This window comes from Streptosporangium sp. NPDC050855 (genome assembly GCF_044456585.1).
Classification (GTDB): Bacteria; Actinomycetota; Actinomycetes; order Streptosporangiales; family Streptosporangiaceae; genus Streptosporangium; species Streptosporangium longisporum.
This window is the reverse complement of sequence record NZ_JBITFY010000011.1, coordinates 1-115343: the sequence shown is the minus strand read 5'-3', so window position 1 is coordinate 115343 and position 115343 is coordinate 1. Positions and strand designations below refer to the sequence as shown.

The 115343-nt window shown below is 69.9% G+C and carries 100 protein-coding genes, 1 tRNA gene and 2 pseudogenes (1 of these 103 running past the window's edge); 70 read left to right on the top strand and 33 right to left on the bottom strand.

The genetic code is table 11. The features are described from left to right. Positions 1-1369, top strand: the 3' portion of a protein-coding gene (locus ACIBCT_RS22565; RefSeq protein ID WP_399191479.1) for an alpha/beta hydrolase family protein. The gene continues 422 nt to the left of window position 1, outside the view; 1369 of the gene's 1791 nt are visible here — the last part of the coding sequence; the start codon falls outside the window, past its left edge; it ends in the stop codon at positions 1367-1369. 284 nt (positions 1370-1653) lie between these two features. After that, positions 1654-2694, top strand: coding sequence for a radical SAM protein (locus ACIBCT_RS22560; RefSeq protein ID WP_399191477.1), 1041 nt, complete (start codon positions 1654-1656; stop codon positions 2692-2694). Positions 2695-2948: 254 nt separating this feature from the next. On the opposite strand, the gene ACIBCT_RS22555 is transcribed toward ACIBCT_RS22560, so the two are convergent. Next, a complete protein-coding gene (locus ACIBCT_RS22555; RefSeq protein ID WP_399191475.1) occupies positions 2949-3584 on the bottom strand; it encodes a TetR family transcriptional regulator in 636 nt (211 codons plus the stop codon). Between the two features lie 128 nt (positions 3585-3712). Here ACIBCT_RS22555 and ACIBCT_RS22550 point away from each other — a divergent pair, with 128 nt between their 5' ends. Beyond that, positions 3713-4648 carry an SDR family oxidoreductase gene (locus ACIBCT_RS22550; protein ID WP_399191473.1) on the top strand — a complete coding sequence of 312 codons (936 nt, stop codon included), beginning with the start codon at positions 3713-3715 and terminating at the stop codon, positions 4646-4648. A 257-nt stretch (positions 4649-4905) separates the two neighbouring features. Here ACIBCT_RS22550 and ACIBCT_RS22545 read toward each other — a convergent pair whose 3' ends face one another. The 3 genes from ACIBCT_RS22545 to ACIBCT_RS22535 all read right to left on the bottom strand — a co-directional run bounded on the left by ACIBCT_RS22545 (position 4906) and on the right by ACIBCT_RS22535 (position 9907). Continuing rightward, complete coding sequence (locus tag ACIBCT_RS22545) at positions 4906-6087, bottom strand: ThuA domain-containing protein (RefSeq protein ID WP_399191471.1); 1182 nt, start codon at positions 6085-6087, stop codon at positions 4906-4908. After that, positions 6080-8989, bottom strand: a complete 2910-nt coding sequence (locus ACIBCT_RS22540) for a PQQ-dependent sugar dehydrogenase (protein ID WP_399191468.1) — start codon at positions 8987-8989, stop codon at positions 6080-6082. Before ACIBCT_RS22540 ends, ACIBCT_RS22545 begins: the two co-directional genes overlap by 8 nt. A gap of 276 nt (positions 8990-9265) precedes the next feature. After that, positions 9266-9907: an IS3 family transposase gene (locus ACIBCT_RS22535; RefSeq protein ID WP_399191833.1), complete on the bottom strand. Its 642-nt coding sequence runs from the start codon at positions 9905-9907 to the stop codon at positions 9266-9268. Positions 9908-10249: 342 nt separating this feature from the next. Here ACIBCT_RS22535 and ACIBCT_RS22530 point away from each other — a divergent pair, with 342 nt between their 5' ends. Next, the gene (locus ACIBCT_RS22530) at positions 10250-10906 is read left to right on the top strand and encodes an alpha-1,6-glucosidase domain-containing protein (RefSeq protein ID WP_399191466.1); all 657 of its coding nucleotides are present in this window, start codon (positions 10250-10252) and stop codon (positions 10904-10906) included. 411 nt (positions 10907-11317) lie between these two features. Here ACIBCT_RS22530 and ACIBCT_RS22525 read toward each other — a convergent pair whose 3' ends face one another. Both ACIBCT_RS22525 and ACIBCT_RS22520 read right to left on the bottom strand, forming a co-directional pair. Beyond that, a complete protein-coding gene (locus ACIBCT_RS22525) occupies positions 11318-12097 on the bottom strand; it encodes an ABC transporter permease (protein WP_399191464.1) in 780 nt (259 codons plus the stop codon). Next, positions 12094-13038 (bottom strand): ABC transporter ATP-binding protein, encoded by a 945-nt coding sequence (locus ACIBCT_RS22520; RefSeq protein WP_399191462.1) that lies wholly within the window; start codon positions 13036-13038, stop codon positions 12094-12096. The genes ACIBCT_RS22525 and ACIBCT_RS22520 overlap by 4 nt, the downstream gene beginning before the upstream one ends. A 110-nt stretch (positions 13039-13148) precedes the next feature. Here ACIBCT_RS22520 and ACIBCT_RS22515 point away from each other — a divergent pair, with 110 nt between their 5' ends. From ACIBCT_RS22515 to ACIBCT_RS22500, 4 genes are all read left to right on the top strand, one after another. Then, a complete protein-coding gene (locus tag ACIBCT_RS22515) occupies positions 13149-14258 on the top strand; it encodes a sensor histidine kinase (protein ID WP_399191460.1) in 1110 nt (369 codons plus the stop codon). Continuing rightward, positions 14255-14905: a response regulator gene (locus ACIBCT_RS22510; RefSeq protein ID WP_399191458.1), complete on the top strand. Its 651-nt coding sequence runs from the start codon at positions 14255-14257 to the stop codon at positions 14903-14905. Before ACIBCT_RS22515 ends, ACIBCT_RS22510 begins: the two co-directional genes overlap by 4 nt. A gap of 662 nt (positions 14906-15567) precedes the next feature. Next, positions 15568-16365: an RICIN domain-containing protein gene (locus ACIBCT_RS22505; protein ID WP_399191456.1), complete on the top strand. Its 798-nt coding sequence runs from the start codon at positions 15568-15570 to the stop codon at positions 16363-16365. A 377-nt stretch (positions 16366-16742) separates the two neighbouring features. Then, positions 16743-18221: a glycoside hydrolase family 76 protein gene (locus ACIBCT_RS22500; RefSeq protein ID WP_399191454.1), complete on the top strand. Its 1479-nt coding sequence runs from the start codon at positions 16743-16745 to the stop codon at positions 18219-18221. Between the two features lie 42 nt (positions 18222-18263). Here the strand turns inward: ACIBCT_RS22500 and ACIBCT_RS22495 are convergent, their stop codons facing one another. From ACIBCT_RS22495 to ACIBCT_RS22465, 7 genes are all read right to left on the bottom strand, one after another. Beyond that, on the bottom strand, positions 18264-19307 hold the full coding sequence (locus ACIBCT_RS22495) for a LacI family DNA-binding transcriptional regulator (RefSeq protein WP_399191452.1): 1044 nt from the start codon (positions 19305-19307) through the stop codon (positions 18264-18266). A gap of 117 nt (positions 19308-19424) precedes the next feature. Then, positions 19425-20498, bottom strand: coding sequence for an NAD(P)-dependent alcohol dehydrogenase (locus ACIBCT_RS22490; RefSeq protein WP_399191448.1), 1074 nt, complete (start codon positions 20496-20498; stop codon positions 19425-19427). A 322-nt stretch (positions 20499-20820) separates the two neighbouring features. Then, positions 20821-21045 carry a helix-turn-helix transcriptional regulator gene (locus ACIBCT_RS22485; protein ID WP_399191446.1) on the bottom strand — a complete coding sequence of 75 codons (225 nt, stop codon included), beginning with the start codon at positions 21043-21045 and terminating at the stop codon, positions 20821-20823. 2 nt (positions 21046-21047) lie between these two features. Then, the gene (locus ACIBCT_RS22480) at positions 21048-21467 is read right to left on the bottom strand and encodes a hypothetical protein (protein WP_399191444.1); all 420 of its coding nucleotides are present in this window, start codon (positions 21465-21467) and stop codon (positions 21048-21050) included. Between the two features lie 290 nt (positions 21468-21757). After that, complete coding sequence (locus ACIBCT_RS22475; protein ID WP_399191442.1) at positions 21758-22585, bottom strand: alpha/beta fold hydrolase; 828 nt, start codon at positions 22583-22585, stop codon at positions 21758-21760. A gap of 19 nt (positions 22586-22604) precedes the next feature. Then, positions 22605-23174: a DJ-1/PfpI family protein gene (locus ACIBCT_RS22470; protein ID WP_399191440.1), complete on the bottom strand. Its 570-nt coding sequence runs from the start codon at positions 23172-23174 to the stop codon at positions 22605-22607. A 92-nt stretch (positions 23175-23266) separates the two neighbouring features. Continuing rightward, positions 23267-24010 carry a GntR family transcriptional regulator gene (locus ACIBCT_RS22465; protein WP_399191438.1) on the bottom strand — a complete coding sequence of 248 codons (744 nt, stop codon included), beginning with the start codon at positions 24008-24010 and terminating at the stop codon, positions 23267-23269. A gap of 390 nt (positions 24011-24400) precedes the next feature. Between ACIBCT_RS22465 and ACIBCT_RS22460 the strand changes: the two genes are divergently transcribed. From ACIBCT_RS22460 to ACIBCT_RS22430, 7 genes are all read left to right on the top strand, one after another. Further along, positions 24401-25822 carry an extracellular solute-binding protein gene (locus ACIBCT_RS22460; protein ID WP_399191436.1) on the top strand — a complete coding sequence of 474 codons (1422 nt, stop codon included), beginning with the start codon at positions 24401-24403 and terminating at the stop codon, positions 25820-25822. Then, positions 25819-26766 (top strand): carbohydrate ABC transporter permease, encoded by a 948-nt coding sequence (locus ACIBCT_RS22455; RefSeq protein ID WP_399191434.1) that lies wholly within the window; start codon positions 25819-25821, stop codon positions 26764-26766. The genes ACIBCT_RS22460 and ACIBCT_RS22455 overlap by 4 nt, the downstream gene beginning before the upstream one ends. After that, positions 26766-27686 (top strand): carbohydrate ABC transporter permease, encoded by a 921-nt coding sequence (locus ACIBCT_RS22450; RefSeq protein ID WP_399191432.1) that lies wholly within the window; start codon positions 26766-26768, stop codon positions 27684-27686. Before ACIBCT_RS22455 ends, ACIBCT_RS22450 begins: the two co-directional genes overlap by 1 nt. Next, entirely contained in the window at positions 27686-28753 is a 1068-nt protein-coding gene (locus tag ACIBCT_RS22445) for an ABC transporter ATP-binding protein (protein WP_399191430.1), read from the top strand. The genes ACIBCT_RS22450 and ACIBCT_RS22445 overlap by 1 nt, the downstream gene beginning before the upstream one ends. Beyond that, on the top strand, positions 28753-29829 hold the full coding sequence (locus tag ACIBCT_RS22440; RefSeq protein WP_399191428.1) for an ABC transporter ATP-binding protein: 1077 nt from the start codon (positions 28753-28755) through the stop codon (positions 29827-29829). Before ACIBCT_RS22445 ends, ACIBCT_RS22440 begins: the two co-directional genes overlap by 1 nt. Before the next feature lie 275 nt (positions 29830-30104). After that, on the top strand, positions 30105-31565 hold the full coding sequence (locus ACIBCT_RS22435) for an NAD-dependent succinate-semialdehyde dehydrogenase (RefSeq protein WP_399191426.1): 1461 nt from the start codon (positions 30105-30107) through the stop codon (positions 31563-31565). Between the two features lie 135 nt (positions 31566-31700). Beyond that, entirely contained in the window at positions 31701-32957 is a 1257-nt protein-coding gene (locus tag ACIBCT_RS22430; RefSeq protein ID WP_399191424.1) for an iron-containing alcohol dehydrogenase, read from the top strand. A gap of 309 nt (positions 32958-33266) precedes the next feature. Here ACIBCT_RS22430 and ACIBCT_RS22425 read toward each other — a convergent pair whose 3' ends face one another. The 6 genes from ACIBCT_RS22425 to ACIBCT_RS22400 form a co-directional block, all read right to left on the bottom strand. Then, positions 33267-35060 carry an RICIN domain-containing protein gene (locus ACIBCT_RS22425; protein WP_399191422.1) on the bottom strand — a complete coding sequence of 598 codons (1794 nt, stop codon included), beginning with the start codon at positions 35058-35060 and terminating at the stop codon, positions 33267-33269. A gap of 75 nt (positions 35061-35135) precedes the next feature. Beyond that, positions 35136-37271, bottom strand: a complete 2136-nt coding sequence (locus ACIBCT_RS22420) for a beta-galactosidase (RefSeq protein WP_399191421.1) — start codon at positions 37269-37271, stop codon at positions 35136-35138. Positions 37272-37312: 41 nt separating this feature from the next. Then, complete coding sequence (locus ACIBCT_RS22415) at positions 37313-38224, bottom strand: carbohydrate ABC transporter permease (RefSeq protein WP_399191419.1); 912 nt, start codon at positions 38222-38224, stop codon at positions 37313-37315. Continuing rightward, positions 38221-39159 carry a carbohydrate ABC transporter permease gene (locus ACIBCT_RS22410; protein ID WP_399191417.1) on the bottom strand — a complete coding sequence of 313 codons (939 nt, stop codon included), beginning with the start codon at positions 39157-39159 and terminating at the stop codon, positions 38221-38223. Before ACIBCT_RS22410 ends, ACIBCT_RS22415 begins: the two co-directional genes overlap by 4 nt. An 80-nt stretch (positions 39160-39239) precedes the next feature. Next, positions 39240-40586: an extracellular solute-binding protein gene (locus ACIBCT_RS22405; protein ID WP_399191415.1), complete on the bottom strand. Its 1347-nt coding sequence runs from the start codon at positions 40584-40586 to the stop codon at positions 39240-39242. Positions 40587-40899: 313 nt separating this feature from the next. Next, positions 40900-41931 (bottom strand): LacI family DNA-binding transcriptional regulator, encoded by a 1032-nt coding sequence (locus ACIBCT_RS22400; RefSeq protein ID WP_399191413.1) that lies wholly within the window; start codon positions 41929-41931, stop codon positions 40900-40902. A gap of 1018 nt (positions 41932-42949) precedes the next feature. Here ACIBCT_RS22400 and ACIBCT_RS22395 point away from each other — a divergent pair. The 4 genes from ACIBCT_RS22395 (at position 42950) to ACIBCT_RS22380 (ending at position 47968) form a co-directional block, all read left to right on the top strand. Continuing rightward, positions 42950-45064 carry a beta-galactosidase gene (locus ACIBCT_RS22395; RefSeq protein ID WP_399191411.1) on the top strand — a complete coding sequence of 705 codons (2115 nt, stop codon included), beginning with the start codon at positions 42950-42952 and terminating at the stop codon, positions 45062-45064. 627 nt (positions 45065-45691) lie between these two features. Continuing rightward, positions 45692-46168 carry an STAS domain-containing protein gene (locus ACIBCT_RS22390; RefSeq protein ID WP_399191409.1) on the top strand — a complete coding sequence of 159 codons (477 nt, stop codon included), beginning with the start codon at positions 45692-45694 and terminating at the stop codon, positions 46166-46168. 318 nt (positions 46169-46486) lie between these two features. Next, the gene (locus ACIBCT_RS22385; RefSeq protein WP_399191832.1) at positions 46487-46912 is read left to right on the top strand and encodes an Hsp20/alpha crystallin family protein; all 426 of its coding nucleotides are present in this window, start codon (positions 46487-46489) and stop codon (positions 46910-46912) included. Between the two features lie 177 nt (positions 46913-47089). Continuing rightward, positions 47090-47968, top strand: coding sequence for a mechanosensitive ion channel domain-containing protein (locus tag ACIBCT_RS22380; RefSeq protein ID WP_399191407.1), 879 nt, complete (start codon positions 47090-47092; stop codon positions 47966-47968). An 826-nt stretch (positions 47969-48794) separates the two neighbouring features. Here ACIBCT_RS22380 and ACIBCT_RS22375 read toward each other — a convergent pair. Beyond that, a complete protein-coding gene (locus ACIBCT_RS22375) occupies positions 48795-49574 on the bottom strand; it encodes a CAP domain-containing protein (protein ID WP_399191405.1) in 780 nt (259 codons plus the stop codon). A gap of 473 nt (positions 49575-50047) precedes the next feature. Between ACIBCT_RS22375 and ACIBCT_RS22370 the strand changes: the two genes are divergently transcribed. From ACIBCT_RS22370 to ACIBCT_RS22335, 8 genes are all read left to right on the top strand, one after another. After that, entirely contained in the window at positions 50048-50506 is a 459-nt protein-coding gene (locus ACIBCT_RS22370; RefSeq protein ID WP_399191403.1) for a hypothetical protein, read from the top strand. Continuing rightward, the gene (locus ACIBCT_RS22365) at positions 50431-51399 is read left to right on the top strand and encodes a DUF1524 domain-containing protein (RefSeq protein WP_399191401.1); all 969 of its coding nucleotides are present in this window, start codon (positions 50431-50433) and stop codon (positions 51397-51399) included. Before ACIBCT_RS22370 ends, ACIBCT_RS22365 begins: the two co-directional genes overlap by 76 nt. A gap of 677 nt (positions 51400-52076) precedes the next feature. Beyond that, positions 52077-52517 carry an acyl-CoA thioesterase gene (locus ACIBCT_RS22360; RefSeq protein WP_399191399.1) on the top strand — a complete coding sequence of 147 codons (441 nt, stop codon included), beginning with the start codon at positions 52077-52079 and terminating at the stop codon, positions 52515-52517. A 390-nt stretch (positions 52518-52907) separates the two neighbouring features. Then, complete coding sequence (locus ACIBCT_RS22355; protein ID WP_399191398.1) at positions 52908-53471, top strand: hypothetical protein; 564 nt, start codon at positions 52908-52910, stop codon at positions 53469-53471. A gap of 128 nt (positions 53472-53599) precedes the next feature. Continuing rightward, a complete protein-coding gene (locus tag ACIBCT_RS22350; RefSeq protein ID WP_399191396.1) occupies positions 53600-54022 on the top strand; it encodes a hypothetical protein in 423 nt (140 codons plus the stop codon). A gap of 101 nt (positions 54023-54123) precedes the next feature. Beyond that, on the top strand, positions 54124-54462 hold the full coding sequence (locus ACIBCT_RS22345) for a class I SAM-dependent methyltransferase (protein WP_399191394.1): 339 nt from the start codon (positions 54124-54126) through the stop codon (positions 54460-54462). Between the two features lie 327 nt (positions 54463-54789). Further along, the gene (locus tag ACIBCT_RS22340) at positions 54790-55131 is read left to right on the top strand and encodes a YciI family protein (protein WP_399191393.1); all 342 of its coding nucleotides are present in this window, start codon (positions 54790-54792) and stop codon (positions 55129-55131) included. After that, positions 55128-56330: an RNA polymerase sigma factor gene (locus ACIBCT_RS22335; RefSeq protein ID WP_399191391.1), complete on the top strand. Its 1203-nt coding sequence runs from the start codon at positions 55128-55130 to the stop codon at positions 56328-56330. The genes ACIBCT_RS22340 and ACIBCT_RS22335 overlap by 4 nt, the downstream gene beginning before the upstream one ends. Before the next feature lie 41 nt (positions 56331-56371). Here the strand turns inward: ACIBCT_RS22335 and ACIBCT_RS22330 are convergent, their stop codons facing one another. Together ACIBCT_RS22330 and ACIBCT_RS22325 are read right to left on the bottom strand one after the other, a co-directional pair. After that, positions 56372-56665, bottom strand: a complete 294-nt coding sequence (locus ACIBCT_RS22330; RefSeq protein ID WP_399191389.1) for a sulfurtransferase TusA family protein — start codon at positions 56663-56665, stop codon at positions 56372-56374. Continuing rightward, positions 56662-57327: an ArsR/SmtB family transcription factor gene (locus tag ACIBCT_RS22325; protein ID WP_399191387.1), complete on the bottom strand. Its 666-nt coding sequence runs from the start codon at positions 57325-57327 to the stop codon at positions 56662-56664. Before ACIBCT_RS22325 ends, ACIBCT_RS22330 begins: the two co-directional genes overlap by 4 nt. 220 nt (positions 57328-57547) lie before the next feature. Here ACIBCT_RS22325 and ACIBCT_RS22320 point away from each other — a divergent pair, with 220 nt between their 5' ends. From ACIBCT_RS22320 to ACIBCT_RS22275, 10 genes are all read left to right on the top strand, one after another. After that, positions 57548-58714, top strand: a complete 1167-nt coding sequence (locus ACIBCT_RS22320; RefSeq protein ID WP_399191385.1) for an NAD(P)/FAD-dependent oxidoreductase — start codon at positions 57548-57550, stop codon at positions 58712-58714. A gap of 43 nt (positions 58715-58757) precedes the next feature. Next, positions 58758-59492: an ArsR/SmtB family transcription factor gene (locus ACIBCT_RS22315; RefSeq protein WP_399191383.1), complete on the top strand. Its 735-nt coding sequence runs from the start codon at positions 58758-58760 to the stop codon at positions 59490-59492. Between the two features lie 245 nt (positions 59493-59737). Continuing rightward, positions 59738-60076: an ArsR/SmtB family transcription factor gene (locus tag ACIBCT_RS22310; protein ID WP_399191381.1), complete on the top strand. Its 339-nt coding sequence runs from the start codon at positions 59738-59740 to the stop codon at positions 60074-60076. A gap of 51 nt (positions 60077-60127) precedes the next feature. Further along, positions 60128-60589, top strand: coding sequence for an SRPBCC domain-containing protein (locus ACIBCT_RS22305; RefSeq protein WP_399191379.1), 462 nt, complete (start codon positions 60128-60130; stop codon positions 60587-60589). 333 nt (positions 60590-60922) lie between these two features. After that, a complete protein-coding gene (locus ACIBCT_RS22300; protein ID WP_399191377.1) occupies positions 60923-61885 on the top strand; it encodes a DUF1702 family protein in 963 nt (320 codons plus the stop codon). Next, entirely contained in the window at positions 61882-63795 is a 1914-nt protein-coding gene (locus ACIBCT_RS22295; RefSeq protein WP_399191375.1) for an FG-GAP repeat domain-containing protein, read from the top strand. Before ACIBCT_RS22300 ends, ACIBCT_RS22295 begins: the two co-directional genes overlap by 4 nt. Beyond that, a complete protein-coding gene (locus ACIBCT_RS22290) occupies positions 63792-64748 on the top strand; it encodes an enediyne biosynthesis protein UnbU (protein WP_399191373.1) in 957 nt (318 codons plus the stop codon). The genes ACIBCT_RS22295 and ACIBCT_RS22290 overlap by 4 nt, the downstream gene beginning before the upstream one ends. A 3-nt stretch (positions 64749-64751) precedes the next feature. Further along, positions 64752-70448, top strand: a complete 5697-nt coding sequence (locus ACIBCT_RS22285; protein WP_399191371.1) for a type I polyketide synthase — start codon at positions 64752-64754, stop codon at positions 70446-70448. A 44-nt stretch (positions 70449-70492) separates the two neighbouring features. After that, positions 70493-71194, top strand: a complete 702-nt coding sequence (locus ACIBCT_RS22280; protein ID WP_399191369.1) for an NADPH-dependent F420 reductase — start codon at positions 70493-70495, stop codon at positions 71192-71194. Continuing rightward, positions 71191-72135, top strand: coding sequence for a hypothetical protein (locus ACIBCT_RS22275; RefSeq protein WP_399191367.1), 945 nt, complete (start codon positions 71191-71193; stop codon positions 72133-72135). Before ACIBCT_RS22280 ends, ACIBCT_RS22275 begins: the two co-directional genes overlap by 4 nt. A 202-nt stretch (positions 72136-72337) precedes the next feature. Here the strand turns inward: ACIBCT_RS22275 and ACIBCT_RS22270 are convergent, their stop codons facing one another. After that, entirely contained in the window at positions 72338-73801 is a 1464-nt protein-coding gene (locus ACIBCT_RS22270) for an LVIVD repeat-containing protein (protein ID WP_399191365.1), read from the bottom strand. Between the two features lie 296 nt (positions 73802-74097). Here ACIBCT_RS22270 and ACIBCT_RS22265 point away from each other — a divergent pair, with 296 nt between their 5' ends. The 7 genes and pseudogenes from ACIBCT_RS22265 to ACIBCT_RS22235 all read left to right on the top strand — a co-directional run bounded on the left by ACIBCT_RS22265 (position 74098) and on the right by ACIBCT_RS22235 (position 82120). Next, a complete protein-coding gene (locus tag ACIBCT_RS22265) occupies positions 74098-75546 on the top strand; it encodes a DHA2 family efflux MFS transporter permease subunit (RefSeq protein WP_399191363.1) in 1449 nt (482 codons plus the stop codon). 128 nt (positions 75547-75674) lie between these two features. Next, on the top strand, positions 75675-76025 hold the full coding sequence (locus ACIBCT_RS22260) for a VOC family protein (protein WP_399191361.1): 351 nt from the start codon (positions 75675-75677) through the stop codon (positions 76023-76025). Between the two features lie 27 nt (positions 76026-76052). Next, a pseudogene (locus ACIBCT_RS22255) lies at positions 76053-76289 on the top strand (ArsR/SmtB family transcription factor); the annotation flags it as partial. Positions 76290-76612: 323 nt separating this feature from the next. Beyond that, positions 76613-78940, top strand: a complete 2328-nt coding sequence (locus tag ACIBCT_RS22250; protein ID WP_399191359.1) for an ATP-dependent Clp protease ATP-binding subunit — start codon at positions 76613-76615, stop codon at positions 78938-78940. Then, positions 78930-80051 carry an acyl-CoA dehydrogenase family protein gene (locus tag ACIBCT_RS22245; protein WP_399191357.1) on the top strand — a complete coding sequence of 374 codons (1122 nt, stop codon included), beginning with the start codon at positions 78930-78932 and terminating at the stop codon, positions 80049-80051. Before ACIBCT_RS22250 ends, ACIBCT_RS22245 begins: the two co-directional genes overlap by 11 nt. Positions 80052-80063: 12 nt before the next feature. After that, positions 80064-80915 carry a phosphate/phosphite/phosphonate ABC transporter substrate-binding protein gene (locus ACIBCT_RS22240; RefSeq protein WP_399191356.1) on the top strand — a complete coding sequence of 284 codons (852 nt, stop codon included), beginning with the start codon at positions 80064-80066 and terminating at the stop codon, positions 80913-80915. Further along, a complete protein-coding gene (locus ACIBCT_RS22235; protein ID WP_399191354.1) occupies positions 80912-82120 on the top strand; it encodes a sulfurtransferase TusA family protein in 1209 nt (402 codons plus the stop codon). Before ACIBCT_RS22240 ends, ACIBCT_RS22235 begins: the two co-directional genes overlap by 4 nt. Positions 82121-82193: 73 nt before the next feature. Here ACIBCT_RS22235 and ACIBCT_RS22230 read toward each other — a convergent pair whose 3' ends face one another. Next, positions 82194-82763, bottom strand: a complete 570-nt coding sequence (locus tag ACIBCT_RS22230; protein WP_399191352.1) for a carboxymuconolactone decarboxylase family protein — start codon at positions 82761-82763, stop codon at positions 82194-82196. Between the two features lie 80 nt (positions 82764-82843). Here ACIBCT_RS22230 and ACIBCT_RS22225 point away from each other — a divergent pair, with 80 nt between their 5' ends. From ACIBCT_RS22225 to selA, 4 genes are all read left to right on the top strand, one after another. Continuing rightward, the gene (locus tag ACIBCT_RS22225) at positions 82844-83539 is read left to right on the top strand and encodes a winged helix-turn-helix transcriptional regulator (protein WP_399191350.1); all 696 of its coding nucleotides are present in this window, start codon (positions 82844-82846) and stop codon (positions 83537-83539) included. Positions 83540-83844: 305 nt separating this feature from the next. Continuing rightward, positions 83845-84396, top strand: coding sequence for a carboxymuconolactone decarboxylase family protein (locus tag ACIBCT_RS22220; protein ID WP_399191348.1), 552 nt, complete (start codon positions 83845-83847; stop codon positions 84394-84396). A 94-nt stretch (positions 84397-84490) separates the two neighbouring features. Continuing rightward, a complete protein-coding gene (selD, locus tag ACIBCT_RS22215) occupies positions 84491-85579 on the top strand; it encodes a selenide, water dikinase SelD (RefSeq protein ID WP_399191346.1) in 1089 nt (362 codons plus the stop codon). A 67-nt stretch (positions 85580-85646) separates the two neighbouring features. After that, positions 85647-86996: an L-seryl-tRNA(Sec) selenium transferase gene (selA, locus tag ACIBCT_RS22210; protein ID WP_399191344.1), complete on the top strand. Its 1350-nt coding sequence runs from the start codon at positions 85647-85649 to the stop codon at positions 86994-86996. A gap of 221 nt (positions 86997-87217) precedes the next feature. Here the strand turns inward: selA and ACIBCT_RS22205 are convergent, their stop codons facing one another. After that, on the bottom strand, positions 87218-87568 hold the full coding sequence (locus ACIBCT_RS22205; protein ID WP_399191342.1) for a hypothetical protein: 351 nt from the start codon (positions 87566-87568) through the stop codon (positions 87218-87220). Then, entirely contained in the window at positions 87561-88211 is a 651-nt protein-coding gene (locus tag ACIBCT_RS22200) for a winged helix-turn-helix transcriptional regulator (protein ID WP_399191340.1), read from the bottom strand. Before ACIBCT_RS22200 ends, ACIBCT_RS22205 begins: the two co-directional genes overlap by 8 nt. Before the next feature lie 89 nt (positions 88212-88300). Here ACIBCT_RS22200 and ACIBCT_RS22195 point away from each other — a divergent pair, with 89 nt between their 5' ends. Further along, complete coding sequence (locus ACIBCT_RS22195) at positions 88301-88681, top strand: nuclear transport factor 2 family protein (protein WP_399191338.1); 381 nt, start codon at positions 88301-88303, stop codon at positions 88679-88681. A 200-nt stretch (positions 88682-88881) separates the two neighbouring features. Here the strand turns inward: ACIBCT_RS22195 and selB are convergent, their stop codons facing one another. Next, positions 88882-90648 carry a selenocysteine-specific translation elongation factor gene (gene selB / locus ACIBCT_RS22190; RefSeq protein WP_399191336.1) on the bottom strand — a complete coding sequence of 589 codons (1767 nt, stop codon included), beginning with the start codon at positions 90646-90648 and terminating at the stop codon, positions 88882-88884. Positions 90649-90691: 43 nt separating this feature from the next. Further along, positions 90692-90782, bottom strand: a tRNA-OTHER gene (locus ACIBCT_RS22185). 316 nt (positions 90783-91098) lie between these two features. On the opposite strand from ACIBCT_RS22185, the gene ACIBCT_RS22180 reads away from it, so the two are divergent. The 10 genes from ACIBCT_RS22180 (at position 91099) to ACIBCT_RS22135 (ending at position 100185) form a co-directional block, all read left to right on the top strand. Beyond that, positions 91099-91542, top strand: a complete 444-nt coding sequence (locus ACIBCT_RS22180; RefSeq protein WP_399191334.1) for a hypothetical protein — start codon at positions 91099-91101, stop codon at positions 91540-91542. 52 nt (positions 91543-91594) lie between these two features. Further along, positions 91595-92332, top strand: a complete 738-nt coding sequence (locus ACIBCT_RS22175) for a DUF6073 family protein (protein WP_399191332.1) — start codon at positions 91595-91597, stop codon at positions 92330-92332. 12 nt (positions 92333-92344) lie between these two features. Continuing rightward, positions 92345-93085 carry a hypothetical protein gene (locus tag ACIBCT_RS22170; RefSeq protein ID WP_399191330.1) on the top strand — a complete coding sequence of 247 codons (741 nt, stop codon included), beginning with the start codon at positions 92345-92347 and terminating at the stop codon, positions 93083-93085. A 2-nt stretch (positions 93086-93087) separates the two neighbouring features. Beyond that, positions 93088-94380, top strand: a complete 1293-nt coding sequence (locus tag ACIBCT_RS22165) for an ABC1 kinase family protein (protein ID WP_399191328.1) — start codon at positions 93088-93090, stop codon at positions 94378-94380. Between the two features lie 168 nt (positions 94381-94548). Next, on the top strand, positions 94549-96027 hold the full coding sequence (locus tag ACIBCT_RS22160; RefSeq protein ID WP_399191326.1) for a DHA2 family efflux MFS transporter permease subunit: 1479 nt from the start codon (positions 94549-94551) through the stop codon (positions 96025-96027). A gap of 58 nt (positions 96028-96085) precedes the next feature. Further along, a complete protein-coding gene (locus ACIBCT_RS22155; protein ID WP_399191324.1) occupies positions 96086-97294 on the top strand; it encodes an acyl-CoA dehydrogenase family protein in 1209 nt (402 codons plus the stop codon). Continuing rightward, positions 97291-98199 carry a phosphate/phosphite/phosphonate ABC transporter substrate-binding protein gene (gene phnD, locus ACIBCT_RS22150; protein ID WP_399191322.1) on the top strand — a complete coding sequence of 303 codons (909 nt, stop codon included), beginning with the start codon at positions 97291-97293 and terminating at the stop codon, positions 98197-98199. Before ACIBCT_RS22155 ends, phnD begins: the two co-directional genes overlap by 4 nt. Further along, positions 98196-98966, top strand: coding sequence for a phosphonate ABC transporter ATP-binding protein (locus tag ACIBCT_RS22145; protein WP_399191320.1), 771 nt, complete (start codon positions 98196-98198; stop codon positions 98964-98966). The genes phnD and ACIBCT_RS22145 overlap by 4 nt, the downstream gene beginning before the upstream one ends. Continuing rightward, positions 98963-99838: a phosphonate ABC transporter, permease protein PhnE gene (gene phnE / locus ACIBCT_RS22140; protein ID WP_399191318.1), complete on the top strand. Its 876-nt coding sequence runs from the start codon at positions 98963-98965 to the stop codon at positions 99836-99838. Before ACIBCT_RS22145 ends, phnE begins: the two co-directional genes overlap by 4 nt. Next, positions 99835-100185, top strand: a complete 351-nt coding sequence (locus tag ACIBCT_RS22135; RefSeq protein ID WP_399191316.1) for a DsrE/DsrF/TusD sulfur relay family protein — start codon at positions 99835-99837, stop codon at positions 100183-100185. The genes phnE and ACIBCT_RS22135 overlap by 4 nt, the downstream gene beginning before the upstream one ends. Positions 100186-100250: 65 nt before the next feature. Here ACIBCT_RS22135 and ACIBCT_RS22130 read toward each other — a convergent pair whose 3' ends face one another. Further along, positions 100251-101636, bottom strand: a complete 1386-nt coding sequence (locus ACIBCT_RS22130; protein ID WP_399191314.1) for an aminotransferase class V-fold PLP-dependent enzyme — start codon at positions 101634-101636, stop codon at positions 100251-100253. A gap of 215 nt (positions 101637-101851) precedes the next feature. On the opposite strand from ACIBCT_RS22130, the gene ACIBCT_RS22125 reads away from it, so the two are divergent. Further along, on the top strand, positions 101852-102193 hold the full coding sequence (locus ACIBCT_RS22125) for a YciI family protein (protein ID WP_399191313.1): 342 nt from the start codon (positions 101852-101854) through the stop codon (positions 102191-102193). Positions 102194-102220: 27 nt separating this feature from the next. On the opposite strand, the gene ACIBCT_RS22120 is transcribed toward ACIBCT_RS22125, so the two are convergent. Beyond that, positions 102221-103453 (bottom strand): MFS transporter, encoded by a 1233-nt coding sequence (locus ACIBCT_RS22120; protein ID WP_399191311.1) that lies wholly within the window; start codon positions 103451-103453, stop codon positions 102221-102223. Next, positions 103450-104772 (bottom strand): rhodanese-like domain-containing protein, encoded by a 1323-nt coding sequence (locus ACIBCT_RS22115; RefSeq protein ID WP_399191309.1) that lies wholly within the window; start codon positions 104770-104772, stop codon positions 103450-103452. The genes ACIBCT_RS22120 and ACIBCT_RS22115 overlap by 4 nt, the downstream gene beginning before the upstream one ends. Before the next feature lie 78 nt (positions 104773-104850). Between ACIBCT_RS22115 and ACIBCT_RS22110 the strand changes: the two genes are divergently transcribed. The 10 genes and pseudogenes from ACIBCT_RS22110 (at position 104851) to ACIBCT_RS22065 (ending at position 113848) form a co-directional block, all read left to right on the top strand. Beyond that, positions 104851-105510: an ArsR/SmtB family transcription factor gene (locus tag ACIBCT_RS22110; protein WP_399191307.1), complete on the top strand. Its 660-nt coding sequence runs from the start codon at positions 104851-104853 to the stop codon at positions 105508-105510. A 12-nt stretch (positions 105511-105522) separates the two neighbouring features. Next, positions 105523-106695, top strand: coding sequence for a cysteine desulfurase family protein (locus ACIBCT_RS22105; RefSeq protein WP_399191305.1), 1173 nt, complete (start codon positions 105523-105525; stop codon positions 106693-106695). A gap of 161 nt (positions 106696-106856) precedes the next feature. Then, on the top strand, positions 106857-107474 hold the full coding sequence (locus ACIBCT_RS22100) for a 4Fe-4S dicluster domain-containing protein (RefSeq protein ID WP_399191303.1): 618 nt from the start codon (positions 106857-106859) through the stop codon (positions 107472-107474). Continuing rightward, a complete protein-coding gene (gene nrfD / locus ACIBCT_RS22095; protein WP_399191301.1) occupies positions 107471-108376 on the top strand; it encodes an NrfD/PsrC family molybdoenzyme membrane anchor subunit in 906 nt (301 codons plus the stop codon). Before ACIBCT_RS22100 ends, nrfD begins: the two co-directional genes overlap by 4 nt. A 10-nt stretch (positions 108377-108386) precedes the next feature. Then, a complete protein-coding gene (locus ACIBCT_RS22090; RefSeq protein WP_399191299.1) occupies positions 108387-110945 on the top strand; it encodes a molybdopterin-dependent oxidoreductase in 2559 nt (852 codons plus the stop codon). After that, positions 110942-111547, top strand: a complete 606-nt coding sequence (locus tag ACIBCT_RS22085; protein WP_399191297.1) for a molecular chaperone — start codon at positions 110942-110944, stop codon at positions 111545-111547. Before ACIBCT_RS22090 ends, ACIBCT_RS22085 begins: the two co-directional genes overlap by 4 nt. 39 nt (positions 111548-111586) lie before the next feature. After that, positions 111587-111763 carry a hypothetical protein gene (locus ACIBCT_RS22080; RefSeq protein WP_399191295.1) on the top strand — a complete coding sequence of 59 codons (177 nt, stop codon included), beginning with the start codon at positions 111587-111589 and terminating at the stop codon, positions 111761-111763. A gap of 194 nt (positions 111764-111957) precedes the next feature. Further along, positions 111958-112744: pseudogene (locus tag ACIBCT_RS22075) on the top strand (IS5 family transposase). Positions 112745-113071: 327 nt separating this feature from the next. Then, positions 113072-113395, top strand: a complete 324-nt coding sequence (locus ACIBCT_RS22070) for an integrin alpha (RefSeq protein ID WP_399191293.1) — start codon at positions 113072-113074, stop codon at positions 113393-113395. Positions 113396-113593: 198 nt separating this feature from the next. After that, on the top strand, positions 113594-113848 hold the full coding sequence (locus ACIBCT_RS22065) for a hypothetical protein (RefSeq protein ID WP_399191291.1): 255 nt from the start codon (positions 113594-113596) through the stop codon (positions 113846-113848). Positions 113849-114394: 546 nt separating this feature from the next. Here ACIBCT_RS22065 and ACIBCT_RS22060 read toward each other — a convergent pair. Beyond that, on the bottom strand, positions 114395-114655 hold the full coding sequence (locus tag ACIBCT_RS22060) for a hypothetical protein (RefSeq protein WP_399191830.1): 261 nt from the start codon (positions 114653-114655) through the stop codon (positions 114395-114397). 67 nt (positions 114656-114722) lie between these two features. Next, on the bottom strand, positions 114723-115190 hold the full coding sequence (locus tag ACIBCT_RS22055; RefSeq protein WP_399191289.1) for a hypothetical protein: 468 nt from the start codon (positions 115188-115190) through the stop codon (positions 114723-114725). Between the last annotated feature and the right edge of the window lie 153 nt (positions 115191-115343).

Below are 115343 nucleotides of genomic sequence, written 5' to 3'. Positions count from 1 at the left end.
ACCGGTCGCGGGCCTACCGGGGATGATCACGAAGGAGTGCCGTCTCACGCCCGACGGCCGTCGGCTCGCGGCCAATCACATCGTGGACGGCGAACGCCGAGCCGTCGTACTGGATCTGACGAACGACGCCGTGACACCGTTCGCCCACGACGCAGGCGCGGTCCTGCTGTCGTCCCCCGCGACGGGGGAGGTGCTGGTCGCGGTCGACACCCCGGACGGCGTGAAGCTGGGCTGGCTCACCCCCGGTGACGCGCATGCTCACCTGCCGGGCGAGCTGAACGACATCGAGGGGGTCGTGCTGCCGTTGGCCGTCGACCCGGGCGGGGACCGGCTCGCGCTGAAGGTCACCGACGGGGCGCGTTCCCGCCTGCTGATCCACGAGCGGCGCGCCGGCAAGGTGCGCGAGCAGCCGATTCCGCCAGGGGTGATCGGGTTCGCGAGCGCCTGGACCGAGGGCGCGCTGCGCTTCGGCCACTCCGCCCCCGCGCATCCTTGCGGAGTGCTCGCCGTCGACCCGTCCGGCACCGGCGCGGAGTGGGTGGAGGGACACGACACGCCGGACACCCCGCCCTGGTGCGATGCCCGGCTCGAGCGCTTCGACGGGCCCGCCGCGCCGATGGAGGCCGTCGTCTACGGTCCGGACTGGCGGCGGACCGAACATGTGCTCGTCGCGTTGCACGGCGGCCCCGAAGCCGCCTGGGACCTGAGCTTCGACCCCACCCTCCAGCGTTTCGCCCAGGCGGGAATCAGTGTGATCGCGCCCAACCAGCGCGGGAGCACCGGTTACGGGGCCGCGCATCGAGCCGCCATCGTGGATCGGTGGGGCGGCCCCGATCTGGCCGACATCCGCCACCTCCTCGCCGTCGTCGACACGGCGCGCCACCACCCGCGGCAGTCGGCGCCCATGCTGTTCGGCGCGTCGTACGGCGCGTTCCTGGCCCTGCTGGCAGCCGCCGCGGACCCACCGATGTGGTCGAGGTGCGTGGCGGTCGGCCCCTTCCTGTCCGGCCCCCGGCTGTACGCCGACGGCTCGCCCGCGGTGCGGTCGCTCCTCGAGCGGCTGGGCGGTCGTACCGACCTCGGCGACGACCTCGGCCCACGAGACCTGCTCCGCCTGTGCCCCCGGATCCAGGCGCCCCTGATGGTCGTCCACGGCGAGCAGGACGACGTCGTCCCCGTGGAGCACTCGCGCGCCCTGGCCAGGAGGCTGGCGGCGGACCGCAGGTTCGTCTACCGGGAGGTAGCGGGCGGGGGGCACTACCCGTTGAGCGGCCGGGGCGGCAGGGCGCTGCTCGACGAGGTCGTGGACTTCCTGCTCGGCCCCGTGAGGGACGACCTCGCGCTCGCCACGCGGGCAGCCTCGGCATGACCCGGCATGACCCGGCATGACCCGGCATGAGGACGATCCTTGTCGGCCTTCACCCGCCGCCCCGGCACCACCCTCGTCGTCGCCCACCGGAGCGGCCCGGCGCGCCGGGCGGACGCATCCCGCTGTTCGACGGCACGCACGAGGATCGGCACCCACGGCGAACCGGTGAGGAACTCCCGCTCCACGCCGGCCCGGCCGGTCATCGGGAAACCCGCGGGGGCAGGGCGCCTCGGCAGCACGCACACCCGGCGATCACAACGACCGCAGTTCGAAGGAGACACGAAATGACACGTCACGAGGGGCCGGACGAGGTGATCTGGGACATCACCTACGCATGCCCGCTCCGGTGCGTTCACTGCTATTCGGAGTCGGGCAGGCGGCCCGCACGACGACTGAGCGAGGGCGGCATGCTGCGCGTCGCCGAGGCCATCGCCGTCATGCGGCCGCAAGGGGTCGCGATCGCCGGAGGTGAGCCGCTGCTGATCCCGAACCTGATCCAGGTCATCGAACGCATGGCCGGCGCCGGCCTGAAAGTCGCCGTCTACACCAGCGGCTGGCTGATGGATCACGACACCGCCCGGAAGCTGGCCGACGTCTGCGACAAGGTCGTGGTCAGCGTGGACGGTGCGACCCCCGAGGTGCACGACCGCATTCGCGGCAGGCGAGGCTCGTTCTCCCGCGCGATGCGGGCGCTGACGATTCTCGACGAGGTCAGCGCGGAGCGGAGGTCCGGCGGGCGACCGCCCCTCGACTTCGGCATCGACTGCATCCTGCTGCAGAGCAATTTCCAGCACATGGAGCTGTTCTGCGAGGCCGTCGCGTCCCGGTTCGGCCATCTTCGGTTCATCGCCTTCGGGGCGGCCGTACCGGGGGGATTGGCAAGCCGCCCGCGATTCGACGAGCACGAGCTGCTCACCGAGGAACAGATCGACCGGCTGAACGACCCGGACCACGCCCGGCGGCTGCGAGCCCTCGCACCTGCCTCGGTGATGGTGGGCACGACCGACAACCGTATCCTGCAGATGCACCCCGAACTGATCGCCCGCGGCATCGTCTTCAATGTCCTGCAGATCGAGCCGGACGGAGAGGTGCGGGCGATGCCCATCTACGAGGGAACGGTGGGAAACATCCTCGCCGATCCCCCCGACGTGCTGTGGAAGCGCGCGAAGGCGCGATGGAGCGACCCCTTCGTCACGAACGCCTTGGGCCCGGTCAAGACCATGAAGCAGTGGGCCGAGGCGGCACGCCTCATCGACCGGCGCTTCGGCTCCACCGTCGTCCGCGAACGAATCGGCCGCCGCCCCGAATTCCCCCTGCCGAGCTAGCGGCTGCGCCCTCGCGCAGTGCCGCGAGGGCCATCTCGCCGGTGTCGAACATGGTCAGGACATGGTCAGGACGTGGTCAGGACGATGATCCGCGCCGACGTCCCTGGCTCGCGCAGCCTGCGGGTGGCGGCCGGCCCGTCCGTCCGGGGCATCCCCGGTCGGCCGCGCCCGTCCAGGCGGTGCCCGCGATCAAGCCGCCGGCTCCGGGCAAGGACCCCGCGGCGCGCCGAACTCCCTGCGACAGACCGCCGTCATCACCGGCGTCGAACCGGACCACCGCACTCGGCGGTGCGGCTGCCGGACCCCGCCCTTTTGCCGGTCACCGCCTTGAGGCCTGCGAACGACTCTCCGATGAAGTGGGACAGGTCCTTCTTCCCGGTCTCCCCGGCCTTCCCGTCCTGCTCGGTCCAGCGCCGGAAAGCGACCTTGAAGACGGCGATGCCCGTCTCCGCGACGAGGCTCGCGGAGACGTCGTCCACCCCCCGCCGCCGCAACGCTTCGGCGAGTGCGTCCGACAGGGAGGCGAGTTTGATCAGCTCGCGTTCCTGCAGCTCGGGGGTGGCGGCGATGACGGCCTGGCGTCGGCGGACCTGCTCCTGGCGTTCCTGCATCGGGACCGCGGCGGCCCGGAAGGCCGCCTCCACCACCTCTATCAGAGGGGTGGGCTCGGGAGCCCGTACGGCCGCGTCCTCGAGAAGCTCCCGCAGCGCGCTCGAACCCGCGAACAGCACTTCGCGCTTGTCGGTGTAGTGGCGGAAGAACGTCCGTTCCGTCAGCCCCGCCCGTTCGGCGATGTCCGCCACCGAGGTCCGTTCGAAGCCGCGCTCGAGGTAGAGCTCCAGCGCCGCCTGTTCGAGTCGGCCGCGTGCGTTCGGCTCCCATCGCCCCATGTCCGGCATCGTACCCGATGACAGCGACTGACATCAGGTGCTACCGTGCGATGACAGTAACTGACATCACTTGATCGTCCCCGTACCGTCGGTACGGGGACGATCACCCCTCGACCGGAGGCTCACTCATGCGCGTTCTCGTCACCGGGGCATCGGGATGGATCGGCTCCGTCCTCACTCCCGAACTCATCGACGCGGGTCACCAGGTCGTCGGGCTTGCCCGCTCCGGCAGCTCGGCCGCCGCCCTCGCCAGGGCCGGGGCCGAGGTGGTCCGCGGCACGCTCGACGACCTCGGCATCCTGCGCGACGCCGCCGCCGCGTCGGACGGCGTGGTCCACCTCGCGTTCGACCACGACATCGCCTTCCGGGGAGACTTCCAGAGTGCCGCCGACGTCGACCGCCGCGCCGTCGAGACATTGGGGGAGTCGCTCGCCGGCTCCACCCGGCCGTTCGTGCTCGCCTCCGGGCTGCTCGGGCTCACCCCGGGCCGTGTGAGCACCGAAGAGGACGGGCGAACGTTCGACCCGCCGCCCGCACACGTGGCCGACGGCCCGGAGACCCGCAGGGGCACCGCACGCCTGACCCTCGGCCTCGCCGACCGGAACATCCGCTCCTGTGTCGTGCGGCTCCCGCCGACCGTGCACGGGGAGGGAGACCATGGGTTCGTGGCGGCCCTGGTCGGCATCGCCCGCGACAAGGGCGTCTCCGGCTATATCGGCGACGGTTCCCAACGCTGGCCGACCGTGCACCGGATCGACGCCGCGCACCTTTTCCGGCTCGCCCTGGAGGGCGCACCGGCCGGATCGGTCCTGCACGCGGTCGCCGGCCAGGGCGTGCCGATCCGCTCGATCGCCGAGATCATCGGCCGTCGTCTCGACCTGCCGAGCCGCTCCGTCTGCGCCGCCGACGCCGCCGGGCACTTCGGCTGGCTGGCGTCGGTCCTCGCCGTCGACAGCCCCGCCTCCAGCGAATCGACCCGCGAGCTGCTGGGATGGCACCCGACCCGGCCCGGCCTGATCGAGGACCTGGAGGAGGGCCACTACTTCCGGCCCGCGCAGCCGTAGCCGGCCCGGTGAACGGGGCCGACCCGCCGGGTGAGCCATGGGTGGCGGCGTGCAGCACACCGGTCGGCACTCGCGGCACTCGCGGCACACAGCCACTCTGCCGTGGAAAGTCGTGCGCCGGCAGCCTCGAACCCCGGGCCGCGCCCGCGCGGCGACCGCCGGGAAACGCCGGGAATCCCGGCCCGGCGCACCGGACCGGGATTCTCGTCACCGGAAACCTCGAAACCTCCGGGGCCCGCTGTCGCGGCCCCGGCGGTCTATCTGCCGTAGACCTCCAGTTCCCACAGGGAGTAGCCGTACGGGGTCGCGCGCTGGGTGCCGTACACCCGCACGTATCTGGCACCGGTCGCGGTGAAGGTCACGTCGTCCACGCCGCCGTCACCGGCGGTCGTGGCGTGCGCCTGCGTCCAGGTCGTTCCGTCGGCCGAGGTCTCGATCCGGTACGCCCTGCCGTAGGCCGCCTCCCATTGCAGCTTCACCCGGCTGACCTGCCGGGCGGACCCCAGGTCCACCGAGATCCACTGCGGGTCGGAGAACGCCGACGACCAGCGCGTGCCGCCGTTGCCGTCCACCGCGTTGTTCCCGACGAACGCCCCGTTCTCCGTGGAGGAGGTCGTGACCGGACGCCCGGACGACAGCAGCACGACCCCCGGGCTCGGCGTGGGGGTGGGCGTCGGGGTCGGGGTGGTCCCGCACTCGCCCGGGACGACCCCGGCCGCGTAGCGGAGCCCGCCGTACAGGTGCGCGCGGAAGTTCGGCTCGGTGTAGGACGCGCTGGTGTGGCCGAGACCGGTGTACCAGGACCGTCCGCCCTGGTAGGCCTTGCACCAGGAGATCGGGTGGTCGGCCCCCATCGACCCGCCGGAGTAGGTCGACTCGTCCAGCGTGGCGAGCACGTGGGCGGTGGAACGGGGGTTGGTGCGGTAGTTGTACAGCTCGTCGGTGCGCACCCAGGTCGCCGGGAGGTGGGCCGTCGAGGGGTGCGTGCGGTCCTCCACCCGTACGGTCGCCTGCTGGATGGCGGGGTGGGAGGCGAAGTAGGCGCCGACGAGGCCGCCGTAGAAGGGCCAGTCGTACTCGGTGTCGGCGGCGGCGTGGACGCCCACGTATCCGCCCCCGCCCGTGATGTAGGACTCGAACGCCGTCTGCTGTGTGGCGTTGAGCACGTCGCCGGTGGTCAGCAGGAAGACGACCGCCCGGTACTGGGCGAGGTTGGCGGTGGTGAAGGCGCCGGCGTCCTCGGTGGCGTCGACGGTGAAGCCGTTCTCGGTCGCCAGCCCGCGCAACGCGGTGATGCCCGCGGGGATGGCGTCGTGCCGGAACCCGGCCGTCTTGGAGAAGACCAGCACCTTGTACGCCGGATCGGCCGCCAGGGCCGGAGCACCCAGCCCGATCATGGCGACGAACAACGCGGTGACGACCGCGATGACATTACGCACCGTAGACCTCCATCTCCCACAGGGAGTAGCCGTACGCGGTCGCGCGCTGGGTGCCGTACACCCGCACGTATCTGGCACTGGTCGCGGTGAAGGTCGCCTCGTCCACGCCGCCGTCACCGGCGGTCGTGGCGTGCGCCTGCGTCCAGATCGTTCCGTCGGTCGAGGTCTCGATCCGGTACGCCCTGCCGTACGCGGCCTCCCATTGCAGCTTCACCCGGCTGACCTGCCTGGCGGACCCCAGGTCCACCGAGATCCACTGCGGGTCGGAGAAGGCCGACGACCAGCGGGTGCCGAGGTTGCCGTCCACCGCGTTGGAGCCCGCGGAGGCGGCGTTCTCGGTCGAGGACACGGTGACCGGGCGCCCTGCCGACAGCAGCGTGCCCGTGGGCGGGCCCCCGGTGGTCAGGGTGAAGTCGTCCACGTCGAACAACGCCCCCGTCCCCCCGGCGAAGACCAGGAAGAGCCTGGTGGTCCCGGCCGGGGCGTTCGTCAGGGTGGTGGAGACGTCGACGAACGTCTCCCACCCGCCGGTCGGCGCCACGGTGGCGGTGCCCAGCAGGGTCCCGGTGGCCGAACCCGCCCTGACCTGGATCGTCCCGCCGACCCCGCCGGAGGAGACCCTGGCGGTGAGCCTGGTGACGCCGCTCAGGACGTAGGGGTCGAAGGAGATCCAGTCGCCGTTCTCGATGCTGCCGACGGTCTTGGCTCCGTGCGCGGCCGGCTTGTCGTACTGGGCGACGCCCTGGGAGGTGGTGTAGTGCTCGGCCTGCCGGTTCTTCGGCTGGGTGACGTGCTGGGCGTGGGTGGTGAGCCCGCCCGCGTCGGTGTACTCGGCGTCCCAGACCCCGAACAGGTTGGCGGCCCCGTCGTGCTCGCCGTTACCGGGCGTCTGGATCGTGCCCGAGCAACCGTTGGCGCCGGCGAGCGGGTGGCCGTGGGTGTCGTGACCGAGGATGTAGGTCATCTTCACCTTCGCGCAGTCGATCGTCGTGTCCTCCGCGTCGGTGACCGTGATCCGGTACGGCACGGCGTCGCCGAAACCGAACACCTGCCCGTTGAGCGGGAGGTCGATCCTCACGACGGGCGCGGTGTTGCCGACGTTGATCTCGACGTTGGCCGTCGCGGTGTTGCCGGCGCCGTCCCTGACGGTCAGCGTGACGATCCGCCTGCCGTCGGTGGTGTAGGTGTGGGTGGGATTGGCCGCGGTGGAGGTGCCGCCGTCGCCGAACGCCCAGGAGTAGGTGAGCGCGTCACCGTCCGGGTCGGAGCTGCCCGCCGAGGAGAACGCCACGGTCAGCGGCGCCTTCCCGGAGACCTTGTCCGCGCTGGCCTTGGCGATGGGCGCGCGCCCGCCGGTCCCGATGTGCTCGATGCGGTACAGCGCCGAGTCCTGGTTGCCGTTGAACCAGCCGGTGCCGTAGTCGAGCACGTACAGCGCGCCGTCGGGGCCGAACGCCATGTCCATCACCAGCTTGCCCGACCAGGGGAAGGGCTGGATGGTGCCCCGGGTGCCGTTCGCGTTGACCTCGATGTCCTTGATCCACTGACGCTGGAGCTCACCGGCGAGGAAGTGCCCGTCGAGCGACTGCGGGAACTTGACCGGCGAGTTCAGCGCGGCGGAGTAGCGGTAGACGACGCCGCCCATCGGCGACTCCGCGCCGCAGCCGAACTCCGGCAGGCTGCAGCCGTCGTAGGTGATCCAGGCGGGCTTGGCCGCGGGCAGCTTGACCAGGCCGGTGTTCTTGCGCGAGGTGTTCTCCGGGCCGCCCGCGCAGTCGTACTTCGCGCCGATCGTCGCGGTGTCGTAGTTGTAACGGGCGTAGGTCTCGGCCGGGGTGTTGTTGCCGGTGCAGTACGGCCAGCCGAAGAAGCCCGGCCCGGTGATCCGGTTGAACTCGACCTGGCCGCCGGGCCCGCGGGGACCGGCGGTGCCGGCGTCGGGGCCGTAGTCGCCGAGGTAGACGACGCCGGTGGCCTTGTCGACGCTCATGCGGAACGGGTTGCGGAAGCCCATCGCGTAGATCTCCGGGCGGGTGTTCGCGGTTCCCGGCGCGAACATGTTCCCGGCCGGGATCGAGTACGACCCGTCGGCGTTGACCTTGATGCGGAGCACCTTGCCGCGCAGGTCGTTGGTGTTGGCGGCGCCGCGCTGGGCGTCGAGCGCGGGGTTGCGGTTCGGCCTGTCGTCCAGGGGGGCGTAGCCGTCGTTGAACCCGGGCTCGCTGTCGTCGCCGGTGGTCAGGTAGAGGTTGCCCGCGGCGTCGAAGTCGATGTCACCGCCGACGTGGCAGCAGGCGCCACGGCTGGCCCTGACCTCCAGCACGCTCTTCTCGCTCGCGAGGTCGAGCGTGCCGTCGGTGTTCAGCCTGAAACGCGAGAGCCGGTTGACGCCGTCGAACCGCGCGAACTCCGCCGCGGTGCCGTCGGGCGGGGAACCGTGCGGCGGCGTGGACAGCGGCGGCGCGTAGTAGAGGTAGACGAACCGGTTCGTGGCGAAGCCGGGGTCGACGCCGACGCCCTGCATGCCCTCCTCGTCGTTGAAGTAGACGGAGAGCTTGCCCGACACCTTGGTGTTCCCGGCGGCGTCGGTGATCCGGACCGTGCCGTCACGGGCGGTGTGCAGGACGGAGCGGTCGGGCAGCACCGCCATCGTCATGGGCTCTCCCACCTCGGCGACCCCCTTGGCCAGCGTGACCTGCTGGAACTTGGTGGGGTCGACGGGCGGGGCGGCGACACTCGCCGAAGCGGCGGCCGGCGCCGCGGCGGCGGTCGTGGTGTCGGTCGCGATCACGGCGGTGGCGATCGCGGCGGGCGTCGTCGCGGTGGCCGGGAGCGGGTACAGGAGCGCGGACAGGGTGAGGAGAGCGGTCAGGGGGGGTAACCATCGGCGGAGCGAGGCCATGGGCGAGACTCCAGGTCTCTGTGGGGGGTGGACCGGTGGTCAGGGTCTCGGGGCGGGGGGTTCGGGGTCTCTGGAGGGGGACACCGAGGAAAAGCTGAGGGAGCGCTCTCCCAACCCGAGATTGCTCTTGCTCGACAATCCTTGTCAAGAGGCTGTTTAACCTGGCGGAAACAGCCCGCACACCCCCGGCGAACATCGACGTGCTCCGGGGAACGCTCCCCGGTCCTCCTGTTGTACCGTGCCGGTGCCCTCTGAGCTGGTCGAACCGGCGGCTTTTCAGGAGAGCGTTTTCCGCGTCATATCCGGTCGGCCGTCGAGATGAGCCCGTTCCGTGGCGCTCCGTCGCCGACAGGAAAGGTGAACGCAACCGTCCTTTGACAGGGAGCGCTCTCTTCGTGATCGCCGATCCGGCGGCGTCCGGCACGCCGGCGTGGTCCCCTCAGGCACCGGCCGGCACCCTCGCCTCGAGCCCGAACCCCGCCCGGGCAGCGGGCCGACCTCTCCGCTCAGGCCCTCCGCTCCCGAACGTGGCCCCCGCCCGAAGTGGGTCTGCCCGGTGAACGGCTCTGTCTCGTATTCGGCTCTGGCCCGCTTTCGGCGGTGACCGAGCGTGGCATAGGCGATGAGGATGCGCTCAGGACGAATCAGCCGGTCAGGACGGTGTCGTGGCGTGGTCCGGCGAGCAGGTTCACGGGCGACCGCGTGGCCTCGCAGGCGTCCGTCGGTGATCGTGGTCTGCTGCCGGTGGCGCCGGGGACGGCCCTGCGACCCGGCCGCCTTCATCAGCCGCGCCACCCGGCGCCGACCACGACCGGCCCCTTCCCGATGCAAGACGGCATGGTTCCGCGGAACGCCATAGGTGCCGCGCGAGCGCCGATGAACCTCGGCGGTGCCGGCGGGCCCGGTGTCCTTGAGCAGGAACCCCGCCGAGCCCTCCTGATCATTCGCAGGGTGCGATCGTCACCACCTGGGCCAAGCAGTACAGGATCGACGGATTCCGGTTCGACCTGATGGGCCTGGACCCCAAGCAGACCATGCTCGACGTCCAGGCGGCCCTGGCCGGGCTCACCCCCCGGCGCGACGGCGTCGACGGAAAGAACGTCTACCTGTACGGCGAAGGCTGGAACTACGGGGTCGTCGCGAACAACGCCCGCTTCGTCCAGGCCACCCAGCCCAACATGGCCGGAACCGGCATCGGCACCTTCAACGACCGGCTCCGCGACGCCGTCCGCGGCGGCAAGCCCGACGACCCCCGCCCCCATGAGGGTCCGGGGACGTCTCCAGGCGCTGGCCCTGGCCACCACCGCCCTGCCCCAGGGGCCGGGCCTCGTCCAGGCCGGCTCCGACCTGTTGCGCTCCAAGTCCCTGGACGACAACTCCTACGACAGCGGTGACTGGTTCAACGCCGTCCACTGGGACTGCGCCGACGGCAACGGCTTCGGCCGCGGCCTGCCCCTGGCCGAGAGCAACCGGGACACCTGGCCCCTGGCCAGGCCCCTGCTGGCCGATCCGGCCCTGGTCCCGGGCTGCCGGACCATCGCCGACACCACCGACGCCTACCGGCGGTTCCTGGACATCAAACGCTCCAGCCCGCTGTTCTCCCTCACCACCCGCGCGGACGTCCAGAAAGGCCTCACCTTCCCCCTGTCGGGTACCGCGGGGGAGATCCCCGGCGTCATCACCCAGCACCTCGACGGCACCGGCCTCAGGGGCGCCGGCAGGTCCGTCACCGTCATCTGCAACGCCACCGAGCAGGCCCGCTCCCAGCCCCTCACCGGCCTGGCCGGCACCCGCCAGGGTCTCCACCCCGCCCAGAGGAACGGAACCGATCCCACCGTCAAACGATCCGCCTACGACCCCGCGACCGGAACCTTCGCCGTCCCGGCGCACACCGTGGCCGTCTTCGTCCAGAGATGACCTCCACGGGCGACCCCGGCGGCGCCGAGCCCCGACGCTCGGCGCCGCTCTGGCCCGCCGCCTCGGACGCCGGCTCGCGGTGATCGTCGAAGGCGGCTCCCCGGTCAGGGGCCGCGCCGTTCCTGACGTCCTTCCGCTTAGCCGGGGTCGGCGCAGAGCTGGGAGGTCAAGGTGGTGCGGGCCCACTCTTCCCACGTGTCCGGTGACCAGTCGCGGTCGCGGACTGAGCTTGCCCCGCTTTGGCGGACACCTTCGGTGTGGTGGTCAGGCCACGCAAGCGGCCACGCAAGCGGCCACGCAAGCGGCCTCGCAGGCGGCACTTCACCTCGCAGCCATCCTCAACCGGACGCGACGCTGAGCACGATGGGCCGACATCCTCAAGCCGGCGGGTCGATGAGGAGCCGGTTCCGTTCAAGGAGACAGAGCCTGGTCCCAGCGGAAGAACACGGCCGCGACGACGCCGCCGAACACGACGGCGGCGGCGAGTCCGATCAGGTTGGAGGCCTCGATGGGGGCGCCGATCCAGGCGGCCGACAGGGCCTGGCTCCCGGCGCCGAACGGCAGCCACCGTCCGATCGCCGTGATCGCCTCCGGGAGGCTGTCGAGCCCGCCGAACATGCCGCCGGTGGCGCCCAGGACGAAGAAGACGCTCAGGCCGATCGCCACGGAGGAGTTCGGGGTGGGCGACAGTGCGGCGACGATCAGGCCCACGGCGTACATGGCGGCCACCGTCAGCGCCAGCACGCCGAGCGCCGCGCCGACGCGCACCGGGGGATTGGCGTCGAACGCCAGCACGGCCAGGATCCAGGCGGCCGTGACGCCGACGGCGATCTGCAGCACGCCGGCGGCCGCCTGGGCGATGAGGACCAGCGCGGGCGAGACGGGCGTCACCCCGAGCCGCCGCAGGATGCCGCTGCGGCGGTAGTAGGCCAGGAAGCTCGGCATGTTGACGATGCCGGTCGTGGCCACGACCATCGTGAACACCAGCGGCAGCACGTGGACGTCGAACGCCGTGCGGCCGTGCGCGATCGTCTCCCGGCCGGCGGAGGAGGCGCTCATCACCAGGATGAGCATGGGCAGGCCGATCGGCACGATCAGCCCGGCGGTGTCGCGGGCGACCATCTTGAGCTCGCAGATCAGCAATGCGGCCCAGGCTCGCGGGCCGGGGCGGTGGACGGCGACGTCCGTCATCGGATCTTCTCCCCCTCGGTGTCGAGCCGGTGCCCGGTCAGGACGACGAAGGCGTCGTCCAGGCCGGCCTGTTCGCTGCGCGTCCCGGTCGCCACGACGCCGGCGCGCACGAGTGCGACGCTGACGGCCTGGATGAGGTCACCGCGGCCTTCGACGACGACGCGGTCGCCGTCGGCGCGTACCCGTTCGACCTCGTCGAGTCCTTCCAGCAGCCCGCTCGGCACGGGCGTGGCCGCGCGGAAGGTGACCTTCTGGGCGAACCCGGCCCTTCGCACGAGTCCGGAGGGTGAGTCGAGGGCGATGATCCGTCCCTCGTCGAGCAGCGCGACCCGGTCGCACAATCGTTCGATCTCCTCCATGGCGTGGCTGACGAGCAGGACGGTCACGCCGGACTCGCGCAGTCGTTCGAGGGTCGACCACATCTGGCGGCGCGCCTCGGGATCGAGCCCGGTGGTGAGCTCGTCGAGGATCACCACCCGGGGCCGCCCGACGAGGGCGAGCGCGATCGACAGCCGTTGCTGCTGGCCGCCGGAGAGGTTCTCGAAGCGGGTGCGGTGAGAAGCGGTCAGGCCGACCGACTCGATCAGCTCGCCGGTCGGCAGCGGGTCTCGGTAGAAGGTTCCGTACAGGCGGACCAACTCGGTGACCGTGAGCGCGGAGTGCAGGGCGGCCTCCTGCAGCTGGACCCCGAGGACCTGGCGCAGCCGGGCCCGGTCGCGCCGGGTGTCCAGGCCGAGCACGCGGACGGTGCCGCGGTCGGGCCGCCTGAGCCCGGCGACCAGCTCGACGGTGGTCGTCTTTCCGGCTCCGTTGCGTCCCAGAATGCCGAAGATCTCGCCGACGGCGACCGAGAAGCCGACGTCCTCGACGGCGACCTTGGAACGGTAGCGCTTGTGCAGACGGTCCGCCTCGACGGCGGGAGATGACGTTGTCGCATGCATGCCGTCGACGTTAGGAAGGGCGGACCCATGGCGCCTGTGCCGATGGTCAGTATCGGCACCCATGACTTTCGGCACCTCGGCGCGGATGCGAGCGTCAGTAGAGTATCGGTATGCGGCGAATCGAGCCGGACGTGTGGGCGGGGCTGGCGATACTGCTGGTGTGCCTCGCGGTGGGCGCCCCGATACTGCTCGGCGCGGCCGGGACACAGGTGCCCCGGCCGGTGTGGGGTGTGCTGTTCGTGGCGCTGCTGGCCGCCTCGCTGGTCGCGGCGGCCTGGGAGGATCGTCGGCCCAGGCGGGCGTGGGCCTGCTACGGCGCGGCCGTCGTGCTGGGGTGGCTGACGATCCTGGCGGCGCCCGGCGCCGGGTGGCTGCCGATCCTGCTGGTCTTCACCGCGGCCTTGAGCGCGTACGTCGCGCCGCCGTGGGCGGGCCCGGTGGTGGTCGTGCTCAACACCGTCGTCATCGCCGTGACCGTGGGCCTCACCGGCGCCACCTCCAGTCAGATCGGCCTCAGCGCGCTGCTGTACCTGCTGATCCAGGTCGCGACACTGCTGAGCTCGCTGGCGACCATCCGGGAGCAGCGGATGCGCCACGAGCTGGGCGAGGCGCATCTGGAGCTGCGGGCGGCGAGCGTCATCCTGGCCGACACCGCACGCGCCCACGAACGCCTGCGCATCGCCCGCGAACTGCACGACCTGATGGGACACCAGCTCACGGCGCTCACCCTGGAGCTGGAGGTCGCCCGGCACCGTGACGGCCCTGGCGCGCGCGTGCACATCGAGCGCGCCGACCGGGTGGCTCGGGACATGCTCCGCGACGTGCGCACGACCGTCGGGCAGCTGCGCGCCGACGCGCCCGACCTGCGCGAGTCCCTGGCCGCCGTGGTGCGCGACATCCCCGGCCTCGACGTCGGCGTGTGGATCGACGACGACGTACGCCCCACCGAGGAGGTGACCATGACGCTCATCCGCGTCGTCCAGGAGATCGTCACCAACACCATCCGGCACGCGAACGCGACCTCGCTGCGCATCCGGATCGAGAGCACCCCGGACCGGGCCGTGAAGCTCACCTCCGTCGACGACGGGCGTGGCAGCCCTCAGCTGCGGCCGGGCAACGGGCTGCGCGGCATGAGGGAGCGGATCGACGCGATCGGCGGCGACGTACGGCTCGACGGCAGTGACGGTTTCCGCGTCACGGCCAGGGTGCCCGCGCGGTGATCCGGGTGATCGTGGTCGACGACCAGACCCTGGTACGACAGGGCATCCGCGGTCTGCTCGACCTGACCGACGACATCGAGGTGGTGGGGGAGTCCGACGACGGCATGTCCGCGCTGGCGGCGATCGAGGAGCACGCCCCCGACGTCGTCCTGCTCGACCTGCGCATGCCCCGCCACGATGGGATCTGGGTGCTCAGGGCGTTGCAGGGGCGCGCGGACGGCTCGCCGCCGGTGCTCGTGCTGACCACGTTCGACAACGACACCCTGGTGCTGGACGCGATGCGGGCGGGGGCGTGCGGCTACCTGCTGAAGGACGTGACGCTCGAACGGCTGACCCGGGCCATCCGCGTACTGGCCGACGGAGGGACGCTGATCTCGCCGTCGATCACCGATCGGCTGCTGCGCGCGGTGCACCGCCGCCGGTCGGCGGACGACGACGGCCTGCCGGCGGTCCAGCAGCTCACCGAACGGGAGGTGGAGGTGCTGCGGCTCGTCGCGGAGGGTTACAGCAACCGCGAGATCGCCCAGGCTCTGTTCCTGGCCGAAGGCACGGTGAAGAACCACGTCTCGACCCTGCTGCTCAAACTCGGGGCGCGCGACCGGACCAACGCGGTGCTGCGCGCCCTGCACGCCAGCATCCTCGACTGATGGTCGGTGGGCGCCCGGTCTGATCCGGCGCTGACGGCATTCTGCCGCCGTTCCACCGCGGAGCGGCACGTCTCGACGCCGCGGGAGTCGGTGATCGAGATGGGCACAGCGCGGCGGCGGACACCGGGTCGGTGGGAGCCGGGATCGCCCCGAGGAGCAGTGACTCGACCCAGCCCGGCCCGACGAGGCAGTGCGCCGTCAGGGCGCGGTTCTCGCAGATCGGACGGCTCACGGGTTCACGACTTCTTGCAGCGATGGGCAAGGCCTTGCGTTCGAAGGCGGCCGGCCGACGCGGGCGACTGCGGCGGCCGCCCGGGACTTCTCGCGGTCCGAGCAGGGCAGGCGGGCGCGAGCGATCCGGTGGGAGGTGCCGGACGGGCTCGTGCCCGCAGCGGTCTGTCGTGATCCGGCCGACGACCGGCCGGTGACCGTACGGACCGCAATGAAATCGACGTGACGGTGTAACGTTCCAGCACGGCGTCGCCGCCACGGTTTCTTCGTCGTTTCCCCAGGTCGACGGGGCGGTCGGCTGTTCGAAGGACGGTCAAATCGCAGAATGTGACATCGTTGACGTATCGGTGAACATCATCTTTTATTACGGTTACCGCACCCCCCTATTCGGACTGATTCCCCCCCGGTCTGGTCCGATCTCCGGAGTCACCATGAAGGCTCGATGGCGATCGCTTCCAGCGATCCCCGTACTTCTGCTCCCAAGCCTCGCGCTCGCGGTCGGCATCGCCACTCCCGCGGCGGCCGCACCGGTGGCCGACCCTGCGGCCATGGTCGACCCGCTGCTCGGCACCTCTCACGAGGGCGACACCTTCCCCGGCGCCGACGCGCCGTTCGGCATGGTGCAGTGGAGTCCCGACACGCCGTCGCGGCCTCCGGGCGGCAACTACGTCTGCGGCGACGGCACCATCACCGGCTTCAGCCTGACCCATCTGTCCCGGTCGGGCTGCAACGCGATGGCCGACATCCCCATCATGCCGACCACCGGCGCGGTCAACGGCGCCGCGACGTCGAGCTTCTCCCACAGCGCGGAGTCGGCCGGTGCCGGCGCGTACACGGTGACGCTCGGCAACGGCGTCGAGACCGAGCTCACGACCACGACGCGCTCCGGCATGGCCCGCTTCACGTTCCCTTCGACGAACCGGGCCGACCTGCTGTTCAAACTGGGCTCCGGCGCCACGAGCACCACCGACCTGAACTTCACCGCGGTGAGCGGCACCGAGGTCCGGGGCTCGATCACGTCCGGGCACTTCTGCGCCTCCAGCCCGACGTGCACCCTCTACTTCAACATGGTCTTCGACCGGCCGTTCGCCTCCGGCGGCTCGTTCGTCAACCCGCAGTCCGGGCGGTGCCTCGACGTCACGAACGGCGCCGACACCGACGGCACCCGGCTGCAACTGCGGGACTGCAACGGCTCACCGGCCCAACGCTGGACGCTGCCGTCCGCGTGAACGGGTCGCGCCGACGACGACCGGCGCCGGCCCGTTCCGATGATCCGGTGGGCGGCTCTGGTGGCCCCCCGTACCAGAGCCGCCCACCGCCCACCCTCGATCGCTCCTCGCGAGCGTTCCGGCGGCGTCGAAAGGGAAATCGATGTTCCCGGCGCAGCCCAGGCTCACCGACGGCGCGAGCCGTTCCGGACCCGCCGCCGACTGCCGGGCCCGGAACGGCGTACACGAAGAGAACGGGAATTCGCGGCGCCCCTCACCTCGACGCCGGCGCCACGCCGGTCCGACCGTCCGCCCCCGATGAGAACGGGACTCGGCGCCTTCGGTGCACCGAGCCCCGGCACCACCTCACCACTTTCGTCACAGTGAATCGAGGAACCATGATGAAGTCCCTGCGCGGGCTGGCGGTCCTGGCCGCCGTGACCGTCGTGACGGCGGCCGCACCGGTCGTCACCGGCCCGGCCCGGGCCGTGACCGACACCGGTGCGCGAGCCGGTGCGCGTGCCGCCGCGACGATCTGCAACCGCCACTGCGACGGGCGCGATCCGGCGCTCTCCCCCTCCGACCGGCAACCGGTCTCCGGCACCCTGTACGGGCGGCGCTTCGCCGTGCACGTCAACGACACCGACTCGATGGCCTGGGCCACCGTCGACGGCGGCAGCGCCACGGACGAGGTGTGGCTGGACCGCTCGTTCGACGGCGGCCGCACCTGGGCCGACAGCCGCCTGGGCTTCACCGTCATCCCGGCCGGGGCCTCCGGCACGCGTACCGCCATGTTCAACGTCGACGACTGGGCCGGCCAGGGCGTCGGCGCCCTGCGCGCCTGCGGCAAGGCGGGCAACCGGCCCGAGATCACCTGCACGGCGTGGACGCGCAGCACCTGGAACGCCGGTGACCGGCGCACCGCGGCGGCCACCGCGCTGATGATGCGCTACGACCGCGCCACCGGCCTGTTCGACGGCAACGGGTGGTGGACCGGCGCCAACGCGCTCACCGCGCTCATCGAGAACATCCAGCGCAGCGGCATGGGCAGCTACCGCTACGCGATCGCGGGCACCTACGACAAGAACGTCAACGCCCACCAGGGGCAGTTCCGCAACGAGTACCTCGACGACACCGGCTGGTGGGGCCTGGCCTGGGTGGCCGCCTACGACGTCACCGGCGACGGCCGCTACCTCAACACCGCCCGCGCCGACGCCGACCACATGCACGCCTACTGGGACGGCCGCTGCGGCGGCGGGGTGTGGTGGAAGACCGACCGGGCCCAGAAGAACGCCATCGAGAACAGCCTCTACATTCAGCTCAACGCCGAGCTGTCCCAGCGCATCCCCGGCGACACCGTCTACCGCGGCCGGGCCCAGGCCGCCTGGAACTGGTTCCAGAACACCGGCATGGTCAACGGCTCGAACCTGGTCAACGACGGCATCGACCTGAGCACCTGCCGCAACAACGGGGACACCACCTGGACCTACAACCAGGGCGTGCTGATCAACGCGCTGGTGGAGCTCAACAGGCTCACCGGGGACGCGAACGCCCTGGCCACGGCCCGCCGGATCGGGGACGCGCTGACCACCAGTGGCTACCTCAGCCCCGGCGGCATCCTGCGCGAACCCAACGAGAGCGACACCTGCGGCGGTGACGGGGCGTCGTTCAAGGGCGCGGCGATCCGCGGCCTCGGCGCCCTGAACAGGGTCACCGGCGGCGCCTACGACGCCTACCTCAAGCGCAACGCCGACACCGCCCATGCCCGCAACCGCGACAGCCTCGACGGCTACGGCAGCCACTGGGCCGGCCCGCTCACGCCCACCAACCACAGCTGCCAGCACAGCGCGCTCGACCTGCTCAACGCCGCCCCCTGACGCCGCCCCAGGTCGCGACACGGGAGGCGGCGCCGCGGGCGATCAGCCGCCGATGCCGTGCGGCGGCGGACGCTCACTCGAGTCACGGATGAGCAGGCGGGTCGACAGCACCACGTGCCGAGCCGATTCGCAGGCGTCACCGAAGAGCTGGTCGAGCAGCAGCCGCGCCGCCCACCGCCCCATCTCCTCGGGGTCATGCGTGACCACGCTGACCCCGAGGAGGTCACCCAGGTCCAGCTCGTCGAAGCCGATCAACGCCGGTGGTGCCGCGTGCCCGCGCAGGGCACGCAGCGCGCCGGTGGTGATCCGGTTGTTCAGGGTGAACAGCGCGGTCGGTGCCGGGGTCCGGCCCAGCAGGTGCCTCACCGCCCGTTCGGCGGCGGCCACGTCGTGCGCGTCCTCCAGGAGGTGGTCGGCCCAGTCGGTGATTCCGGCCGCCTCCACCGCCTCGGTGAACCCGGCGATCCGGTCACGATGGGTGAACAACCGGGACAGGTCCCCGACCACGCCGATGCGCCGGTGCCCGGCCGCGACCAGATGTCTCGCCGCCTGCCGGGCGCCGGCACGGTTGTCGAGCAGCACCGCGTCGGCGGACAGCCCGGCCGGCGGGCGGTCGACGAAGACGAACGGGATGCCGTGTATCCGCTCACCGGCGAGGTGGTCGTGCCTGGCCATGGTCGAGGCGATCACCAGGGCTCGGACACGACGTTCCAGCAGTGTGTCGGTGAGCTGTCGTTCCCATTCGGGGTTCTCTTCGGTACTGGCGGTGATGAGCTGCAGGCCGTTCATCCGCAGCTCCCGCTCCAGCCCGCTGGCCAGCCGCGAGTAGAACGGGTTGGCCAGGTCGCCGCTGATCAGGCCGACGAGCGTGGAGGCCCTGGCGCCGCGACGGAGATCACGAGCGACCCCGTTGGGCCGGTAACCGAGCCGGTCTGCGGCCTCGTGCACCCGCCGGCGGGTCCTGGCCGCCACATATCCCTCACCGCTCAACGCCCTCGACGCCGTTTTCGCCGACACTCCCGACAACGCGGCCACCTGGGCCAAGCTGGGGCGGCCACCCCCTGAGGTCGGCAGATCAGCTGTCATACGACGGATTATGGCATCGCCGTCGGAACCCGTCGGCGGTCGTTCGCCGTGCGTCTCCCGCCCCCGGCTGAAGATCGGCCAGGTCGGCCTTCCGAGGCGATCAGGCGCGTAAAGCCCTCAGACGATGATGGCGATCTTGCCGGTGGGCCGGCCGGTTCTGAGGTAGTCGATGGCCTCGGGGGTCCGGGCGAGGGGGTAGGTGCGGTCGAGGACCGGGGTGACGGCGCCGGAGTCGATGAGGTCGGCCAGGGTACGCAGGTCGGCGGCGGGCTCGGTGGACATGAGGCCGGTCAGGCGCTGGCCGACGAAGGGTGACAGCAGCATCGCCCGGATCTGGCGGTCGGCGCCCTGGAGCACGCGTCCGCTTCCGGGCCCGCCGACGATGACGAGCGTGCCGCGGGGGGCGAGGGCGCGGCGTATCCGGTTCAGGGAGCGGTTGCCGGCCGTGTCGAGGATGAGGTCGTAGCGGTCGGTGCCGGCGGTGAAGTCCTCGCGGGTGCGGTCGATGACGTGGTCGGCGCCGAGGGAGCGGACCAGGTCGGTCTTGGTGGTACGGCACACGCCGGTGACGTTGGCGCCGTAGGCCTTGGCGAGCTGCACGGCGAAGCTGCCCACGCCGCCGCCTGCGCCGGTGACGAGGACCTTCTGCCCGGCGGTGAGCCCGCCGGCGTCGCGCAGCCCCTGGAGGGCGGCGCAGGCGGAGACGGGCACCGTGGCGGCCTGGGCAAAGGTGAGGGTGGCCGGTTTGGGGGCGAGCCTGTCCTGGTGGGCGCGGGCGTACTCGGCGTACGCGCCGTCGCAGGTGCCGTAGACCTCGTCGCCGGGACGGAACCGGGTGACGTCGGCACCGACGGCCGTGACGCGGCCGGCGACGTCCATGCCCGGAACGGGGTTCTTGGGACGGCGCAGCCCGAAACCGGCGGCGCGCACCAGGTAGGGCAGGCCGGTGACGACGTGCCACACCCCCTGGTCGACGCCCGCGGCCTCGACGCGGACGAGCACGTCGTCGGCGCCGATGCTCGGGACGGCCATGTCGCGCAGCCGGAGCCGCGCCGGTTCGCAGTAGGCGTCGCGGGCGATCGCGATCATCGTCGTCGTCATGGTCGTCTCGATCCTGGTCGGAGTGCTCGTGCGGGTGGTCGCCGGGACGGTGGCCGGGACGGTGGCCGGGGTGATCCTCGGGGTGGTCATGGGGAGGGGTCCTCTCGGGTGAGGTGGGGCCGTGCCCGGCTCTCGCGCCGGTGCACTGGGGCCGGGTCGGTCCGGGGGAGCAGAGGGTCACGGTGGCGCTCTCGCGGTCAGGGTCACGCGGCGGCGGCGGCGACGGCGACGGCGGCGGGACGGTCGCGCTGCGGTGCCTTGACGCCCTTCACGAGCAGCCGGAGGATCATCGACACCTCCGTGACGGTGGCCGGGGTGACGGCAGAGGGGCTCAGCCAGGTGGCATCGCCAACCCGATCACGGCGGTGACGAGGTCGGCGTGGGCCGCGACGTCCTTCGCGGTCGTGGGGGGTCAGTCCTCGGAGCCGGAGTACTGGAAGACGTCGTCGAGCGGCACGCCGAAGACGTGGGCTATCTGGAAGGCCATCTCCAGCGACGGCGAGTAGCGGCCCTGCTCGATGGCGATGACGGTCTGCCGGGTCACCCCGACACGGTCGGCCAGCTGCGCCTGCGTCATCTCGCCGTTCGCGAACCGCAGGGCCCGGATCGAGTTCGTGACCTTCGTGGGTTTGACCATGACTAGAAGCCCCGGCGGTACAAGACGATCTTCGTGATCGACGAGGCGAGCATGGCCAGGACGAACGCCAGGTACAGCGCGTTGGCGATCCAGAAGTGGGCGGCCTCCGCCATGGCCAGGGCGAGCGGGACCGTCGCGGCGATGCTCATGACGTAGAACCCGACGTACTCGCCCAGCCGGTGGATCTGCCGGTCGCGCTCGTCGGTCCGGCCGGCCTCCCTCGGCGAGACGACGGCGGCCGCGATGCCGGCGGCGATGCCCAGGCCGATCCCGGCGCCGATGGCGATGAGCATCGGCCGCACGTAGGCGATCCGCGCGACGTCCGCGCCCGGCACCTTCGACATGACGGTGACGAAGTAGACCGCGGCGACACCGGCGCCGACCACGAGGTAGATCCACGAACGTTTCTCTTCGGAGGACATGCCCTGCTCCCATGTAAAAAAACTTTGACATCGTCAATGTAAAGCAAAGCGGACATGACGTCAAAAGTTTTTTACCAGGGTGCTCCGGCCGCATGCCCCGGACAGGCTGAATCCGGCCGGCCGGACGGACGCCGCTGCCGCCTGCGGACGATCTTCGGCTCGAAGCCGGCGTCCCGGTCCCGCGGCACCGCGATCCCCGCCCCGTCCCGCGTCACCGCGGGCTCCTCCAGGTCCGTCGCTTCGGACGCCCGGATCACGGTGGTCGTCACCGGTGCCTTCTCGGTCAGGAGTCACCCCGTGGTTCGGCGGTCCCGGCCGAGGAAGCACGACAGGAGTCGCCTGAAGTCGTGCGGGTGCTCGAGCGCCGGCACGTGCCCGCACCGGCCGAGCACGTGCAGACGGACATCGGCCAGGTGTTCGAGCAGGGGCAGGGCCGCCGTCCCGAGCGGGGTGACCCGGTCCTCGGCGCCGTGGACGAGCAGCACGGGCGCGCGGATCCCTGCCAGCGTCTGCGCCGAGAGGGCGAGCTCGTCGGCCCAGCGTGCCCTGGGCGGGGGGAACAACGACGCGTATGCGGCGGCCCCCGCTCGCATCGCGGCCGCACGGGCGGCGACGGCCGACTCGGTCACGAGCGACTGGTCGAGGACGAGGCGGCTCAACATGTCCCGTGCCCCGAGCGGGCCGGCGGGGGCGGCCCAGACCGCGTCGAGCTCGGCGGACAGCGGCGCCCCGGGGGCGCCCATCGTCGAGACCGCCACGACACGGGTGACCTGCCGGGGACGCGCGGCCGCCAGCGCCAGCGCCACGGCACCGCCCATGGAGTGGCCCACCACGGCGTAGTGCCCGGCACCCAGAGCGTCCATCAGGCCCGCGGCCTGCTCCGTCCACAGCCGGAGCCCGCCCCTGGAGCCCGCCGGGACCGGTGTACGGCCGAACCCCGCCTGGTCGGGAGCCACCAGGTGCCAGGACGTGCCCAGCGCCTGTGCCGTCGTCGCCCAGGCGCCGGATCCGGTCGTACCGGGTCCGGAGCCGTGCAGCATCAGCACCGCGGGCCCGGTGCCGCTCTCCAGGACGTGGACGGGGGAGCCGTCGACGGTGACGGTCCGAAGTGCCGTCACCGGGACGGGTCCGGTGCGCTCATGACGATGCGGAGCCGACGGACTTCGAGAAGACCTCCATCATCGCCCTGCCGAACTGCGGCATGTCGGGCCAGCCCCGGCAGGAGACGAGGTTGCCGTCCACGACGTCGGGAGCGTCGACGACCGTCGCGCCCGCGTTCTCCATGTCACCGGTGATGGGGGGGAAGCACGCCGTCCTCCGCCCCTTCAGCAGCCCGTACACGGCCGGCACCTGCGCGCCGTGGCACACCAGCGCGATCGGGAGGTTGCGCGCGAAGAAGTGCTCGGTGATGCGCCTGACGTCGGCGTCGACCCGGATCCACTCGGGGGCACGCCCCCCGGGGATGATGAGGGCGTCATAGCGCTCGACGTCGACCTCGGCCCAGGGCACGTCGACCGGCAGCTTCCGGCCGTTCTTCTCCACGTAGGCGTCGGAGCCGGGGTCGAACTCGTGGATGACCAGCTGAACGTCACGCATCGTCCGTGACGAGACGTCGACGTCCCAGCCGCCCTCCTGCACGCGGTAGTAGGGATACATGGTGTCGAGCTCCTCGGCGGCGTCGCCGGTCAGGAGCAGCGCTCTGGGCACCTACGTCTCCTCGCATCTGGGGCGGGTGAGGTGGATCCGATCGGATCCGATCCGATCCGGTTGAGTCAGCATTCCCCGGCCCGGTCCTCCCGTCAAGCCTTTGCCGCCATTCCGTCCGCGCCCTCGGCCTGGTCGAACAGCCGCCGGAACCGCTCGCCGGACAGCAGGATGTGCCGGCGCATGGCGTAGGCGGCGGCGTCGGGGTCACGCCTGGCGATCGCGGCCAGGACCTCCTCGTGCTCGGCCATGGCCAGGTGGGTGACCTGGGTGTCGTGCAGAAGCCGGAACAGGTGCACGTGGGTGTGCAGGCGGGCGAGCGCCTCGCGGATCACCTGGTTCCCCGCGCTGAAGGCGACGAGATCGTGAAAGGCGGCGTCGCGCAGCCCGAAGGCTCCATAGGCCATGATCCCGTCGCCCCCCTCCAGCTCCGCCATCTCCTCCAGCATCCGCCGCAGACCGGCCACCTGCGCCGAGGAGGCGCGTTCGGCGGATCTGCGCGCCGCCGCCGGCTCCAGGAGCAGGCGGATCTCCAGCATGTCCTCGAATCGGTCACGGGTGATCTGGGGGGGAATGCGATAGCCGGCATGGGGCACGCGCACGACCAGGCCCTCGGCCTCCATGCGGTTCAGGGCGTCCCGGATCGGCGTCTGCGAGACCCCCAGCTCCCGCGCCAGGACGTCGATCGTGACGCGGGAGCCGGGCTCGATCCGTAGCGACATCAGCTGTCCGAGCAGCGTGTCGTACACCTCGTCGGCAAGCCGGCCGCGAGATCTTCCCGGCGGCGTCCCGTCCGTCGTGGCCCCACGGCGTCGCGCGATCATCGCTTCGTCGTCCATCGTGACGTGAGGTCCTTTCCTGCGCCTTCGGGAATGTGCCGGCATCGATCGCAATGCTGCAAGATATTGACGCTCCCACCCGGATCGTATAGGAAAGGTGGCGGATGACACCCATCCTTCACCCATCGCGGAACCGCCCGCCATCGCTCCGATTCGATCAGTCGGAGCTCTCGTGAGCATGCTCGACGTCCTCCTCGATCCGCCACCGGGCCGTACAAGGACCGAAGGACTTCTCGACTGCTTGAAGCCCCATTACATCGCGGCGTACTCGTGACGCCGGTCTGCGGGTCAGCCCCTGCGACCGCCGGCAACACGCCTGAACGACCCGGCAACCGCCCGGCGAAGCACGCGGCAAGGCCCAGAGGTCCCCCCAGAAAGCAGGACAAGAAGATGCGGTATCCGCGAACAGGACGACCGTCCGTCCCCCGCCGGAAGGTGCGGCTGGCGACGGCGGCCATGCTGGTGGCCACGACCATGGCGGCCTGTGGCCAGGACGACGGCGCGAAGGCCGGCGCCCCCAAGGCGCCGGCGGCCGTCCCGGAGCTCACCAAGGACCCGCTGACCCTCAGCTTCATCTGGTTCGACTGGCCCCCCGCCCACGCTCTGGAGGACTTCGCGAACGCGGAGTACACCAAGCTGCGGTCGAACGTGACCATCAAGGTCAACACCGTGCCGAACGCGAACTGGCACGACGCGATGTTCACCCAGTTCGCAGCGCACAAGACCGACTTCGACATCCCGATCCTGGACTCGCAGCACATCGGCGAGGCCGTGACGAACGGCAACATCCTCGACCTCACCGACTTCGTCAAGAAGAACATCGACGTCAAGGCCTACAACCCCTACCTCCTGGCGGCCTACGGCCAGTACCCCCAGGCGGAGACCGGCAAGCGCGACGAGAACGCCAGCCTGTACGGACTGCCGCTGCTCGGCGACACCTGGACGATGATCTACCGCAAGGACCTGATCGGCGACAAGCCACCGCAGACGTGGGACGAGATGATCTCGACCGCCGAGAAGTGCCAGGCCGACAACCCCGGCGTCAGCGGGCTGGCCTTCCACCAGGCCAACGGCTCCGACGCCGCGGCCGTGACCTACAACACGGTCAACGGCGTCTACGGCGGCAACCTCTGGAACCCCAAGACGCGCAAGATCGACGGCGTCATCAACGACACCGCGGGCCAGCAGGCGATGGACGTCCTGGTCAACAAGATGAAGCCGCTGACCGCCAAGGGTTCCGGCAACTGGTTCATCGACGAGGTGAACGCGGCGGTCGCCCAGGGCAAGGCGTGCATCGCGTTCAACTGGATCGCCGCGAGCGGCGGCCTGCTCGACCCCAAGCAGTCGACGCTCGGCACCACGCGGGACGAGATTCTCAAGAAGCTGGGGTTCGCCACCCTGCCGAGCCAGAAGACGAACCTGGTGCCCCTCGGCGGCATGGGGATGCACGTGTCGGCCTACTCGTCCGCGGAGAAGCAGGCGGAGGCCCTGAACTTCATGAAGTGGTTCGAGCAGGCCGACGTCCAGAAGAAGTGGGCCGCGGCCGGTGGCGTGCCGTCGCGCACGGACGCCCTGGAGTCGCCCGAGTTCCTCGACGCCGGGCCGTTCAACCAGGTGTACACCGACTCGGTCTCGCGGATGCGGGACATGTGGAACGTCCCCGAGTACGCGCGCATGGTCGACATCGAGAACACCAACGTGAACGCGGCCCTCAACGGCGCCAAGACGCCGAAGGAGGCGCTCGACGACATCGCCAAGGAGCAGCAGGCCGTGCTCGACTCCGGCAACCGCAAGGGCGGCGGCGGACTGTGAGTGACCCCGCCCCCCCGACGACCGGCCACCCCGGGCAGGTGGCGTCCGCGACGCCGCCCGCCCCGGGCCGGTCCCGCCTGAGCGACCGCCGGCTCACCGTGGCCTTCATCTCCCCGGCGCTGCTGCTGTTGCTCGCCATGTCGGTGTTCCCGTTGCTGTGGGCGTTGTACCTGTCCTTCACCGACTACTCGGCCACCCGCGGGGGGTCCGCCAATTTCGTCTGGTTCGAGAACTACACCGCCATCCTGACGTCGCCGCAGGTCCACCTGAGGGCCTTGACGACGTTGGTCTACGTGGTCGGCGCGGTCACCCTGCAGACCGTGCTCGGTTTCACCATCGCCTACCTGATCTCGCGGCGCACGCACGGGCGAGGACTGCTGACCACCCTGTTCCTGGTTCCGATGATGCTGTCGCAGGTCGTGGTCGGGCTGTTCTGGCGATTCATGCTCGACGCGCAGTTCGGCGTGATCAACAGCATGCTCGGCTCGCTCGGCCTGGGGCAGGTGGAGTGGCTCACCCGGCAGCGAACGGCGTTGATCTCCCTGATCGTGGTCGACACCTGGCAGTGGACGCCGTTCATCATGCTCATCGCCCTCGCGGGCCTCACCGCGGTCCCCAGGTACCTGTACGAGGCCGCCTCGATCGACCGGGCGTCCGAGTGGTTCCGGTTCCGCACCATCACCCTTCCGCTGGTGTGGCCGCTGCTCCTCATCGCCGTGCTGTTTCGGGCCATCGAGGCCTTCCGGCTGTTCGACCTCGTCTACATCCTCACCAGCGGAGGCCCGGGGGTCTCCACCGAGACGTTGTCGTTCCACGTCTACAAGGTCGCCTTCCTGGGCTTCAACACCGGAACCGCCTCCGCGTACGGGATCCTCATGGTCCTCGTCGTCATCGTCCTCACGCAGCTCTACCTGCGCTACCTGAACAAGCTCAAGGAGGACTGATGGCCCTCTCCGTCGACGAGGCCGTGTCCGAAGGTCCTGCCCGGGATCGCACGCCCCCCGCGCGCCGCCGCGGCGGCAGTGGCGGCCGTGGCCGCTCCGTGCTGGAGATCGCGCTGCTGGCCGTGCTGGCCGTCGTGATGCTCTTCCCGGTGCTGTGGATGATCGAGACGTCCATCAAGGAGAACCGCGACGTCTACGCCGTCCCGGCCAAGTTCTTCGACTTCACGGTCACCATGGACCACTTCAAGGACGTGTTCCTCGCCTCCGGCGGCGGCCGCTCGTCCCTGTCCGTGGCGTTCCTCAACTCCGTCGTGGTCGCCGGGGCCTCCACGGCGCTGGCCACCGTGCTGGGCGTCCCGGCGGCCTGGGCCTACTCGCGCTTCGCCGTGAAGGCCAAGAAGGACCAGCTGTTCTTCATCCTGTCCACCCGCTTCATGCCGCCCGTGGTGGTCGTGATCCCGATCTTCCTCATGTACCGCCAGGCCGGGCTCATCGACACCAAGCTCGGCCTGATCCTCATCTACACCGCGTTCAACGTCCCGTTCACCATCTGGATGATGAAGGGGTTCGTCGACGAGGTTCCCGCGGAGTACGAGGACGCCGCCATGCTCGACGGCTACACCCGCCTGCAGGCGTTCTGGAGGTTCACCCTCCCCCTGCTCCTGCCCGGCATCGCCGCGACGGCGGTCTTCGCACTCATCTTCTCCTGGAACGAGTTCGTGTTCGCCATCTTCCTCACCTCCAGCGACAGCGTGCGGACGGCCCCGCCCGCCATCGCCGGCCTCATCGGCGGAACCACCGTGGACTGGGGTCTCGTGGCCGCCGCCTCCGTGGTGTTCGCCCTGCCGGTGCTCGTCTTCGCCTACCTGGTGCGCAAGCACCTCGTCGCCGGCGTGACGCTCGGGGCGGTGCGACGCTGATGGCGGGCATCGAGGTGACCGCCCTGCACAAGCGCTACCCGGACGGGACGGTCGCGGTCGAACACGTGGACCTGTCCATCGGCGACGGCGAGCTGTTCGTGATGCTCGGCCCCTCGGGGTGCGGCAAGACGACCACGCTGCGGGCCATAGCCGGCCTGGAGAGGCAGACCACCGGCGACATCCGCATCGGCGAGACCCTGGTCAACGACCTGCCGCCCGCCGAGCGCGACATCGCCATGGTGTTCCAGTTCTACGCTCTCTACCCGCACCTGAGAACCCGCGACAACCTGGCGTTCCCGCTGCGGGCCGAAGGGCTGCCCAAGCAGGAGGTGCACGAGCGGGTCGACGAGGCCGCCCGGCTGATGCGGCTCGGCCCGCTCCTGGACCGGCGGCCGCACCGGCTGTCCGGCGGGGAGCAGCAGCGCGTCGCACTCGCCCGCGCCCTGGTGCGGCGACCACGCGCGTTCCTCATGGACGAACCCCTCACCAATCTGGACGCGGAGCTGAGGGCCGACATGCGCACGGAGATCAAGCACCTGCAGGGGGAGTTGGGGACGACGATGGTCTACGTCACCCACGACCAGGTCGAGGCGATGTCGCTCGGTCACAGGATCGCCATCCTCAACAAGGGCCGCGTCGAGCAGATCGGCACGCCGCTGGAGGTCTACGACCGTCCGGCGAGTCTCTTCTGCGCCGCGTTCATCGGCTCCCCGCCGATGAACCTGATCGAGGTGGAGGTGGCCGACGGGAAGCTGCGCGGCCAGAGCGGGCTGGCCCTCACCCCGCCGCCGAGCCTGCCGCGCGGCCGTTCCCTGGTCGCAGGCGTCCGGCCGGAGGCGCTGGAGGTCACGGAACCGGGAGCGGAACGTTCGGTCCCGGCCCGCGTGATCTCGGCCGAGTGGCTCGGCGACGAGATCATCTACGTGCTCGACCACGACGGCCGGCGCGACGTACGGGTCCGGATGCCACCGACCGTCCGATTCGCCGCCGACGCACCGGTCGGGCTGCGGCACACCGGCGGGCCCCCGCCGGTCTACGACGTGAGCACGGAAGAGCTGGTGGCCTGATGGGAACCGTGGCGGTGCACGACCTGTGCAAGTCCTTCGGTGAGGTCCAGGCCCTGGACGGGGTGACGCTGGACGTGCCGGACGGCTCGTTCTTCGTCGTGCTCGGGCCCTCCGGGGCGGGCAAGACGACGACCCTGCGAGCGATCGCCGGCCTGGAGAGGCTCGACGCCGGGTCGGTGCGTCTGGACGGCAGGGACGCGACCGGTGACACCCCGGCCGCACGCGACCTGGCCATGGTCTTCCAGAGCTACGCCCTCTACCCGCGGCACACCGTGTACGAGAACATCGCCTCACCGCTGCGGGCACGCCGCCGTTCCTCGGGCGAGATCGCCGCCGCCGTCGGGCAGATGTCGAACCTGCTGCACATCGAACGTCTGCTGCAGCGTCGTCCCGCGCAGTTGTCGGGCGGTGAGATGCAGCGTGTCGCCCTGGCCCGTGCGCTGGTCCGCCGCCCGCGCGCGTTCCTCATGGACGAGCCGCTGACGAACCTCGACCTCAAGCTCCGCGTCGAGATGCGCACCGAGCTCACCCGCATCCACCGCAGCCTCGGGGCGACCTTCGTCTACGTGACCAACGACCAGGTCGAGGCCCTGTCCATGGCCGACCAGGTCGCGGTCCTCAAGGAAGGAAAGGTGCAACAGGTCGGAACGCCGGCCGAGGTGTACGAGCGCCCGGCCAACCAGTGGGTCGCGGGCTTCGTCGGGAGCCCGCCGATCAGCCTGCTCGCCTGCCACGCCGAGGGGGACCGCCTGGTCGGGGCCGAAGGCTGGACGCTGCCGCGGCCCCGCTGGACCACCGCCGAGGACGGTCGTCCGCTGCTGCTGGGCCTGCGCGCGGAGGACCTGTCCGTCGAGCGGCGCGGGGACGCGTCGCTGCCGGGTGAGCTCTACGGCCTTGAGCCGCTCGGTGACCGGACGGTGGTCGACGTCCAGGTGGGGACGGAGATCCTCAAGGTCAAGGCACGGCCCACCGTCACCGGCACGCCGGGCGAGCGGCTGCTCGTCACGGTCGACCTGGACCGTGCGCACCTGTTCGACGCGGGCACCGGGCTGGCGCTGTCCGAGGCCGGGAGATAACCGCGCAGGGCGGCGACGTCACCGTGCGCCCGCACGCGGCGATCGAGCCTCGGCGGACCGTCACCGGCGAGCACGGCCTGACGACACCGAAGCGGCCATGGCCCGGGAAGGCGATCGGCGGCGCGGGGCGTCGTCCCGCGGCCGGGGCCGAGGCCACGTCCGACCCGCTCGGCACCCTCGGCCCCGACGAGGCCGTGCGACCCGTTCGTCACGGCGCGTGGCGCGATCACCGAGGTCACGCCGGACATCACCAAGGACACACAGGAGACGACGCGATGAACGACCCGATGAACGTCCTGGCCCCCGAGCACCGGCGGCTCCGGATCGGCGACGCCTGGCGCGACGCCGCCGACGGAGCCACCTTCGCCGTCGAGGACCCGGCCACCGGCAAGACCATCGCCGAGGTGGCGGACGCCGGAGTCGCCGACGGGCTCGCCGCTCTGGACGCGGCGAGCAGGGCGATGGCGCAGTGGGCGGCGACCCCGCCGCGAAAACGGTCGGAGTTGCTGACCGCGACGTACCGGGCACTGACCGGGCGATCCGAGGAGGTCGCCCGGCTGATAACGCTCGAGATGGGCAAGCCGCTCGCCGAGGCCCGGGGAGAGGTGGCCTACGGCGCCGAGTTCTTCCGCTGGTTCGCCGAGGAGGCGGTGCGCGTCGAGGGGCGCTACAACACCGCCCCCGCGGGTGGATATCGCATCCTTACCGTGCCGAAGCCGGTCGGACCGTGCGTCTTCGTGACGCCCTGGAACTTCCCGCTGGCCATGGGCGCCCGCAAGATCGCTCCTGCGCTGGCGGCGGGCTGCACGACGATCACCAAGCCGGCGGCCCAGACGCCGCTCACCATGCTGCTTCTGGCCCGCATCATGGAGGAGGTCGGCGTCCCCCCGGGCGTCGTCAACGTCGTGACGACCGGGCGTGCCGGCGAGGTGGTCTCGGCACTGCTGGCCGACCGCCGGACCCGCAAGCTCTCGTTCACCGGGTCGACCGAGGTCGGTCGCGTGCTGCTACGACAGGCGGCCGACAACGTGCTGCGCACCTCCATGGAACTGGGCGGCAACGCGGCCCTGATCGTGTGTGCCGACGCGGACCTGGACGTCGCGCTCGACGGTGCCATGGTGGCCAAGATGCGCAACATCGGGGAGTCCTGCATCGCGGCCAACCGGATCTACGTCGAGGAGCCGGTGCGCGAGGAGTTCACGGCGCGCTTCGCCGAGCGGATGGGCGCGCTCTCGGTGGGCCATGGTCTCGACGACGGCGTGGACGTCGGGGCGTTGATCGACGAGGCCTCGGTCGCCAAGATCGACGAGCTGGTCGCCGACGCGGTGGATCGCGGCGCCCGCGTCCTGGTGGGCGGCGGGCGCCCGGACGGGCCGGGCCACTTCTACCCGCCCACGGTCCTCGTCGACGTGCCCGAGGACGCGCGGATACTGGCGGCGGAGATCTTCGGCCCGGTGGCGCCGATCATCTCGTTCACGTCCGACGACGAGGTGATGGCGAAGGCCAACGACACCGAGCACGGCCTGGTCGGATACGTCTTCACCCGTGACCTCCGGCGGGCGCTCCGGTTCACCGAGGGGCTCCAGACGGGCATGGTCGGCGTCAACCGTGGCCTGATCTCGGACCCGTCGGCTCCGTTCGGAGGCGTGAAGCAGTCCGGGATCGGCAAGGAGGGGTCGCACGAGGGCATCCTCGAGTACCTCGACGTCACCTACGCGGCGATCGACCTGCCGTGACCGGCCCGCCGCTCCGGGTGCCCGCCGAGGATCACCGCGCCCTGTGCGCACACGACCTGACCGGCCTCCGCCCGTGGGGCGGGCCCCGGCCCTCCGCCCGGCACATCACCGCCGACGTTCCAGAGAGGCACCGACATGCTTGAGACCGTCCGCGGACCACGCCAGCTGATGGTGGGCGAAGGGGTCGCGCAGAACATCCCGCGAGTGGTGGCCGAGTGCGGCTCGCGCGTCCTCATCGTGACCGACCGGGTTCTGCTGGGGCAGCCGGGCGTGGCCGGGATCGTGGCCGCCGTGCGGGAGAAGGCCGACGTCGTCGGGGTGTTCGCCGACGCGACCCCGGACGTGCCGCTCGCCGACGTCGCCCTGGCCGTCTCGGCCGCCGCGGAGGTGGACGCCGACGTGATCCTCGCCATCGGGGGTGGCACGGTGATCGACCTCGCCAAAATCGTCGGCGTCATCCGGCGCCACGGCGGGACGCCGCGCGACTTCTACGGCGAGTCGAAGGTGCCGGGGCCGACGTTTCCTCTCGTCGCGGTCCCGACGACGTCAGGCACCGGCTCCGAGCTCACGCCCGTCTCGGTGCTGACCGACCCGGACCGCGCGCTGAAGGTGGGGGTCTCCAGCGTCCACATCGTGCCCGACTTCGCCATCGTCGACCCCGAGCTCACCTACACCTGCCCCGCGACCGTCACCGCCCACTCCGGCATCGACGCGTTCTGTCACGCGGTGGAGAGCTACACCGCGCGACCCCGGGCCCACGGACCGCGCGACCCGGTGGAGCAGGTCTTCCTCGGCCGCAACCCGATCACCGATCACTACGCGCTCCTGGCCGCGGAGCGGATCGCCCGCAGCCTGCCCCGTGTCGTCAGGGACGGAGGAGACAAGGACGCGCGCGCGGACATGTCCTACGGGTCCATGCTGGCCGGGCTCGCGTTCTCCCACGCGGGCAACGCGGCTCCGCACGCGCTCCAGTACCCCATCGGCGCGGCCACCCACACGCCGCACGGCCTGGGCGTCGGGCTGCTGCTGCCCTACGCGCTGGACGCGGCCAGGGACGCCGTCGGCGACCGGCTGGCCGTCCTCGCCAGGGTGTGCGGGCTCGACGTGACCGGCGCCTCGGACGCCGAGGCCGCGGACACGTTCCTCACCTGGCTCGACGGGCTCCTCGCCGACATCGGCATCCCCGCCACCCTGGCGGACATCGGCGTGGCGCGCGCCGACCTCCCGCGCTTCGCGGAGATGGCCGGTGGCGTCACCCGCCTGATCCAGAACCATCCGGGCCCGACCGACACCGCCAGCCTGACCGCGATCCTCGAAGCGGCCTGGGCCGGGGACCGGAGCCGGCACGTCCTGGCTCCGGAGCGGAGAACGTCGTCATTCCGCTGCGGATAGATCAGGTCGATCGCACCACAGCCTTGCGACTCGGGCACGTCCGCGGATGAGCCCGGTGAGCTGATCCCGCCGCCACCTGGCGAGGAACAGGTGGCCGGTGCATGCCTGGCCGACACGAGCGATTCGGCGCTCGCTCTGGCTCGCCGGACCTGAGCCGGTGTGCGGAGGACCCGGAGATCCGCAGAGACACCACTGATCGAACATCCCCTCGTGGCTCGGCGGCCGGGCTGCGCGACCAGGGGGAGGACCACGCGCCGAAGCCCGATGGTCTTCCCCCCCGGCGCTGAAGGGAGCGAGATCGTACGGGGACTAGCTCGACACCTGGACCAGAGACCACTGCTGTTCGGGCCGGTTCTCGTCCGGCCACTGGATGACCTGGCCGCCGTCAGCAGTGGATCCACCCGCGACACTCAGCAGCTTGCCGCTGTGCCGGGCACGGATTTCGTAGTGGGCACCGACCGGTTCGAGGGTGAAGGCCTGGTCGAACGCGTTGTTCTGCACCCACAGCGCAGCACGTGCGGCATCGGCCGTGCTCGCCTGCCAGATGGAGACGGCCCGGCCGCTGTTGCGGTTGAGGAGCGTCCGGTGGCCTCCACCGACATCGGTGACATGCCAATGTTGGTTGTGGCCGCCGTTGTCGGTCCACTGCACGAGGTCGGTGCCGTCGGCCAGACCGGCGCCGAACGCGTCGAGGACCTTGCCGCTCTGCCGGTTGACCAGCTTGTAGTAGGCCCCGGTGGAACGTCCGAAGTCGATGTCGGCGTGTCGGAGGTTGTTGAACCCGGCGATGATCAGCACCCGGCCGGTCCGGGGAACATAGGTCAGGTTGCGGAAGTATCCGCCCTCGATGGTGGTGTGCTGCCGGGTCCAGGCGCCGGTGCTGCTGCCGCTGGGGTTGGTCCACACGTCGCCGCTGCCGGCGGCGTTGAACACTAGGCGGCCGTCGGGAAGCCGGATGATCACCGGGCTTCCGCCCGTCGTGAGCGCGGGGGAGCCGGCCGTGACCGGAAGTGCGGTGATGTCGGTTCCGGCCGCGCCGCCGACGGAGAAGAAGTCGAGCGGGTTCGACGAGATCTTGTAGCGGACGTTGTCGCCGCCGCCGAAGTACTCGTACGTCATCATCCACCGGCCGTCGGTGGTCTGCACCACGTTGGGCATGCCGGGACGGCCGCCCCCGATCTGGGTGACGCCGCCGACGTTCTGGGTGAGGCCGGCGACGTCGACCACCGGTGCGCTCCATGGGCTGGCGGTGTTGCCGTTCCAGGTTCGATGCGCGATGACCTGCCCGTGCGAGTCGCCCGCCGTGGCGTTGTCGCCCCGCATCGTCAAGACGCCCGTGGACGGGTTGTGGCCGGTGAAGTCGTTCTCGTCGGAGTAGTAGGCGACGAGCCGGTTGTCGTACACCATCAGGTAGGGCTCCCACACGGGGTCGACCTGCCGGTAGGTGTTGGCGCGGGCGATGCGCTGGCCGATGGCGCCGGCGCTGCCGCCCTGCCAGCCGCCCGTCGTGACGATGTTGAGGAAGTTCCAGGACGCGCCCTGGTTCGTGCTCGCGTAGAGGGCGATCGCCATGTCGCGGCGGTCGCCGTCGTTGGTCGGCACCCAGCCGGGGTCGGCGGCCCTCTGTTCGGTGTAGTAGACGTCTTCGCCGGTGACCACCGTGGACAGCAGCAACGTGCCCGCGGTCAGATCGCCGACGTTCTGGGGCAGGACGTAGAAGTACGGGCTCGCCCAGTTGCTCGTGTACTTCGCGTGCGCGGGGTTGCTCGACATGTACGCCGGTGCCCGGACGTCGGACAGCCACTGCCAGGTCGTGCCGTCGTCGTCACTTCTGTAGACCGGGATGACCTGACCGGCCGCCGTGCCCGACGGACCGACGGTCGCCTTCTCGAACGCGGAGACCAGGCGGCCGCCCGGCAGCGCCGCCGCCTTCGGAACCGCCGCGCAGTTGCCGAAGCCCTTGGTGCACTGCGCGTCGCCGGGCAGCTGGTAGAGCGTCCGAGGTGTCGGGCTGACGGCATGGGCCGGGATGGACGCCAGGATCAACAGCACTGCCGCCAACCCTGCGGTGATCACCCTGCCGAGCCATTTCCTTGTGGTCACGGTGCCTCCTGTGGGGGATGTCTCAGGACCTGGATCGTGAAGCCGTGTCCTGGTAGGTGCCTTCGTGGGAGATCTTCAGCCGGGGAGGTGGGGTGTGGTCACGAGCACCCGCACGTCCCAGGGGCCGAGGTCCAATGCCGTGCCGGCGGGGACGGACGCGCCGTCCAGGACGTCGGCCAGGTGGGCGGGAGCCTCGACACGGGCGGGTTCCCAGCTCCAGTTGTGCACCACGTGGACGCGGCGCCCGTCGGGAGAGGTCCCGGTGGTCGCGGTGACGGATGCGGGCACGTCGGACCACCCGCCGACCGGGGTCGGTGCGAGCCACCGGGCCAGGGCGCGGGCGAGGTCGCGGCCGGGCACGGTGCCGACGTAGGTGACGCGGCCCGTGCCGTGGCGGCGGGTCGTGATCGCCGGCCAGCGGCCGAAGTGCGGGTGGTCGTAGGTGGCGAGCACGTCGGCGTCGACGACGGTGAGGCCGTCGACCCAGTGTGTCGCGGCCGCACCGGCCGGCAGGTCGAGCGCGCCGCCGGGAACGGCGCGTACCGGCAGGTCGCGCGTGAGGTTGCTGAACTCGTCGTAACGCACGCCCGCCGCGGTGACCAGCCGTGCGGGCGCCGGCTCGTGCCGGGCGCGGGCCTCGTGGTCGGCGTAGCCGGTGCGCGGGCCGAGAACCAGGTGGCCGCCCGCGTGCGCGTAGGCGGCGAGCCGGTCGATCGTCACGTCGTCGGCGATGTACAGCGCCGGGACCAGAAGAACCGGATGGCGTCGCACGGCCTCCTCGGCCGGCATCCCGTGCAGCCGGCGGGCGTGGACGATGCGCACCTGGCGGCCCGCGTCGAAGGCGCCGCGGTAGAAGGGGTCGAAGATGCGGTGGTAGGCGGCGGGGTCGGGATCGCCGTCGGCGGTCGCCAGCGGCGGGTGCCGCTGCATGAGCCATTTGCTCGGCGTCGAGTAGACCAGGGCGATGTCGGTGTCCGGTTCCAGCCCGGCGACGAGCGGGCCGGCGGTGTCGAACTCGGCGCCCAGGCGGGCCAGCTCGGCGTAGGTGCGGCCGGGCAGGCCACTGTGCGGCAGGACGCCACCCCAGTAGGTCTCGGCACCGAAACGCAACGTCCGCCACTGCCAGTACTCGATCATGCGGGCACCACGGGCGACGTGGGCCCAGGCGGCCTGCCGCCACTGGCCGTCGAAGGCGGGGCGGTTGTCCCAGGCGAAGCCGATGGAGGCCGCGTTGGTCTCGGTGACCAGGAACGGTGCCTGGCGGGAGGCGAACATCCAGTCCGCGGTCCGGTACATCGCCCACACCCCGGTGGTCTTCCAGGTCTGCTCGTGCTCGTCGGGAGTGGGGTCGGGGAGTGCCAGGCCGTCCTGCATGTCGTAGTACGGGTTGCCCGCGGCGATGTCGAGCCGCTCGGCGAGCCGGTCGTCCTGCACGCCTTGGCGGGTGTAGGAGATGCAGGTGGTGACGAACTGTTCGGGGCGGGCGTACTCGCGGACGACGTCGGCCTGCCAGCCGATGAACCCGGTGACCTGGTCGGCCTGGAACCGCCGCCAGGCCAGGTCGTACTGGGGCTGGGCGTTGCCGTCGGGTGCCCAAAGGTCGGCCCAGGTGGACAGGCGGTGCGACCAGTAGACCAGGCCCCATTCGCGGTTGAGGGTCTCCACGTCGCCGTACCGTTCGCGCAGGTGGTCGAGGAAGCGCTGGAAGACGCCGTGGTTGTGGAGCAGGTGCAGGCCGGGTTCGTTGTCGACCTGGAAGCCGATGACCGCGGGGTGATCGGCGTACCGGGCGGTGATCGTGCGGATGACGCGCTCGGCGTGGAAGCGGAAGGCCGGATGGGTGAAGTCGACCTCCTGCCGGGCGCCCCAGCCGATGCGCCGCCCGGTGGCGTCCTCGCCGGTGATCTCCGGGTACAGCCGGGCCAGCCACGGCGGCACCGCGTAGGTCGGGGTGCCCAGGATGACGGAGATGCCGCGTTCGTGGGCGCCGTCGAGCACCGGCTGCAACCAGTCCAGGTCGAACCGCCCGTTCTCCGGCTCCCACGTGGACCAGACCGACTCGCCGACGCGGATGACGGTGAAGCGCGCTTCGGCCATCAGGTCGAGATCGGTCCTGAGCCGCTCGTCACGCTGAAGGCCGGGATCATGGGCGGGTTCGTACTCGTGGTAGTAGGCGGCGCCGAAGAGCACGCGGTCAGGCCAAGCGGCCATACGGGGAACCTCCGAAGGAGTGGGCGGGGCGGAGGGCGGGGTCACTGCTTGACGCCGCCGCCGGTCAGGCCGCTCTGCCAGTAGCGCTGCAGCGACAGGAAGGCCACCAGGAGCGGGGCGACGGACAGCAGGGAACCGGTCACGACGAGCGCGAGCATGTCGCCGTCGGCGCCGGAGCCGCCGCCGACGGCCTGGGACGCCCAGGAGGCCAGGCCGACCGTGATGGGGTACAGGTTCGGGTCGTTGAGCATGATGAGCGGCAGGAAGTAGTTGTTCCACGTGGAGACCAGCGTGAACAGCACGACCGTGACCAGGCCCGGAGCGAGCAGCCGCAGCACGATCCTGAAGAAGATCGCCGTCTCGCCGGCGCCGTCGACGCGGGCGGCCTCCAGGATGCTGTCCGGGACCGCGTCGGCGGCGTAGACCCGCATGAGGTAGAGGCCGAAGGGGCTGACCAGTGAGGGCAGGATGATCGCCCAGGGGGTGTTGACCAGGTCCACCTTGGCGAACAGCAGGTAGGTCGGGATGGCCAGGGCGGTGGTCGGCACCATGATCGCGCCGAGCACCAGGTTGAAGGCGGCGCGGTCACCGCGGAAGCGGAACTTGGCGAACCCGTAACCGGCGGACGCCGCCAGAAGCGCGGCGCCGAGCGCACTGACGACGGCGTACAGGACGGTGTTGAGCAACCAGCGGGTGAAGACGCCGTCGTCGTGGCCGAAGACCGCCGCGATGTTCGTCAGCGGTTGCGGGGCGTGGGAGAACCACAGGCCGAACGTGGTGAACAGGTCTTGAGTGCTTTTGGTCGAGGCGACCACCAGCCAGAACAACGGCAGCAGGAAGTAGCCCAGTGCGGCCAGCATGGCGATCGTCAGCGGGGTGCTGTACCGGCGGGTGGGTGCCGGGCGCCGGCGACGCGCGGGTGCGCGGTGTGTGACCGGCGTGCGGGAGGTCATGAGGTCCCCCTGCGGTTCGCGGTGAGCAGGACGGCGTAAGAGACGATCACGATGACCATGCCCAGCAGGAAGGAGATCGCGGCCGCGTAGTTGATCTGCTGGCTGGTGAAGGCCAGGGAGTAGGCGTAGAGATTGGCGGTGTAGGCACTGTCGATGACGTCCGGAGCCAGGCGTTGCAGCAGGTTCGGTTCGTTGAACAGCTGGAAGCTGCCGATGACGGAGAACACCAGGGCGAGCAGGAGCGCCGGCCGCAGAGCGGGCAGTTTGATGCTCCAGGCGATTCGCCAGGCGCCCGCGCCGTCCATCGCGGCGGCCTCGTACAGGTCCTGGGGTACGGCGCGCAGGGCGGCGTACAGGAGGATCATGTTGTAGCCGACGAACTCCCACGTCACGATGTTCGCCAGGCTGCCGAGCATCCACCCCTCGCTGAGGAATCGCGGGACCGGCAGCCCCAGTGTCTCGCCGAGCTGCGCGAACGGGCCGTAGTCCGGACCGTAGAGGTAGCCCCACATGAGCGAGGCGACCACGCTGGGGACGGCGTAGGGGACGAAGACACCCAGTCGCACCACGCGCGCCAGTCGCACCAGGCCGCTGTCGAGCGCGAGCGCGAACAGCAGCGCCAGCAGCAGCATCACCGGAACCTGGATCACGAAGAACGCCGCGACCCGTAGGACCCCCTTGATCAGAAGCGGGTCCTGGACGGCGGTGAGGTAGTTGTCCAGCCCGACGAACGTCGTGCCGCCGATGAGGCGGTTCTGGAACATGCTGAGGTAGGCGGCATAGCCGAGCGGGGTCAGGAAGAGCACGAGGAAGAGCACGAGGAACGGGGCGACGAACAGCGGCCCCGCCGCGCCGTTGCGCAGGCGCCTGCGGGTGGGACGTGCCGTTCGCGTCCGGCGCGCGTCCTCGTGCGAGGCCGCGGTCACGGCGGTCATCTTCGATCCTTTCCACGGTGGGAGGACTGGTCCCGACCGTCGGGGTTCCGTGCCCGCGCGCGCGGGACCCCGATGACGGTTCACTGCTCCTGGACGGTGAAGCCCTGGCTCTCGGCGAAGGTCGTGATCCGCGTCTGCCACTGGTCCAGCGCGGCGACCGTGTCGCTCTTGCCGGCCAGGGACTTGCCGACCGTCTCGGTCCAGTCGGTCACCACCCGGTCCAGGAACGGTGGCCACTGGAACGTGGAGTCGACCGTGTCGCTGATGTCGGCGAACACCTGGTTGACCTGCTGGCCGCCGTAGAAGGCGGGAGTCTCACCCACGTAGCCCGGGTCGGCGAGCAGCGCCTTGGTCGCCGGGAAGAGGAACTGCTCGGTGGCGAACAGCTTCGCGCTTTCCGGGTCGCTGTTGAGGAACTGCGCGAACCGCGCCGCGGCGATCGGGTTCTTGGTCGTCCTGGTGACCGCGCTGGTCGAGCCGCCCCAGTTGCCCGAGCTCGGCCTGGAGGCGTCCCACTGCGGCAGCGGGGCGGCCCGCCACTTGCCGGCGGTGGACTTGGCCGCGCCGGACAGGAAGACCGGCCCCCAGGCCGCGGTGATCCAGGTGGCGTACTTGCCCTTGTTCAGCGCGGAGTACCAGGCGTCGGTGAAGTCCGGCTCGACGCCGATGACCCCCTCCTTGGCCAGGGCGCCCCAGTACGTGCCGAGCTTCTTGGACGTCTCGTCGTTGACCCTGATGGCGATGTCGCTCTTGCCGGAGCCGGCGTAGGGCGTGGCTCCCGCCTGCCACAGCAGGCCGTGCCAGGCGGCGGCCTCGTTCGCGGCGAGGTTGGTCAGGTAGACGTCCGGGTCGGCGGCGTGCAGCGTGCGGGCCGCGGCGGCGAACTCTTCCCACGTCTTCGGCACGGGAATCCTGTGCTTGTCGAAGATGTCCTTGCGGTACAGCATGCCCATCGGGCCGGTGTCCTGCGGGATCGCCCACACCTCGCCGCGTGCGCCGCTGACCTGGCTCCACGTCCAGTCCACGAACGTGTTCTTCAGTGCCCCCGCGCCGTAGGGCCGCAGGTCCAGCAGGCTGTCGGTGATCGTGAACGTCGGGATGTACTGGTACTCGATCTGGACCACGTCCGGGGCGCCGGTGCCGGCCTGCAACGCGGTACGGAGTTTGGTGTACTGCGGTACGCCCTGGCCCGCGTTGACGATCTTGACTTTGACGGCCGGGTACTTCTTCTCGAACAGCGCGACCTCCTGGGCGATGTCCGGGGCCCAGGTCCAGAACGTCAGCTCGGTCGGCGTCGACATGGCCTTGTCGATCTCGGCCTGACTCACCGGCCCAGGGGCGGAGGAGGCAGAGCCGCCCGTTGCGCCGTTGCCGGCGCCGGTGCCGGCGGTGCCGCCGCAGGCGGCCAGCGCCACGCACAACGACATCGCTCCGGCCGTGGTGAGAAGGAGCCGACGGTTTACCGGGGGGTGACCGGGGTGAGGCATGGGGGACTCCCGTCGATGGGAAGGGGGAACCGGCACGTCCGGCCAGGGCATGCGGGCCGGTGCGTGCGCGGGATGAGGGGTGAAGATGTGACCGGCAGGGCGGAAGGACCGGCGTTCTTCGGATCACGACCGGCGAACGCCGTTCAGAGAGCTTCCGCCGTCATGGAAGTGGCCGGCGGAGCAGGGGGGATGATGCGGTACTTCGTAAGGCCGGGCGCGGCCCGGAGGGGACGGGTGCGCCGGTCGACGGCGATCAGCGAGAGGTCGCGCGCCGGCGGCCCGGGGTCCTCCGGGACGGGGGCGCGGTCGAACTGCGGACGACGAGCTCGACCGGTTGGTCGGCCGCCGGCGGAAGGTCTACGTCGGGCTTTTCGATGGTATGGATCAGGAGCTTGATCCCCTCCTGCGCGGCGGCGTCGAACGGCTGGCGCACCGTGGTCAGCGGGGGAGTGATGTAGGCCGCGACCGGGTTGTCGTCGAAACCGACGACGCTGACGTCCTGCGGTATCCGCCGACCGGCTTCGACCAGCGCGCGGATCACGCCGATGGCCATCTCGTCACCTGCGACGAACACCGCGGTCACATCGCTGTCACCGGCCAGCTCGCGACCCGCGACGTATCCGGAGGCGGCAGACCAGTCGCCCTCGACGACAGCCGGCTCGTTCAGGCCGTGCGCACGCAACGCAGCCCGCCATCCCTCCAGGCGGTCCCTGGCGGCGTACCACCGCTGCGGACCGGCGACATGATGGACGGTCGCGTGTCCCAGGTCCAGCAGGTGCTCGGTGGCCGCCCGCGCCAGCGCGTGGGAACCGACCCCTACGGTGACCGCCTGGGAGGCGGCGAAGGACGGTGGCGCGCCGAGGAAGAGGACCGGCACGTCGACGCGGACGTAGACGAGGCCCTCATCGATCGGCTCGGAGATGACGATGCCGTCCACGCCCTGTTCCAGCAGCGACGTCACGGCGCCGGCGATCCCCGCCGGGTCGCCTTCCATCGTGCTGGCCACACGCAGCGCGTAACCGGCGTCGCGAAGAGCTCGCTCCACGGACACCAGCAGCGAGGCGGGCCCGTACCCGGCTGTGCCGAGCGTCACCACACCGACCGTACGGGTGCGGCCGGAGGCCAGCGCCCTGGCCGCGTTGTTCAACCGGTAACCGAGCTGCCCGGCGGCGTTCAGAACGCGTTGACGAACCTCGGCCGAGACGTACGGCTCGTCGTTGAGAACTCTGGACACCGTTTTCTGCGAGACTCCGGCCAGGCGGGCCACGTCCACGCTGCGGGGCACCGAGGAGCCTCCACTCCCTCTGGTCTGTGGTGCCATGGTCTCTCCCAGTGGACGTCTGCCCGAGAATGTCTGACTGCGGAGACATGTCTACGCAATCAGCGAGCCACGGTCAAGCTTCGCAATGCATCTGTGACCTGCCCGTGAGTGCGGTCGACCGCCCGAACGACGCGGCAGCCAGCAAACGCGCTGCACGCGGCCGGGGAAGTCGTCTCACCACTCTTGACGCTGACCGTGTTTACGTTAACACTTCCTCACATCCCGCTTTTGTTTGCTGGTGACGCCGTTGCGGCCGACGCGGTGCCCAGCGCCGGCAGAAAAGAGGCCGCCCCATGAACAGATCCATCGCCCTCCCTGGGGCCCTTCGCCGTCGCAAGAGAACCGGTGGCCGTCACGACCCAGGAGGAACACGGACGCAACCAGGTCATGACTACGCAGTCAAAACCGTCATGCGCCAAGCTCGGTGAGTCGTGAGAGGACACCGGCTCGGCCAGGTCCCGCCCCGCATCGCCTCGCATCGCCCAGGACACACCGCAGCCGTTCGCCGGGCGGCCTGCTCACCCGTCGCCTGAAGGGCGTCGCCCCCACCGGCTGACGTCCCCCCTGCTACGGACACCGCTGTCCCCGCCCATGGGCATGTCCCGCCAGAGGCGACGGCGACAGCACCTTCTCTTCCCTGAACGACGTCATGGGAGCCCATCCATGTCCATCACATCGACGGTGACGCGGCACCGGGTCCGCATCGCTCTACCCTCGGGGGCCGCGCCCGGCCCTGATCAACAGACACAGCGGCCTGCGGCCGGGGGTCGCGCAGTCCTCCACCGCCAACGGTGCGCCCGTCGTCCAGTGGAACGACGTCGGTCTCGACGACCAGCGCCGGCAGATCGTCCGGGTCAACTGACCCGCTGAGAAAGAAGGCGCGACAGCCCCCGCTGTCCCCGCTCGCTCCGGGTCCGCCGACCGTGATCCGGCGGGCCCGGAGCGTTGTGGCCTGTCTGCATCTACGAAGGAGACGCCTACCTTGACGCATCGCATCCCCATCGACACCCCCCTCGGCACCGATCCCACCCTGGCGGGCGACGGGGCACCGGAGCGTGGTCACCGACCCGGAACGGACGGTCCGACGACCGGGGCGCTGCGGGTGCCGGGCATCGCCTACGGCGGTGACTACAACCCCGAGCAGTGGCCCGAGGACGTCTGGGCCGAGGACATGCGCCTCATGCGCGAGGCCGGTGTGACGATGGTCAGTGTCGGCATCTTCTCCTGGGCGCTGCTGGAGCCCTCCGAGGGCCGATACGACTTCTCCCGGATGGACCGGATCCTGGATCTGCTGCACGACAACGGCATCGCGGCCGACCTGGCCACGCCCACGGCCGCGCCGCCCGCCTGGTTCTTCCGCGCCCATCCCGATGCGCTGCCGGTCGACCGCGACGGCCGCCTCCTGTGGCCCGGCAGCCGCCAGACGTTCTGCCCCAGCAATCCCGCCTACCGGCAGGCGGCCCTGCGCATCGCCGGGGCGCTCGCCGGACGGTACGCCGGTCACCCCGCCCTCGCCATGTGGCACGTGCACAACGAATACGGCTGCCACAACGCCGCCTGCTACTGCGACACCAGCGCCACCGCCTTCCGCACCTGGCTGCGCGCCCGCTACGACGACGACCTCCGCGCCCTCAACCACGCGTGGGGCACCGCTTTCTGGAGCCAGTGGTACTACTCCTGGGAGGAGATCCTGCCGCCCCGCGCGACCGGCGCCGATCCCAACCCGGCCCATCGGCTCGACTGGCGGCGCTTCTGCTCCGACGAACTGCTCTCGCTGTACACCTCCGAACGCGAGGTGTTGCGCCGGGCCGCCCCCGGCATCCCCGTCACGACCAACTTCATGGTCATGCGCACGTTCGACGCCCTGGACTACTGGCGCTGGGCCCCCCACCTGGACGTCGTCTCCAACGACCACTACCTGATCTCCGACGACCCCGACCCTCAACTCGACATCGCCCTCAGCGGCGACCTCGTACGGTCGCTCGCCGGCGGCCGTCCTTGGCTGCTGATGGAGCACTCCACCGGCGCCGTCAACTGGCAGCACGTCAACCGCGCCAAGCGGCCGGGAGAGATGTACCGCAACGCACTGGCACACGTCGCCCACGGCGCCGACGGCATCGCCTTCTTCCAGTGGCGGGCGGCCAAAGCGGGCGCCGAACAATGGCACTCGGCGATGCTGCCCCACGCGGGCACCGACAGCCGCATCTGGCAGGACGTCGTCCGCCTCGGCGCCGACCTGAAGGCCCTGGGCGAGGTGCGCGGCAGCACCAGCGCCGCCCACGTCGCCATCGTCTGGGACTGGGACGCTCGCTGGGCCCTCGAACTGCCCTCCCAGCCCAATGGTGAACTGCGCTACCAGGACCTGGTGCGGGACTGGTACGCGCCGCTGTGGCGAGCGGGCATCACCATCGACTTCGTCCGCCCTGAGGACCCCGGACTCGACCGGTACCGGCTGGTGCTCGTCCCCAGCCTGTACCTGGCCGACGACGCCGGCGCCGCGAATCTCACCGGGTTCGCCGAGCGTGGCGGCACCCTGGCCGTCGGCTTCCACAGCGGCGCGGTCGACGAGAACTGCCACATCCGCCTGGACGGCTACCCGGGCGCCTTCCGCGAGGTCCTCGGCGTGCGTACCGACGAGCTCTTCCCACTGCTGCCCGGTGAGACCGTCGGCCTCACCGGTGACGTACCGCCCGGCGCGACGGCCGGTCTGTGGTCAGAACGGGTCCGGCTCACCGGCGCCGCGGCCATCGTCAGCTACGCCGACGGCCCGCTGGCCGGCGTACCCGCCGTCACCCGTCGCACCTGCGGGAGCGGGGCCGCCTGGTACCTGGCCACCCGTCCCGACCCCGGCACCCTGGCGGCCCTGCTCCACCGCATCAGCCAGGAGGCAGGCATACGCCCGGAGCGCGAACTCCCCGGCGGAGTCGAGACGGTCCGGCGCCGCGGCACCGACGCGGACTACCTGTTCCTGATCGACCACGCCGGAGCAGGCGCCGAGGTCGGCGCCGACGGCGTCGAACTCCTGACCGGCAAACCGGTCTGCGGCTCGGTCACCGTCCCCGCCGGAGGCGTCGCGGTCGTCCGCGAACCGCACTGACCGGCGCGCACGCCGGTCGTCCGCGGAGTTCGACAGCGGCGCGCCGTGAGCGACCGCGTAAGCTCCAACGGTTCAATGCGGTGATGTGCGGTTTCGTATCGGCGGTCCGTGGCGGGATCCCGGGCGGGTGCACCTCGGACCGGGGCGCGGTCACCCGCCGACGTCACCCGCCGGCGCCGCCCGAGAGCGGCGATGCCAGATCCGCGTGATGGGTCCGGCGGGTCCGGTCGTGGCGGGTGAAGACGTCCAGCAGCATGCCGATGGGCACGTCCGCCTCGGTGGGATAGCGGAAACGGCGGTCGGGGTCGATGGTGTAGTGGTTGCGGCGGCCGACTGATGACGGCCGCGATGTCGCGCAACCGCGCCTGCGGGTCGCGGGCGATCTCCAGCAGGACCCGGGCATGGTGGGTCAGAAAGGTCCACGAGGACGAAGGTTGATCGGGACTGTCGGCGGCCACGTCACACCCTTTCCGCGTCGCCGGGGCAGATCGCCTTGGAACGGACGGCTACGGACACCAGCACAGGAAGAAGGATACCGGAAACATCTTTCGTGTATCCTCTTTCCGGCGTAAAGTGGAGGGGCCGGATTCACCGGCGCACATCAGGGCAGGCAAGGGGATCGATCACATGGCTGTCGTGCAGCACCGGCCCTCGCCGGTCGCCTCGCCGGTCTTCTCGCCGTGCCGGGCGACACCGGCCGCAGGCCCCGCCGGGCCGCGACGAACGCCCGAAGGCGAGACCGTGACCGTCAACGTGCAGGAGCAGGCCGTCTCCGGTGGGCGTCGGGTCGAGGCCGTGCTCTACCTCGATCGCGTCCTGCGCATCGGTTACGACCCGGCCCCGCCCGGAGGCCTGGCCCGGCTGGTCGGCGAACTCGACGCCACCAACACCCGCGCGGTGGCCCAGACCCTGACCCGGGCCCGCACGGCAGAGGCCCCCCTCGTCGTCGACGTCAGCCGGTTGACGTTCGTCGACCTCGGCGGCCTGCGCATGCTGACCGGCCTGTGCCGCGACGGCGAAGCCCGTCTGAGCGGCGTGCCGGCCCGGATGAACCGCCTGCTCAGGCTCCTGGACCAGGCAGAGGCCCTCGACAAGTGCGCATGACGGCACTCGGCCGGCGTGCCGGGTGGCATCGGAGGGACGCCATCACCGGCGTGCGAGGGGGAGGGGCGCCGGTCCGGAGTCCGGCGCGTCCGTAGTCGCGCAGGTGTGCGCCCCGGCACCGGCCGGTCCGTCCGACCCGAAGATCGGATGCGGGCGCCCGGCAAGGCCCGGCCGTCAGCCTTCGAAAAGACGGCAGCGTCAAGTTTGACAGTGACACGAGCATGTTGTATCGGTGGAAGTACGTTGAGTCGAGGGCACTCAACACCGGGCATCCCGGTACCGAGGCTTTGGTGAAGGAGCACCAAGGAGGAAATGACCATGCTGATGCGTACCGATCCCTTCCGCGACATCGACCACATTTTCGAGCAGCTCGTCGGCACCGTGAGCCGGCCCGCGGTGATGCACGTCGACGCGGAACGCGACGGCGACTGGTTCGACGTCCACTTCGACCTGCCCGGCGTCGACCCCGACTCGATCGACGTCACCGTCGAGCGCAACGTGCTGACGGTCAAGGCCCAGCGGCAGCGCCGAAGCAGGGACGGCGTGGAGAGCGTGATCTCCGAGCGGCCGATGGGAGTGTTCAGCCGGCAGCTGTTCCTGGGCGACACCCTCGACACCGACAGGCTCGAAGCCGTCTACGACGCCGGTGTGCTGAGCTTACGCATCCCGGTGTCGGACAAGGCCAGGCCCCGCAAGATCAGCATCAGAAGCGGCAACGGCGACCGCAAGCAGATCACGGGCTGACCCGCGCCGCGCTCACCGCGCTCATCCGTGAGCCCTATCCCTGGTCACCTCCGAAGCGGTCCGGTGCCCTCACCCGGGGGGCCGGACCGCGAACCGGCCACGCGCGCCGGCCCGCTCGCGTCCTGCGCGCCGTCGCCGGACCCACATCCGTCACAGTCTGGACCCGAAGAACACACCATGCTCGACCCGCAAGAACCCACCCTGGTGCTCGACCCGCGAGAACACACCGCGGCACGACCCGTTCCCCAGCCCGGCACCGAACGCTCCTCGTCGCATGTCTCGGGCGAGGCGCGTACACCCCTGCCCGTACCCGGCCGGCAGCCCGCGGCGCTGACCATGCTCGCCGTCGTCGCCGCGGTCATCGCATCCGCCGGCGACCTGCGCTCACCGGACCTGAGCGCCCGGCTGCTGTGCGCCGCGGGCGCCGCCGTCTTCATCGTCTCCGCCACCATGGCGGTCCTGCGCGGCGCCACCTGGCTGCGCACCCGCACAGCCGCCCGTATCGGCGAGACGCACGCCAGCGTCGTGCGCATCCTCGCCGTCGTGACCGGCGCCGCAGGCACCCTCCTGCTCACCTTGGGCCTGCTCGCCGTACCGGTGGGGCAGCTGCTGCTCGGTGGCGCGCTCACCGGCGCCCTGCTGGGCATCGCCGGCCAGCAGACCCTGGCCAACCTCATCGCCGGCGTCGTCCTGCTGTTCACCCGCACCGTCAGCGTCGGCGACCACATCCGGCTGCACTCGGGCACCCTGGGGGGCACCTTCGAAGGTACCGTCACCGAGATCGGCCTCATCCACGTGCACCTGCGCACCCCCGACGCCCCACTGGCGATACCCAACACCCAGCTGCTGAGCGCCGCCATCGCCGTGGTGCACCCCCACACCGTCCCGCCCGCCACCACCTCCACCGCACGACCGCGCCGCCGCGGCATCCGCCGCCGTCAGCCCCACCCCGCCAGGGAACCCGCCACACCTCACACCACCCGCATCCTGCCCGCCGTCCACCAGACATCCCTCACCGACAGCGCGCACAACCGCCCCACAGCGACGAACAGCTAGAAATGCGCACCCCTGACGAGTCCGGGATCGGTCCGAACCACCGTCTGCGAACGTCACAGCGTGGATCGGTCACCTACGGTGCAGTTCCGTGCCCGATCGGATCGATCGTCACCTCGGGCCTCTCACTCCGCGGCCGGAACCGATCGCCGAGCAGACATACATCGTAACCGTGGGGGACGGGGAGTGGTTCTCACGTACGCGAGGGGAGGGGAGACCACGCCGTGAGGGGTGCAGGGAGAGGGCAGCGTGCCGATGGTCACCGTCGTCTGTCGTCGGTGTCGCCACGGGATCGGGTGTGCCGGCTTCTGCCGCGATCGGCGGTCAGCCGGTGACCGTACGTTCATTTCATTATAAATCTACATTGTAAAGGGCAAGGGAAAATTCAAAATTGAGTAAATGCAACAAGGACTAAAGACAGAACATCGACAAACAAGGGCCGACCGCTTCACCGGGTCCTCCCACAATGCGCGACCACCTCATCGAGGGCGACCCGGGGTTCGATGTCGTAGAAGTCGGACTGGGTGCCCTGGGTCCACAGGATGTCCTCGGGTCCGCCAGGTCGGCGTGGAAGCGACGCGCCTTCTGGGCCGGGTGATCTGCGGGGTCGACGCGACGGAGTCGTAGGTGAGCCGGTCCGGCCAGGCCATCACGGCGAAGCGATTCGGCCAGGAGGAGATGCCGCGGCGGGCAGGGTTGAGACAGAAGTCGATGTCGTACGGCATGGCGGCGCAGGGTCCGTGGTGCCGGCGACCGGTACGCAGTCGACCGGTGCCGCCCGGTCGCAGGCCGCTCAGCGCGGGTGACAGAAGTCAGATGATGAACAACGTCAGTCGCAGCGCCCGAACATCTGCACGTAGGTGACGGCCGGGGTGATGGATCCGGCAGCCCGGTCCGCGCTTCCCCAGGCTGTTCTGGTGTACACCTCGGTGAAGGCCGGGTTGAGGATGGCGTCGCGGTGTGGCGTGCTGTTCATCCACCAGGTGACGGCCGCTCGTGGCGTGACGGAAGAGGTCCCCCATCCCGCATAGGTGTTCTCGCCGATGGAGAACGATGCGCAGCGGCGACCGTAGCCCACCGCCTGGGCGCGGCTGAGCGGGGTCGAGTCGGTCTGCGGGTTGATGTGCGGGTCGCACTGGCCGGGGTTGCCCTTCACCGGCCGGCAGTCCTTGCCCGGCTCCGCCTTTCCCCACCAGCGCAGTTCGACGGCGGCCGCGGCGTGAGCCGCTGTGGCGGCGCTGAGGTTGAGGGATCCCTTCCTGCCCAGCGCGACGTATCTCTTCAGCGGTCGCAGGTTGGTCCGTTCGGCGTTGATCAGGCACAGGACCGCTGTCTCGATGGTGGTCGCCTGCGCCCTGAAGATGGCGCGTCCCGGACCGGTGTCGGGGAACGCGGATCGGGGCCGGTGGACGAAGTCGATGTTGGCGCAGGTTCCAGCGCCTTTCAACGGTGGGGCCGCGGCGGCTGCCGGCGGTGCCGGCGAAACGGTGCCGGTCAGGCTCAGTAGGACGGCACCGGTCACGGTGAGGGCGGTCTGTCGGCGACGTGACGGGGGGCCGTCGGGCACGAGTCGCTGTTGCTTGCGGGGGAGGTGGGAGAGGCTGCTCATGGGGGGCTCCTTGGCTTCGGTGTCTTTCAGTGGTATGCCGGAGTCCTTACAGATGTCTTGCGATGTCCTTGAAAACCCTTAGAGCCTGCATGGGTTGGATAGGCGACATTTAGGGTGTCGGCAAAACTCGTGCAGCCAGGTACACGCGATTGGGTTCGCCCAGCTCGGCGGTGGCCCTACTGATCGGTGGGGAGTGTGCGGTTTCGTGCCGATGCGGGGCCGCGGTGAGTGGCCACGACGTGAGGTGGTGCTGCGCGAGGGGAAGGTACGGCTGCGTTTCGACGAGGAGTCCTGCCCGGCAGAGCCCGCTGTCCTGGAGCGCGCCTTCGAGGCCGGCCGGGCACACAGCTGGAGCGGGGTCACCGTCCAGCCGCAGGAGTGCGTCGACACCCTCCAGACCTGGCTGGCCGCCCCCCCGCGGCTCCTGCCTGCTGTCCGTCGACGGGCAGGACGAAGAGCCAGCCGACGCCCTGGTGAACCCGGCCGTCCCCTCGGCGTGCAACGCCGTCGTCGACGAAGACGGCTTCGCCTACCTCACCATGCGAAAGCCGGGCGAGGACACCGTCGAGCTTGGCGTCCACGCGTTCGGCCCGAACGCGAACGTCCTGGCGACCATGCTGGCCGACCTCGTGCGAGTATGGGACTGCGATCACCGCCACGGGCCCGGCCCGCAGTACACCATCTCCCCGGCACATATGGATGATCACGTCCTTGATGGTGCGGAGGCAAAAGACAAGGCCGGCCGCATCGCGGCCTACATCGACCGCGGGTACGTGCTGAGGATCCTAGGTGACCTCCCGGTTCAGCAACGAGATCTCATGGAGGCGACAGGCGCTCTCCTGGTAGGTCTTCGCGGATGCCGAACCGCCGACGATGTCAGTGCCGTGCTCGCCGCCCAGGTCCGGGGGAAGAGCGCGAGTATGCCGTCTTGAATGGTTTCGGCCTGCGTGGCACCAACCGCGGTCAGGTGAAGTACCTGCTGGCGAGGTTGACCGCTTTCGTCCAGCAAGGGTGTGGGCAGCGTGGTGACGTCTCCGACCACCTCGACGACGCACTCCCGTACCAGATGGAGCATCTGTTCGCGAACAAACCGGAGCGGCATCGGGACGAGATCCCGGACGCTCTTCGTTTCCGCTCCTTGCGCAACCAGCTCGGAGGGCTGGTCCTGCTGCCCGACAAGGACAACGCGAGTCTCGGCGCGCTGCCTTATGACGAAAAGGTCGAGCTTTACGGACGTCACAACGTTCTTGTCGGTGTGCTCGACCAGAGGTACCAGCGCCGATTCCCAGGACTACGTGAGTTCGTCAAGGCGCACAAGGTGGACGGCTTCATGCGGCCTTTCGTGGCCAGGACGCCCATGGCCACCATCGTTCAGACGCGGCAGGAGCTGTACCTGCGGTTGTGTTCCAGGATCTGGTCCTTCGACCGGCTGGGGTTCAGTGCCGCCGACCAGGCGAAGTTCTCCGATCCCTTCCTCAAGCCCGATGCCGGCGAGGTTGTGCCCACTGCACGAAAGACACGTCTGCGGACGGACGTCGCGCGTATGGTCGCGGCAGGTGTCATCGAGCCGGGTACGCGCATCGTCTTCACCCACCTGGGCTCCGGCCACTGGGCACAGATCAACGACGAGGGACGGATCACGCTGGAGAGCACAGGCGACATCTACAGCAAGATCGACGAGGCCGGAGCGTTCGTGCGCGAGACACGCACCTGCGACGGCATGGGAATGTGGTGCGTCACGCGCGAGGACGGCGAAGTGATCTCGCTCAGAGCTCTGCGTGACCGGGCCGTCGCGGCAGGCATTCTGACGGGCCGTCGCACGTAAAGATCATATCTACCGAACCAGGTAACTCCACTCAAACGGTCTTGGCGAGGAGAGTCACATCGGCTCGGCCTGGCCGTCGGTCGCGCCGTCGGTGAAGCTTTTGGCCGCTTGCATTCATACCTGCCGATGACGTTATCGCTGTTCGGTGGTCAAGCCACCGGCCTCATGCACTTCAGGCAGTTCCGCGACGACCAGTGGCCAGTTCAGGCCCAGCTCAGGCCATATGGCCCTGAGCGTCGAAGACCTCTGGCCGTCACGATCTTTTGACGTGAGGCGGTCCTGGCGGCAGTGGAAAGGGTACGCGTGGAGGTGTCGAGTCACACATCTCCGAACGAGCGCCGATCGCATCCCGGTATTATTCAATAGATTTTTATAAAATTTGTTTTCGCTGGCGACGGCCACGGCCCGTGAATACGTATTGACAGTAATGGATAAGTGTTATTAATTGCCTTCCATACCTCTCTTGCGCTTGGCGAGGTTTGGGGAATGGTTTCTGTGCGCTCATCCATACGATCATTGTTTTTCGGGCCGCTCAGGTCGAATACGACGCTCCCGTCCTTGCTCGACGCGCTCGTGGACGGGCAGGTCCGCATGCTCGGCACTCCTTCGGCGTCATGCCGGCCGATTCCGCGGGCCGGGCGACGGCGCGCGGCTGCCCGGGGTCTGGAAGGAGGGTCATGAGGTCCTACTTCGAGTACCAGCACCTGGTGACCTTCGCTGACACCAACCTCGTGGGAAACGTCTACTTCGCCAACCACGTGGCGTGGCAGGGGGCGTGCAGGGAACGTTTCCTGGCCACCAACGCGCCCAACGTCCTGGCCCGTCTCAGTGGCGATCTCGTCCTGGTCACCGTGTCGTGTTCGTGCGAGTACTTCGCCGAGCTGTACGCCTTCGACGTGGTCTCCGTGCGGATGTCACTGAGGAGTATGGACTTCAACCGCGTCGCCATGGACTTCGCCTACTTCCGGCTGAACTCCGGGCCCGCACAGCTCGTCGCCCGCGGCGAGCAGATGATCGCGTGCATGGTGCGCCGGGACGGTGACCTGGTGTCCGTGGAGGTTCCCGAGGAGCTGGCTCGCGCCCTGGATGCCTACTCGGCCACGTCGAAGCTGCGCTGATGTGCCCGACACGCCGGCACGGAGGAAGGCGAAAGCAGAAGAGGGGAGATCACCGATTCCGGCGAGTGGCTCTCGTCTCCCGTACGACGACGCGAACGTCCATCCGCCGCCGTTTCGACACCGGCCCCGGCGTCCTGGCGTCCGTTCACGCTGGAGCGCCTGTGGCTTCACCGCACCAGGACGGAGCGGGCCGGTGAGCCTGCGACACGTCTCGTCGTCTCGTGGCGGCCTTTGCGGCCGGCGGGTTCTCAGACGGTGGCAGGCGCCGGCCGTTCACGAGTCGTGTCCGCCTCAGAGGCTCCGGCCCTTTGAGATTTCGTCGTTCGGCGGTCGTGTCCGCCGGCTTTTTCCACCTGACACGGTGGCCCGATTAGGCAATGGAGGTTTCTCATGGGGGCGTACAGTGGCTCGGCTTCTCGCCTGGGAGGGTCAGGCCTGGCCCTCAACGGCCGCAATCATCACATCGCGCTCGGCGTCTACCTGGTGATCGTGGTGGCCCACTGGGCCGAGCACGTCGCCCAGGCCGTCCAGATCTACGTGCTCGGCTGGCCGGTTCCCCAGGCCCGGGGCGTGCTGGGGATACCGTTCCCCTGGCTCGTCAGTTCCGAGTGGATGCACTACGGCTATGCCCTGATCATGCTCATCGGCCTGATCGTCTTGAGGGCGGGCTTCACGGGGCGATCGCGCACCTGGTGGAACGCCTCCTTGGCCATCCAGGTGTGGCACCACTTCGAGCACCTGCTCCTGCTGGTCCAGGCGCTCACCGGATCGCACCTGCTGGGCCGTCCCGTTCCCACCAGCGTGATCCAGCTTTTGGTCCCGAGGGTGGAACTGCACCTGTTCTACAACGCCCTGGTGTTCGTGCCCATGGTGGTCGCGATGGTTCTCCACCGGCGTCCCGCGAAGTCCGAACGTGCCGGCATGCGGTGCAGCTGCGCTCTGGCCACCGGATGACGCACGGCGGTAACCGTCCCGATGACGGGGCGATCCCCATCCTGTCGGGGGAATCGGAGCTCGGGCGTGGCCGGGTCCGAAGGGCTCGGCCGGGTGCGCGTCGCCTCGGTGCCTTCGATGTGGTGGTGATGGCGGGGGGATTGCTGCTGATCCTGCTCGCCGTGCAGAATCTCGCCCCGGCGCGCGCCGCCGCCTTCGCCGACGGTGTGCCGGGCACTTTCGTGGCGCGCGAGCTCACCTGTGTTCAGCACCCCGGGCACGAGGCCTGTTCGTGGTCGGGTGATTTCCGGTCGCGCGACGGGGCGGTGCGGCGTGAGGCCGTCGCCTTCTACGGCGGTGACCGTGAGATGTTCGTTCCCGGCCAGAGCGTGCGGGCCTATGACACCGGTCGCCAGGGACATGTGTACGGGCCCGGTGGTTCGAACGAGTGGGTCGCGGTGGCCGCGCTCCTGCTGTCGGGATGCCTCCTGGTGGCTCGTTCGATCATTCGCGCGTTGCGCTCGCCCTCCCGTGGAGGCGTCGCGGGCAGGGCGCGGCAGGACGTGGCCTGAGCGGGTGGTCCGCACGTGTCGGAAGGCCCTTGCTCGCGCGAGTGGCCGGGAGCGGGACCGGTCAGGGAGCTGACGGTCGTGCCGCGCGGAGGACGCCGTCGATGGCCTGGGCGATGCGGTCGGCGGCCTGGTCGGGGCCGGGCCGGCCGGTGTCCAGCCACACGATCACCGCTTCGAACGGGGTGAACTTCGCCCACTACCCGGCCACCGTCACACGGGTGCTCGCGATCGAGCCCGAACGGCGGCTACGGCGGATCGCCCGGCAGGCCGCCGAGTACGCGCCCGTCCCCGTCGAGGCCAGCGGTGGCCTGGCCGAGCATCTCCCCGCCGAAAGCGGTGGTTTCGACGCCGCGGTGGTGTCGCTGGTGTTGTGCTCGCTGCCCGATCCCGCCACGGCGCTGCGGGAGATGTACCGGGTGCTCGCGCCGGGTGGCGCGTGATCACCACGATCGTCGCCCGCACCGCGACGGCCACCTCCTGACGGTATGTCCGCGATCATGCGGTGATGTTCGCCCGGCGATCGGCGAGTCGGCCCGCTCGCACCTCGCCGGTCGCTATCGTGCGGTCGGTGGCCTGGAAAGGACCACCCGCGGCGGCCCGGACACGGCAGGGGCCGTGCGGCGGCACGGGGGCAGGCGGGCGAAGACCCGCCCTTGGGCGAGATGTCCACAGATGCGGTAAAGGCACTCTGATCTGGGGTGATGCCGTCGGCGGGGGTGTCGTATCCGGGGCGCGGCCGTTCGTCTGAAGGGTAGGAGGTGGTACACGTGAAGTACGTGTTGATGTTCATAGAGACCGAGCAGTACCGCAAGGACTGGGAGGCCAAGGACCAGTCCGAGCGCGACGCGGCGTTCGAGAAGGTGGGCCGCTGGTTCGCCGACCACAGCGACAAGATCACGCACAGTACCCAGCTTCATCCGGCGCCGTCCGCGACCACGGTCAGGCTGGAGGGCGGCGGCGAGCCGGTCGTCGTCGACGGCCCCTTCGTCGAGGGCAAGGAGGTCGTCAGCGGCTACGTCGAGGCGGAACTTCCCGATCTGGACGAGGCGTTGCGGATGGCGAAGTCCTGGCCGGCGTGCCCGGTGGTGGAGGTGCGCCCGGCGGCATGACCGCCGAGGTGACGCATGAGGCGCTGGCCCGCGTGGTGCGTGAGCACGCGGGCCGGCTGGCCGCGTCCCTGGTCTGCCTCCTGGGTGATTTCTCCGCGGCCGAGGACCTGGTCCAGGACGCGGTCGAGACGGCGTTACGGCGCTGGCCGGTGGAGGGCATCCCCGACCGGCCGGACGCGTGGTTGTTCACCGTGGCCCGCAGGCGCGGTCTTGACGTGTTGCGCCGTGAGGCGAGCTACCGGGACAAACTGGCCCAGATCAGGTGGCCGTTGCCCCCGGCTCCCGATGACCGGCTCAGGCTGATCTTCACCTGTTGCCACCCGGCGCTGCCGAGGCCGGCGCAGATCGCGCTGACCTTGCGCATCGTGTGCGGCCTGACCACCGCCCAGATCGCCGCGGCGTTCATCGTGCCGGAGCCGACGGTGGCCCAGCGGCTGACCCGCGCCAAGAAGAAGATCACCGATGCCGGTATCCCGTACCGTGTTCCGGCCGCCGAGGATCTGCCCGCGCGTCTGGACGAGGTGCTGGCGGTCATCTATCTGATGTTCAACGAGGGGTACCTGTCCGGGGGCGGGGAGCGGTCGCATTCGCGTGACCTGGTCGATGACGCCGAGTGGCTTGCGACGTTGCTGGCCGCGATGATGCCGGCCGAGCCGGAGGTGGCCGGTCTGGTGGCGTTGATCCGGCTGCACCGGGCCCGGGGAGCGGCGCGGTTCGGCCCGGACGGCGGGCTGGTGTCGCTGCAGGACCAGGACCGCTCCCTGTGGGATCGCGCGGCCATCGGTGAGGCGATCGCCGTGCTGACGCGCGCCGCCCGCAGGTATCGGCGGCCGGGGCCGTATCAGGTGCAGGCCGCGATCGTGGCCTGTCATGCCGAGGCCGCATCCTGGCGGGACACCGACTGGCAGCAGATCGTCGTCCTGTACGACATGCTGCTGCATCTGGCGCCCTCGCCGGTGACGCGCCTGCACCGTGCCGTCGCCGTCCTTCACGCCGAAGGTCCCGAGGCCGCGTGGGAGCAGGTGCGGGGACTGGGGGAGGCGCTCGATCGCTACCCGCTCTACCACGCGAGCGTGGGCCGGATCCTGCGCGCTCTGGGGCGCCTCGACCAGGCGCGGGCCGCCGATGCGCGAGCGCTGGAGCTGACGGTCAATCCCGCTCAGCAGGCCTTGTTGCAGGAGCGGCTGACATGGGAGTAGCCGACCGGCGCATGACACAGCGCGCGGACGCAGGAGAGGCTTCAGGTGAGGTGCCAGGGGGCCTGCGGTGCGGTGCGGCGCGCTGCCGGGTTCACCCGCAGCGCGTAGGTGGGGCGGTCGGCGGGCACCGGCCCCAGGTAGGAGTTGCCCGTCAGATGGCACCAGGCCGCCAGATCGACCGGTGCCACCGGATCGTGGGCGATCAGGTGGACGACACCGCCCGCGGGCAGCGCGTCGACGTGTCGCCGAAGCTCCAGCAGCAACACCACGCAGGAACGGTCGCCGCCGTCCACCACGACGGCCGGTGAGGCGGAGTCACGGGAAGCGGCCGTCATGGGCATCCGGTCTCCACGGGCAGCCCGGCCACCTGCCATTCGAGCATGCCCTCGGTCAGGCGCCTGGCCTCCATGCCGTGGCCGGTCAGGAGGCGGACCGCCTCCGGCGCGAACACACAGTAGGCCCCCCGGCAGTAGGCGACGATCTCGGTGTCGGCCGGTAGCTCGTTCAGCCGGTCGGGAAGCTCCTCGATGGGGATGCAGACGGCCCCGGGGATGTGGCCGGCCTCGAACTCCTCGTACGGGCGCACGTCCAGCACCGTGATGTGGCCGGATGCCGCTCGCTGCAGCAACTCCTCCCGGGTGACCTCCTCGGTGTGCTCACCGAGGTAGGCCGTGACGGCCACCTGGACGTCGGCCAGGTAGGTGGCCGCCACGTTGCGCGTGCGGGCGTACAGGTCGGCGACGTCGTCTCCCGACAGGCGGTACAGCACCCGGGCGCCGTCCCTGCGGGTGGTGACCAGGCCTCCTTGTTTGAGGGTCTTCAGGTGCGCCGAGGTGCTCGTCACGCCGAGGCCGGCGGTCTGCGCCAGCACCTCCACGCTCCGTTCTCCCTGAGCGAGCAGGTCGAGGAGCTCGAGTCTCTTCCCGTGACCTAGGGCTTTGCCAACTCGGGCAATTTGGTCAAACAGGGAGGCTTTCCGAGCCGCGTCTCCGGCCATATAATCCTCCATGAAGCAATGGATTAATGGATGCATGCAGGAGTATAGCGATCTACAGGGTCGCTGTCCCTGTTTTTTCGTCCTGTCAAGTGTTTTGACAACAGATATGCGGCCGACCCTGACCGCCGGCGCGGCGGGACCGTGAACGTGACGTCTCGCGCGCCTGTGCATCCATCCCGGCAAGGTGATCGATCTCTGAGTTCGGTGGGAGCCCCGCGTCATGTCCAAGACCGTTGTAGTCCTCGGAGCCGGAGTCGGCGGGCTGACCGTCGCGAGCCGTCTTCGTGAGCAGCTTCCGGAGAAGGATCGGATCCTTCTCGTCGACCGGTCCTTCGACGGGACCCTGGGATTGTCCCTGCTGTGGGTGATGCGCGGCTGGCGCGCTCCCGAGGAGGTCCGCGTACGACCGACCCCCGCGGCCCTGCCCGGCGTCGAGATGGTCACCGCCACCGTCACGAGCATCGAACCCCGGCGGCGCCTGGTCGGCACCGACACAGGTGAGCTTCACTACGACGCGCTGGTGATCGCCTTGGGCGCCGACCTGGAGCCCGACGGGGTGCCCGGACTGGCCGACGCCCTCCAGGCGGGAGGGGCCGAGCAGCTCTACACGGTGCAGGGCGCGCACTCCCTGCACCGGCGGCTGACGGAGCTGCGCGAGGGCCGTCTGGTCGTGCTCGTCGCCGGCCTTCCCTTCAAGTGCCCGGCCGCCCCCTTCGAGGCCGCCCTCCTGGCCGCCGATCTGCTGCGGGAGAGCGGCCGTCGCGAGCACGTCCGCATCGACACCATCACCCCCGACCCGCTGCCCATGCCGGTCGCGGGTCCCGCCGTGGGGCAGGCGCTGGTCGGCATGCTCGACCGCTACGACATCGGTTTCCTGCCCCAGCGGGTGATCGAGCGGGTGGAAGGCGACAGCGGGCGGCTGCTGTTCGGCGACGGCAGCCGGGAGGAGTACGACCTGCTGGCCGTCGTGCCACCGCACCGGCCGCCCGGCGCGGTTGCACGGGCCGGGCTGGGAGCCTCCGGATGGATCCCCGTCGACGCGCGCACCCTGGCCGCCGATCCCGAAGGGGTGTGGGCGATCGGGGATGTGACCCTGCTGACCCTGCCCAACGGCAAGCCGCTGCCGAAGGCGTCGGTGTTCGCCGAAGGGGAGGCCGAGGTGGTCGCCCACGGCGTCGCCCGCCACCTGGGCTATGACGCCCCCGAGCCGTGGTACGCCGGATACGGATCCTGCTACATCGAGCTGGGAGGGCACGTGGCGGCCAAGGGCGAGGGGAACTTCCTGGAGCCGCCCGCCCCGGCGGTGACGCTTCACGACCCCTGCGGCCACTTCCACCAGGAGAAGGTCGATCAGGAAACCGACTGGCTCAAGCGCTGGAACGCCTAGCCCTCGTGGTTATTTCAGGTGATGTGAAAGGGAATGGTAAGAAATGCCCGTCGACAATGTGACCAGAGTGCTCGCCGATTTCGCCCGCGTGGCCAAGGCCATGGCCAACCCCGTCCGGCTGCACCTGCTCGACCTGCTCTCCCAGGCCGAACGCAACGTCGAAGATCTCGCCGCCACGGCCAGCGTGCCGTTGGGCAACACATCGGCTCAGCTCAAGGTGCTGCGAGACGCCGGGCTGGTGCAGAGCAGGAGAGAGGGCACCCGGATCTTCTACCGGCTCGCCGGGGAGGACGTCGCGTCGTTGTACGCGAGCCTGCGCCAGGTCTCCCGGCACCGCCTGCCGGAGGACTCCGAGCCGACGGGCGCGGGTCATGCCAGGAGCACCCCGCCCGAGGGCGCCGTCACCAGGGAGGAACTGCTCCGCCGGGTGCGCGACGACAAGACCGTGCTCATCGACGTCCGGCCCGCGCTGGAGTACGCCGCGGCGCACATCCCCGGAGCGATCTCGATTCCGCTCGAGGAACTGCGTGCCAGGATGGACGAGGTGCCCGTGGGCCACGAGTTCATCGTGTACTGCCGCAGCGCCCACTGCCTGTTGTCACGCGAGGCGCTCTGGCTGCTGAAGGCTCACGGCCGCTGCGCGCGCCGCCTGGAGGAGGGCATGCTCGAATGGCGCCTGCACCGCCTTCCGCTGGAATCAGGGCTGCGAGCCGTGCGCAACCACATGGTGCCCCTGCGATCACGCAGACTCGCCGGCGCCGCGGCACCGGGCTCGTGAACGGCGCACGCCCGATTCCCGTACGGCACTGTGAGCGGTTTTGACAGTTGACGCTAACGAAAGGGGAAACATACTCTGGGACAAATCGCGATAAAGCGGTAACGCCACGGGTGGTGCGAGGTGGGCCAGACACGGCACCCACGCGGGAGCAGATCATCGTCTCGCGGCAACGCCGGTCGCCACGACCGGCACCGGTCCGACGCCGCGGGCGGGCCCGTGCCCGCTCACTGGCTAGGATCGATGTCATGAGCGGGGACCTGGACGACGTGCTGCGGGCCATCGCCGAACCGCGCCGGCGTGCGATCCTGCGCCTGGTGGCCACCGAGGAGCTGCCTGCCGGGCGGATCGCCGAGCATTTCGACGTGACCCGGTCGGCGGTGTCGCAGCACCTGCAGGTCCTCAAGGACGCCGGGCTCATCATCGAGCGACGTGACGGCACCCGGCGGATCTACCGCGCCAGCGAGGAGGCTCTGAGCGAGCTTCGCAACGTCGTCGAGTCGCTGTGGCAGCAGAGTCTGATGAAGGCACGTGACACCGCTGAGGGTGTGGAGGGCAGAGCGCACGATGAGTCGGCGGTCGGCTGAGGGATCTGGCAGACTGGTCAGGATATTTCCGCGTCTGCTGAGGTCATGCCGATGAACAGCTCGATGGGAACCGCAGTGGAGCCGATCCGTCATGCCGTCACCGTCGAGGCCGACCAGGCACGCACCTTCGGCACCTTCACCAGGCAGCTGGCGACGTGGTGGCCCATCGAGAGTTTCGCGATCGAGTCGGGAAAAGTCCGCGACGTCTGCCTGGAAGAGCATGTGGGCGGCCGTATCTACGAAGTGCTGCACGACGGCCAGGAACGCGACTGGGGTCATATTCTGCGCTGGGAGCCGCCGCAGCTCGTCGCATTCACGTGGGAAGTCATCGAAGGCCCCGTTTTCACCGAGGTAGAGTTACGGTTCAAATCTCTCGGACCCGCCCTGACGCGCGTGGAAATGGTTCACAAGGGCTGGGAGAACCTCACTCCTCTCCTCATGGACCATTATCTGGCACACCGGTCGGGCTGGCCGATGATCCTTGGGCGCTTCGAGTCCGCCTTCTCAGCCTGAGCATCTCCTCCCCACCCCCTTTTCGCAGGTAGGCACGATCGGCGCGCCGTCGGCCCGTTCGTCCGCCCCCTGCCTGCGATCGTCTTCGCGACGGTCCTTCGCGTGTCGTCCCCGCGTGCCGCCGATGCGATCACAACGCCACACGATTGTCTTTCGATAAATCCCGGTGACGCACACGTATGGTAGCCGCTCTATTACGGCGAACTATTCAATAGATTCTTGGAGAATTCTCCCCGTAAAGTCACGCCCTGACCCGTGATTTCCGTTGACAATTACGACCGAGTGTTATTGATTGCCTTTCAGACCTCTTCCGGACGTAATGGGGTTTGAACGATGGCCATCTCGGGCTCGTTTTTACGATCACTGCTCGACCGATCACTCGCCCTCGACCCGAACGATCTCGATCTCGGACGGCGAGGGTTCTCACCCGCCTCGCCCTCGGTGCGGCCGGTCCTCGACGGCGTGGTGCGCGGTTTCGCCGCCGGCTACAACGCGGCGCTCGCCCACGAGCCCCACGAACTCACCTTCGCAACGCTCGATCCCGCCCTGCGAGGCTTCGCCTACGAAGGCGCCGCCATGAGCACCACCCTGCTGGACCTGCTGACCCTCACCCGAGGGAGCAGGCTGGCGCGCCTGGAGCAGGCGAGCGGGCGACGCTACACCCACCTGATCCATGTCGGAGCGGGGTGGGCGTTCGCGCGGATGCGGCTGCGCCCGTGGACGGGCGTCCGCTTCGGCCGGCCGCCGCTGCACTGGCTCGCCTGGGACGGGTGGGGCTTTCACCAGGCGTTCTTCCGGCCGGCTCAGGTCTTCGCCGGGCACGTCGAGAAAACCGCCACGCGCTCGAGCAGGCCGGTGCGCGACCAGGGCGTCGGGCGGGCCCTGTGGTTCTACGCCGGAGCCGATCCGGCGCGCATCGGCGCCGTCATCACCACCTTCGCACCCGGCCGCCGGGCCGACCTGTGGGCCGGCATCGGCCTGGCGGCCGCCTACACCGGCGCGCAGCCACCACAGGCCCTGGACGACCTCCTCACAGCGTCGGCCGGCTTTCACGACCATCTCGCCCAAGGAGCGGCGTTCGCCGCCAAGGCGCACTGCCTGTCCGGTCTCGTCCCCCCGCGGGTGACCGACGCGGTGCGGGTCCTGACGGATGCCGACCCCGACGTCGCCGCCGAATGGACCGACGCCTCGCTTCAGGCCGTCGGCGACCATGACCACTCGGCCCGGGCCTACGCGAACTGGCGCGCCGGCGTCCGCCGGGCCTGGGCCACGCACACCAGGGGAGCCACCACATGAAAAGCCGGATCAAAACCCGTGCGGCCCAGCTGTGCGCCCTGCTGCTGACCGTCGGCGGCTGGCACGCCGCACGACTTCCCGACGCCGCGCCCGCGACGGCCACCTCGGCCGCCCAGGTGTTCGCCTTCCAGAAATCGCCCTTGAACACCGCCACCACCGGGCGCGACATCCGTACCGTGGCCCCCGTCTACGACAAGATCGGCCAGTGGGTTTCCTCGGTCGGTGCCGCCGTCGCGCTGGCCGACCTGGACGCCAACGGCCGCGCCGACGACACCTGCCTGGTGGACCCCCGCGACGACTCCGTCACGATCCTGCCCGCCCCGGGCACCGGAAGCCGCTACGCCCCCCTGAAGCTCGCACCGGCCGGTCTGGCCTACGACGCGACCATGGCACCGATGGGATGCGTCCCGGGCGACTACAACGAGGACGGCCGCATGGACGCGCTCGTCTACTACTGGGGCCGCTCGCCCGTGCTCTTCCTCAGGAAGGCCGCCCCGACGGCCGCCGGCGCCTTCGCCCCGCAGGAACTCGTGCAGCCGTACCAGATCTGGAACACCAACGCGGTCTCCCTGGCCGACTTCGACGGCGACGGCCACACCGACATCGCCGTGGGCAACTACTTCCCCGACGGCGCCCGCGTTCTCGACCCCACGGCCGACCAGCCCGAGCTGCAGATGCAGGACTCGATGTCGGCCGGCTACAACGCGGGCCGCAACCGCGTGCTGCTCTTCGACGGCGCCCAGGGCGGCACCAGCCCGCAGGCGAGGTTCACCGACGCGCCCGGCGCGCTGACGGCGGAGATGGCCAACGGCTGGACGCTCGCGCTGGGCGCCCAGGACCTCGACGCCGACGGCCTGGCCGACCTGTACGTGGCCAACGACTTCGGCCCCGACCGGCTGCTGCGCAACATCTCCACCCCCGGCAAGCCCCGTTTCCAGCTGATGGACGGAATCCGCCACCTCACCACGCCCAAGTCCAAGGCGCTGGGACGCGACTCGTTCAAGGGGATGGGCGTCGCCTTCACCGACCTCAACCGCGACGACGTGCCCGACATGGTGGTCAGCAACATCACCGAGGAGTTCGCGCTCCTGGAGAGCAACTTCGCCTGGATCAGCGCACGCAAGAACGTGCTGGCCGACGACGGAACCGCCTACTACGACGATCACAGCGAACCCCTGGGGCTGTCGCGGGCCGGGTGGGGCTGGGACATCAAGGCCGGCGACTTCGCAGGCGACGGCCGGACCCAGATCCTGCAGGCCACCGGCTTCCTGAAAGGCACCGTCAACCGCTGGCCCGAACTGCAGGAGCTGGCGATGACGAACGACGAACTTCTCATCCACCCCGAAGCCTGGCCACGGTTCGGTCCCGGGGACGACGTCTCCGGTGACGATCCCGACCGGTTCTTCGTCCAGGACTCCAACGGCCGCTTCCAGGACGTCGCCGCCCGGCTGGGCGTCGACAATCCCGGGCCGACCCGGGGCATGGCACTGTCGGACGTCGACCACGACGGACGCCTCGACTTCGCGGTGGCCAACCAGTGGCGGCAGTCGTACTTCTACCGCAACACCCGCACCACCCGGCACCCCTTCCTGGGACTGCAGCTCCTGCGACCCGCGACCGCGTGCGACGGCCCCTCGACCTCGGCCTCCACCCCCGCGATCGGAGCCACCGCCCTCGTGCGTTCCGGCGCCGCCGGCACCAGAACCGGCCAGGTCCACCCCGCCAACGGCCACGCGGGCGTCTCCTCACCCGAACTGCTCTTCGCGCTCGGCGCCGCGACCCCGGCGACGGTGACCCTCACCTGGCGCGACGCCTGCGGCGTCCGCCACAGCGCCGACCTCACCCTCACCCCGGGCTGGCACAGCGTGCTGCTCGGGACCGACGGCACGGCACGGGAGATCACCCGATGACACCCACACCAGACACCCGCACCACCGCACTGCGCCGGTTCGCCATGTCGATCACCGCCTTCACCGTGATCGGGCACGCCTTCCTGGGATTCGAGCAGGCCTACGCCACGCCGCTCACCGCGCTCGTCGTCGCCTACGCCATGGAACTCGCCCTGGAGAGGATCGACGCGACGGCCAACGGCAGGCCCGTCAAATACGCCGGCGGCGGCTGGGTACGACTCGTCGACTTCCTGCTGCCCGCCCACATCAGCGCCCTGGCCTGCGCCATGCTGCTGTACGCCAACGACCGCCTCGAACCGGTGATCTTCGCCGTCATCGTGTCCATCGCCTCGAAGTACCTGATCCGCGTGCGGCTCAACGGCAGCCTCAGACACGTGCTCAACCCCTCCAACACCGGCATCGTCGCGGTACTGCTGCTGTTTCCGTGGGTGGGGATCGCACCGCCCTACCACTTCACCGAGTGGGTGAGCGGGCCGCTGGACTGGATCATCCCGGTGGCCATCCTCGCCTCCGGGACGATGCTCAACGCCATGCTCACCAAGAAGGTGCCGCTGATCCTGGGCTGGGTGGGGGGATTCGCGGCCCAGGCCGTGATCCGCACGGCGATCGACGGAACCGCCACGGTGACCGCCCTGACGGTGATGACGGGAACCGCGTTCGTGCTCTTCACCAACTACATGATCACCGACCCCGGCACCACCCCCGTCAAACCCGGCCGCCAGGTCCTGTTCGGGGTCGCGGCCGCCGCCGTCTACGGCCTGCTGGTGCACTTCCACATCGTGTTCGGCCTCTTCTTCGCCCTGGTCATCACCTGCGTCATCCGCGGTGCCGCGCTCGCCGCCCTCTCGCTCCACCGGCGTGCCGACCGGCCACAGCCCGCGACGGTCCGCAACGGCACCCTCGAGCTCTCCGTGTCCGGTCTCACCCCCGGGCACGCCACGAACAGGACGTGATCCATGTACGAGCCGATCGCGATCGTCGGCGCCGCCTGCAAGTATCCCGACGCCGACGGCCTTGACCGGCTGTGGGAGACGGTCCTGTCCGGACGCAGGGCCTTCAGGCCCATCCCACCGGTAAGGCTCGACCTCGACGACTACTCACACGCCGCGGCAGGCGACGTGGACGGAACCTACGCCATGTTCGCCGCGGTACTGAAGGGATGGACGTTCGACAGAGCCAGGTTCCGCATCCCGGGCCCCGTGCACCGCGTCACCGACGCCACGCACTGGCTCGCGCTGGAGATCGCCGCCGACGCGCTCGGCGCGGCCGGGTTCCCCGAGGCACGCGGCCTCGACCACGACCGCGTGGGCGTGGTCATCGGCAACACGATGAACGGGGAGTTCAGCCGGGCGGCCGGCATGCGGCTGCGCTGGCCCTACGTGCGGCGTGTGCTCCAGCACACGCTGAGCACCGAAGGATGGGCCCCCGAGCAGCAGGCACGCCTCATCGCCGACATGGAGCAGGTCTACAAGAGTCCCTTTCCCGAACCCAACGACGAGAGCCTGGCCGGTGGGCTGGCCAACACCATCGCCGGGCGCATCTGCAACCACTTCGACCTTCACGGCGGCGGGTACACCGTGGACGGCGCCTGCTCCTCCTCCCTGCTCGCCGTCATCACCGCGGCCAGGGCCCTGCGGGCCGGTGACCTCGACGTGGCGATCGCCGGGGGAGTCGACCTGAGCCTCGACCCCTTCGAACTGGTCGGTTTCGCACGCACCGGCGCGCTGGCCACCTCGGCGATGCGGATCTACGACGCCGACCCCACCGGTTTCTGGCCCGGTGAGGGGTGCGGCATGGTGGTGCTGATGCGCGAGCAGGACGCCCTGGCCGCCGGCCGCATCCCGCTGGCCCTCATCCGCGGCTGGGGCATCTCCTCCGACGGCCGGGGCTCGATCACCCGGCCGGAACGGGCAGGCCAGCTGCTCGCCGTCGAGCGAGCCTACGAGCAGGCGGGATTCGGCCCGCGCACGGTGTCGCTGTTCGAAGGCCACGGCACCGGAACGGCCGTCGGCGATGCCGTGGAGATCGCCACCCTGATCGAGGCGCACCGCGGACGCAGAACCCTCCCGCCCGCCGCCCTGGGATCCATCAAGGCCAACATCGGCCACACCAAGGCCGCGGCCGGCGTCGCCGGGCTCCTGAAGGCCACGATGGCACTGCAGCGGCAGGTGATACCCGCGACGGTCGGCTGTGAGGAGCCGCACGAACTGCTGCGCGCACCCGCGGCGCCGCTTCGCGTGGTCCGCGACCCCGAACCCTGGCCGCAGGACGCCCCGTTGCGCGCCGCGGTCAGCGCCATGGGGTTCGGCGGCATCAACACCCACCTCGTCCTGGAGTCGCCCGCCCCCCGCCGCCGACCCGCCCTCACCGGCGGTGAACGGCGTATCGCCCGGCGCCCACTCGGCCATGAGGTGTTCGTCTTCGGCGCGGCCTCCCGCCAGGACCTCCTGCAGCAGCTCGACCGGGCGGCATCGGTCGCGGCATCGATGTCCCTCGCCGAGCAGGTGGATCTGGCCGCCTTCCTGGCCCGGACCGTGGCGGGCGAACACCACCCTCACCGGGCCGCCGTGGTGGCGGCCGACCCGCGGCAACTGGCCCGGCGGCTACGGCAGGCCGCCCACCTCGTCACCGGACGGCACGAGGACGGATTCGTGACCGTTCCCGGTGTCAGCGTCGCGAGCGGTCCTGCCGGCCGGCTCGGCCTGCTGTTCCCCGGTCAGGGCGCGCCGGTCCCCGGCCGGGCGGGCGCACTGGCCACCGTGTTCCCCGACGCCGAACCCCTCTTCGACGCGGTGCCGGCCCAGCCGGGCCCCGCCGACACCGCGATCGACACCGCGATCGCCCAACCGGCGATCGTCAAGGCCTGCCTGGCGGGCCTGCGCTGGCTGCGGCGGCTCGACGTCGAGGCCTGCTGCGCCCTGGGACACAGCCTCGGCGAGATCACCGCGCTGCACTGGAGCGGAGGCCTGTCCGAGGACGACACCGTCGACCTGGTCACCATGCGCGGGCGCATCATGAGCGAGCACGCGGCCCCCCGCACCGGAATGGTCTCGATCGTCGCCGACGCGGACCTGCTCACCCGCCTCAGCGCCGGTACCGAGGCCGTCGTGGCGGCCGACCACGGATCCTCCCTCGTGCTGGCCGGTCCCGTCGAAGACCTCGACCGCATCATGCACCGATGCCGGGAGCAGAACGTCACGGCCAAGCGCCTGCAGGTCAGCCATGGCTTCCACTCGCCGGCCCTCGCGGCCGCCGAACCGGAACTGCGGCGACACCTGGAGACGATCACGGTGAACGGCCCGCTGCGCCCCGTGTACTCCACGGTCAGCGGCGACCTGCTCGACGCCGGCACCGACGTGCGCACGCTGCTGACCCGCCAGCTGACCGCACCGGTCCTGCTGCGCCAGGCCGTGTCCGCACTCGCCCCCTCGTGCGACCTGCTCATCGAGGTCGGTCCCGGGCACGCACTGACCTCCCTCGCGACCGACATCACCGCCCTGCCCGCCCTCACCATGGACGTCGGCGCCGAATCAGGGGCGGCGCTGTGCCAGGTGGCCGGAGCGCTGTACGCCCTGGGAGCGGCGGACGACCTGCGGCCGATGTTCACCGAACGCTTCCACCGCGACTTCGACCTGTGGGACGAGCCGACGTTCCTGCAGAACCCCTGCGAGCAGGCCCCCTCGGCCCTCCCGCTTCCCGCCCGTCCCGCGCCGCCCTCCGCGGCCCCGGAGCCGATCTCCGGCGCCCACCCGCCGATCCAGGCCCCCCAGCCGCAGGCGAGCCTTTCGTCACTGGTCCGTGAACTGGTGGCCGCCACCGTCGAACTGCCCGCCGAGGCGATCGACGACCATGACCGGCTCCTGAGCGACCTGCACCTGAACTCGCTACGGGTGGTGCAACTGGCCGCCCGGGCGGCGGCGGCCGGCCGGCGCGCCGTCCCGATCGAACCCCTGCTGGCCACGGACGTGTCGATCACCGAACTCATCCGGCTGATCGAGGCTCTGCCGGCGGCCGACGAGACAGGGCACCACCCCGAAGGCCGGGCACCGACGCCCGCGGGGGTGGCCGACTGGCACCGCGTGCTGGTGCCGCACCGGGAACCGGCCCAGGAGCCGACCGGGCCGACCGGGCCGACCGGCCAGAGCGCGGACCACGCCTGGCGCCTGTGGGGGAGCGGACCCCTGCGGGCCGCGCTGGAGCCGCTGCTTCACACCGATGACCACGCCCCCTCCGCCCAGCTCGTCTTCCTGCCCGAAGACCCCGACGACCACGAGATCACCCCCCTGCTCGACGCCGCGCGGACGGCCGTCGAGACGGCGACCGCCCTGACCGTGATCGACCACGGAGACACCGCCTCGGGATACCTCGGCACGATCCGGCAGGAGCATCCGGACCTGGCGGTCCGCTGGATCGGAGCCACCCGTCCGGACGCGAGCGCCACGATCGCCCACATCCTGCGATCCCCCCTGGAGGCCCACCCCGAACTCCTGGTCGACGACGGCCGGGCGTACACCCTCACCTACGCACCCCCGCCCGCCTCGCCCGGTGAGGCGATCGTCCTGGACGCCTCCGACGTCGTCCTGGTCACCGGCGGCGGCAAGGGCATCGGCTTCCAGAGCGCCCTGGCCCTGGCAGAGGCGTCCGGGGCGCGCCTGGCGCTCCTGGGACGCGCCAGGCCCGACGACGACGAGGAACTACGCGCGAACCTGTCCCGGCTGGCCGCATCCGGCATCCCCCACCTGTACGCCCGCGCGGACGTGAACGACGCCGCCGACGTGCGCCAGGCGCTCCACCGGATCACCTCACGCCTCGGAGAGATCACCGCGGTCGTGCACAGCAGCGGGGTCAACCACCCCAAGCGCTTCGCCGAACTGCGAACGGCCGACTACGCCGAGCATGCCGGTCCCAAGCACCGGGGCCTGCGCATCCTCCTCGACGTCCTCGACACCTCCCGCCTGCGCCTGGTGGTCACCTACGGCTCGGTGATCGGAAGGTTCGGCCTGCCCGGAGAGGCGCACTACGCGCTCGCCAACGGCCGGATGCGCGAAACGGCCCGCGTCCTCGCCCGCGACCTGCCCGGATGCCGGGTCCTCAACGTGGACTGGAGCGCCTGGTCCGGTGCGGGCATGGGAGAGCGCCTCGACGTCCTGGACGACCTGCGGCGCACCGGAGTGGTACCGATCCCCGTCGAGAAGGGCATCGGCCTGCTGCGCACCCTGCTGGCGGCGCCTCCGGCCTCGCCGACCGTCCTGGCCACCGGCCGCCTGCCTCAGCTGGAGCGCGACCACACCCTCGACGGCCACCCCTACCTCAGGCGGACACGCGTCCTGGTCCCCGGCGTCGAACTCGTCGCCGAGGCCGAACTCGACGCCGTGCACGACCCCTACCTGGTCGACCACCGCATCGACGGCCTCATGGTGCTTCCGGCCGTCTGCGCCATGGAGGCGATGGCCCAGGCGGCCCACGCCGTGACCGGGCGTCCGGTCACGGCCCTGCGGGACTGCCGGTTCGACCGCCCGGTGATCATTCCAGAGGAAGGCGGCAGGACCATCAGGGTGTGCGCCCTGGCCGGTGAGGACGGCGACGTCGAGGTCGTCCTGCGCAGCGACGAGAGCGGGTACGCGGTCGACCACTTCACCGGCCGCGCGGTGTTCACGACGAACGATCCCGGCGCGGTGAGCGCCACCCGCTCACGGCTGCCCGTCCACCGCGGGCGCGACCTGTACGGCCCCACCTTCTTCCACGGCCCGATCTTCCAGCGGTTACGCCACTTCGACCACCTCGAGGCGACCGCGTGCACGGCCGTGCTGGAGGCGCGACGGCGGTGGCGGTTCGGCCCCGGCGTGGCCACGGCCCTGGATCTGGGCGACCCGTCCGTGAACGACGCGACCATCCACGTCCTTCAGGCGTGCGTGCCGAACCGGCGTCTGCTGCCCGTCGGCTGCGACGCCTTCACCCTGCACCCTCACCGGTCACATGAGGGCGAGGACCTGGTGCTGGCCGCGATCGAGCGCTCTCACACGGGAGCGGAGCACACCTATGACGTGACCGTACGCGACGCGGCCGCCGAGCCCGTCGTGAGCTGGACGGGACTGCGGCTGCGCGACATCGGCCCCATCACCCCCGCCGCCGGCTGGCCCGCGGTCCTTCTCGGCTCCTACCTGGAGCGAGGTCTGGCCACCCTGCTTCCCGACGATGATCTCAGCGTCCGGGTCCTTCCCGCGGAGCAGGACGGGACGGCCGGCCCCGGCGGACGGCCCGGTGGTGCGAGCCTGGAATGGAGCCGCAGCCGTCTCGGTGATCTCGTCCTGCAGGTGACCGGGCCGACCCCGCTGACCTGTGACTGGGAATGGGCGGGGGAGCAGGCGCGGCGACTGGACGTGGTGATCCCCTGGGACGGGCTGGGCGAACAGATCACGAAGATGACCGATGAGCCCGAGAGCCACGTCCGGGCCCGTCTGCGGACCGTCCGCGAATGCCTGTCGCGGACCGGGCGGGTCACCACGCAGGCGCCGCTGAGCGTCCAGGGCGCCTACGAGCAGGGCTGGCTGCTACTGCGCAGCGGCGCCGAGCAGCTCGTCTCCGTGGTGGTGACCGTCGAGGGCCGCCCCGACCCCGCCGCGGTCACCGTCATGGTGAAGGCAGGATCGTGAGCCCTCCGCCCGCGTGGCCGCTCCCGGGCGCGCAGGAGCGGCCGGTGACGCCGGATGCCGAACACCGCCTTCCCCTTGTCGGGGTCATCGGCTGCGGCGCCATGGGCGCGGCCGTGGCCGAGCTGTTCACCGGCCGGGGCCTGCCGGTGTACCTGGCGGGCAGGAGGCGCTCGGCCGCACAGGAGCTGGCGGCAGGTCTTCCCCGCGCGGCCGCGGTGAGCGTGGAGGTGGCGGCCGAGAAGGCAGATGTGCTCATCCTGGCGACGTCGGTGATGGTGAGCTGCACGCAGATCGCGCCGCGGGTCGGATCACGTCTCGTCGGCAAGGTGCTGGTGGACGTCTCCAACCCCGAGCCGGAGGACCTGGAGGACACCGGGCACCGGTCCGCGGCCGAAGTGATCGCCGAAGTCTTCGCGGGCAGCTCGGTCGTCAAGGCCCTCAACTGCGTCTCGGCGCGTCAGGTCCGCGCCGTCGCCCGTGGCGGCCGGCCGCCCACGGTACCCATCGCCGGTGACGACCGCGAAGCGAAGCGGTCCACGGCCCGGCTCCTGCGGCGAAGCGGGTTTGACGTGGCCGATGCCGGCCCTTTGTCCAGCAGCCAGTGGATCGAAGGGCTGAGCCACCTGCTGCGCCGGCTCGGACAGCAGGAGGGGCTGGGCGACGCGGTGGGCTTTCACCTCCTGCGCCTGGCGCCGGCGCTCCCTCCGTTCGGCGCGATCAACACATCAGAAAAGAGGAGAACGTGACGAACCTCGATCTCGACAGGGTGGAATCCTCCATCCGGCAGGCTTCGGTCCCCAGGCGGCGAGGTCTCATCATCGCTCTGAGCGTCCTGGCCGGGTTCGCGCTGACCGTCGTGTGGTCCGCCCCGTTCGTCGACAAGGTCATCGGTGACGGTGTCACCGGCGCCATCCTCGGGCACGAGGCCGCGCAGGCTCCCCTGGCGGGAATCCTGTCCGGTATCGCCTTCGCCTTCGCCAGCGGCGTCGGCGGCACCTTCACCGCGTGCAACATCGCCGCACTGGGAGCGGTCGCCCCGCTGATGGGAGAAGGACGCTCGCTGCGTGGCCGGTTGGGACAGGCACTGCCTCCGCTCGGCTGGCTGGTCGCGGGCATGGCGGTGGTGTCGGCCGCCTACGGTGTCGTCGCCGCACTGTGGGGCACCGGCATGCCGCAGTACTCGACCGCGACGGTGAGCACCGGGCTCGCCCCCCGGCTCATCCAGTCGATGGTGGTCTTCGGGGTGATCGGCCTGGCCCTGTGCTACCTGGGGCTGGCCGCTCTGAGGCTGGTCAAGGATCCGATGGAGGCGGTGTCGCGGCGCTTCCCGCACGCACGCTCGCTCCTGATGGGCGTTCTGATCGGCGCGTTCCTCGTCGGCCGGCCGTTCGGCCTCTACCGCCGGCTTTTTCGTGACGTCGCCGACAGCCACAACCCTCTCTACGGGGCGTTCTCCTTCGTGCTGCAGTCGATGGGGAACATCATCGTCTTGACGGTCCTGTTCCTGCTCCTGGCGGTCGTGGCCGGTGGGCGCCTTCAGCGCTGGCTCGCCGCCGCACCGGGCCGGATCGCCGCGGTCACCGGATCGGCCTTTCTCGTGGCGGGGGTGTTCACCTTCCTGTACTGGGATGTGCGTCTGCTGGCCCGCACCGGCCTCATCTGGTATCCGATCATCACCTGGTACTGAGCCGCCCGGCGGTTTCGCAGGCCGCGCATGACGATGCGCGCTCCTCCTGCTTCGGGATGCGTTCCCGAAGGCCCGCTCGGGGACGGTCCCGCGGACACGTGCGTCCGCGGGGCCGGCCCTTTCGTGCTTCGGAAAGAGATAGCACGGCATGAGATGCCCGCCGGTCGGCGACCGGCGCCGTGTGCCGGTGACAGCGAGCCGGTCAACGGGGATGGCGAACCTGGGTCTGGGGATTGAACCGGTCGTAGCGGGTGAACTTCGCGGTGGCGGTTCGAAGGTCACGGATGTCGATCACATCGAGTCCTTTTTGAGTGTCGGCGACGTAGATGTAGCCGTTGTAGTAGTACGCCGACCACGCCCCGCCCAGAAGCAGCTGCGTCTCCGACAGCGGGCCCCGGTCGAAGTAGGCGATCTCATGGGGTTTGCGGGCGTCGGTGAAGTCCCAGACCGACACGCCGCCCTGGTACCAGGCCTGGACCATGACGTCGCGCCCCCAGGTGGGAATGAGCGCACCGTAGTGGGCGACGCAGTTCTCGGTGGCCGTCTGGGCTCGCGGGATCTTGTAGTAGCTCTGCAGCTCCATCGTGCGGCGATCCCCCTTGCCCTTGATCGCGTAGATGGCGTTGGCGCCCTTCTCGGCGCCCACGCCCGCGTTGCAGGTGGCGGCGAAGCCACCGCCCAGTTCGTCGGTGAAGACCACCTTGTCGCCGCGGTTGCCGAACGTGGCCGAATGCCAGAAGGCGAAGTTCGCGGTGTCCCGTTGGGTGGTGATCACATAGGGGCGCTCCGGGGCGGAGATGTCCAGCAGAACGCCGTCGCCCATGCAGGCGCCCGCGGCCAGATCCTTCTCCGGGTAGGCCGTCAGGTCATGGCACCCCGTCGTCGGATACCAGGTGCTGCCGTTGCCACCGGGATTTCCCCCGTCGGGGAACAGGACCGGCTCGGCCACGACGGCCGCGCGGGCAGGGTCGCGCAACGCCACCTTGATGATGGAGATCTTGTCGTGTGGTGGCCGGCAGTCGGGCAACGAGGCGTCGGGCAGGTAGGAGGAGACATAGACGTAGACCGCGCCGCGGTTCTTGCCCTTGCCCGGGACCAGGGTGTGCGTGTGCGACCCGCAGGGGGTCTCCACCGCCGTCACGTATCGGGGATGCGCCACATCGCTGATGTCGAAGATCTTTATGCCCTCCCAGGCGCTCTTGTCCGTCGCCGGCTTGGGAGTGCTCTGGCAGGAGTCGTCGCTGCGGGAGTCGTCGGTCGACAGGAACAGCAGGTCGCCGGCCACCGAGACGTCGTTCTGCGCGCCGGGGCAGACCACCTGGCTGACGACCTTGGGCGAGCGCGGATCGCCGATGTCGTAGACGGTGAATCCGCCGAAGTTGCCGGCGATGGCGTGCTTGCCGGTGAACGCGAGGTCGGTGGTGGGGGAGAACATCGCGTCGAACGGCGCCTGCTTGGCGAGGTTGGCCACGTGCTGGATGTTCCGGCTGTGAACGGGGGTGTCGTCGGCCACCGCCGGCGCCTGGGAGGTGGCCGTCGTGGCGCAGCCCAGTACGAGCAGCGCGACCGAGGCCAGCGCCAGAGCGGCCCTGATCCTCCCGTGTCGGGGAACGGCCGGGGACCGCCCGTCGGCGTCCCGGGTGGCGGGGTTCTTCCTGGGTCTCATCCCCTCAGTGGAGTACTTTAAAAAGATGTAGTCAATGGTTGGCGGCGACAAAGGTTCGATCTCGCTCTGCGGAGTGATCGCGCGCCGCAGGGTTGCGCCGGATGGGATCGAGAAGAAAGCCGGAAGGCCCTGAGTGACAGTTGACGCTTTCGCAAGGCATGGCTAACGTTTAAAACCATGCAGCGAGCCGCACACCTCGACCTGCGGCGCCCGTCGGCAGGCGGTCCAGCCGGGCAGGAAGGTCCGCGGCGTCGGGGGTGCTGCTCGCACCGCCGAACTCGTTGGTTGGAGTAGCCATGACCGTCAGTGATAACTCCCCGCCGGCCTATTCGCCGGCACGGCAGCGATGGACGTTGATCCTCGCCTCCTTCGCCTCGTTCATGGTCGGCCTTGACGTGCTGGTCGTCACGACCGCGCTGCCGACCCTGCACGAAGAGCTCAACGCCGGAGCCGCCGGTCTGGGCTGGACCGTGAACGCCTACGAGCTCGGCTTCGCGGCGTTCATCCTCACCGGCGCGGCCCTGGGTGATCGATTCGGCCGCCGCAAGCTGTTCGTCGTCGGTGTGGGCATCTTCACGATCAGCTCGGCCCTGTGCGCGCTGAGCACCTCGATCGAGACGCTGATCGCGGCCAGGTCGCTGCAGGGGATAGGGGGCGGCATCGCGATCGCCCTCGCGCTGGCGGTCATCACCGACGCCACCCCACCCCAGGAGCGCGGAGCCGCCTTCGGCATCTGGGGAGCCATCTCCGGTGTCGCGGTCGCCGCGGGCCCGCTCGTCGGCGGTGCCATCATCCAGGGCTTCGCCTGGCAGTGGATCTTCTGGCTCAACGTCCCGGTCGGGATCGTCCTGATCGTCATGAGCCTGATGAAGATCGCAGAAACCCGGGGAGCGGCGTCGCGCATCGACCTGCTCGGCCTGGTCCTGTCCACGGCGGGCGTCTTCGGTATCGCCCAGGCCGTCATCCGCGGCGGGGAGGCCGGCTGGACCTCACCCACCGTGCTCGGCGGGCTCATCGGCGGAGTGCTCGCACTGGCGCTGTTCGTCTTCTGGGAGACCAGGACGTCGAGCCCCATGATGCCGGTGAGCATGTTCCGCAACCTCAGCTTCACCGGCGGCTGCCTGACCAGTTTCGTGCTGGCCGCCGCGCTGTACGGCAACGGCTTCCTGTTCGCCCAGTACCTGCAGCTGGCCGAGAACAACGACCCGCTGGGCGTGGGCATCCGCCTGCTGCCATGGGTCGGGCTCGCCCTGTTCATCTCTCCCGTCGCCGGGAAGATGGCCGACAGCATGGGGGAGCGGCCCCTGGTCATCATCGGACTGCTGCTGCACGGCGTCGGATTCCTCGCCATCGCGTTGATGGCCTCGGCCGGAATGGGCTACGGCCCCATGATCGCCCCCCTGCTGCTGGCCGGTGTCGGAGTCTCCATCGCGTTCCCGACGGTGGCCTCGGCGGTCATGCGGTCGGTCAACCCGATGCAGGTCGGAGTCGCCGCCGGAGTGAGCAACACCATCCGCCAGGTGGGTGCGGTCTTCGGAGTCGCCGCGGTGGCCGCGGTGTTCACCGGCGCCGGCGGCTACGGCACGAAGGAGCAGTTCATCGCCGGCTTCACACCGGCGACCATCCTGCTGGCGGTCGTCACCTTCGCCGGAGTGGCCGCAGCGCTGATCATCCGACGCCCCGACCCCGAGACCGCCGCCGCGCCGATGTCGCCCGACATGCAGCCCGGCCCCGCCACCTCCTGACACCCCTTCGCCCCCCGGCGGCTCCCCGGGCCCGCAAGGCCGAAAGCGCCACCCGCGCCGCTGCCGGACCCGACCACCCGACCTTTCAGGAAACACGGCACGACCACCATCACGAGGAAGGAAAGACCATGGGAAAGCCCGTCGCCTGGTTCGACATCACCGCGAAGGACTCCGCCAAGTCCCGCGCGTTCTACTCCGAGGTGTTCGGATGGAAGATCGACTTCGACCCTGACATGAACTACGGAATGATCGACCCCGGCGCCTCCGAGGGCATCCCCGGCGGCATCGGAGAGGTCGGCGAGTACACCCCGGCCGGCGTCGTGATGTACGTCGTCGTCGACGACGCCGAGGAGACCCTCAAGCAGATCGGCTCGCTCGGCGGCCAGCAGGACACGCCTCCCTACGACATCCCCGGAATCGGCAAGATGGCCGTCTTCCGCGACCCCGACGGCAACCGCATCGGTCTGTGGCAGCGCTGAGACAGCCACACCGTGCGCCCCGGTGAGATGCGATCCGTGAACACGGACGAGGAGCTGGACCTGGTCCTTCGAGCGATCGCCGAACCCCATCGGCGGGCGATCCTCGCCCTCATCGCATCCACCGAACTGCCGGCCGGGCAGATCGCCGAGCACTTCGAGGTCACCCGGTCGGCGGTTTCCCAGCACCTGAAGGTGCTCAAGGAAGCCGGCCTGATCATCGAACGCCGGGACGGCACCCGGCGGCTGTACCGAGCCAGCGAGGCGACCCTGGCCAGGGTCCGCCTGTTTCTGCAGGAGTTGTGGCACGCCGGCTTCGACGTCGCCCGCCAGGTGGCCGAGGAGGCCGAGAACGCCCAGGACGACCAGCACGCCCAGGACGCCCAGGACGCCGAGAACACGGTCCGAAAAAAAAATGACTCCGTGATCCTCGGGATCGACGTGTCCTCGGCCTCCTTCCCGGCACACCCGCCGCACATCCCGTACGGCGACCGACACCCCGATGCCCCCGGGCATCTCGCCACATGCAGTCGCCGGAAACCGGCCTCCGCCGCCACGCGGCGTCAAAGGAGCCGAGCGAGGAGCGGGAGATGGTGGACCGACTCAGCGAGCACGCACGGCAGGTGGTCGTCCTGGCCCAGGAGGAGGCCAGGATGTTCAACCACAACTCCGTCGGCACCGAACACATCCTTCTCGGCCTGGTCCAGGCCGACGGCCTGGCCGGTGTGCTGCTCAAGGAGTTCGACATCGAACTCGACAGCGTCCACCAGCAGGTGGAGAAGCTCGTCGGGGCCGGTCAGCAGTTCACCCCCGGACCGATGCCGATGAGCGGCCGGGTCGACGAGCTGTTCGAACGGTCACGGGTCGAGGCCGGACGCCTCGGGCTCGACCACGTCGACACCGAGCACATCCTGCTGGGCATGCTCGGTGCCGAGAACGACCCGGCCGTCACGGTGCTGGCGAACCTGGGAGCGGACGCCACCCGCATCCGCGAGCGCATCCTGCAGCTGCTCGACCCGGTCCCCGAACCGATCCGCGCGGTGGCGGGACCGGTGCGCTCGGCCGACCTGCTGCTCGGACGCTTCGGGCGCAACCTGACCGACGCCGCCCGGGCCGGGGAACTGGATCCCGTGATCGGGCGTGAGAAGGAGATGCAGCGGCTCGTCCAGATCCTCTCCCGCCGTACGAAGAACAACCCGCTGCTGGTGGGAGAGCCCGGCGTCGGCAAGAGCGCGCTGGTCGAAGGCCTGGCACAGCGGATCGTCGACGAGCAGGTGCCCGACGTCCTCAAGGACATGCGCCTGTACACGCTGGACCTGGGCGCCCTGGTGGCCGGTGCGCGCTACCGCGGTGACTTCGAGGAGCGCCTGAAGACCGTGCTGCGGGAGATCCAGGCCGACGGCGGCATCATCGTGTTCGTCGACGAACTGCACACCCTGCTGGGAGCAGGTACCTCCACGGGGAGGATCGACGCCGCCTCCATCCTGAAACCCCTGATGGCCCGGGGCGAGCTGCGCATGATCGGCGCCACGACCCACCGGGCCTACCGGACGCACATCGACAGGGACGCGGCCCTGGCACGCAGGTTCCAGCCCGTTCAGGTGGATCCGCCCGACGCCGCCACCACCGTCGAGATCCTCACGGCGCTGCGCGAGCGCTACGAGGCACATCATCGGGTGTCGATCACCGATGAGGCCGTGCTCAGCGCGGTACGCCTGACGGATCGTCATCTCCCGGGCCGTTTCCTGCCCGACAAGGCGATCGACGCGATGGACGAGGCGGCGGCTTTGATGCGGATCCGCGCGCTCGCCCTGCCCGCCGTGGCAGGGCCGCCGCAGGTCACCGGTGACCACGTCGCCGAGGTGGTGGCCGCGATGACCGGCCTTCCGTCGGCCCGGCTCTCCACCGGGGAGACGACGCGGCTGCTGGCGATGGAGATCGAGCTGCGCAGGCGGGTCGTCGGCCAGGACGCCGCGATCGCGGTGCTCGCCCGGGCCGTCCGGCGCGCCAGGACCGGGGTGGGGGACCTGGAACGTCCCAACGGCTCGTTCATCTTCGCCGGCCCCACCGGAGTCGGTAAGACCGAGCTCGCCAAGGCGCTGGCCGCGTTCCTGTCCGGTCACGAGGACGCGCTCGTCCAGCTGGACATGAGCGAGTACATGGAAAAGCACTCCGTATCCAAGATGTTCGGCGCGCCGCCGGGTTATCTTGGCTACGAAGATGGAGGAAACCTTACCGAACGTGTTCGGCGGCGCCCCTTCTCGGTGGTACTGCTCGACGAGATCGAAAAGGCTCATCCCGATGTTCTCGACGCGCTCTTGCAGGTTCTGGAAGATGGCCGGCTCACCGACGGCCAGGGCCGGGAGGTCGACTTCACCGGCACCGTGATCATCATGACCACCAACCTGGGATCCAGGAGTCTCGCCTGGAGCCTGCCCGCCGGTTTCACCGACACCGACGGCGGCGGCTCCGACGCGCAGCGGATGCGGTCCCTGGCCGAAGACGAGCTCCGGGGTCACCTGCGACCCGAATTCCTCAACCGGGTCGACGACGTCGTCGCGTTCGGCCCTCTGACACCGGCCGACCTGCTGGAGATCGTCGACATGACCGTCGCCCGCCTGTCCGAGCGGCTGGCCGGCAACAGGGCCATCACCCTGGAGGTGAGGCCGGAGGCCAGACGCCTGCTGGCGCACCTCGGTCACGTCCCGGCCTCCGGTGCCCGCCACCTGCGCCGGATCGTCCGGCAACGGCTCGACGACCCCCTGTCCACCCTGATCCTCGGCGGACGCCTGCATGCCGGGCAGAGCGTCGTCGTCGACGTCGAACCGGCCGACCCCTCCACGCTCACGTTCACGGTGGTCCCCCCCACCGGTGACGGTCCGTCTCGAACCGAAAGTGGTGATGCCCATGTCCTCTGACCACATGACCGCCCTGGACGCCGCGATCGAATCCACGATCGCTCCGGCAGCAGCGGACACCGACCGCCTTGGAACGTTTCCACGTTCCGGTATCGACGCCCTCGCCCGGGCCGGTCTGCTGGGCCTCACCAGCGCGAAGGATCTCGGGGGCGGCGGCCAGGGCCTGTCCGCGGCCGCGAAGGTCATCGAAAGGCTCGCCGGCACCTGCGGGTCGACCGCCATGGTCATGCTGATGCACTACGCCGCGACGGCCCTGATCGAGGCCCACGGCAGCGAGAAGGTCCGCACGCAGATCGCCCGCAACGAGCACCTCACCACGCTCGCCTTCTCCGAGGTCGGCTCCCGCAGCCACTTCTGGGCCCCCGTCGGCACGGCCTCGCCCGACAACGGTCACGTCCGGCTCGACTCCCGCAAGAGCTGGGTCACCGCCGCGAGCGAGGCCGACAGCTACGTGTGGTCGACCCGCCCGCTGCAGGCCGAAGGTCCCATGACCATCTGGCTGGTGCGCAGCGACTCGGCCGGTCTGCAGACCCGCGGGCCGTTCGACGGCTTCGGGCTGCGCGGGAACGCCTCCAGCCCCGTCACGGGCCAGGACGTCGTCGTCGAGCGGGAGGCCATGCTCGGCGCGGACGGCGCGGGCCTGGACATCGCGCTGCAGACCGCTCTGCCGTACTTCCTCGTCCTGAACGCGGCGTTCTCGCTCGGGCTGATGGAGGCCCTGGTCGCCAAGGCACATGACCACCTGCTGGGCACCAGGCTCGACCACCTGGACCAGACGCTCGCCGAGCAGCCGCTGCAGCGCGCCAGGTACGCGCAGGTGCACACCCGCACCGACCAGGTCCGCGCCTTCCTGAACGACACCCTCACCGCCCTGGAGACCGGACGCGAGGACGCCACCTTGCGCGTCCTGCAGGTCAAGGCGGTGTCGGCCGAGGCCGCGGCCGACGTCGCCGACGGTGTGATGCGATTGTGCGGGGGATCGGCCTTCCGCAAGGAGACAGGGGTGGAGCGGCTGTTCCGCGACGCGCTCGCCGCCCGCGTGATGGCCCCCACCACCGACGCGTTACAGGACTTCGTCGGCCGGGCGACCCTCGGCATGCCGCTCTTTTAGGAGGATTCCACGATGACGCTGCTCATGGGTGCGGTCGCCTACGACCCCAAGGTGGTGACGATCTGGGGCGGGTTCCGGTCGTGGCTGCTCGACCAGGGATTCGCCTTCGACTTCGTCCTCTACTCCCACTACGAGCGCCAGGCCGAAGACCTCGTCGAAGGCCGCATCGACGCCGCCTGGAACTCCCCCCTGGCCTGGATCCGCGCCAGGCGCCTGGCCGAGGCCCGGCAACGCCGGCTGACCCCCCTGGTCATGCGCGACACCGACCGGGACCTCACCTCGGTGATCGTGGTCCGCGCCGACTCCCCCTACAAGGACCTGGCCGACCTCAAGGGAGAGACCATCGCGGTCGGCGCCGTGGACTCCCCGCAGGCCACGCTGATCCCCTCCTCGTTCCTGGCCGCGAACGGCCTGCGGCCCGGGATCGACGTGCCGATCCGCAGGTTCGACGTCGGCGTGGGCCTGCACGGCGACCACATCGGCGGTGAGCGCGACGCCGCCCGCGCCCTCGCGGCCGGTACGGTGGCCGCCGCGTGCATGATCGACTCCAACCACCTGCTGTTCGGCCGCGAGGGCACCCTGGCCGCGGGCAGCACCCGGGTCCTGGCGCAGACCCCGCCGTACGACCACTGCAACATGAGCGTCGCCGAGCACGTGCCCGACCAGGTCACCCAGACCTTCGGTGACCTGCTGCTGTCCATGTCCTACGCCGACCCCCGGGTGCGTCCCCTGTTCGACCTCGAAGGGCTCACCGTGTGGCAGCCCGGCAGGACGAGCGGATACGCGGCCCTGGAGGCCGCGGTCGACGAGAGCGGTTTCTACGACTCCTCCGGGGCCGTCACGGCGGACGGATACACACCGTGACCGGGGCGCTCCCGCCCCTGCTCGACCTGCAGGACCTCGGCTTCGAGCGCGGCGCCCACCTGCTGGTGCAACGGGCACTGCGCGACCTGCGCCCCGGCGACGAACTCGCGGTGACCGGCCGTGACCCCGCGCTGCTCATCCACCTGGAGGCATGGTGCCGGCATCAGGGCCATCGGGTGCGGCCCGTCGAGGATCCCGACGACGACGTGCGGGCCCGGGTGGTGCGCGGCCGCACCGACCTGGACCGGTGGGCGCACGCCGAACGCGCCGGCGGTCCCGGTCCCGGCCAGATCACCGCCACCCCGTCGCTTCACTGGGGGCTGGCGGCGCGCGGAGCGCTGGTCGAGCCCGGCGGCCCCGAGCTTCCCGTCGACCTGATCCACCGCGATCAGGTCTGGGCCGAGATCGCGCCCAGCCTGTACGCGCACGCGGCCGCCGCCCAATGGGATCCCGCCAAGGCCGTGGCATGGGACGCCGAGGTCAGCCTGCCCGCCGAGATCGAACGAGCGGTGGTGCAGGTGATGACGTTCCTGGTGGAGAACGAACAGGCGGCCCTGGTGATCCCGGCCCGGCTGCTGGCCCGTGTCCATCCGCACTTCAGGGAGGTCCTGCAACTTCTCGCGGTCCAGGCGGCCGACGAGGCCCGTCATGTGGAGGTCTTCACCCGCCGCGCCCTGCTCACCGGCGGCGAGATGGGCACCTCCTCGGTGAGCGGCCGGGAGTCGCTGAACACCCTGCTCACCGAGCCGGACTTCTCCTTGGCGTCGTTCCTGCTGTCGGTCCTGGGCGAGGGCAGCTTTTTGAACCTGCTGACCTTCCTCGACCAGAACGCCCCGGATCCGGTGACGCGCCAGGTCACCAGACTCGCCAGGCAGGACGAGGCGCGGCATGTCGCGTTCGGGGTGGCCCATCTTCAGCATCAGATCGCGGTCGACCCCTCGCTGCGCGACCGGCTGCGCGCCGCGGTGGAACGACGGCACGAGACACTGGTCAGCAGCGCCGGGCTGAACCAGGACGTCTTCGACGCCCTGGTCACCCTGGCCGCCGGGGAGTGGACACCGCACGCCGTCGAGAAGGGGTACGCGAAGGTGATGCGGCTCCAAGCGGAGATGGACGAGGGACGCCGGCATCGCCTCGTGCGGCTGGGATTCCCCCACGACGAGGCCACCGAGCTCTCGGCCCTGCACACCCGCAACTTCATGTGACCGGGGGTCCCCGAGACGAAGGCGCGGCGCCACCTTGGAGCGGCCGGCGTCGCGCCTTCACCATGTGCGGGCCCTAATCGGCGAGCTGACCCAGGGTGGTCAGGCCGAAGGTGTTGGCCATACGCGCCACCCAGTTGAACTGGCAGGCCGTCCACACCGCCTCCAGGATCTGCTCATCGCTCCATCCCAGGGCTCTGAGCCTGACGAAATCCTCGTCGGCGATCCGGTACGCCTCGTGCGTGATGCGAGCGGCCAGCCGCAGAAGCTCGCGCGTCGGCTCGGGAATCGGCATGTCGTCGATGTCGGGGACCGCGAGGCTCGCGGTGAGGCCGGGATCGGCGCCGATCAGGTCCAAAAAGAGGACGTGGGCGTCGACACAGTAGCGGCATGCCACCTCGCGCGCGACGAAGGCGGCGATCAGCTCCTTGACGCCGCGCTCCAGCACGCCTTCGTGAAAGACCGAGCGGTACCCGTCCCAGAAGACCTGAAGGTACGCCGGTCGTGTGCTGACCAGCTTGAAGACGTCGGGGACCAGTCCCAGCCCGAGGCGGGTGCGTATCTCCTCGTAGAGGGCGGCGGTGGTTCCCGTGGCCGTCGTCTCGCTCACCACGGGCACTCGCACCCCGGGTAACGGTGTCGCCATGTCCGCTCCTGATCATAAGTGGCCTATTGCAGGGGGATACTATCCAGAAATAAAGTAAAGAATCTTAGAGGAGGATCACAGTGAGTCATGTACGGAGAAACTACGGGCAGTACTGCGGTCTGGCGTCCGCCCTGGACGTGGTGGGGGAGCGCTGGACGCTGCTGATCGTCCGCGAGCTGCTCCTGGGTCCCAGGCGCTACAGCGAACTGCTCGCGGAGCTGCCCGGTATCGGCACGAACCTGCTGGCCGAACGCCTGAAAGTCCTCACCGAGCAGGGCGTGGTCACCAAGGCCGCCTCCCGCGACCAGGGCTATGAGCTGACCGAGTTCGGCCGGCGGCTGCGCGAACCGGTGCTGATGCTGACGCGCTGGGGGCTGTCGCGGCTCGGCGAGCCGAGCGACGACCAGGTGGTCCGGCCGCACTGGGGGTTCCTCGCCGTACAGACGATGATCGATCCTGAGCGCGCATCGGACATCGACGAGGTATATGAGTTTCACGTGGACGACGTCGTCTTCCACGTCGCCGTCGAGGGGCGCGTCCCCCGTGTGGTCGAGGGCCGCTGCGACGCCCCGTGCTCGATGGTGGCGCACACCGATGCGAAGACCTTCGTGGAGATCGGCGCCAAGCGGCTGAGCCCGTTCGAGGCCCTGGCCTCGGGCCGGTTGACGATGTCCGGCGACCCTGAGGCGATCATGCGCTCCAGTGTCCTGCTGGGCCTCGTTCCCCGCAGGGACGTCGCCGCGGAACGCTCCCTGGCCTCTGTTCCAGCTTCATAATCTTGTAAGTGTTTTAGAAAGATCACTCTCTGCTGTCAATGTGGATTTTCTGTATCGCTGCGATTAACGCTGGTGGAGCTCGCCCATGGCAATGGGATTCTTGCGCCATTCAACCTTCGGGCCGCATGCGATGCAACGCTTGACTATATATCTCTAAAGCTGTCTACTTTGGGGTGTCGGTACGACAACGCCCCCGTGGCACTTCGCCCTCGAAGGGAGAGGCGACACTCGCCCCCGCGAGGTCTCCGCTTCACGGCCCGCCACGGGCGGCTCCGAGGATCGTGCACCGCCTCCAAGGAGAGACCATGCCGCACATCGCCATGTCCCCTGAGCTGGCACCCGGAACCCCCGGCCTGTTCCAGTACCGCCCCGAGACGGGGCGTCCCCTGGCCGAGCTCGCCGAAGTGCTCCTGCGCAACCCGCACTCCCTGAGCCGGGGCGACCGCGAGATGATCGCGGCCTACGTCTCGGCGCTGAACGACTGCTACTTCTGCAGCTCCGCCCACACCGAGATCAGCGCCGCCCAGCAGAGCGGGGGCCGGGCTCTGGTCGACAAGGTCATCGACGACGCCGACAGCGCGCCGATCTCGCCCAAGCTCAAGGCGCTGCTGGTCATCGCCGGCGCGACGCAGCGCGGCGGGCACGAGGTCACCGAGGCCATGGTGGACACCGCCCGCCAGGCCGGCGCCACCGACACCGAGATTCACGACACGGTGCTCATCTCCGCCGCGTTCTGCATGTTCAACCGCTACTGCGACGGGCTGGCCGCCGTCGTCCCGCAGGACCCGGCCGCCTATGTCGGAATGGCACAGATGATCATCAACGACGGATACCGGATGTGCGCGACCGGCCACTAGAGCCTGCCGGTCGGCGGCCGCACGGCGCCTCCCACGACGCCGACGCGGCCGCCATCGGCCGCCGGAACCTCGATGAGCACATGGAAAGGCTGAGATGAGCACATCGGCTCAGCACGGCATCCGCCTCACCTCCCTGTCACCCGGCGCCGGATGTGCCTGCAAGCTTCCTCAGGCCTCCCTCGAACAGCTCATGAGCGACCTCGGACCGATCACCCCGGTTCCCGGTGCCGATCTGCTCGTCGGGCTGCCCGAAGGTGACGACGCCGCGGTGTGGCGGCTCAATGCGGCGCAGGCCCTGATCCTGACCACCGACTTCTTCACCCCCATCGTCGACGACCCCTACGACTGGGGCCGCATCGCCGCCGCGAACGCCCTGTCCGACGTCTACGCGATGGGCGGCCGGCCCATCATCGCGCTCAACCTGGCCGCCTGGCCGGGGGAGGACCTGCCGATCGGCATGCTGGCACAGGTCATGCGCGGGGCGGCGGCACTGGCGGCCACCGCCGGATGCGCCGTCGTCGGCGGCCACACCATCGCCGACCCCGTACCCAAGTACGGCATGGCGGTGGTGGGCCTGGCCGACCCCGCCCGCCTGTTCACCATCGACAACGCCAGGGCCGGCGACGAGCTGATCCTGACCAAACCCCTCGGCACGGGTGTCGTCGTCACGGCGTTGAAGCACGACGCCGCCTCCGCCGACGCCGTCCGGAGCGCCGTGGACTCCATGACGGCGCTCAACGCGACGGCCAGCGAGGTCGCGCAGGCGGCCGGGGCGCGAGCCGCCACCGACGTGACCGGGTTCGGGCTGCTCGGGCACCTGCACAGGATGCTGAAGGCCAGCGGTGTCGCCGCGCGGGTGGACGCCGCGCGGGTGCCCTTCCTGCCGGAGGCCCTCGAGCTGGCCGCCAAGGGATTCGTCTCGGGCGGTTCCCGGGCCAACATGAGCCATCTGGCGGACCGGGTGCACATCGACCCCTCCGTCGACGAGGAGACCTCGGTGCTGCTGCACGATGCGCAGACCTCCGGAGGACTGCTCATCGCCGCGCAGGCTCCGGCGGACGCCCTGCTGGAGCGGTTGCGAGCGCGCGGCCTGCCCGCCGCGTCGATCGGACGGGTCGTCGACGGCCCGGCCGGACGCATCACCGTAGGGAACGGCACCGTAGGGAAGGGCGCCGCCGCCTAGCAGGCCGTCCAAACCGACCCGTGACGAACGACCCACATGTGCCGCGACCTGGCCGGAGGTGAAGGCGATGAACGGCGATCCCCGCCGCGCGCTGCCGAAGATGGACGTCGTCCTTGCACACCCCCGCATCGCCGAGCAGATGAGCACCTGGGGGCGGCCGCTCATGACCGAGGCGGCCCGGCGGGCACTGGAGCAGGCCCGCCACGCCGTCACCGACGGCCGGCCGCCGCCCTCACTCGACGACATCGCGCACGTGGCGACGGGGTCGATCGCCGCCCTCACGGCCGGTCGGCTGCGCGCCGTCATCAACGCCACCGGGGTCGTGCTCCACACGAATCTCGGCCGGGCGCCCCTCTCCGAGGCGGCCAGGAAGGCCGTCGACCTCGCCACCGGGTACTCGACGGTGGAGTTCGACCTGCGAACGGGAGGGCGCGGCAAGCGTGGCGCCACCGCCCATGCCCTCCTGCGCGAGCTCACCGGCGCGCCCGGGGCCCTGGTGGTCAACAACGCCGCGGCCGCCCTGTTCCTGGCCTTGGGCGCTCTGGCACGGGGCCGGCAGGTCCTGGTCTCCCGTGGAGAGCTGGTCGAGATCGGCGGGGAGTTCCGCATTCCCTCCATCATGGAGGCCGCCGGCGTCGAGCTCGTCGAGGTGGGATCGACGAACCGGACCCACCTGGCCGACTACGCCGACGCGATCGACGAGCGCACGGCTCTGCTGATGGTGGTTCACCCCTCCAACTACCGCATCGAGGGCTTCACCGCGCAGCCGCCGCTGGCCGACCTCGTCCGCCTGGCGAGGAAGGCCGGGATCCCGTTGTTGCACGACATCGGCTCGGGTCTCCTGCGAGGGCGCCTGGGGGACGAGCCGACCCTGCGCGACAGCCTCGGCGCAGGAGCCGATCTGGCGGTGTTCTCCGGTGACAAGCTGTTCGGCGGCCCCCAGGCGGGCCTCCTGGTGGGCCGGGCCGACCTGGTCGGGCGGCTGGCCCGTCATCCCGTCGCGCGTGCCGTGCGGATCGACAAACTCACCCTCGCCGCCTTGGAGGCGACGCTGCAGACGCACCTGTCGGGCCGGCTGGAGGAACTGCCCGTGTGGCGGATGCTCACCGTGTCGCTGGAGGCCCTCAGAGCCCGCGCCGGCGCCATGGCCCGCGCGCTGGGCGATGCCGCCTCGCTCAGGGACGGCGCCAGCGTCGCCGGCGGCGGCAGCCTTCCCGGAGAGGGCATGCCCAGCGTGCTCATCCGGATCGACCCCCGGCCGGTGAGCGAGACCACGGTCGTGGCCAGGCTGCGTGCCGAGGACCCGCCCGTCATCGCACGCGCCGAGAGAGGACACGTCATCGTGGACCTGCGCACCGTGCCTCCCGAGCAGGACGACACCCTGCTGCGAAGCCTGCGGCACGCGATCGGGCACTGACCGGCGGCCGGCTTCCGGCCAGGCGCGGGCTCTGGCACGCCACCGCCCCACCCGCCCCCGCCGGCTCCGGCCTGCAGGGGAGGGGACGAGCCCGCGATCAGGCAGGTCTCTGACCGGTCCGGCGGGACCGTCCGCGCCCGTCATGGCGGACGCGGACGGTGCGGCGGTGTCGCCGACGTCATGGGCGGCCCGGGTCCCGACGGGCCCGCGCGGGCTCGCGGTCAGTTCGATCGTCGCAGGGCGTCGACGTACCGGCGGGCGTCACGGGCCACGTCCCGCCACAGAGCGAGGGTCGCCGCGTCGCTCTCCTGGGCCGGGAAGGCGACCCATTCCCGCATGGTCCGCTTCCCCATGGTCACCGGCTCGGCGCTCCCCGCGTCGACGTACCCGCGAGCCCGGTCCCGGGGAAGTTTCACGATGAGCTCGCCACCGTGACCAAGGAAGGCGAAGATCTTGTCACCGGTGCGCAGCCCCGGACTGCGGAACATCGTCCCCAGGACGACGTCCGGTTCGTCACCGAAGTCGGCGGCGATCTCCTCGAGCAGCCCTCGCGCGTCGTGCCCCTCAGGCATCGGTGTGTCCCTCGCTCGGCAGAAGGCGCTCGAACGCCGCGGCGGAGCCGTCGACGGCCAATCCTTGGTCCTGGGCCGCCGCAAGGCTCGTCTGCGCGGTGAACAGCGCGACGAGCACCTGTGGCGGCGCCGTGACCGTCGCGTCGACGCGCCGCCGGGCCGAAGGGGGCCGCACGTCGATCCGGCCGTTGTCGGCGATGACATCACAGCCGTCGTACAGGTCGCCGAAGCGTACGGTGACGGCCGGCTCGCCGGGTGAGCCGGCCCGGCACAGGTGGCGCAGCGGCAGCGCGAACCAGTGCATCCTGAACGCGTCGTCGTGGGGCGGGTTCGTCATCAACGGTGCGCCCCAGCGAGTCAGCTCGCCGACGACGCCGCCGAGGTCGCGGCCCCTGCCGGTGAGGCCGATCAACGTCGCGGCGACCGGTGGCGGCTCCTCGTGCCGGGTGATCAGCGCGGCCTCCTCCATCTCGCGCAGGCGATCGGCCAGCAGGTTGCTGGCGATGCCGGGCAGACCGCGCCGCAGGTCGGAGAAGCGGCACGGGCCCTGGGTGAGAAGTTCGCGGACGATCAGCAAGGTCCAGCGGTCACCCACCAGATCCAGGGCACGCGCCATCGAACAGAACTGACCGTATGAACGCATGACACCAGCCTAGTGTTAGTGGTTGAAAATATCTATCCGGTGGTTTATTTTCTCAATCACAGAGATCGGATGCTCGGAAGGAGATCGACATGACCGTCGTCGGCGACGACGCGCCTTCGGTCGTTCAGGCGTACTACCGGATCCTCACCGGCGGGATCGAGACCTACGAGGACGGCCGTGACCTCGCGCCCCTGCTGGCCGACGACCTCGACTTCGAAGGACCCATCGCCGGACGCGTCACCGGGGCGGCCCGCTTCCGGCACGGGGTCAAGGGCTTCATCGCCAACGTCACCAGGATCGACCCGATCCAGGAGGTCCACGGCGAGAGCGACACGGCCGTTCTCTACGACGCCCACCTGCCCGGGGGCATCGTCAGGTTCACCGAGTTCTTCACCCTCGACAACGGCAGGATCCAGCGACTGCGTCTGCACTACGACCCCGCCGACTACGTGGCCAAGGGCGGCGGCTGACCGAGCCGTCCCGCGCGAGCGGCCACCGGTTCCCGCACCGCTTACCCGCGCACCGCTCACCGATGCCGGACGGCCGGATCCCACCCCTCCTCGAAGACCGAACGATCGAAGGCGGTTCCCGGCCGGGGCGCGCCGAGCGGGCACGGGGGAGGGGGCAAGGCGCGGGCGTCGTCCGCGCTCCAGAGAGGGATGGGCGGCCGTCAGTTCGGCGTGCGCGCCCGCATCCGCCGTTTGCTGGTGTCGACCCGGACGGTGTGGCCGCGGCTGTCGAGATACTCCAGCAGCGGGATGACCACCCGGCGGGAGGTGCCGAGCGCGCTCCTGGCCTCACTCGCCGTGAACGGTTGCGGCAGACGGCTCAGGATCTGCACGGCCTTGGTCTCCGCCCCGACGGGAAGGACCACTCCCTCGGCCAGCCGGAGCAGAGCACCTGATCGCGCGGCGGCGATCACCGACTTGGAGGTGAAACCCAGCTCGGCGAGGTGGCTCGCCTCGGGGGCCCTGAAGGGGGCCGTCTCCAGCTCTTCTTCCAGACGGCGTACGGCGGCGGCGACGGGCGCGGGCAGCGTGGGCGCGGCGGCCGGCCGGTGCACACGACCGCCCTCCATCCGCAACGGCGGCCTCACCAGCGCCTCCACCAGGCGCCGGTCGGGCAGGTTCAGCAACTGCCGGGCGGATTCGACCGGCAGCCCCGGAGCCAGGGAGTGCTGATCGGCGTAGGCGTCGACCGCCTTGGAGAGCTCGCCCGTCAGCGCGTCCCAGCGTGCCGGATCCACCAGCCAGTCGCCGATCGCGGGTCCGTCCCCGGGCTCGCATCCCATGACGGTCAGGTCGGCGCGTTTCAGGAAGCCGTGCCTGCGCAGCAGCACACCACCGGTCGGGCGCTCGGGCCATGCCGCCAGCTCGCGCGCGGCGGCCGTGGCCGCGCCGCGGCGGCTGAGCCGCGGGGGCCGGACGTCGAGAACGGTCAGGCCCGCCATGCGCCGGGAGCCGGGGTCGCGCATGATCGCGCGATCTCCCACGTGCAGGGGCAGGGCGGTGCTCAGCGTCAGCCGGGCGGTCTCGGAGCCGAGACGGCGCACGAGCACCGGGGTCGCGGCGGAGCCGATGTGCAGAAGGGACTCTCGCCCGAGCTCGTCCGCGCCGGCGCCCCGCAGCCGTACGTCGACCGTGTCCGTGACGCTCCACCGGTCCGGTGACACCAGCGCCATGCCGCGTGCGACGTCCGCCAGCTCGACACCCTTGAGGTTCATCGCCGCACGGGCGACACCGGAGATCGAGGAGACGCGTTTCTTGAGCGACTCCAGCCCTCGGACCCGGACGCGACGCCCGGAGGGGGCAAGGACCAGCTCATCACCCACCGCCACGGTACCGGCCGGCAACGTGCCGGTGACGACCGTGCCCATGCCCTTGACGGTGAAGGCACGGTCGATCCACAGCCGGACGGGCTCTGCGGCCCGCGCCCGGGGAAGCGCGGCGACGAGCCTGTCCAGTGCCGTGAGGAGATCGTCGATACCCTCCCCCGTCGTGCTGCTGACGGTGACGGCCTCGACCGTTCCCAGGCAGGTCTTCGCGATCTGGGCCCTGGCCTCGTCGAGGGCGAGCGAGGGGTCGGCGCGGTCGCATCTGGTCACGACGAGCAGGCCGTGTCCCAGCCCCAGCGCGTCGATCACCGAAAGATGCTCGGCCGACTGCGGCATCCATCCCTCGTCCGCGGCGACCACCATCATGACGGCGGGAACCGGGCCCACGCCGGCGAGCATGTTGGTCACGAACCGCTCGTGGCCGGGAACGTCGACGAAGGCCAGGAGTTCGCCTGACGGCAATGTCCGCCAGGCGAACCCCAGGTCGATCGTCAGACCACGCCTGCGTTCCTCGGCCCAGCGGTCGGGCTCCATCCCGGTGAGGGCGCGTACGAGCGTCGATTTGCCGTGATCTACATGGCCTGCGGTCGCGACTACGTACATACGCGCTTTCCCACCGTTCAAGGAGTGACGCGGCGATCTGTAGCGGAGGCGAACGGGAATCGAACCCGCCAGCGACGTTAACGCCGCCCATCGGTTTTGTAGACCGGGAGGGCCACCAGGCACCTAACGCCTCCAGGAACTAACTAATAATATGTGTAGCTCCATGTCAACCCGTCGGCCGCCGGGATCTTCCCGGTCTCCTGTCGCGCTTCCCTGAAGTGCCTATTCAAAGGGAAGTTTGTGAATCGGCGTGATGGGATGTCGAGTATCGGCAGATTCTTGATGACAAGGTATTGACTATAGAAACTTAAAGCGGTCCACTATGAGTGACGTCGATGCTCAGGGTCGCTGAGCGCAGTCCTCCGCCGGATCCGGCAGCTCGGGACGGAATCCAGGGACTCCACTTCGAGAGGCGTCCTGATCAGCCAAGAACCCAGGTTGGGAGAAAGAATGACCATCGCGGACAACCCGCTGTCGACGACGTCCCCGGACGTTCGGTCCCTGCTCGCGGAGTATCGCGAGCGTTTCGTCCCCGTGGCGGTGGACTACCTGGAAAGGAGGATCTCCGCCAACGAGCTGCGCCGCCTCTGGAAGCCGCATTACCTCGGCGCGTTCCACGCCTATGACCTCACGGTGGAACGGGCCTGGCGGGAGGCCAGCGGTTCCAAGGGCGTCCTGGAGTCCGGGACCCCCACGGCCGACCCGAGTTTCGAGACGCCGCTCCAGCACTTTCCGGTGAGCATCGCCTACAACAACCTCGACCGCCTCATCGAGGTGCTCGCGATCGAACTGGGCGACCAGACGGTCGACAAGACCAAGATCCGCGAGCGGACCGTCGACTTCGCGCACGTCATCGACTCGCTCGATGTCCTCATGGCGTCACTCGCGAAGTAGCGGGTGACGTCGGGCAACCACGCTCCATCGCTCTCACTCGAAAGGTTGAATTGTGAGCGAACCTCAGGGAATTCTCAGACAACTCCTCGACAGGGGTATCGCCGCCGGCATCGACGGCGCGACGCTCCTGCCGGCGGAGGTCGTCAAGGGGCACGAGTCGGCGTGGGGAGGGCCGGGTAACCTCTACTCGATCCGCCCGTACACGCTGACGCCGTCGGCCCTTGAGTCCTTCACCGTCCGCGAGCGCATTCACGTGCGCATCGACGGGCTCGGTGAGGACATCGTCGACCTCCACGGCATGGCGATCTACCGTCGCCACGACCCGCACGCGGCCGAGGGCACCGCTCTCGACTGGGCCAGCTCGACGATCACCGCGCAGTTCCTGTCGCTTCAGGTGACGGGACACAGCGAGATCTTCGGCCAGGTCAAGGTCTCGAACTCGCCTGGCAAGGCGGAAGGAGCCCGGGTCAAGCCGAGTCCCGCCCCCGACGACGGCTCGGTGATGCCGATCAAGGACTGTATCACCATGATCTATCCTCGGTTCGAGGTAGAGCAGCTCGGCACGACCGTTGACACCGGCGACCAGGTGGTCCGTCTGGAGTCTCGGGTCGCGATGGTCCCCCCGATCGGGGACGTGTCGCGCACTTCCAAGCAGTACACGCTCTACGACGGCGAAGGCCGTCGCGTCGGTGAGCTGATCGCCGCCGACATCGAGATCGGGGCGCTCCTGCACCACGTCCCGATCGCAAGCGCGGTGGTGCCGGCCGAGCTCGCCAGAGTGCTCGCCTAGGCGCCAAAAGCGATGGATGACGTGCGTGTTGCCGGGCCGGCTCGAGCGAACTTCCGCGCGGGCCGGCTCGCGTCCTATGCCTTCGGCGTCGAGGCCGCGATCGGGCACAACCCGATGCGGTACCTGTTCGCGCGTCGCTTCCTCGGCCGTCCAGGCCGTGAGAACGCGGTGACCGCGATCTTCGTGATGAAACCGGACGTCCTCTTCGGAACCTATGTATGGATCGATGAGGATCTGGATCTGTCGACCTGTCAGGTCCAGACCTATCTGCCCACCATGAAGGAACCGATTCAGGTGGTGGACAGGCTCGTGTTCGACTGCCTGCCGCTCACCGACATCGGATACATGGACCTGATGGCCTGGCCGCACCCCGCCCTGCTGCCGGTCGCCCCCGACGTGTGCGCCGATCCCTCCACCGCCCGGCCGCGAGGCCACAGGCGCTGCTTCATGGGCCCGGCATCGCTTCCCGGACTACGCGTCAGCGAACTCGTCAGCCCCGCTCACGGCATGGTGACCACCCGCGTGATACACGACGGCGATCAGCAGGTCAGGCGCTGGGAGCTGATCGAACACGGCGACGCCGAAGAGGACCTGCTGCCCAGGCGCGTCAGGGTCTCACGGCTGCTGAGCGGTCATCGGACCGACTTCGTCCGGACGAGCCCGGCCACCTACGTGCCCGCGCCGGAGTTCGACATGAGCCCTGCGCTCCTGCGCGAGGCGGTGGCCCGACGACTGAGCGAAAGGCAGGAGTGAGCATGCCGTCCCACCCTTCGCCCCGGCTGCTGGCAGAGCGCGCCCTTCAGGTGACGATCCATGTCGCCTGCACGCTTCTGCGGGTGGCCGTCGTGGTCGTGCTCTCGCCGCGTGCGCGTCGGCGAGAGCACGTCGCCACGCAGGTGGCCCGTCTGGCCGAGCGGCTGGGCGGAGCCTTCCTCAAGATGGGCCAGCTCCTGGCGACGCGCGTCGACCTGGTGGGACAGACGATGGCCACCGCCCTCGGCCGGCTGCACGACAGCGTGGAACCGATGACCGGCCGGCAGGCGCTGAAGGAGGCCCGTGCCGCCTTCGGCAGGCTCCCTGCCGGATTCGAGCAGGCCCTGCGCAGGCCTCCGGTGGCCAGCGGATCGATCGCCTGCGTCTACCGAGCCGACCTGGACGGCCGCGATGTGGCGATCAAGGTACGTCGTCCCGGCATCGCCCGGCGCTTCGCGGCCGACATCCTGATGCTGCGGCTGACGGCCCAGATCATCGGCCGCCTCCCGCCCTTGCGGCGGGTCCCCATGGTCGACATCGTCACGCAGATCGGGGACTCGCTGACCGGCCAGCTGGACTTCGCCAGGGAGACCGACGACCTGCGGCGCCTGCGTGCGGATCTGGCCGGCTTTCCCGAGGTCGTGGTTCCCGGCGTGGTCCCCGGCAGGTGCGCGGGCGGGGTCATCACCATGGACTACATCGACGATCTCGACCGTCTGTCCACCGACCGCCTGCCCCGGCAGACCCGGGAGGCCGGGGTGGTGATCCTGGTGCAGGCCGTCTACCGCATGCTGTTCGTGGAGGGTTTCATTCACGTCGACCTGCACCAGGGGAACGTCTATTTCCAGGACGACGGGAAAGTGGTGATCCTGGACGCCGGATTCACCTTCCGGCTGAGCGACATGGCGCGGACCAGCTTCACGAAGTTCTTCGCCGGGATGATTCAAGGAGACGGCGAGGGATGCGCGGAAATCCTGCTCTCCACCGTCCGAGGTATTGAAAAAGGCGCCGATGTCGCCGCGTTCCGGCACGACGTCGCCGAACTCGTGGTGCGCAACGCCGGCGCGGCCGCCTGCGACTTCGACCTGGCCGCTTTCTCTGTCGACCTGTTCGACCTGCAGCGCAGGCACCGGCTCTTCGCCGAACCGGAGTTCGTCTTCCCGCTTTTGTGCCTGCTCTCGCTCGAGGGCACGGTGCGGCGCCTGCACCCGTTGATGGATTTCCAGCTCGAGGCCGCACCCCATGTCATGCACGGTTTGCTGATCAACGCGACGGCACCGGCCGGACGGGGATGAAATGGGTCGCGAAGCGGAGCCGTCTTCACATGTGAAATTCCATGCTCGTCCTCTTGACATGTTTCCGGCCGAGACGGAGCATGACTATTTGTTTATAAAGCTCTCGGCTGTTTTTGGATTTTAATTCGTTTCCTGGCCAGACCGATCCCGATGATCTGGGAGCCGCGCATGTCCGCCCCCCCTTTCGCGCGACGATCGTCGGCCACCGGCGTCTCCGTGGCGACGCTCTGCCTGACCGCCTTCGTGGTCATGGTGGACACGACGATCGTCCAGGTCATGGTCCCGGACCTGATCGGTGATCTGGGGGCCGGTCTGGATCAGGTGCTGTGGGTCTTCAACGGGTTCGTTCTCGTCTACGCCACCCTGCTCATCACCGCCGGACGTATGGGAGGCATCCGCGGCCCCCGGCGCCTGCTGCTGGAGGGTCTGGTTCTCTTCACGGTGGCATCACTGGCATGCGGTCTGGCGGGGTCGGTCACCCAGCTCATCATCGCCCGCGTCCTGCAGGGCGCCGGGGGAGCGATGATCGTTCCCCAGAGCCTGACCCTGATCGCCATGCTGTTCCCCGGCAACCGCCGCGGTGCCGCGCTGGGAGCGGTCAGCGCGACCATGGCCCTGGCGGCGATCGTCGGACCGGTCGGCGGAGGCCTGATCATCGCCGGATGGGGCTGGCGGTGGGCGTTCCTCGTCAACGTCCCGATCTGCCTTCTGGCCCTGGCTCTGACGCTGCGCCACGTCCCCGACCTGCGCCCCGACCGGCGGCAGGTGCTGGATCGCGGTGGCGTGGTGCTGGCGAGCGCGGGGCTGGTGGCGATCACCTACGGTCTCGTCGAAGGACCGCGCCATGCCTGGGGCGCGGTCGCCGGACCCGTCACCATCCCGGTCGTCTTCGCCGCGGGCCTGGCCCTTTTGCTGGCCTTCCTGTGGTGGGAGCGCAGGCACGCCGACCCCCTCATGCCGCTCGCCCTGTTTCGTCACCGGTCCTTCACCGTCGCCGGCCTGCTGGCGTGCGTGCAGTTCACCGTGATGCTGGGGCTCATGCTGGTCGTCACCTTGCACGTGCAAGGTGTGCTGGGCGGCAGCGCCATCGACACCGGGCTGGTCTACCTGCCCATGGCGGCCATGGCGGGAGTGCTGTCCCCGCTGGCCGGGTGGCTCACCGACCGGGTCGGGGGCGGCCTGATCATCATGGGCGGCCTGATGGCGATGGCGGCGGGGGTGGGGTGGTTCGCCCTTGTGGCAGCGCCGTCCACCGCCCTGTCTCATCTCGCCCCGCCCCTGGCCCTGGTCGGTGCCGGGGTCGGTCTGGTGATGGCGCCGGCCAGCGCCGAGGCCATCAAGGAGCTCCCCGCCGGGCTCGTCCCCGCGGCCTCCGGGGTGCTCAACACCGGCCGGCAGCTCGCGGGCATGCTCGGCGTGGCGCTCGTCGGCGCTATCATCCAGATCGGCGTTCCCCTGCAGGCCGCGGCCGGGCTCGGCGGGCGGGCCGGGCCACAGGGGGAGGCCTACGCGAGCGCCTTCATCGCGGCCGAGCGGCCCGCACTGACGGTCCTGGCCGCCCTCGCCCTGTGCGCCGCGTTCGGCGCACCGCTGCTCCGCTCGCGTTCACGCGCGCGAGGCGATCGGTTCACGCCCATGAGCCCGTGATTCCCGGATCACCCATGCCGTCCGAGTCAATACCTCATCGAGTATCGAGGAGATCATCATGCGCCAGTGCCTGGACGAACGCCAGCAGAGGTTTCTCGCGCTGACGGACAAGGTGGTTCCGGCGCTCGCCGAACGCGCGGGCCGCCACGACCGCGACAACACCTTCCCCGCCGACGACTACAACGACCTGCGCGACGCGGGTCTGCTGCGCCTGACCGTGCCGGAGGAACTGGGCGGCCTCGGCGCCGGGCAGGCGGAGATGCTGCTGGTGCTCGAACGCCTCGCGAGCGCCGGCGCCGCCACCGCCCTGTCCTACGCCATGCACGTGGCCCCCCTCGGTTCATGGGCGCTGACCTGGCGGCGTACCGGCGCGCCGCCCCTGGCGCAGGTACTGCAGCTGGCGGGTCAGGACCGGCTGATCCTCGCCGCGATCGCCAGCGAGGTCGGCACCTCGAACCTCTTCCTCGACGCCAAGACCACGGCCACCCGCACCGAGGGCGGTTACCGCGTCAGCGGGCGCAAGAACTTCGCCACCAACAGCGCCGTCGCCACGATGTGGGCCACGACCGCCCGTTACGAGGACCCCGACAACGGCCCGCGCCTGCTGATCCTGCTCGTGGACCCCTCCGTCCCGGGCGTCTCGATCGAGCAGACCTGGGACACGCTGGGCATGCGGGCCACCCAGAGCAACGACGTCGTCTTCGACGACCTGTTCGTCCCCGAGCACGCGGTCGTCCAGTCGATACCGGTCGGGCACTTCGACGCGCAGGTCCTGGAGACCATCATCTGCTGGACCGCCCCCAGCTTCGGGGCCGTCTACACGGGTATCGCCGCGGGCGCCCTGGAGTGGTCCATCGGGCAGGTCCGCCGGCGCGGCCTGGCCGGTGATCCCCGCATCCAGGACGCGATCGCGGACGTGGAGATCATGCTGGAGGTGAACCGCAGCGTGCTGCAGCGGCACGCCGCGGAGGTCTCCAGCGGTCGCCTCATGGAGCAGCTCACCGTGCAGGAAGGGCTGGGCCGCTGCGCCCTGGTGAAGAACGTCTGCACCAACAACGCCGCCGCCGTCATGACCCGTCTCGTCGACGTGGTCGGCGGTGGCGCCTACATGCGCGGCCAGCCCTTCGAACGCATGTGGCGCGACGTCCAGGCCGGGCTGATCATGCCGATCAACAACCGTGTCGGCAAGGAGCTGATCGGCGCCAGCTCGCTCGACGTGGCCGTCGCACCGGTCGCCGACGTCCAGATGCCCGGGAGTGCCGGGTGATACGGGCACGACTGAAAGCGGTCCTGGTCGCGCTGTCGGTTCTGATCGCCTGCGCCGCCTGCTCCACCGCCGCGGCGGTCCCCTCCGGCGGGCTGCCGCCCACCCTGCGGGTGGGAGTGATCCCCAACATCTCGCCCGAGACCCAACGGGCCCAGTACGAGCCGTTTCGCGAGTACCTCGCCGAGCGGTTGAAGACCAAGGTGGAGCTGTTCGTCGCCACCAACTACGCCGGGGTCGTCGCGGCGCTGGCGGCGAGGAAACTCGACGTCGCATACCTGGGCGGGCTGACCTACGTGCAGGCCGAGGCGCAGACGAAGGTGACACCGCTGGTCACCGAGGTCGACCAGGAGACGGGGACTCCTCAGTACCTGTCGGCCGTCGTCGCCAGGAAGGACTCGGCCTTCACCTCGACCAAGGACGTCGTGGCCGCCGGCGCGAAGTTCGCGTTCGGAGACGTCAGCTCGACCTCGGGCAGCCTCTACCCGCGCATCATGCTCACCGACGCCGGCGCCCGCTGTCAGAAGGGCGATCTCACCTCGTGCGCGCCGCTGTCGGCGGTCACCTTCACCGGTGGTCATGACGCGACGGCCCAGGCGGTGCTGTCGGGCAGCGCCGACGCGGGAGGCATCGAGATACGGATCCTGCATCGTCTCGAGAAACAGGGAAGCGTGCCCAAGGGGGCGCTGCGGGTGCTGGAGACCCGCAAGGTGATGGGGTATCCGTGGGTGGCCGCCCCGGATCTGGACCAGAGCGCCCGCGGCGCGATCGTGAAGGCGTTCACCGAGATGTCCGATCCCAAGCTTCTCGACCTCATGCGGGCCAAGCGCTACGTGGCGGTCTCGGCCACCGACTACACCGAGGTTCGCGAGCGAGCGGCCGCTCTCGGCCTGCTGACGGCTCCATGAGGACATCGATCGGCGAGCCGGCGGCTCATGTCGAGGTGTCGCATCTGCGCGTCGCGTTCACCGGTCGGCCCGTCCTGGACGATGTCAGCCTGACCGTGGCCGATGGCGAGCAGATCGCCCTGCTGGGTCCCTCCGGCGCGGGCAAGACGACCCTGCTGCGGGCCGTCGTGGGTGCGGTCCGCCCCCTGCGGGGAAGCGTCAGGGTCGGCGGGCTGGACCCCTTCGGCCACCGCAGCGCCCTGACCCGGCTGAGGCGGACCATCGGATGCGTACGGCAGCGCGACGACCTGGTCGCCGGGCTCACCGCCCGCACCAACATCCTGGCCGCCGCCGCTCACCAGTGGAGGCTCATCGACTGGGCCACCGTGCTGGTGGGTTCGGTGCCGCGGCGTTTCGCCGGGCGTCTGGAGGAGCTGGCCCGCCTTCACGACATCGAGTCGCTGCTCGCAAACCGGGTCGAGCACCTGTCCGGCGGCGAGCGGCAACGGGTGGCCCTGGCACGGGCGCTGCTCATCCGGCCCCGGCTGCTCTTGGCCGACGAGTGCACCTCCGGCCTGGATCCGGTGCGGGCGGCCGTCGCGCTCGACCACCTGCAGGCCTCCGGCGCGACCCTGCTGGCGACCACGCACGACCTGAACGTGGCCGGGCGTTTCGAGCGGGTGGTGGCCCTGAAGGACGGGAAGATCGTTTTTGACGGCAAGCCGCCGGACGTCGACGAGGTGGAGCGCATCTACGGAAAGAGCGCGCCCGCGGAGATGTCGGCATGAGCGTCGGGGAACGGATCCCGGTCCGGCAGCGGTCCTCTTCGTCCCGGCGGCCGGTGCGCCTGCTCCTGCCCGCGGTGCTCGTGGCGGCCGTCGTCTGGTCCTTCTCCGGCACCGATGTCGGGCTGGGCTCCCTGATCGAGGGCAGAGCCGGTGCCGCGCAGCTGATATCCGGTCTCTTCCCGCCCGATCTGGACGCCGATCTGCTGACCAGGGTGCTCACCGCGGCGGTCGAGACCCTCCAGATGTCCGTGGCCGCCCTCCTGCTGGGCGCGGTGATCGGGCTGCCGCTCGCCGTCGTGATGGCCGGGAACGTCCAGGCGCCGCGCTGGCTGGCCGCCACCGCCAGGACGGTGGCGACCCTGCTGCGCAGCGTCCATGAGCTGTTGTGGGCGCTGCTGTTCGTGGCGACCGTGGGTCTCGGCCCGGCGGCGGGCGTCTACGCCATCAGCCTGCATTCGGCCGGTGTGCTGGCCAAGCTCTGTTCGGAGCAGCTGGAGGCGGTGGACGCCGGTCCGGTCGAGGCCATGCGCCTGACGGGCGGATCCCGCTTCACCACCGCGCTGCTCGGGATCATCCCGCAGGCTCGCGCGCACCTGGCCTCCCAGGTGCTCTACCAGTGGGAGTGCAACATCCGCAGTTCGGTGGTCATCGGTTTCGTCGGCGCCGGCGGAATCGGCCAGGCCCTCGGCATCGCCCTGCACCTGTTCCGGTACCAGGAACTGGCCACCCTGGTCGCGTCGGTGGTGATCCTCGTCATCGGCGTCGACCGAATATCCAAGATCTTCCGGAGCCGCCTCGGTGCGGCCTCCGGGCGCGCGGGCGGCGGCACGCCGCATTCGCATCGATCGTTCTTCGGAAGGAGCGTCCGATGAAATTCCTGTTCGTCCTGCACGACCCGCCCTACGGCACCGAGAGAACCTACAACGGCATCCGCTGGGCCAGGGAGATGCTCGAGGAGGACGGCAACGAGGTCAAGGTCTTCCTGTTCGGCGATGCGGTGATCTCCGCGATGGACGGCCAGAAGACACCCAACGGCTACTACAACGTCGCGAAGATGATCCGCGGCCTGGTGGACAAGGAGGCCGAGATCGGCTCGTGCGGCGCCTGCCTGGACGCGCGGGGTGTCAGCGAGGAGAACGTGGCCAGGGGGACCCACCGGTCCTCGATGAAGGAACTGGCCCAGTGGACGGCCTGGGCGGACAAGACGATCAACGTGTGACGAGCCCGGACCACACCGGCCGGACGCGTCCCCCGCAAGGGGACGCGTCCGGCCGGTGACCTTTCTCAGCGCAGGGTGGCCATCGCGCGGATGACCTGTTCCACCTCGCGGGGGTCGGTGACGATGCTCGGCCCGAACCTGACGAAGGACTCGCGGTAGGGGGTCTCGGCCGCCGAGATGCGGTGCTTTTCGAACAGTCGCCCCACCACCTCTTCGGGCTTGAGCCCTTCGACCGCGCAGCAGACGATCCCCGCCGACAGCTCCGCCGAGCGCGGTGTGACGAGCCGCACGTGCCCGAGGCCGGCCAGGCCCTCCTTGAGCCGGTCGGACTGGGAGCGGATCCGGGCCGCGACGCGCGCCTTGCCGATGGCCTGGTGGAACTCGACGGCCTTGGCCAGCGCCCAGCGGTGCTCGAAGGAGTGGTAGCCGCCCGGTGTGGCCAGATCGCCCGGTGCGCCGGTCGGCGGCCGTCCGGTCAGCCAGCCGGTGAACGCGGGCATCGAGAAACTCGGTACCACCGGCTGGAACCGGGCCCAGGCCTCGGGGCCGCCCCAGACGAAGCCGGTGCCTCGCGGCCCGAACAACCACTTGTGGGTGGAGGTCATGAAGAAGTCGCACCCCAGATCCTGCATCGTCACGTCCTCGGCGGCGAACCCGTGGACCCCGTCGACGCACAGCAGGACGCGCTCCTGCTCGTCGCGCCGGCGGTTGATCTCGGCGAGGGCGGCCGCGACCTGCTTGACCGGCAGCTTGAGACCGGTGCTCGAATAGACCCACGTCACCGCCACGACCCGGGTCTTCGCGGTGATCGCCGCCTTCAGCCTGGCGACGAGCTGGTCGGCGGAGGCGCGCGCCGGGTCGTCGTGGAGTTTTATCGTGCGGACGACGACGCCGTCGGCCTGGGCGCGCAGCCGCAGGGCCTCGTGGGTGGAGTAGAACTCGTGCTCGGTCGTGACGACCTCGTCGCCTGCCCGAAGGCGCAGGCCGGCGTAGACCATGCCGATGCCCATCGTCGCGCTGTCGGTCAGCGCTATCTGCTCGGCCTTCGTGCCGATGTAGCCCGCCAGGGCCTTGCGCACATCGTCGCTGCGCCGGAAATCGTCCATTCCCAGTCCGTACTGCTGGGGGAAGGAGTCCAGGCCGTCACGGAAGTGCTTGATCGCGGCGCTGACGGGGGCGGGATGGGAGGCGAGCATGAACGCCGAGAAGTGGGCGTAGCGCCGGGTGAGGGAGAACTGCGCGCGGATCGACTCCCAGTTTCGCGGGTCGAACCGGGCGGAGTTCGGCGCCGCCTTGGGCGAGGGTATCTCCGCCTGGGCGGTGGAGCATCCCGCGGCGAGCACGCCCGCACCTGCGAGCGCGCTGCCGCGCAGCAGCGTGCGCCGGTCGACGCTGTCGGCGACGGCGCCGCCCGGACCATGCGAGGTGCCTTGAGTGCCCTGGTCTGTCACAACGCCTCCTTGCGCGACATCCCCTCGGCATCACAGGGGACTATATTTTTCTAAAGCGTATCATCGGGCTATATTTATTTAAAGTAAGTGCTTTGTGACACCTGGAGGCATTGCACCCCTTTGTTACATGTGTCGGCTCTACCCGGAAGTCGATGGCTGTGGGTGTAGAAAAGCGGCGATCGTCATTCGTCTCCCGGGTAGGAGGTGGTGCCCACGTGAGATACACCCTCATGTTCCGCGATGCGGAGAAGGCCGAGAGGTCATGGCAGATGCTGTCCGACAGCGAGCGCGACCAGGCGTTCGAAGAGGTCGAGCGATGGTTCTCGGCCCATGCCGCGAAGATCACCCACAGCCGCCGGCTGAAGTCCCACCGGAGCGCCACGACCCTGCGCCCCCGCGAGGACTCGCGCCCCGGGATGCTCGACGGGCCGTTCTGCGCGGATCGCGACGCCATCGGCGGCTACGTCGAGGTCGACGTGAGCGACCTGGGCGAGGCACTGGACATGGTGCGCGGCTGGCCCGGTCACGCGACGGTGGAGATCCGGCCCGTCATGTGAGGGACGGGCCGGAAGGTCCCGCCGATGTCACGGCGTCGCGTGGCGGTCGTGTGTCTCCTTCATCCGGACCGCCACGACCAGACCCGAGGCGGCGGTGAGCCCGGCGACCACCCAGACGGCGGTGCGGATGCCGTACAGATCCGCGATGACGCCGGCGAGCACGGCCCCCACGGCGAACCCTCCGTCGCGCCACAGGCGGTAGACGCCGACCGCGCGGGCACGCCAGCTGGGATGGGCGACGTCCCCCACGGCGGCCAGCAACGTGGGATAGACCATGGCGGTCCCCGCGCCCAGCAGGGCGACGGCGAGCGCCCAGGTGGTGAAGCCGGTTCCCCACGCGACCACCGCCAGTGCCACGCCCTGCAGAAGCATTCCGGAAGTGATCAGATGCTTGCGCCCGATCCGGTCGGAGATCGCGCCGGTGATCATCTGTCCCGCTCCCCAGACGGCGGGAAGGAAGGCGGTGAGCAGGCCGATCTGCGCGAGGTGCAGGCCGTGGGCGGCGAACAGGATCGGGAACAGTCCCCAGGCCAGCCCGTCGTTGAGGTTGTTGACCATTCCCGCCTGGTTCACGGCCGACAGGGAAGGATGGCGGAAGCTGGCCAGCGCGAAGACCTGCGAGGTGCTCAACGAACTGGCCTCATGCGTCGTGGCCTCCAGCCGGGCGTGCTCGCGGGTCTCCCTGACCAGCAGGCAGGAAAGGCCCAGTCCCAGGGCGGCGTAGGCGAGGCCGAGCAGGAAGGGGGCCGGTCGCAGGCCGTAGCGCTCGGCCAGGAACCCGGTGGCGAGCGCGGTGAGCGCGACGGCGAGGTACCCGGCGGACTCGTTGAACCCCATCGCCAGTCCCCGGCGCTTCGGGCCCACCAGGTCGATCTTCATGATGACGGTCGTCGACCAGGTGAGTCCCTGGTTGACGCCGAGCAGTACGTTGGCGGCGACGATCCACCCCCAGGAGGGGGCCCAGATCAGCAGGAGGGGAACCGGCAGTCCCACCAGCCAGCCGGCGACCAGAACGGGTTTGCGGCCGTAGGTGTCGGAGAGCGTGCCCGCGAAGAAGTTGCTGATCGCCTTGGTCACGCCGAAGGCGAGGATGTAGGTCAGGACCGCGGTGTAGGCGCCGATCGCGAACGTCTGCTCGGCCAGCAGCGGCAGCACCGTCCTTTCCTGTCCGAGCATGCCGCCCACCAGGGCGTTGACCGCCACCAGCAGGATGAACTGGGCCAGGTTCTCCCGTAGTCCGAGTCTCGGCGGCTCCCTCACCGATCCTTCTCCAGGGCGGCTCCGGTGAGTTCGGCCCAGTCGCCGGGTCCTCCGCACAGGATGCTGACCTGGCTGTGGCCGGCTCGTCGCAGCAGGCTGGCCGCGGTGGCCGCGCGCTCCCCGTGACCGCACATCACCACGCGCCGCCGGTCCTCCAGGGTCGCGCCGGCGAGACTGCCGAGCTCGATGTGGTCGGCTCCGGGAAGGTGCCCGGCCCGGAACTCGGTGGCCTGCCGCACGTCGAGAACGTCGGCACCGCCGAGCCGGCCGAGCTGGTCGGGTGTGATGAAGTCCATCATGGCCAGATCATGGTGACGGCTCTCGGTGATCTCCCCGATGAGGTTCTCATGGCCGATCTTCAGCGCCTGCCAGAGGATCTCGTCGGGATCCTGGCCGGGGTTGCGGACGATCGCCACGGGGGCCGAGGGCGACACGATCCAGCCGAGCCAGCTGGCGAACTGGCCGCGCAGCGGTATGGAGATGGAGCCGGGGATGTGCCCGCGCGCGAAGTCGCCGACGGGACGCACGTCGACCACGGTGGCGCCCGCGGCGACCGCCGCGTCGGCGGTCAGCGGGCGCAGGTGGGGCCGCTCGCGCAGGACGTCGGGACCGAGCCTGTTGATCTCGCCCAGCCTCAGGAAGTAGCCGGGGAAACTGCCCAGATCCGCGAGCAGCCGGTCGGCGAAGGAGTCGGCGTCCGAAGCCGCCAGGAGCGGGTTGGTCATCTTCTCCCTGCCGATCGTCGAGACGCGTTCGGCTCCCGGCGGTGCCGAGCAGAACGATCCGGCACCGTGCGTGGGCCACACGGCCACCTCGTCGGGCAGCAGGCCGAGCCTGCGCAGCGAGTGGTACTGGGCGTGCGCCAGCTCCCTGGCCCGTTCCGGGGCCACCAGGTCGGTCCGGGCGGCGGAACCGACGATCAGGGACCCTCCGGTGAAGACGCCCGCGGGGACGTCACCGTCGAGCAGCAGGAAGGCCAGGTGCTCCGTCGTGTGCCCGGGGGTGGTGAGCGCCCGCAGGGTCAGACCGCCGAGGTCGACCTCGTCCCCGTCGCGCAGGCCGACGTGATCGAAGGCGCGCTCGCCGGCGGCCGAGGCCAGGACACGGGTGCCGAACTCGTGGGCCAGTTGGCGGGCGCCGGACAGGAAGTCCGCGTGAAGGTGCGTGTCGGCGGCGAACGCGATCGTGAGCCCGCGGCGATCGGCGGCTCGCCGGACGGCGCGCAGGTCCCGGGAGACGTCGACGGCGAGGGCGCGCCCGTCGCCGAGATCGACCAGATAGGAGGAGTTACCGAGTCCTTCGTCGATCAGGGGAATCAACTGGGATCCCGAAAATACCATTGTGTACCCCTTTGTACAGCGTGTTACAATATTCCATAACTCTTTGGAGGATGTCTCATGAGTGACCGCGGGCGCAAGTCGGAGTTGTACGAACAGTTCGCCCGGATGGGAAAGGCACTCGCCAACCCCCTGCGGCTGGAACTGCTCGACGTGCTGGCCCAAGGCGAGCGCGGCGTGGAAGATCTCGCCTTCACCTGCGGATTCAAACTGAGCAACACCTCCGCACAACTCAAGGTCCTGCAGTCGGCCGGTCTGGTGACGACGAGGCGCTCCGGGACCCGCGTCTTCTACCGCCTGTCCGACGACGCGGTCGGGGGATTCGTCGAGCACATGAAGAACGTGGCGGCGGCATCACTGGCGGAGGTGGAACGGGCCGCCCGCGGCTACCTCGGCGACATCGACGACCTGGAACCGATCGGCAGGTCCGAGCTGTCCAGGCTCCTGCAGAACGGCGACGTCGTCGTGGTGGACGTACGGCCACAGGCCGAGTACGCGGCCGGGCACATCCCCGGCGCACTGTCGATCCCGCACGACCAGATGGCCGCGCGCCTGGCGGAACTGCCCTCGCACACGCCGATCGTGGCCTACTGCCGGGGCCGGTTCTGCGTCATGGCCCCCGAAGCCGTGCGCCTGCTGCGCCGGCACGGGTTCCAGGCGAGTCTTCTCGAGGACGGGCTGCCCGAGTGGCGCCGGGCCGGGTTGCCGATCGCCTCCTGACGAGGAGCCACCGTGAACCATCCGGGTCTCGACGATGACGTGATCTACCTCGACTACAACGCCACCACACCCGTGGACCCGCGGGTGGCCGAGGCGGCCTGGCCGTACGTCACCAGGTTCTTCGGCAACCCGTCGACCTCCTACCGCTACGCGCAGGAACCCCGCCGCGCCCTGCAGGAGGCCAGATCCCGGGTGGCGGCACTGCTCGGTGCCCGCCCGCAGGAGATCGTCTTCACCGGCGGCGGCTCCGAGTCCGACACCGCGGCCGTTCGCGGCCTGGCCGCGGCCGCCGGCGGCGGCCACGTCATCACCCAGCGGACCGAGCACCCGGCCGTGGTGCGCACCTGCCGGGCACTGGAACGCCTGCACGACGTCCACGTCACCTTCCTGCCGGTGGACCGGGACGGCCTCGTCGATCCCGCGGCCCTGGAAGCCGCGTTCACACCGCGGACCTTCCTGGTGTCGATCATGACGGCCAACGGCGAGACGGGCGTGCTGCAGCCGGTCGCCGACCTCGCCGAGATCGCCCACCGCCACGGGGCGCTGTTCCACACCGACGCCTCCCAGGCGGCAGGCAAGATCCCGCTGTCGGTCGAGGACCTCGGCGTCGACCTCCTCACCGTGGCCGGCCACAAGTTCTACGCGCCCAAGGGCATCGGCGCGCTGTACGTCCGCACGGGCGTCGCCATCGAACCCGCCGTCTACGGGGGAGACCAGGAGCGAGGCCTGCGGGCCGGAACCGAGAACGTCGCGTACGCCGTCGCGCTGGGCGTCGCCGCCGACCTGGCCGCCGACGAACTCGACCGTGAGGCACCCCGGCTCCGCGGTCTGCGCGACCTGCTCCACCGGGACCTGCGGCGGCGCCTGCCCGGATCGATCCGTCTCAACGGCCACCCCGGCCGCCGACTGCCCGGCACCGTGAACCTCAGCGTCACCGGCGTCGGGGGAGCCGCCCTGATCGCCGCCACCCCCCAGGTCGCGGCCGCCACCGGATCGGCCTGCCACACGGGCGACCCCGAACCGTCGGCGGTCCTGACCGCCATGGGGATGGATAGACGAAGGGCCCTGTCGGCGATACGGCTCTCGCTGGGACGTTGGAGCACCGAGGACCAGGTCAGGACCGCCGCCCGGCTTCTCGCCCACTCGGCGCGACGCCTTCGCGCCGGGCAGGAGAGCACCTCCTGATCCGCTCACCGGACGACGAGACCCCGCTTTGACAGTTGACGCTAACGAAAGCGTCGACGTACGCTCGCGACTGTCGATCTCGCCTCGCGGAGCCGGCTCCACCGGCCGATCCGCACGGCACCCGGACGCATCCCGTCGCCGTCCGGCCCCGGAGGTTCCCCATGGTCCGTCTCGGCATGCTCATCGACCTCAACACCTGCATCGGATGCCACGCCTGCTCCGTCGCCTGCAAGGCGGAGTTCGACGTTCCCCTGGGGGTCTTCAGGGACACCGTGAAGTACGTCGAGGAGGGCACCTACCCACGGGTGACCCGCCACTTCATACCGGTGCTGTGCAACCACTGCGAGGACGCTCCCTGCCTCAACGCCTGCCCCACCGGCGCGGTGGTACGGCTGGACGGCGGCGAGGTCACGATCGACGAAGGCGACTGCAACCTCAACAGGGCCTGCATGTCGGCCTGTCCCTACGACGCCATCTACATCGACGTCGACAAGGGGGCGGCACAGAAATGCACCTTCTGCGAGCACCGCACGGCCCAGGGACGCCAACCGGCCTGCGTGGACGCGTGCCCCACCGACTGCCGCATCTTCGGAGACCTGGACGACCCCGAAAGCGTCATCGCGCGCAAGGCCGCGGCCGACCCCACCACCGTGTGGAAAGAAGACGAAGGCACACGTCCCCGCGTGCTCTACGTCGATCCGAAGAACGCGCTCGACCTGGTCACCGACGCGGGCGTCCAGGTGGACCGCTCGGCCGACCTGCCCGGTGAGAGGGCATGACCGCGGCGCACGAAGCCCATGTTCTCACACCACAACCGCCCTGGGGGCCGCTCCTGGCGGCCTACATCGTTCTCGTCGGCCTCCCCGGCGGCCTCACCCTGGTGACCTGGCCACTGGCCCGGCGGCACTCCCACCTCTCGGCCGGCATCGACCGGTACGGGGCATGGGCCGCGCTGACGACCCTGCTCCTGGTCAGCGTCCTGCTGGTCGTCGATCTGGGCCGCCCTGAGCGCTTCCACCTGATGATCACCCGTTTCGACAACCCGGCCTCCCCGATAGCCGTGGGCGCCAAGCTCATCGCGATCAAGACGTTCCTGCTCTCCGTGCTCGTCTACGGGCTGGAACGACGCCGCCGCTCTGCGGACACCGCGGTGGTGACATCCGGCAGGATCACCTCCCTGCTGTCGGGGGCTCTCCTGCTGACCAGCTTCGCGCTCGCCGTCTACCCCGCCGCCCTGCTGTCTCGCTCCTGGGCCTCACCGCTGGCCGGCACCAGCGGCTCAGCACTGATCTTCGTCATCACCGCCCTGCTCATGGGAGCGGCGGCGGTCCTGCTGGTGACGTCCCTGCTGGACGTGAGGGAAGGCGAAGGCGGACACACGCCGACCCTCCACCTCTGCCGCCGGGCGGTGCTCGCCCTGCTCGGCGCCCTGGGCGTCACGCTGTCGTTCGAGATGCTCTCACTCGCGGGAAGACCACCCGACCGCCTCCTGCTCGCCGCGCTGCTCACCGGAAACCTGGCCACGGTGTTCTGGGGACTCGTGGTCGTGGTGGGCATCGCCGTCCCCGCGACGGCGCTTCTCCTCTTCCCCGGTCGTCGCATGATCGTCGTCACCGGTGCCGCCGCCGCACTGACCGGTGCCGCTGCGACCCGCTATCTGCTTTTCGCCGTCGGCCAGTGAGGGAGCGACCGTGCCAGCCGAGCATCAGAGCACTCCGAGACCCGAATGGGCACTGACGCGACGTGACCTCCTGCGGATAGGAGCGCTCACCAGTGCCGCGATGGCGGGACTGGGAACCATCGAGATCATCGATCGTGCCGGCGCCTCCCCGGGCACGGTGAACACCGCGAGCGCGACGCACAGGATCGCCTCGATGTGCCAGATGTGCACCACCGCCTGCGGCATCGTCGCCAACGTACGCGACGGCCGGCTGCTCACCGTCGAAGGCAACCCCGCCGACCCCAACAGCCAGGGATCGATCTGCGCCAAAGGCGTGGCCGGCCCCTCCATCCTGTACGACCCCAACCGCCTGCTCTATCCGCTCAAACGCGTCGGCAAGCGCGGCGAGGGGCGATGGCGGCGGATCTCCTGGGAGGAGGCCTACACCGAGATCGCCGACCGGCTGCGCCCCATCAGGCAGAGCGGCCACCCCGAGGAGTTCGCCTTCCAGCAGGGACGCAACCGCTCCACCGACATCGTCAGCAGGTTCCTCAACGCCTTCGGCACCCCGTCGGCCTTCAACCACCGCGCCCTGTGCTCACTGAACCGCCGGGCGGCCATCCTGTCCACCATCGGCGACTCCGACTGGGATCTGGGCGACTTCGAGAACAGCCGCTACATCCTCAACTTCGGATGCAACTGGGCCGAGGCGCACCAGGGCCACATCCCCGTCGCGATCCGCATGATGCGGGCCCGCGAACGCAACCACGCGAAGATCGTGACCTTCGACGCGCGGCTGTCCAACACCGCCGCGCTGTCGGACGAGTGGTTCTGCGTCAAGCCCGGCACCGACGGCCTGATCGCCCTGGCCATCGCCAACGTCATCTGCTCCGAGGAACTCTGGGACAGGACATGGTTCGACACCTGGTCGAACCATCCGGCCGAGAAGTACGCCGAACACGTCGCGCAGTACACGCCCGAGCGCGCCGAGACCGAAAGCGGCGTGCCCGCCGAGACCATCCGGCGCATCGCCCGCGAGTTCGCCGCCGCCGCGCCGCGCTGCACCACGATCTGCAACCGAGGCTCCGCCGCGCACCGCAACGGCTTCTACAACGACCGCGCCATCACCGTGCTCAACGCCCTGGTCGGCAACATGGGCCGCGTCGGCGGCTGGTGCTGGCACCCCATGAGTGCCTGGGACAAGAAACAGATACCCGAACCCGGGCCGATCCCGCCCAAGCCCACCGCCCGCAGCCTGATCGCCGAAGCCAAGAACTGGCCCCTGGCGAACGCCTGGCAGGACAACAAGATGCGGGTCGGTGAGATCGTCTACCTCTGGATCAAGGAACGACGCCAGCGCATCTCCGCGTTGATGACGTACAACTGCGACCAGGCATGGTCATGGCCCGAAGCCGACCTCGTCCGGGAGGTACTGGCCGACGAGGAACTCGTCCCCTTCCACGTATGCATCGACGTCATGCCCACGGAGACCTCGAACCTCGCCGACATCGTGCTGCCCTGGACGACCTACCTCGAACGATGGGACATCGACTCACGCCCCCCGCAGGGACTCGTCGACTACGTCGGCCTGCGCCAGCCCGTGGTGCGTCCGCTGGGGGAGTCGAAGGACCTGCGCGAGATCTTCCCGGAACTGGCCCGTCGTATCGGCGGTGGCATGGAACGCTACTTCCCCTGGAAGACCCAGGAGCAGTACTTCGACGACTACTTCCGTGCCGTTCCCGGCGGGCTGGCGCACATGCGCACCACAGGGGTGTGGCAGGACCCGGCCAAGACCCCCAACTACGCCCCCTACGAGCGGATCCTGACCGACGACGAGCTGAAGGGCAGCGAGACCGACCGGGAGACCGGCATCATCTACAACGGCGAGGACCCCAAGACGAAGGAACGCCTCGCCGTCGGAATCATGATCGACGGCATCCCGCGGAGAGGGTTCTCCACCCCCTCCCGCAAGGTCGAGGTGTACAGCCGGTTCGTGGCCGACAAGGGCCGCGAGGCCGACAGGACAGTCTCACCGCTGCCGATCTACGAGCAGATCCCCAGCCACCGCGGACCGCTCGCCGAGGACCGCCTCATCATGATCAGCTTCAAGTGGAACGTGCACAACGCCCATCGCACCATGCAGTCCAAATGGCTGCAGGAGATCGCCCACACCAACCCGGCCTGGATCAACAGCGCGACGGCGACCCGGCTGGGACTGCGGCACGGCGACTGGATCGAGGTGACGAGCTTCCGCCCCGATGACGACCAGATACCCGGAGGCGACGGCTCAAGGCTCGGATCTCTGCGGACCCGCGTCCACGTCACCGAAGGCGTGCACCCCTCGGTCATCGCCATCGCCCACAACTCCGGCCGCACGACCGGGGGACCCGTCGCCACCAACGGCCGTGACACGACCCGTCCGCCCGGCCACGAACCATCACGCGACAGGGACACCGAACGCATCTGGTGGGCCGGCACGCTGAGCGTGGCCCAGAACGACATCCTGCCGATCTACCCCGACCCGGTCTCGGGCCAGCAGTCCTACCACGACACCATCGTCAGCGTCCGCAAGATCGAGAACGGCGCGTGAACGACTCCCGGCTGGAGACCCTCACCGCGGGCCGCGACCTGTTCCTGCTGACCTCCCGGCTGCTCAGCAAGGAGATCGACCAGCCGCTGTACCGGGCACTTCTCACCGCCGACCCCGACGGGACGCCGGCGAAGGACCGCCTGATCGACGAGCGGACACGCGCCATGGACGAACCGGACGCCCTGCGGGCCCTCTCGGTCGAGTTCTGCCGCCTGTTCATCGGGCCGTACCCCGCCTGTCCGCCGTACGCGTCGATACACCGGGGCGAGCCGCTCGTCGGCGGACGCGCCGACCAGAGCATCAGGGACTTCATGGCCCGTCATGGGCTGCACGCCGAGCCGCCCGGCGGGCACACGGTGCTCGCCCACGACCATCTCGGGATCGGCCTGGCCCTCCTGCATCACCTGCTGCAAGGGCGGGGGAGGGGTGGCTCGGTGGCGTGTCCGCAGGGCGAGGACCGCAACGCCGTCGATGAACTACTGCGAGATCATCTCCTGCCGTGGGCCCCGTCCTACCTCCAGAACCTGCACGACGCCGCACTGCACTCTCCCTACGGGATCGTCGCGCGGCTCGCCGGCGGGCTCCTGGCAGAAGACGGGTAGAGCACGAAGGCGGTCAGGGAGGGCCGTCCATTCATCGCCGTGGCGCTGACCTCCGGCGCCAGGGCCGCTCACCACGAGTCCAGCCTCGCCCTGCCCCTGCTGGCCGAACATGAGGTCTCGGTGGACGTCTTCGTCGACAGCGCCTACTTCGCCGGAGCAACCCGTCGGGCCCTGCAGCAGGCACTCATCGATCGTTCGTCAAACCGGCACCGTTGAAGACCGCCGTTCCCCGGCGGGTTCAGCCCCTACGACTTCGTCATCGACACGGTGATCTGCCCCGCCAGCCACCACCGACCCCGACTGACAGACCGCCAACCGTCGCTGGGGATCCCCGTCGAATGCACCGTCGCCTGACTCGTCCACCGGGGCAACCAGCGACTGCGCTACATCGGGACCACAAAGAACAACGCTTGGCTTCACACCCGCGCCGCCGCACTCAAACTACGCACCCTCATCAACCTTGGGCTCCACCACGACAGCATCACCTGGCGAATCACGGCCATGCCTTAAAAGCGGTGTTGTTCGTGCTGCACACCGGGATCGCCTGGGAGCACCTGCCGCAAGAGCTGGGTTACGGCTCGGGCATGACGTGCTGGCGGCGGCTGAACGAGTGGCACAAGGCAGGTGTCTGGCAGCGCCTGCACGAGGTGCTCCTGGCTCGGCTGCGCGCCGCCGATGCTCTCGACTTTTCCCGGGCCGCGGTGGATTTTTCGCAGATCAGGGCGTTAAAAGGGGGGCGCAGACCGGTCCGTCCCCGGTCGATCGAGGACGGGCCGGCAGCAAGCACCACCTGATCACCGACGCCACCGGCATCCCGCTGGCCGTCATCGTGACCGGCGCCAACCGCAACGATGTCACGCAGCTTCGGCCGCTGCTGGAGGCCATCCCGAAGGTCCGTGGCAAGCGCGGCCGTCCACGGCAGCGTCCCGACGTCGTGCTCGCCGACCGCGGCTATGACCATGACAAGTACCGCGATCTGGTCCGTGAGCTGCAGATACGCCCGCTGATCGCTCGCCGCGGCACCGGCACGGCTCTGGCCTGGGCAAACACCGCTGGGTCGTGGAACAGGCGTTCGCCCTGTTGCACGCCTTCCGCCGCCTGCGCATCCGCTGGGAAGTCCGCGCCGACATCCACGAGGCCTTTCTCAAGCTGGCCTGCGTACCCATCTGCTGGCGACGCCTCAACTCATTGCGTTAACAGCTCTAATGACCTGCCGGCGTGCTGAACCGTCGCTCCGCCGCCAGAATCTTGTAGGCGCCGTCACGGTTCGGCATGATGCAGCCCCATGATCCGACGATCAGCACCCGTGCTGGCCCTGCTGCTCGCCCTCACCGCCTGCGAGCAGGCTCCCCAGGCGACAGCACAACGTCCGGCGAAGGCCGTAGCGATCTGTAATAGGGCCACGCCGCGCGACTTCGACGGCGACGGCGCTGACGACGTAGCCGTTGGGCAGCGGGACGGCGGCAGCGTCCATCTGCTCACCCGCGACCGCCTTGTCCCGATCACCGTCCCCGGTGTGGTGCGGTGCCCAAGGATCTCGGGCACGCGGTCGCGCTGGCCAGGATCAACGACGACAAGTGCGCCGACCTCATTGTCGGCGCGCCGGCCACGCCGGTGAACGGCGTGCCCTCGGCGGGTGCCGTTTACATCGTGTACGGCGGCAACGCCGCACCCCTATTGAAGATCGAGGCTCCCCATCCCACCTCGTACGGCAGTTTCGGTTGGTCGGTCGCCGGTTACGACGGCTTCCTGGCCATCGGCGCTCCGGCTGAGACGGTCGGCGGCTTGAAGCTGACGAATCGAGATCTACGAATGCGGCGTAAATGCCCTACGGTCCAGGGTGCCTGAATGTGCCCGTTCACCCGTGCCGGTTTTCCATTACGTACTTGGCGATAAAATTTGCCGAAGAAGGCGTCAGCCAGGTTCTTGTGGCGCTTTTGTGGTCAATAGAGAGACCTGGCTTTACCCTTTCCGGTTTCATGGACGCCGCGATATGTGTTCCGGCGGTCAGTGGTCGTCCCAGTGTCCCTCGTGTGAAGCGTGGCGATGACCGTCGTGGACGTAGTCGATGTGACCGTCATGCGGGATCGCCACGTGGCCACAGCCCTCACCATGTTGGTGATCATGCCCGGTGTGCTCGACGTGGGAGGCCGAGCCACATTCGTCGGCATGGTCGTCGTGGAGGCGGTGCAGGTGGCCGTCGTGGACGTAGTCGATGTGATCGTCGTGCGGGATCGCCACGTGGCCACAGCCCTCCCCGTGCCGGTGGTCGTGTCCGGTGTGCGGGCGGTGCTCGGTTGAAACAGACATCATTCCCCCTGATGAATCGGTGTTCCAATACCGAACGGTACCCAGAGAAGGTCGTGTCGCAAAACTCAAGAACGCGCGGAGCTTCGATTAGGATAACCATTGTCGGCCGCTGTTCCAACTTTGCGGTTTTATATTCCCGGTTTGAGGTGGAACAAAGATCGCGTCGCGAAGGAGTGTGGGTCCGGGCCCGCCGGATCAACCGGCGCCGCACGACGGCCGCCTGTCCAGGAGGACGCTTGGTGACACCGGGCCAGCGAATGCTGAAATTTCTCGCTGAGCCTACCGCCGGTTCTCACCGTGAAAGGGCCGATGGGGGTCGGCGTGGATGTGCGGCCCCATCCCTCGCGCGGCGAAAGGGATGACGAGCTCGACCACGCCGCTGTCGGCGCTGCCCAGCCGGTGCGGAAAAGGAGACACCGAGCCTGGCTGCCTCACTGGAGAGCAACGTCAGGTCGCGCTCACCGAGAATGAGCCGCAGGCGTCCGGCCCGAATCGTTCGCAGGTCACGTGAACCCGAGCTTGTACGTGCCTTCAGCGTTACTCGTACTGCCCGTCTGGAGGGTCGACTCTGGTGAGGCTCTTGCCGGTGATCTGGGGGTAGACGACGCCGTTGAGCATCTTGCCGAAGGTCTGCGGGATCCAGGTGCCGGTGACCGCGACCCAGGTGTCGGGCGGCGGCGCGTCCAGCCCCTTGACCGCGACCTTCAGCGGGAAGGCGTCCGCGGCGCAGCAGGCGATCTGCATGCGGGTGACGTACCACTGTCCCTTCTTCTTGGCCGGGGAGACGAAGCCGGTCAGTTTGACCTCGCGGCCGGTGAGGGACTTCTTGTCGTCGTCCCAGGCCGGCCGATGAACTCGCCGACGGTCATCTCCACGGGGCCGGTGCCGGACAGGGGGTGAAGGAGCTCAGGGTCTGGTCGCGGGGCGGCGGGGTGTCGTCGCGGGAGGCGGCGAACGAGCCGAGCGCGGGCGGTGCGATCAGGAAGATCGCGAACACCGGCAGGCAGAGCAGCCACGCGACCCGGGGGCCGCCGTGCGCGTGGTCATGGCCGCCGTCCTGGGACTGGTCGTGATCATGTGAGTGGTCGCCGGCGGGTGAGTGCTCGTGGCCTGCCGAAGAGGCGTGCGGCTCGTCTGGGGCCGGGTTCTTCTTCGTCGAGGACGCCTGGAGCAGTCCGATGACTCCGAGGATCACCAGCACCGCCCCGGCACCGATCAAAAACGGCCGGAAACCGGGTTTGACGTAGTTGAGGTAGGTGGTGGAGAACGCCGAGATCCGCAGCACGGCGCAGCCCAGCAGGGTGAGAACGAGGTTCTGGGTCACACGGTTCATCGGGGACGCGGATTCCTTCCATGGTGCCGAGGTCCAGGACCAAGCCCTCGGCGTGCCGGGGGGTGTCTCACAGGAGCCACCAGCCGAACAGGACGCTCACCCCGACGGCCAGGACGAAGGTGAGCGGGACGAACCTGAGCGCGAACGCCTTGC

Bases quoted from the DNA above. Each gene is read 5' to 3' on its own strand.
- ACIBCT_RS22365 (WP_399191401.1), top strand. From the start codon at position 50,431: ATGCCGAACCGCCGACGATGTCAGTGCCGTGCTCGCCGCCCAGGTCCG.
- ACIBCT_RS22310 (WP_399191381.1), top strand. From the start codon at position 59,738: ATGAGCGGGGACCTGGACGACGTGCTGCGGGCCATCGCCGAACCGCGC.
- ACIBCT_RS22260 (WP_399191361.1), top strand. From the start codon at position 75,675: ATGGGAAAGCCCGTCGCCTGGTTCGACATCACCGCGAAGGACTCCGCC.
- ACIBCT_RS22320 (WP_399191385.1), top strand. From the start codon at position 57,548: ATGTCCAAGACCGTTGTAGTCCTCGGAGCCGGAGTCGGCGGGCTGACC.
- ACIBCT_RS22390 (WP_399191409.1), top strand. From the start codon at position 45,692: ATGGCTGTCGTGCAGCACCGGCCCTCGCCGGTCGCCTCGCCGGTCTTC.
- ACIBCT_RS22375 (WP_399191405.1), bottom strand. From the start codon at position 49,574: ATGAGCAGCCTCTCCCACCTCCCCCGCAAGCAACAGCGACTCGTGCCC.
- ACIBCT_RS22100 (WP_399191303.1), top strand. From the start codon at position 106,857: ATGGTCCGTCTCGGCATGCTCATCGACCTCAACACCTGCATCGGATGC.
- selA (WP_399191344.1), top strand. From the start codon at position 85,647: ATGAACGGCGATCCCCGCCGCGCGCTGCCGAAGATGGACGTCGTCCTT.
- ACIBCT_RS22240 (WP_399191356.1), top strand. From the start codon at position 80,064: ATGACGCTGCTCATGGGTGCGGTCGCCTACGACCCCAAGGTGGTGACG.
- ACIBCT_RS22540 (WP_399191468.1), bottom strand. From the start codon at position 8,989: ATGGCCTCGCTCCGCCGATGGTTACCCCCCCTGACCGCTCTCCTCACC.
- ACIBCT_RS22270 (WP_399191365.1), bottom strand. From the start codon at position 73,801: ATGAGACCCAGGAAGAACCCCGCCACCCGGGACGCCGACGGGCGGTCC.
- ACIBCT_RS22520 (WP_399191462.1), bottom strand. From the start codon at position 13,038: ATGCATGCGACAACGTCATCTCCCGCCGTCGAGGCGGACCGTCTGCAC.
- ACIBCT_RS22205 (WP_399191342.1), bottom strand. From the start codon at position 87,568: ATGCCTGAGGGGCACGACGCGCGAGGGCTGCTCGAGGAGATCGCCGCC.
- selD (WP_399191346.1), top strand. From the start codon at position 84,491: ATGAGCACATCGGCTCAGCACGGCATCCGCCTCACCTCCCTGTCACCC.
- ACIBCT_RS22290 (WP_399191373.1), top strand. From the start codon at position 63,792: ATGACACCCACACCAGACACCCGCACCACCGCACTGCGCCGGTTCGCC.
- ACIBCT_RS22560 (WP_399191477.1), top strand. From the start codon at position 1,654: ATGACACGTCACGAGGGGCCGGACGAGGTGATCTGGGACATCACCTAC.
- ACIBCT_RS22250 (WP_399191359.1), top strand. From the start codon at position 76,613: ATGGTGGACCGACTCAGCGAGCACGCACGGCAGGTGGTCGTCCTGGCC.
- ACIBCT_RS22330 (WP_399191389.1), bottom strand. From the start codon at position 56,665: ATGACGGCCGCTTCCCGTGACTCCGCCTCACCGGCCGTCGTGGTGGAC.
- ACIBCT_RS22445 (WP_399191430.1), top strand. From the start codon at position 27,686: ATGGCGGGCATCGAGGTGACCGCCCTGCACAAGCGCTACCCGGACGGG.
- ACIBCT_RS22460 (WP_399191436.1), top strand. From the start codon at position 24,401: ATGCGGTATCCGCGAACAGGACGACCGTCCGTCCCCCGCCGGAAGGTG.
- ACIBCT_RS22410 (WP_399191417.1), bottom strand. From the start codon at position 39,159: ATGACCGCCGTGACCGCGGCCTCGCACGAGGACGCGCGCCGGACGCGA.
- ACIBCT_RS22495 (WP_399191452.1), bottom strand. From the start codon at position 19,307: ATGACAGCTGATCTGCCGACCTCAGGGGGTGGCCGCCCCAGCTTGGCC.
- ACIBCT_RS22220 (WP_399191348.1), top strand. From the start codon at position 83,845: ATGCCGCACATCGCCATGTCCCCTGAGCTGGCACCCGGAACCCCCGGC.
- ACIBCT_RS22065 (WP_399191291.1), top strand. From the start codon at position 113,594: ATGACCGTCGTGGACGTAGTCGATGTGACCGTCATGCGGGATCGCCAC.
- ACIBCT_RS22490 (WP_399191448.1), bottom strand. From the start codon at position 20,498: ATGACCACCCCGAGGATCACCCCGGCCACCGTCCCGGCCACCGTCCCG.
- ACIBCT_RS22180 (WP_399191334.1), top strand. From the start codon at position 91,099: ATGACCATCGCGGACAACCCGCTGTCGACGACGTCCCCGGACGTTCGG.
- ACIBCT_RS22170 (WP_399191330.1), top strand. From the start codon at position 92,345: ATGGATGACGTGCGTGTTGCCGGGCCGGCTCGAGCGAACTTCCGCGCG.
- ACIBCT_RS22195 (WP_399191338.1), top strand. From the start codon at position 88,301: ATGACCGTCGTCGGCGACGACGCGCCTTCGGTCGTTCAGGCGTACTAC.
- selB (WP_399191336.1), bottom strand. From the start codon at position 90,648: ATGTACGTAGTCGCGACCGCAGGCCATGTAGATCACGGCAAATCGACG.
- ACIBCT_RS22530 (WP_399191466.1), top strand. From the start codon at position 10,250: ATGAGGGTCCGGGGACGTCTCCAGGCGCTGGCCCTGGCCACCACCGCC.
- ACIBCT_RS22440 (WP_399191428.1), top strand. From the start codon at position 28,753: ATGGGAACCGTGGCGGTGCACGACCTGTGCAAGTCCTTCGGTGAGGTC.
- ACIBCT_RS22505 (WP_399191456.1), top strand. From the start codon at position 15,568: ATGAAGGCTCGATGGCGATCGCTTCCAGCGATCCCCGTACTTCTGCTC.
- ACIBCT_RS22155 (WP_399191324.1), top strand. From the start codon at position 96,086: ATGCGCCAGTGCCTGGACGAACGCCAGCAGAGGTTTCTCGCGCTGACG.
- ACIBCT_RS22300 (WP_399191377.1), top strand. From the start codon at position 60,923: ATGGCCATCTCGGGCTCGTTTTTACGATCACTGCTCGACCGATCACTC.
- ACIBCT_RS22200 (WP_399191340.1), bottom strand. From the start codon at position 88,211: ATGCGTTCATACGGTCAGTTCTGTTCGATGGCGCGTGCCCTGGATCTG.
- ACIBCT_RS22480 (WP_399191444.1), bottom strand. From the start codon at position 21,467: ATGTCCTCCGAAGAGAAACGTTCGTGGATCTACCTCGTGGTCGGCGCC.
- ACIBCT_RS22350 (WP_399191396.1), top strand. From the start codon at position 53,600: ATGGCGGGGGGATTGCTGCTGATCCTGCTCGCCGTGCAGAATCTCGCC.
- ACIBCT_RS22415 (WP_399191419.1), bottom strand. From the start codon at position 38,224: ATGACCTCCCGCACGCCGGTCACACACCGCGCACCCGCGCGTCGCCGG.
- ACIBCT_RS22160 (WP_399191326.1), top strand. From the start codon at position 94,549: ATGTCCGCCCCCCCTTTCGCGCGACGATCGTCGGCCACCGGCGTCTCC.
- ACIBCT_RS22265 (WP_399191363.1), top strand. From the start codon at position 74,098: ATGACCGTCAGTGATAACTCCCCGCCGGCCTATTCGCCGGCACGGCAG.
- ACIBCT_RS22380 (WP_399191407.1), top strand. From the start codon at position 47,090: ATGCTCGACCCGCAAGAACCCACCCTGGTGCTCGACCCGCGAGAACAC.
- ACIBCT_RS22145 (WP_399191320.1), top strand. From the start codon at position 98,196: ATGAGGACATCGATCGGCGAGCCGGCGGCTCATGTCGAGGTGTCGCAT.
- ACIBCT_RS22230 (WP_399191352.1), bottom strand. From the start codon at position 82,763: ATGGCGACACCGTTACCCGGGGTGCGAGTGCCCGTGGTGAGCGAGACG.
- ACIBCT_RS22135 (WP_399191316.1), top strand. From the start codon at position 99,835: ATGAAATTCCTGTTCGTCCTGCACGACCCGCCCTACGGCACCGAGAGA.
- ACIBCT_RS22525 (WP_399191464.1), bottom strand. From the start codon at position 12,097: ATGACGGACGTCGCCGTCCACCGCCCCGGCCCGCGAGCCTGGGCCGCA.
- ACIBCT_RS22110 (WP_399191307.1), top strand. From the start codon at position 104,851: ATGAGTGACCGCGGGCGCAAGTCGGAGTTGTACGAACAGTTCGCCCGG.
- ACIBCT_RS22335 (WP_399191391.1), top strand. From the start codon at position 55,128: ATGACCGCCGAGGTGACGCATGAGGCGCTGGCCCGCGTGGTGCGTGAG.
- ACIBCT_RS22500 (WP_399191454.1), top strand. From the start codon at position 16,743: ATGATGAAGTCCCTGCGCGGGCTGGCGGTCCTGGCCGCCGTGACCGTC.
- ACIBCT_RS22430 (WP_399191424.1), top strand. From the start codon at position 31,701: ATGCTTGAGACCGTCCGCGGACCACGCCAGCTGATGGTGGGCGAAGGG.
- ACIBCT_RS22360 (WP_399191399.1), top strand. From the start codon at position 52,077: ATGAGGTCCTACTTCGAGTACCAGCACCTGGTGACCTTCGCTGACACC.
- ACIBCT_RS22055 (WP_399191289.1), bottom strand. From the start codon at position 115,190: ATGAACCGTGTGACCCAGAACCTCGTTCTCACCCTGCTGGGCTGCGCC.
- ACIBCT_RS22385 (WP_399191832.1), top strand. From the start codon at position 46,487: ATGCTGATGCGTACCGATCCCTTCCGCGACATCGACCACATTTTCGAG.
- ACIBCT_RS22325 (WP_399191387.1), bottom strand. From the start codon at position 57,327: ATGGCCGGAGACGCGGCTCGGAAAGCCTCCCTGTTTGACCAAATTGCC.
- ACIBCT_RS22420 (WP_399191421.1), bottom strand. From the start codon at position 37,271: ATGGCCGCTTGGCCTGACCGCGTGCTCTTCGGCGCCGCCTACTACCAC.
- ACIBCT_RS22345 (WP_399191394.1), top strand. From the start codon at position 54,124: ATGGCCTGGGCGATGCGGTCGGCGGCCTGGTCGGGGCCGGGCCGGCCG.
- ACIBCT_RS22245 (WP_399191357.1), top strand. From the start codon at position 78,930: ATGTCCTCTGACCACATGACCGCCCTGGACGCCGCGATCGAATCCACG.
- ACIBCT_RS22355 (WP_399191398.1), top strand. From the start codon at position 52,908: ATGGGGGCGTACAGTGGCTCGGCTTCTCGCCTGGGAGGGTCAGGCCTG.
- ACIBCT_RS22165 (WP_399191328.1), top strand. From the start codon at position 93,088: ATGCCGTCCCACCCTTCGCCCCGGCTGCTGGCAGAGCGCGCCCTTCAG.
- ACIBCT_RS22435 (WP_399191426.1), top strand. From the start codon at position 30,105: ATGAACGACCCGATGAACGTCCTGGCCCCCGAGCACCGGCGGCTCCGG.
- ACIBCT_RS22550 (WP_399191473.1), top strand. From the start codon at position 3,713: ATGCGCGTTCTCGTCACCGGGGCATCGGGATGGATCGGCTCCGTCCTC.
- ACIBCT_RS22405 (WP_399191415.1), bottom strand. From the start codon at position 40,586: ATGTCGTTGTGCGTGGCGCTGGCCGCCTGCGGCGGCACCGCCGGCACC.
- phnE (WP_399191318.1), top strand. From the start codon at position 98,963: ATGAGCGTCGGGGAACGGATCCCGGTCCGGCAGCGGTCCTCTTCGTCC.
- ACIBCT_RS22295 (WP_399191375.1), top strand. From the start codon at position 61,882: ATGAAAAGCCGGATCAAAACCCGTGCGGCCCAGCTGTGCGCCCTGCTG.
- ACIBCT_RS22485 (WP_399191446.1), bottom strand. From the start codon at position 21,045: ATGGTCAAACCCACGAAGGTCACGAACTCGATCCGGGCCCTGCGGTTC.
- nrfD (WP_399191301.1), top strand. From the start codon at position 107,471: ATGACCGCGGCGCACGAAGCCCATGTTCTCACACCACAACCGCCCTGG.
- ACIBCT_RS22515 (WP_399191460.1), top strand. From the start codon at position 13,149: ATGCGGCGAATCGAGCCGGACGTGTGGGCGGGGCTGGCGATACTGCTG.
- ACIBCT_RS22315 (WP_399191383.1), top strand. From the start codon at position 58,758: ATGCCCGTCGACAATGTGACCAGAGTGCTCGCCGATTTCGCCCGCGTG.
- ACIBCT_RS22305 (WP_399191379.1), top strand. From the start codon at position 60,128: ATGAACAGCTCGATGGGAACCGCAGTGGAGCCGATCCGTCATGCCGTC.
- ACIBCT_RS22555 (WP_399191475.1), bottom strand. From the start codon at position 3,584: ATGGGGCGATGGGAGCCGAACGCACGCGGCCGACTCGAACAGGCGGCG.
- ACIBCT_RS22450 (WP_399191432.1), top strand. From the start codon at position 26,766: ATGGCCCTCTCCGTCGACGAGGCCGTGTCCGAAGGTCCTGCCCGGGAT.
- ACIBCT_RS22465 (WP_399191438.1), bottom strand. From the start codon at position 24,010: ATGGACGACGAAGCGATGATCGCGCGACGCCGTGGGGCCACGACGGAC.
- ACIBCT_RS22285 (WP_399191371.1), top strand. From the start codon at position 64,752: ATGTACGAGCCGATCGCGATCGTCGGCGCCGCCTGCAAGTATCCCGAC.